The 112,647-nt window shown below is 64.6% G+C and carries 106 protein-coding genes, 1 tRNA gene and 1 other RNA gene (2 of these 108 running past the window's edge); 83 read left to right on the top strand and 25 right to left on the bottom strand.

The features are described from left to right. Positions 1 to 561: the 5' portion of a ribosome biogenesis GTP-binding protein YihA/YsxC gene (yihA, locus tag ABWL39_RS12720; protein ID WP_367791509.1), read on the bottom strand. It extends 24 nt beyond the left edge of the window; only the first 561 of its 585 coding nucleotides appear in the window; it begins with the start codon at positions 559 to 561; its stop codon lies off the left edge, out of view. 103 nt (positions 562 to 664) lie between these two features. On the opposite strand from yihA, the gene ABWL39_RS12715 reads away from it, so the two are divergent. The 10 genes from ABWL39_RS12715 (at position 665) to ABWL39_RS12670 (ending at position 11,006) form a co-directional block, all read left to right on the top strand. Further along, positions 665 to 1,276 carry a cytochrome c gene (locus ABWL39_RS12715; protein ID WP_367791506.1) on the top strand — a complete coding sequence of 204 codons (612 nt, stop codon included), beginning with the start codon at positions 665 to 667 and terminating at the stop codon, positions 1,274 to 1,276. 165 nt (positions 1,277 to 1,441) lie between these two features. Beyond that, entirely contained in the window at positions 1,442 to 3,472 is a 2,031-nt protein-coding gene (locus tag ABWL39_RS12710) for a cytochrome c biogenesis protein ResB (RefSeq protein WP_367791503.1), read from the top strand. A 3-nt stretch (positions 3,473 to 3,475) separates the two neighbouring features. Further along, positions 3,476 to 4,777, top strand: coding sequence for a c-type cytochrome biogenesis protein CcsB (gene ccsB, locus ABWL39_RS12705; protein ID WP_367791500.1), 1,302 nt, complete (start codon positions 3,476 to 3,478; stop codon positions 4,775 to 4,777). Positions 4,778 to 5,089: 312 nt separating this feature from the next. Beyond that, positions 5,090 to 5,410 (top strand): c-type cytochrome, encoded by a 321-nt coding sequence (locus tag ABWL39_RS12700; RefSeq protein WP_367791497.1) that lies wholly within the window; start codon positions 5,090 to 5,092, stop codon positions 5,408 to 5,410. 206 nt (positions 5,411 to 5,616) lie between these two features. After that, on the top strand, positions 5,617 to 6,030 hold the full coding sequence (gene dksA, locus ABWL39_RS12695; RefSeq protein WP_367791494.1) for an RNA polymerase-binding protein DksA: 414 nt from the start codon (positions 5,617 to 5,619) through the stop codon (positions 6,028 to 6,030). Between the two features lie 47 nt (positions 6,031 to 6,077). After that, positions 6,078 to 6,521 carry a Fur family transcriptional regulator gene (locus tag ABWL39_RS12690; RefSeq protein ID WP_367791490.1) on the top strand — a complete coding sequence of 148 codons (444 nt, stop codon included), beginning with the start codon at positions 6,078 to 6,080 and terminating at the stop codon, positions 6,519 to 6,521. A 314-nt stretch (positions 6,522 to 6,835) separates the two neighbouring features. Beyond that, positions 6,836 to 8,020 carry an STAS domain-containing protein gene (locus ABWL39_RS12685; protein WP_367791487.1) on the top strand — a complete coding sequence of 395 codons (1,185 nt, stop codon included), beginning with the start codon at positions 6,836 to 6,838 and terminating at the stop codon, positions 8,018 to 8,020. A gap of 85 nt (positions 8,021 to 8,105) precedes the next feature. Beyond that, complete coding sequence (gene hslV / locus ABWL39_RS12680) at positions 8,106 to 8,642, top strand: ATP-dependent protease subunit HslV (RefSeq protein ID WP_367791484.1); 537 nt, start codon at positions 8,106 to 8,108, stop codon at positions 8,640 to 8,642. 187 nt (positions 8,643 to 8,829) lie between these two features. Continuing rightward, entirely contained in the window at positions 8,830 to 10,173 is a 1,344-nt protein-coding gene (gene hslU / locus ABWL39_RS12675; RefSeq protein WP_367791481.1) for an ATP-dependent protease ATPase subunit HslU, read from the top strand. An 89-nt stretch (positions 10,174 to 10,262) separates the two neighbouring features. After that, positions 10,263 to 11,006, top strand: coding sequence for a hypothetical protein (locus ABWL39_RS12670; protein ID WP_367791479.1), 744 nt, complete (start codon positions 10,263 to 10,265; stop codon positions 11,004 to 11,006). 99 nt (positions 11,007 to 11,105) lie between these two features. On the opposite strand, the gene ABWL39_RS12665 is transcribed toward ABWL39_RS12670, so the two are convergent. After that, positions 11,106 to 11,182: transfer RNA gene (locus ABWL39_RS12665), tRNA-Met, on the bottom strand. Positions 11,183 to 11,248: 66 nt separating this feature from the next. Next, positions 11,249 to 12,400: a class I SAM-dependent methyltransferase gene (locus ABWL39_RS12660; RefSeq protein ID WP_367791476.1), complete on the bottom strand. Its 1,152-nt coding sequence runs from the start codon at positions 12,398 to 12,400 to the stop codon at positions 11,249 to 11,251. A 151-nt stretch (positions 12,401 to 12,551) separates the two neighbouring features. Between ABWL39_RS12660 and ABWL39_RS12655 the strand changes: the two genes are divergently transcribed. The 18 genes from ABWL39_RS12655 to ABWL39_RS12570 all read left to right on the top strand — a co-directional run bounded on the left by ABWL39_RS12655 (position 12,552) and on the right by ABWL39_RS12570 (position 27,608). Beyond that, positions 12,552 to 13,292, top strand: coding sequence for a pteridine reductase (locus tag ABWL39_RS12655; RefSeq protein ID WP_367791545.1), 741 nt, complete (start codon positions 12,552 to 12,554; stop codon positions 13,290 to 13,292). 137 nt (positions 13,293 to 13,429) lie between these two features. Beyond that, positions 13,430 to 14,371, top strand: a complete 942-nt coding sequence (gene ttcA, locus ABWL39_RS12650; RefSeq protein WP_367791473.1) for a tRNA 2-thiocytidine(32) synthetase TtcA — start codon at positions 13,430 to 13,432, stop codon at positions 14,369 to 14,371. Further along, positions 14,371 to 15,159, top strand: a complete 789-nt coding sequence (locus tag ABWL39_RS12645) for a polyamine aminopropyltransferase (RefSeq protein WP_367791470.1) — start codon at positions 14,371 to 14,373, stop codon at positions 15,157 to 15,159. The genes ttcA and ABWL39_RS12645 overlap by 1 nt, the downstream gene beginning before the upstream one ends. Positions 15,160 to 15,240: 81 nt before the next feature. After that, positions 15,241 to 15,741: an RNA pyrophosphohydrolase gene (locus tag ABWL39_RS12640; protein ID WP_367791467.1), complete on the top strand. Its 501-nt coding sequence runs from the start codon at positions 15,241 to 15,243 to the stop codon at positions 15,739 to 15,741. Positions 15,742 to 15,771: 30 nt separating this feature from the next. Then, positions 15,772 to 16,803 carry an SDR family oxidoreductase gene (locus ABWL39_RS12635; RefSeq protein ID WP_367791464.1) on the top strand — a complete coding sequence of 344 codons (1,032 nt, stop codon included), beginning with the start codon at positions 15,772 to 15,774 and terminating at the stop codon, positions 16,801 to 16,803. Positions 16,804 to 16,832: 29 nt separating this feature from the next. Beyond that, entirely contained in the window at positions 16,833 to 17,888 is a 1,056-nt protein-coding gene (gene rfbB, locus ABWL39_RS12630; protein ID WP_367791461.1) for a dTDP-glucose 4,6-dehydratase, read from the top strand. 35 nt (positions 17,889 to 17,923) lie between these two features. After that, positions 17,924 to 18,799 carry a glucose-1-phosphate thymidylyltransferase RfbA gene (gene rfbA / locus ABWL39_RS12625; RefSeq protein WP_367791456.1) on the top strand — a complete coding sequence of 292 codons (876 nt, stop codon included), beginning with the start codon at positions 17,924 to 17,926 and terminating at the stop codon, positions 18,797 to 18,799. Further along, entirely contained in the window at positions 18,799 to 19,344 is a 546-nt protein-coding gene (rfbC, locus tag ABWL39_RS12620) for a dTDP-4-dehydrorhamnose 3,5-epimerase (protein ID WP_367791454.1), read from the top strand. Before rfbA ends, rfbC begins: the two co-directional genes overlap by 1 nt. Beyond that, positions 19,341 to 20,246, top strand: coding sequence for a dTDP-4-dehydrorhamnose reductase (gene rfbD / locus ABWL39_RS12615; RefSeq protein WP_367791451.1), 906 nt, complete (start codon positions 19,341 to 19,343; stop codon positions 20,244 to 20,246). Before rfbC ends, rfbD begins: the two co-directional genes overlap by 4 nt. 99 nt (positions 20,247 to 20,345) lie before the next feature. Continuing rightward, complete coding sequence (locus ABWL39_RS12610; RefSeq protein WP_367791448.1) at positions 20,346 to 20,573, top strand: hypothetical protein; 228 nt, start codon at positions 20,346 to 20,348, stop codon at positions 20,571 to 20,573. A gap of 124 nt (positions 20,574 to 20,697) precedes the next feature. Further along, the gene (gene miaB, locus ABWL39_RS12605; RefSeq protein WP_367791445.1) at positions 20,698 to 22,041 is read left to right on the top strand and encodes a tRNA (N6-isopentenyl adenosine(37)-C2)-methylthiotransferase MiaB; all 1,344 of its coding nucleotides are present in this window, start codon (positions 20,698 to 20,700) and stop codon (positions 22,039 to 22,041) included. Between the two features lie 131 nt (positions 22,042 to 22,172). Further along, entirely contained in the window at positions 22,173 to 22,520 is a 348-nt protein-coding gene (locus ABWL39_RS12600) for a phage holin family protein (protein ID WP_367791442.1), read from the top strand. Positions 22,521 to 22,615: 95 nt separating this feature from the next. Continuing rightward, positions 22,616 to 24,097, top strand: a complete 1,482-nt coding sequence (gene prpF / locus ABWL39_RS12595; protein ID WP_367791439.1) for a 2-methylaconitate cis-trans isomerase PrpF — start codon at positions 22,616 to 22,618, stop codon at positions 24,095 to 24,097. A gap of 17 nt (positions 24,098 to 24,114) precedes the next feature. After that, complete coding sequence (locus tag ABWL39_RS12590) at positions 24,115 to 24,501, top strand: VOC family protein (RefSeq protein WP_367791437.1); 387 nt, start codon at positions 24,115 to 24,117, stop codon at positions 24,499 to 24,501. 51 nt (positions 24,502 to 24,552) lie between these two features. Next, positions 24,553 to 25,452 (top strand): DUF1853 family protein, encoded by a 900-nt coding sequence (locus tag ABWL39_RS12585; RefSeq protein ID WP_367791435.1) that lies wholly within the window; start codon positions 24,553 to 24,555, stop codon positions 25,450 to 25,452. Continuing rightward, a complete protein-coding gene (locus tag ABWL39_RS12580; RefSeq protein ID WP_367791432.1) occupies positions 25,449 to 25,907 on the top strand; it encodes an NAD(P)H-dependent oxidoreductase in 459 nt (152 codons plus the stop codon). The genes ABWL39_RS12585 and ABWL39_RS12580 overlap by 4 nt, the downstream gene beginning before the upstream one ends. A gap of 217 nt (positions 25,908 to 26,124) precedes the next feature. Then, positions 26,125 to 27,327 carry a methyl-accepting chemotaxis protein gene (locus ABWL39_RS12575; RefSeq protein ID WP_367791424.1) on the top strand — a complete coding sequence of 401 codons (1,203 nt, stop codon included), beginning with the start codon at positions 26,125 to 26,127 and terminating at the stop codon, positions 27,325 to 27,327. Positions 27,328 to 27,329: 2 nt separating this feature from the next. Then, entirely contained in the window at positions 27,330 to 27,608 is a 279-nt protein-coding gene (locus ABWL39_RS12570; RefSeq protein ID WP_367791421.1) for a GIY-YIG nuclease family protein, read from the top strand. Between the two features lie 48 nt (positions 27,609 to 27,656). On the opposite strand, the gene ABWL39_RS12565 is transcribed toward ABWL39_RS12570, so the two are convergent. Both ABWL39_RS12565 and ABWL39_RS12560 read right to left on the bottom strand, forming a co-directional pair. Then, positions 27,657 to 28,271: an NF038129 family PEP-CTERM protein gene (locus ABWL39_RS12565; protein WP_367791418.1), complete on the bottom strand. Its 615-nt coding sequence runs from the start codon at positions 28,269 to 28,271 to the stop codon at positions 27,657 to 27,659. A gap of 49 nt (positions 28,272 to 28,320) precedes the next feature. After that, the gene (locus ABWL39_RS12560) at positions 28,321 to 30,993 is read right to left on the bottom strand and encodes a lamin tail domain-containing protein (RefSeq protein ID WP_367791415.1); all 2,673 of its coding nucleotides are present in this window, start codon (positions 30,991 to 30,993) and stop codon (positions 28,321 to 28,323) included. A 203-nt stretch (positions 30,994 to 31,196) separates the two neighbouring features. Here ABWL39_RS12560 and ABWL39_RS12555 point away from each other — a divergent pair, with 203 nt between their 5' ends. The 8 genes from ABWL39_RS12555 (at position 31,197) to ABWL39_RS12520 (ending at position 42,448) form a co-directional block, all read left to right on the top strand. Continuing rightward, positions 31,197 to 36,923 (top strand): alpha-2-macroglobulin, encoded by a 5,727-nt coding sequence (locus ABWL39_RS12555; RefSeq protein WP_367791412.1) that lies wholly within the window; start codon positions 31,197 to 31,199, stop codon positions 36,921 to 36,923. Next, positions 36,920 to 37,819 (top strand): substrate-binding periplasmic protein, encoded by a 900-nt coding sequence (locus ABWL39_RS12550; RefSeq protein ID WP_367791409.1) that lies wholly within the window; start codon positions 36,920 to 36,922, stop codon positions 37,817 to 37,819. Before ABWL39_RS12555 ends, ABWL39_RS12550 begins: the two co-directional genes overlap by 4 nt. An 18-nt stretch (positions 37,820 to 37,837) precedes the next feature. Continuing rightward, positions 37,838 to 38,197, top strand: a complete 360-nt coding sequence (locus ABWL39_RS12545) for a hypothetical protein (RefSeq protein WP_367791406.1) — start codon at positions 37,838 to 37,840, stop codon at positions 38,195 to 38,197. Next, positions 38,197 to 38,928: a glutathione S-transferase family protein gene (locus tag ABWL39_RS12540; protein WP_367791403.1), complete on the top strand. Its 732-nt coding sequence runs from the start codon at positions 38,197 to 38,199 to the stop codon at positions 38,926 to 38,928. The genes ABWL39_RS12545 and ABWL39_RS12540 overlap by 1 nt, the downstream gene beginning before the upstream one ends. Before the next feature lie 40 nt (positions 38,929 to 38,968). Then, positions 38,969 to 41,026: a penicillin-binding protein 1C gene (gene pbpC, locus ABWL39_RS12535; RefSeq protein ID WP_367791400.1), complete on the top strand. Its 2,058-nt coding sequence runs from the start codon at positions 38,969 to 38,971 to the stop codon at positions 41,024 to 41,026. A gap of 279 nt (positions 41,027 to 41,305) precedes the next feature. Further along, positions 41,306 to 41,521 (top strand): CsbD family protein, encoded by a 216-nt coding sequence (locus ABWL39_RS12530; RefSeq protein ID WP_367791397.1) that lies wholly within the window; start codon positions 41,306 to 41,308, stop codon positions 41,519 to 41,521. 63 nt (positions 41,522 to 41,584) lie between these two features. After that, positions 41,585 to 42,211 carry a hypothetical protein gene (locus ABWL39_RS12525; RefSeq protein ID WP_367791394.1) on the top strand — a complete coding sequence of 209 codons (627 nt, stop codon included), beginning with the start codon at positions 41,585 to 41,587 and terminating at the stop codon, positions 42,209 to 42,211. A gap of 117 nt (positions 42,212 to 42,328) precedes the next feature. Further along, on the top strand, positions 42,329 to 42,448 hold the full coding sequence (locus ABWL39_RS12520; RefSeq protein WP_367791542.1) for an entericidin A/B family lipoprotein: 120 nt from the start codon (positions 42,329 to 42,331) through the stop codon (positions 42,446 to 42,448). Between the two features lie 59 nt (positions 42,449 to 42,507). Here the strand turns inward: ABWL39_RS12520 and ABWL39_RS12515 are convergent, their stop codons facing one another. Beyond that, the gene (locus tag ABWL39_RS12515) at positions 42,508 to 43,917 is read right to left on the bottom strand and encodes a CHASE3 domain-containing protein (protein WP_367791391.1); all 1,410 of its coding nucleotides are present in this window, start codon (positions 43,915 to 43,917) and stop codon (positions 42,508 to 42,510) included. Between the two features lie 127 nt (positions 43,918 to 44,044). On the opposite strand from ABWL39_RS12515, the gene ABWL39_RS12510 reads away from it, so the two are divergent. The 4 genes from ABWL39_RS12510 to ABWL39_RS12495 all read left to right on the top strand — a co-directional run bounded on the left by ABWL39_RS12510 (position 44,045) and on the right by ABWL39_RS12495 (position 47,533). After that, positions 44,045 to 44,203: a DUF1328 domain-containing protein gene (locus ABWL39_RS12510; RefSeq protein WP_367791388.1), complete on the top strand. Its 159-nt coding sequence runs from the start codon at positions 44,045 to 44,047 to the stop codon at positions 44,201 to 44,203. 42 nt (positions 44,204 to 44,245) lie between these two features. Then, positions 44,246 to 44,881, top strand: a complete 636-nt coding sequence (locus ABWL39_RS12505) for a response regulator (protein WP_367791385.1) — start codon at positions 44,246 to 44,248, stop codon at positions 44,879 to 44,881. Between the two features lie 35 nt (positions 44,882 to 44,916). Then, the gene (locus tag ABWL39_RS12500; protein ID WP_367791382.1) at positions 44,917 to 45,351 is read left to right on the top strand and encodes a response regulator transcription factor; all 435 of its coding nucleotides are present in this window, start codon (positions 44,917 to 44,919) and stop codon (positions 45,349 to 45,351) included. A 94-nt stretch (positions 45,352 to 45,445) separates the two neighbouring features. Further along, positions 45,446 to 47,533: a S9 family peptidase gene (locus tag ABWL39_RS12495; RefSeq protein WP_367791379.1), complete on the top strand. Its 2,088-nt coding sequence runs from the start codon at positions 45,446 to 45,448 to the stop codon at positions 47,531 to 47,533. Between the two features lie 66 nt (positions 47,534 to 47,599). Here ABWL39_RS12495 and ABWL39_RS12490 read toward each other — a convergent pair whose 3' ends face one another. From ABWL39_RS12490 to prmC, 4 genes are all read right to left on the bottom strand, one after another. After that, positions 47,600 to 48,283: an enoyl-CoA hydratase/isomerase family protein gene (locus ABWL39_RS12490; protein ID WP_367791376.1), complete on the bottom strand. Its 684-nt coding sequence runs from the start codon at positions 48,281 to 48,283 to the stop codon at positions 47,600 to 47,602. 120 nt (positions 48,284 to 48,403) lie between these two features. Next, positions 48,404 to 50,485 (bottom strand): 7TM diverse intracellular signaling domain-containing protein, encoded by a 2,082-nt coding sequence (locus ABWL39_RS12485; RefSeq protein ID WP_367791373.1) that lies wholly within the window; start codon positions 50,483 to 50,485, stop codon positions 48,404 to 48,406. A gap of 131 nt (positions 50,486 to 50,616) precedes the next feature. Continuing rightward, on the bottom strand, positions 50,617 to 50,934 hold the full coding sequence (grxD, locus tag ABWL39_RS12480) for a Grx4 family monothiol glutaredoxin (protein ID WP_367791370.1): 318 nt from the start codon (positions 50,932 to 50,934) through the stop codon (positions 50,617 to 50,619). Between the two features lie 41 nt (positions 50,935 to 50,975). Beyond that, a complete protein-coding gene (gene prmC / locus ABWL39_RS12475) occupies positions 50,976 to 51,806 on the bottom strand; it encodes a peptide chain release factor N(5)-glutamine methyltransferase (protein ID WP_367791368.1) in 831 nt (276 codons plus the stop codon). Positions 51,807 to 52,141: 335 nt separating this feature from the next. On the opposite strand from prmC, the gene ABWL39_RS12470 reads away from it, so the two are divergent. Together ABWL39_RS12470 and ABWL39_RS12465 are read left to right on the top strand one after the other, a co-directional pair. Continuing rightward, positions 52,142 to 53,569, top strand: coding sequence for a PLP-dependent aminotransferase family protein (locus ABWL39_RS12470; protein WP_367791365.1), 1,428 nt, complete (start codon positions 52,142 to 52,144; stop codon positions 53,567 to 53,569). A gap of 72 nt (positions 53,570 to 53,641) precedes the next feature. After that, positions 53,642 to 54,271, top strand: a complete 630-nt coding sequence (locus ABWL39_RS12465; protein WP_367791363.1) for a histidine phosphatase family protein — start codon at positions 53,642 to 53,644, stop codon at positions 54,269 to 54,271. A gap of 58 nt (positions 54,272 to 54,329) precedes the next feature. Here the strand turns inward: ABWL39_RS12465 and mgtE are convergent, their stop codons facing one another. The 5 genes from mgtE to ABWL39_RS12440 form a co-directional block, all read right to left on the bottom strand. Next, positions 54,330 to 55,769, bottom strand: a complete 1,440-nt coding sequence (gene mgtE, locus ABWL39_RS12460) for a magnesium transporter (RefSeq protein WP_367791360.1) — start codon at positions 55,767 to 55,769, stop codon at positions 54,330 to 54,332. 196 nt (positions 55,770 to 55,965) lie between these two features. Beyond that, a complete protein-coding gene (gene mtgA, locus ABWL39_RS12455; RefSeq protein ID WP_367791357.1) occupies positions 55,966 to 56,649 on the bottom strand; it encodes a monofunctional biosynthetic peptidoglycan transglycosylase in 684 nt (227 codons plus the stop codon). Then, complete coding sequence (gene aroE / locus ABWL39_RS12450) at positions 56,646 to 57,467, bottom strand: shikimate dehydrogenase (protein ID WP_367791354.1); 822 nt, start codon at positions 57,465 to 57,467, stop codon at positions 56,646 to 56,648. The genes mtgA and aroE overlap by 4 nt, the downstream gene beginning before the upstream one ends. A gap of 221 nt (positions 57,468 to 57,688) precedes the next feature. Further along, positions 57,689 to 58,021, bottom strand: coding sequence for a hypothetical protein (locus tag ABWL39_RS12445; RefSeq protein ID WP_367791351.1), 333 nt, complete (start codon positions 58,019 to 58,021; stop codon positions 57,689 to 57,691). Positions 58,022 to 58,024: 3 nt separating this feature from the next. Further along, entirely contained in the window at positions 58,025 to 58,477 is a 453-nt protein-coding gene (locus ABWL39_RS12440; RefSeq protein WP_367791348.1) for a rhodanese-like domain-containing protein, read from the bottom strand. Positions 58,478 to 58,795: 318 nt separating this feature from the next. On the opposite strand from ABWL39_RS12440, the gene glnA reads away from it, so the two are divergent. The 5 genes from glnA to ABWL39_RS12415 all read left to right on the top strand — a co-directional run bounded on the left by glnA (position 58,796) and on the right by ABWL39_RS12415 (position 64,129). Then, positions 58,796 to 60,205 carry a glutamate--ammonia ligase gene (gene glnA, locus ABWL39_RS12435; RefSeq protein WP_367791345.1) on the top strand — a complete coding sequence of 470 codons (1,410 nt, stop codon included), beginning with the start codon at positions 58,796 to 58,798 and terminating at the stop codon, positions 60,203 to 60,205. 204 nt (positions 60,206 to 60,409) lie between these two features. Then, positions 60,410 to 60,901 (top strand): DUF4124 domain-containing protein, encoded by a 492-nt coding sequence (locus tag ABWL39_RS12430; RefSeq protein WP_367791343.1) that lies wholly within the window; start codon positions 60,410 to 60,412, stop codon positions 60,899 to 60,901. A 195-nt stretch (positions 60,902 to 61,096) separates the two neighbouring features. Next, positions 61,097 to 62,155: a nitrogen regulation protein NR(II) gene (gene glnL, locus ABWL39_RS12425; RefSeq protein ID WP_367791340.1), complete on the top strand. Its 1,059-nt coding sequence runs from the start codon at positions 61,097 to 61,099 to the stop codon at positions 62,153 to 62,155. Then, entirely contained in the window at positions 62,152 to 63,549 is a 1,398-nt protein-coding gene (gene ntrC, locus ABWL39_RS12420; RefSeq protein WP_367791337.1) for a nitrogen regulation protein NR(I), read from the top strand. The genes glnL and ntrC overlap by 4 nt, the downstream gene beginning before the upstream one ends. A gap of 82 nt (positions 63,550 to 63,631) precedes the next feature. Beyond that, the gene (locus ABWL39_RS12415; RefSeq protein ID WP_367791334.1) at positions 63,632 to 64,129 is read left to right on the top strand and encodes a hypothetical protein; all 498 of its coding nucleotides are present in this window, start codon (positions 63,632 to 63,634) and stop codon (positions 64,127 to 64,129) included. 43 nt (positions 64,130 to 64,172) lie between these two features. Here the strand turns inward: ABWL39_RS12415 and ABWL39_RS12410 are convergent, their stop codons facing one another. Genes ABWL39_RS12410 through ABWL39_RS12390 form a run of 5 tightly spaced genes read right to left on the bottom strand, consistent with a single transcriptional unit; the run spans position 64,173 to position 67,769 of the window. Beyond that, positions 64,173 to 65,063, bottom strand: a complete 891-nt coding sequence (locus ABWL39_RS12410) for a DMT family transporter (protein WP_367791331.1) — start codon at positions 65,061 to 65,063, stop codon at positions 64,173 to 64,175. A gap of 11 nt (positions 65,064 to 65,074) precedes the next feature. Next, positions 65,075 to 65,647, bottom strand: coding sequence for a BON domain-containing protein (locus ABWL39_RS12405; protein WP_367791328.1), 573 nt, complete (start codon positions 65,645 to 65,647; stop codon positions 65,075 to 65,077). Beyond that, positions 65,647 to 66,234: an SIS domain-containing protein gene (locus tag ABWL39_RS12400; RefSeq protein ID WP_367791325.1), complete on the bottom strand. Its 588-nt coding sequence runs from the start codon at positions 66,232 to 66,234 to the stop codon at positions 65,647 to 65,649. Before ABWL39_RS12400 ends, ABWL39_RS12405 begins: the two co-directional genes overlap by 1 nt. A gap of 9 nt (positions 66,235 to 66,243) precedes the next feature. Further along, the gene (locus ABWL39_RS12395; RefSeq protein WP_367791322.1) at positions 66,244 to 66,582 is read right to left on the bottom strand and encodes a YraN family protein; all 339 of its coding nucleotides are present in this window, start codon (positions 66,580 to 66,582) and stop codon (positions 66,244 to 66,246) included. Continuing rightward, positions 66,579 to 67,769, bottom strand: coding sequence for a penicillin-binding protein activator (locus ABWL39_RS12390; protein ID WP_367791318.1), 1,191 nt, complete (start codon positions 67,767 to 67,769; stop codon positions 66,579 to 66,581). The genes ABWL39_RS12395 and ABWL39_RS12390 overlap by 4 nt, the downstream gene beginning before the upstream one ends. 15 nt (positions 67,770 to 67,784) lie before the next feature. Between ABWL39_RS12390 and rsmI the strand changes: the two genes are divergently transcribed. From rsmI to ABWL39_RS12370, 4 genes are all read left to right on the top strand, one after another. After that, positions 67,785 to 68,633 carry a 16S rRNA (cytidine(1402)-2'-O)-methyltransferase gene (gene rsmI, locus ABWL39_RS12385; protein ID WP_367791315.1) on the top strand — a complete coding sequence of 283 codons (849 nt, stop codon included), beginning with the start codon at positions 67,785 to 67,787 and terminating at the stop codon, positions 68,631 to 68,633. Positions 68,634 to 68,684: 51 nt separating this feature from the next. Then, positions 68,685 to 69,725: a dihydroorotase gene (gene pyrC, locus ABWL39_RS12380; RefSeq protein ID WP_367791312.1), complete on the top strand. Its 1,041-nt coding sequence runs from the start codon at positions 68,685 to 68,687 to the stop codon at positions 69,723 to 69,725. A gap of 91 nt (positions 69,726 to 69,816) precedes the next feature. Continuing rightward, positions 69,817 to 70,109, top strand: an RNA gene (gene rnpB, locus ABWL39_RS12375) — RNase P RNA component class A. Between the two features lie 123 nt (positions 70,110 to 70,232). Continuing rightward, positions 70,233 to 71,720, top strand: coding sequence for a CHAD domain-containing protein (locus tag ABWL39_RS12370; RefSeq protein ID WP_367791309.1), 1,488 nt, complete (start codon positions 70,233 to 70,235; stop codon positions 71,718 to 71,720). A 57-nt stretch (positions 71,721 to 71,777) separates the two neighbouring features. On the opposite strand, the gene ABWL39_RS12365 is transcribed toward ABWL39_RS12370, so the two are convergent. The 3 genes from ABWL39_RS12365 to ABWL39_RS12355 are packed head-to-tail and all read right to left on the bottom strand — an operon-like array spanning position 71,778 to position 74,205. Further along, positions 71,778 to 72,092, bottom strand: a complete 315-nt coding sequence (locus tag ABWL39_RS12365; protein WP_367791306.1) for a hypothetical protein — start codon at positions 72,090 to 72,092, stop codon at positions 71,778 to 71,780. 29 nt (positions 72,093 to 72,121) lie between these two features. Next, positions 72,122 to 73,654: a flagellar assembly protein T N-terminal domain-containing protein gene (locus ABWL39_RS12360; RefSeq protein ID WP_367791303.1), complete on the bottom strand. Its 1,533-nt coding sequence runs from the start codon at positions 73,652 to 73,654 to the stop codon at positions 72,122 to 72,124. A gap of 8 nt (positions 73,655 to 73,662) precedes the next feature. Continuing rightward, positions 73,663 to 74,205 (bottom strand): LPP20 family lipoprotein, encoded by a 543-nt coding sequence (locus tag ABWL39_RS12355; RefSeq protein WP_367791300.1) that lies wholly within the window; start codon positions 74,203 to 74,205, stop codon positions 73,663 to 73,665. A gap of 308 nt (positions 74,206 to 74,513) precedes the next feature. On the opposite strand from ABWL39_RS12355, the gene mraZ reads away from it, so the two are divergent. From mraZ to ftsZ, 16 genes are all read left to right on the top strand, one after another. Next, positions 74,514 to 74,987 carry a division/cell wall cluster transcriptional repressor MraZ gene (mraZ, locus tag ABWL39_RS12350; protein ID WP_367791297.1) on the top strand — a complete coding sequence of 158 codons (474 nt, stop codon included), beginning with the start codon at positions 74,514 to 74,516 and terminating at the stop codon, positions 74,985 to 74,987. Further along, on the top strand, positions 74,984 to 75,928 hold the full coding sequence (gene rsmH / locus ABWL39_RS12345; protein WP_367791295.1) for a 16S rRNA (cytosine(1402)-N(4))-methyltransferase RsmH: 945 nt from the start codon (positions 74,984 to 74,986) through the stop codon (positions 75,926 to 75,928). Before mraZ ends, rsmH begins: the two co-directional genes overlap by 4 nt. Next, entirely contained in the window at positions 75,925 to 76,227 is a 303-nt protein-coding gene (gene ftsL, locus ABWL39_RS12340) for a cell division protein FtsL (protein WP_367791292.1), read from the top strand. The genes rsmH and ftsL overlap by 4 nt, the downstream gene beginning before the upstream one ends. A gap of 16 nt (positions 76,228 to 76,243) precedes the next feature. Continuing rightward, on the top strand, positions 76,244 to 77,983 hold the full coding sequence (locus tag ABWL39_RS12335; RefSeq protein WP_367791289.1) for a peptidoglycan D,D-transpeptidase FtsI family protein: 1,740 nt from the start codon (positions 76,244 to 76,246) through the stop codon (positions 77,981 to 77,983). Then, the gene (locus ABWL39_RS12330; protein WP_367791285.1) at positions 77,983 to 79,446 is read left to right on the top strand and encodes a UDP-N-acetylmuramoyl-L-alanyl-D-glutamate--2,6-diaminopimelate ligase; all 1,464 of its coding nucleotides are present in this window, start codon (positions 77,983 to 77,985) and stop codon (positions 79,444 to 79,446) included. The genes ABWL39_RS12335 and ABWL39_RS12330 overlap by 1 nt, the downstream gene beginning before the upstream one ends. 14 nt (positions 79,447 to 79,460) lie before the next feature. Then, complete coding sequence (gene murF, locus ABWL39_RS12325) at positions 79,461 to 80,816, top strand: UDP-N-acetylmuramoyl-tripeptide--D-alanyl-D-alanine ligase (RefSeq protein ID WP_367791539.1); 1,356 nt, start codon at positions 79,461 to 79,463, stop codon at positions 80,814 to 80,816. Positions 80,817 to 80,823: 7 nt separating this feature from the next. After that, positions 80,824 to 81,909 carry a phospho-N-acetylmuramoyl-pentapeptide-transferase gene (gene mraY / locus ABWL39_RS12320; RefSeq protein WP_367791282.1) on the top strand — a complete coding sequence of 362 codons (1,086 nt, stop codon included), beginning with the start codon at positions 80,824 to 80,826 and terminating at the stop codon, positions 81,907 to 81,909. 66 nt (positions 81,910 to 81,975) lie between these two features. Then, positions 81,976 to 83,343, top strand: coding sequence for a UDP-N-acetylmuramoyl-L-alanine--D-glutamate ligase (gene murD / locus ABWL39_RS12315; RefSeq protein ID WP_367791279.1), 1,368 nt, complete (start codon positions 81,976 to 81,978; stop codon positions 83,341 to 83,343). Then, positions 83,340 to 84,503: a putative lipid II flippase FtsW gene (gene ftsW, locus ABWL39_RS12310; RefSeq protein WP_367791276.1), complete on the top strand. Its 1,164-nt coding sequence runs from the start codon at positions 83,340 to 83,342 to the stop codon at positions 84,501 to 84,503. The genes murD and ftsW overlap by 4 nt, the downstream gene beginning before the upstream one ends. Further along, positions 84,500 to 85,582: an undecaprenyldiphospho-muramoylpentapeptide beta-N-acetylglucosaminyltransferase gene (gene murG, locus ABWL39_RS12305; protein WP_367791273.1), complete on the top strand. Its 1,083-nt coding sequence runs from the start codon at positions 84,500 to 84,502 to the stop codon at positions 85,580 to 85,582. The genes ftsW and murG overlap by 4 nt, the downstream gene beginning before the upstream one ends. After that, entirely contained in the window at positions 85,579 to 86,973 is a 1,395-nt protein-coding gene (gene murC / locus ABWL39_RS12300) for a UDP-N-acetylmuramate--L-alanine ligase (protein WP_367791270.1), read from the top strand. The genes murG and murC overlap by 4 nt, the downstream gene beginning before the upstream one ends. A 1-nt stretch (position 86,974) precedes the next feature. Continuing rightward, positions 86,975 to 87,877 (top strand): UDP-N-acetylmuramate dehydrogenase, encoded by a 903-nt coding sequence (gene murB / locus ABWL39_RS12295; RefSeq protein ID WP_367791267.1) that lies wholly within the window; start codon positions 86,975 to 86,977, stop codon positions 87,875 to 87,877. A gap of 11 nt (positions 87,878 to 87,888) precedes the next feature. Next, the gene (locus ABWL39_RS12290) at positions 87,889 to 88,806 is read left to right on the top strand and encodes a D-alanine--D-alanine ligase (protein ID WP_367791264.1); all 918 of its coding nucleotides are present in this window, start codon (positions 87,889 to 87,891) and stop codon (positions 88,804 to 88,806) included. 35 nt (positions 88,807 to 88,841) lie between these two features. After that, the gene (locus ABWL39_RS12285; protein ID WP_367791261.1) at positions 88,842 to 89,609 is read left to right on the top strand and encodes a cell division protein FtsQ/DivIB; all 768 of its coding nucleotides are present in this window, start codon (positions 88,842 to 88,844) and stop codon (positions 89,607 to 89,609) included. A 36-nt stretch (positions 89,610 to 89,645) separates the two neighbouring features. Further along, positions 89,646 to 90,884, top strand: a complete 1,239-nt coding sequence (gene ftsA, locus ABWL39_RS12280; RefSeq protein ID WP_367791258.1) for a cell division protein FtsA — start codon at positions 89,646 to 89,648, stop codon at positions 90,882 to 90,884. A gap of 85 nt (positions 90,885 to 90,969) precedes the next feature. Then, positions 90,970 to 92,163, top strand: a complete 1,194-nt coding sequence (ftsZ, locus tag ABWL39_RS12275) for a cell division protein FtsZ (RefSeq protein ID WP_367791255.1) — start codon at positions 90,970 to 90,972, stop codon at positions 92,161 to 92,163. A gap of 261 nt (positions 92,164 to 92,424) precedes the next feature. On the opposite strand, the gene ABWL39_RS12270 is transcribed toward ftsZ, so the two are convergent. Continuing rightward, a complete protein-coding gene (locus ABWL39_RS12270) occupies positions 92,425 to 93,210 on the bottom strand; it encodes an MOSC domain-containing protein (protein WP_367791252.1) in 786 nt (261 codons plus the stop codon). A 697-nt stretch (positions 93,211 to 93,907) separates the two neighbouring features. Further along, positions 93,908 to 96,622 carry a 3-hydroxybutyrate oligomer hydrolase family protein gene (locus ABWL39_RS12265; RefSeq protein WP_367791249.1) on the bottom strand — a complete coding sequence of 905 codons (2,715 nt, stop codon included), beginning with the start codon at positions 96,620 to 96,622 and terminating at the stop codon, positions 93,908 to 93,910. Positions 96,623 to 96,853: 231 nt separating this feature from the next. On the opposite strand from ABWL39_RS12265, the gene ABWL39_RS12260 reads away from it, so the two are divergent. From ABWL39_RS12260 to ABWL39_RS12185, 16 genes are all read left to right on the top strand, one after another. Further along, positions 96,854 to 97,759 (top strand): PAS domain-containing protein, encoded by a 906-nt coding sequence (locus ABWL39_RS12260; protein ID WP_367791246.1) that lies wholly within the window; start codon positions 96,854 to 96,856, stop codon positions 97,757 to 97,759. 30 nt (positions 97,760 to 97,789) lie between these two features. Next, positions 97,790 to 98,743, top strand: a complete 954-nt coding sequence (locus ABWL39_RS12255) for a complex I NDUFA9 subunit family protein (RefSeq protein WP_367791243.1) — start codon at positions 97,790 to 97,792, stop codon at positions 98,741 to 98,743. Between the two features lie 93 nt (positions 98,744 to 98,836). Next, positions 98,837 to 99,505: a glutathione S-transferase family protein gene (locus ABWL39_RS12250; protein ID WP_367791240.1), complete on the top strand. Its 669-nt coding sequence runs from the start codon at positions 98,837 to 98,839 to the stop codon at positions 99,503 to 99,505. Continuing rightward, a complete protein-coding gene (locus ABWL39_RS12245) occupies positions 99,506 to 99,952 on the top strand; it encodes a DUF2214 family protein (protein WP_367791237.1) in 447 nt (148 codons plus the stop codon). Beyond that, entirely contained in the window at positions 99,952 to 100,407 is a 456-nt protein-coding gene (locus ABWL39_RS12240; RefSeq protein ID WP_367791234.1) for a GNAT family N-acetyltransferase, read from the top strand. Before ABWL39_RS12245 ends, ABWL39_RS12240 begins: the two co-directional genes overlap by 1 nt. 63 nt (positions 100,408 to 100,470) lie before the next feature. Then, positions 100,471 to 101,688: a multifunctional CCA addition/repair protein gene (locus ABWL39_RS12235; protein WP_367791231.1), complete on the top strand. Its 1,218-nt coding sequence runs from the start codon at positions 100,471 to 100,473 to the stop codon at positions 101,686 to 101,688. A gap of 107 nt (positions 101,689 to 101,795) precedes the next feature. Continuing rightward, entirely contained in the window at positions 101,796 to 102,779 is a 984-nt protein-coding gene (locus ABWL39_RS12230; protein ID WP_367791228.1) for a PhoH family protein, read from the top strand. A gap of 1 nt (position 102,780) precedes the next feature. Then, positions 102,781 to 103,254, top strand: coding sequence for an rRNA maturation RNase YbeY (gene ybeY, locus ABWL39_RS12225; protein ID WP_367791225.1), 474 nt, complete (start codon positions 102,781 to 102,783; stop codon positions 103,252 to 103,254). Between the two features lie 15 nt (positions 103,255 to 103,269). Next, positions 103,270 to 104,100, top strand: a complete 831-nt coding sequence (locus ABWL39_RS12220) for an HlyC/CorC family transporter (protein WP_367791223.1) — start codon at positions 103,270 to 103,272, stop codon at positions 104,098 to 104,100. Beyond that, positions 104,100 to 105,614 (top strand): apolipoprotein N-acyltransferase, encoded by a 1,515-nt coding sequence (lnt, locus tag ABWL39_RS12215; RefSeq protein WP_367791220.1) that lies wholly within the window; start codon positions 104,100 to 104,102, stop codon positions 105,612 to 105,614. Before ABWL39_RS12220 ends, lnt begins: the two co-directional genes overlap by 1 nt. A gap of 530 nt (positions 105,615 to 106,144) precedes the next feature. Next, positions 106,145 to 106,762: an XrtA/PEP-CTERM system exopolysaccharide export protein gene (locus ABWL39_RS12210; RefSeq protein ID WP_367791217.1), complete on the top strand. Its 618-nt coding sequence runs from the start codon at positions 106,145 to 106,147 to the stop codon at positions 106,760 to 106,762. Between the two features lie 120 nt (positions 106,763 to 106,882). Continuing rightward, on the top strand, positions 106,883 to 108,427 hold the full coding sequence (locus tag ABWL39_RS12205; protein WP_367791214.1) for an XrtA system polysaccharide chain length determinant: 1,545 nt from the start codon (positions 106,883 to 106,885) through the stop codon (positions 108,425 to 108,427). Between the two features lie 42 nt (positions 108,428 to 108,469). Then, a complete protein-coding gene (locus tag ABWL39_RS12200; protein ID WP_367791210.1) occupies positions 108,470 to 109,435 on the top strand; it encodes an XrtA-associated tyrosine autokinase in 966 nt (321 codons plus the stop codon). Positions 109,436 to 109,446: 11 nt separating this feature from the next. Beyond that, on the top strand, positions 109,447 to 110,970 hold the full coding sequence (locus tag ABWL39_RS12195; RefSeq protein WP_367791207.1) for a TIGR03016 family PEP-CTERM system-associated outer membrane protein: 1,524 nt from the start codon (positions 109,447 to 109,449) through the stop codon (positions 110,968 to 110,970). Positions 110,971 to 110,985: 15 nt separating this feature from the next. Further along, the gene (locus ABWL39_RS12190) at positions 110,986 to 111,990 is read left to right on the top strand and encodes an XrtA/PEP-CTERM system-associated ATPase (RefSeq protein ID WP_367791204.1); all 1,005 of its coding nucleotides are present in this window, start codon (positions 110,986 to 110,988) and stop codon (positions 111,988 to 111,990) included. Positions 111,991 to 111,999: 9 nt separating this feature from the next. After that, positions 112,000 to 112,647, top strand: the 5' portion of a protein-coding gene (locus tag ABWL39_RS12185; protein WP_367791201.1) for an XrtA system polysaccharide deacetylase. Its footprint extends 198 nt past the window's final position; 648 of the gene's 846 nt are visible here — the first part of the coding sequence; its start codon is at positions 112,000 to 112,002; the stop codon falls past the right edge of the window.

Genomic DNA, 112,647 nt, shown 5'->3' with positions numbered 1-112,647 from the left:
GAGCTCAAGTTCGTCTGTTCCTGTTTTCTTCAGGCTGGAAAAGAGCTGCACCGTGCAGTTAGGGTGTTCAGCCAATGCTTTTCGCACCGAGGCAAGAGCTTGTGTGGCTTCCTGGCGGTTGAGTTTGTCTGCCTTGGTGAGCAGGACATGAACCGGTTTGCCGGTGGGCAGAAACCACTCAAGCATCTGCCAGTCCAGTTCCTTGAGCGGGTGCCGGGAGTCCATGATCAGCACCATCCCGCGCAGTGGCTCCCGGGTCGCCAGGTATTGGCCGAGCAGTTTTTCCCAGTGAGCCCTCACTGCGGCTGGGACTTCGGCGTAGCCGTAGCCGGGAAGATCCACCAGATAGGCGTCGTCCCCAAACGAGAAGTAGTTGATGTGCTGCGTGCGCCCGGGTGTTTTCGATACGAAGGCGAGTCGGGTCCGGTTGGCCAGTGTGTTGATCGCGCTGGATTTGCCGGCATTGGATCGCCCTGCAAAGGCGATTTCTGCCCGAGTGGCGGGCAGATCCCGAAGGTGGTTGACGGTGGTGAAGAACTGTAGGCGGGAGAATAAAGACATGGCAATCCGTGCGGCTGGTAACGCTTTGATGATCTGCGATAGAATAGCAGGTTTGAATCGAAGCCAACCGCGAAATCTACTTTTGCAGATTTAAGGAGCATCTATGAAATTCAGCATGGTGGTGGCCGTTGCCGGCTTGCTGGCAACCAGCGCCGCATTTGTGCAGGCCAAGGGCGATCCGGCAAAGGGGCAGCGGATCGTGCAACAGGTTTGCGTGGCCTGTCATGGCGCCGACGGCAATAGCGTCGCGCCTGCCAATCCCAGCCTGGCTGCGCAGCACCCGGAATATGTTGCCAAGCAATTGGCCGAGTTTAAGAAGGGTGTCCGCAAGAATCCGACCATGTTTGGCATGGCTGCCACGTTGAGCGACGACGACATGAACAATGTCGCGGCCTACTTCGCCGGGCAAAAGGCCAAGGTGCTTGAAGGCACTAATCCCGACCTGCAGGAACTGGGCAAGAAGATTTACAAATCGGGTAACCCCGCTACCGGCTTGCCGGCCTGTGCGGCCTGTCATGGCCCGAAGGGTAGTGGCATGCCGGCTCAATTCCCGCGCCTGGCTGGCCAGCACGCCGAATACACAATCACCCAGCTCAATGCATTCCGTAAGGGGGAGCGTGCCAACGACCCGGCCGCGACGATGCGCGCGATCGCCGGCAAGATGAGCGACAAGGAAATCGAAGCTGTCGCCAACTACGTAGTCGGTTTGCGTTAAGCCGCAGGCGAGCCTTGATGGCTGTCAATGCGAACAAGGGTGGCTTGGTCCACCCTTGTTTCGTATCAGGGCGGCGGTCAATGCAACCTTTTAGGATCTGTGCTGTCGTAGCGGCAGCCTGGCCTACCCCATCTCTCCACAAACCGCTCACTCTGGAAAACCGCCTTGCGCCGTACGACGTTCACCCGCGCACTATATGATCTGCTGAGTTCGATGCGATTTGCCGTCACATTGCTGACGGTGATTGCCATGGCTTCGGTCATTGGTACCGTGCTCAAGCAGAACGAACCTTATCCCTCGTATGCAATTGAGTTCGGGCAATACTGGTTCAAGATTTTCGAGTGGCTGGGGCTGTTCGACGTCTATCACTCAGTCTGGTTCCTGACGATCCTGCTGTTCCTGGTGGTTTCCACCTCCCTGTGTATCTACCGCAATTTGCCGGGCATGCTGAGGGATATGCGCAGTTTTCGTGAGCACGCCAGCGAGCGGTCGCTGCGGGCGTTTTCGCATCAGGGCGAGTTTGTTTCTGCCCTGCCGATGCCGATGCTGGTCGATCACCTGACCGCCTACCTTTCTGCCAAGGGGTATCGCGCCAAGGTTAACGCACACCAGAGTGGCGATGTGTTGATCGCGGCCAAGGCCGGCAGCCTGCAGAAGCTGGGCTACTTTTTCGCCCACTCTGCCGTCGTGATGATTTGCATCGGTGGGCTGCTCGATGGCAACGTGCCATTCAAGCTTCAGCAAATGCTGGGTTGGAAGCAGGCCGAGACGCGAGATGTCCCGCAGAGCCAGATTCCGGCAAAGAGCAGGCTGTCGGCGGGAAATCTGTCTTTCCGAGGCAACGTCACGGTGCCAACCGGCGGCGACGCCGATGTAATCTTTATCAACGTCGGCGACGGTTACATGGTCCAGGAGTTACCGTTTGTCCTGACGCTCAAGCAGTTCCATATCGAGCATTATTCGACCGGCCAGCCCAAGCTGTTTGCCAGCGATATCGAAGTGACCGACAAGGCGACGGGTGAAAAGGTCGCTGCAACGGTCAAGGTCAATCACCCGCTGGTTTTCAAGGGGGCGGCAATTTATCAGGCCAGCTTCGGTGATGGCGGCTCCAAGCTGGAATTGGCTCAATGGGATTTGCTGGGCAAGGGAGTGAACGCCAAGCCATTTACCGCTCGCTCGCAAATGAGCGTGCCGTTCCCGGTCGGCGGCAAGCCCTTTACCCTGGAGTTCGGTGATTTCCGCCTGTTCAATATCGAAAATTTTGGTTCTGCAGACAAAGCGGCTTCTGGTACGAAGGGGGTGATGCAGAACGCGATGCAGGTCACGTCGGAAAAGAACCTGCATAACATCGGGCCGAGCATTACCTTCAAGCTCCGTGATGCCCAGGGTCAGGCCATCGAATACCAGAACTACATGCAGCCGGTGCAGATCGATGGCGGACGCTATTTCCTCTCGGGTATGCGCGGGGCGCCCAACGAGCCCTTCCAGTACCTGCGCATTCCGGCGGACGAGGAGGGCTCCCTGGCGGGCTATATGCGGCTGAAATCGTTGCTGACCGACAAAGCGGGCTTCAAGCATCTGGTCGATGTGGCGACGAAAAGTGCGATGAAGGACCAACACGTTAGCGACGCCTATCGTGCACAATTCAGGCAGAGTGCCGAGTGGGTGCTGGAGCGCTTCAGTAGCGGCGGGTTTAACGCACTCGACAGCTTCCTGAAGGCGCGCGTGCCTGCTGACAAGCGCGAAATGGTCGCTCGAACCTATTTGCGCATTCTTCAGGGGGTGGCGGTAGAGGCATGGCAGCTATCCCGAAAGGACGCCGGGTTGGCGCCGGTGGAGGTGACGCCTGAGCGCTTCCGTTTCGTCGTCGATAGCCTGGTTGCGCTGAGTACTAGTTTTGACTACGGTGCGCCTATCTATCTGCAGATGACGGGCTTCGACGAGGTCAAGGCCAGCGGATTTCAGATCACCCGTGCGCCGGGCAAGAATATCGTCTACCTGGGCTCGATTCTGCTGGTGCTGGGCGTGTTCGCCATGTTCTACATCCGCGAACGACGGGTATTCTTCCTGGTGAAATCGGGTGGTGTATTGCTGGCGATGTCGGCCAATCGCAAGCAGGCTGAATTCGAGCGTGAGTTTGCGCAGGTCAAGACGGATATTCACGCAGTGGTCAGTAACAGGGCCGTAGAGGGGTAAGAAATGGAACTCGCGCAACAATATCGTGAGCCCGGGCTTGTCGCCCGCCTGAGTTGGCTCGATTGGCTGTTTGCCGCCATCCTGGTGTTCGCGGCGGGCGTGGCCTATGTGCGATACGGCTCGTACATGGATGGCTACGAGCAGGGCATCCTGGTGCTTGCAGTGGCGGGGCTTAGTGGCCTCGGCTGGTTCTGGAAGCCCATCCGGCTCTTGCTGCCCGTGTGCGGCGGGCTGGCGCTGTTGGCCATGCAGCAGTATGGCGGGGTATTGGCGCAGTCGAATACCGCCTTCCTGCTGAAGTTCCTTATTGCCAGCCAGCCGGCCATCATGTGGATGTGCGCGCTGTTCTTTCTTGCGACGGGTGCGTATTGGCTGGCGCTGCTGACGCGCTCTGATTTCGCTGGGCGCACGGCTACCGGCCTGACATGGGCCGCGGTGGTCATGGGGCTGACTGGCATGCTGGTACGCTGGTACGAGAGTTATCTGATCGGGTCCGACGTCGGCCATATTCCGGTATCGAATCTGTACGAAGTGTTTGTGCTGTTCTGCCTGATTACCGCGCTGATGTACCTGTACTATGAAGGCGGCTACCGCTCTCGCCAGTTGGGCGCGTTTGTGCTGCTGGTCATCTCGGCGGCTGTGGGTTTCTTGCTGTGGTATACCTTCGACCGCCAGGCGCACGAAATCCAGCCGCTCATCCCGGCCTTGCAATCGTGGTGGATGAAGTTGCATGTGCCGGCAAACTTTGTCGGTTATGGTTCGTTCTCGCTCTCGGCCATGCTTGGCATCGCGTACCTGCTGGCCGCCGGCGACAACCAGTATGCGAAACGATTCTGGCTGGCCGCTGCGTCATTCGGTGTAGCGGGGGTGTTGTTGCACACGCTGCTGGCGCCGCATGTGCCGAATTCCATTTATTGGGGTAATGCCGCGCTGACGGTTGCCGTGCTCCTGGCCGTCGCGGCCAATCGGGGCGGGATGGCGCGTTTCCTGCCTGCGCCATCGCTGATCGAAGAGGTGATGTACAAGGCTATCGCCATCGGTTTTGCCTTTTTCACGATTGCGACAATTCTTGGCGCCATGTGGGCGGCTGATGCGTGGGGCGGTTACTGGTCGTGGGATCCAAAGGAAACCTGGGCACTGATCGTATGGCTCAATTACGCAGCATGGCTGCACATGCGCTTGGTGAAGGGGTTGCGTGGTGCGGTGCTGGCCTGGTGGGGGGTGATCGGCTTGTTTGTCACGACATTCGCTTTCCTGGGGGTCAATATGTGGCTGTCTGGCCTGCACTCCTATGGCACGCTTTGAGCTTCTTTGGATTACCGGATGATGAAAAGGCCGCGGAAGCGGCCTTTTTGACTTGATGGGCTTGCCTGTGGCGCGGCGACAACTCCATCCATGATCGCTGGATATTGTCGAGATCACGTAATGTGGACTACGGCTTCAGATGGGCGAAATACCGGCACGGGATGGCTGCTTTAGGTGTCCTGTGCGAGCTGGCGCCCGACTGTATTTGCGGTCGATTGCGATGTAAAGTGCTTGGCCAAGAGATGCTGTCGTTTGCAACGGCCGCAATGTTGGCTAAGATTGCCTTGTTCAAAACCACCATATGGAGTTGAGATGAAAGCCCGTGTTGCCTTCCTGCTTGCAGCAACTGTCCTTGCCGCCTCCAGCCAAGCCTTTGCGGCCTCTGATCCGAAAGCGCTGGCGCAGAAGTACAACTGTCTTACCTGTCACTCCGTCGACAAGAAAGTTGTAGGCCCCGCCTACAAGGATGTCGCGGCCAAATACAAGGGCGACAAAGGCGCCGAGGCCAAATTGATGGCCAAGGTCAAGGCCGGTGGCGCTGGTGTCTGGGGGCAGGTACCCATGCCGCCAAATGCAGCCGTCCCGGATGCCGATCTGAAGGTTCTGGTGCAGTGGGTGTTGAGCCAGAAATAGGTCGTAATCCAGGCTGGGCCTAGCGTTCAGTCAACCGACGAGCGGAGGCGATGCGGCTGCGAAAGGTAAATTTTCCGCAGCCGCAACTGTCATATACTTATTGCACATTGCTAGATTCATCGGCTAATCTTTCCGACCGCCGACTACAGGCGGCGATACCGCAACCGCAGGCGTCGCCATTGAGTAATAACCGGATGCGTGAAACCATGGCTAAGATGCTGACAGAACAAGATATTCTCAATGATACGAGCGGCGAATACATGACGCCCGAGCATCTTGAGTTCTTCAAGCGCAAGCTCCTCCAAATGAAGGAGGAGTTGATCAACAACGCAACCGCAACCAGCCAGCACTTGCAGGAACAGGAAGCTACTCCCGACCCCGCTGACCGCGCTACGCTGGAAGAAGAATACGCGCTCGAACTACGTACGCGTGACCGCGAACGCAAGCTGCTGCAGAAAATCGGGCAGGCAATTACCCGTATCGAAAACAATGACTACGGGTACTGTGAAGATACGGGCGAGCCAATCGGCTTGGCACGGCTCGTTGCCCGTCCGACCGCAACACTGAGCATTGAGGCGCAAGAACGCCGCGAGCGCTTGAAGAAGCAATACGCAGACTGATCCCCTTTGTCGCCCGCGCTCACGATTGTCGGCGCGGGTGGCTCACCATGTTCCCTCCTGTGTCGATCAATCCCCTTGAGTTTTCTGCTCGGGCGGAATCCCTCATTCGTCAGACCGGCCAGCGCCTGACCGAGCCGCGTTTGCGTGTCTTGAGCCTGTTGCTTGGTGCGCCGTCTGCCCTGTCTCACAACGAAATAGAAGAAGGGCTCACAGCGGAACAACCGTTCGACCGTGTCACCTTGTATCGCGTGCTGGATTGGCTGGTCGAATACCGCTTGGCCCACAAGATTGCAGGTGACGACCGGGTTTGGCGCTTCAACGCAGAAATCGCGTCTGCACCGCATCATCATGCCCACTTCAAGTGTGCGCGCTGCCACAAGGTGTTCTGCCTAGAGGATGTGCATCCTGCGCTCAAGATTGATCTGCCCTCGGGGTATCTGCCCGAGGAGATCGAGGTGACCGTCAAGGGTGTCTGCGCCAACTGTCGGTAATGGGCGAAACCGGTGCCCGGTGGTGGCTGGCGTTGTGCTCTGATATTGCTCGCGGCGCTACTTTGGTGGATTTATTCCCAATGAGCTCAACGCATGCCCTGTCTCGGGGAATCTTTCATCCGAAAATAGTTCTATATTTTGTGTTCGCGTGATGTGGTGGAGTGCATAAGCGTGTCGGCAGCCCGTGTTTAGGGCTGTCGCCGCTGAGGTACTATCGCGTACAATGCAGCTAATACCGTTTGTCGGTCTTTCGGCTGTGCTGATCGGATCGTCGGGCGGGTCATCACCTAACAATTTCGGGGCGAGCAGTAGCAGTGGTATTTTCCTTCTTCAAGAAAAAAGACCAGACAGATGAACTGCCTGTAGAGCGAAGCTACAAGCAGCCTGCTGGTATGGAGCCTGTGCCGGCAACGGCAGCAGGGGACGAAGAAGACCATTTGCTCGACAGTAATACCCTGGGTACCGGCCTGATCGAGGTGAACGAGGCCGCCGAAGGGATGGACCCGGTGGTAGAGGAGGCGGCCATCCTGTTTGCCAGCGAACAGGCGCACATGGCCATCGAGCTTCTCGAGGCCTACCTGTCCGACCATGCCGCCAGTGGTGGCGATGAGTCCTGGCTGTCCTTGTTCGAGCTCTACCAGCAAACGGGCGCGCGAACGCTGTTCGATGAGCTGGCAATCAAGTATGTCGTGCGCTTCGAATGCACCGCACCCATATGGCAAGAAACGCAGGCTGCCGCAGTACAGAATCCGCAAAGTACCGCCCGCAGCAATTATTTTGCTTTTGCCGGCCCTGTGGCGGTGGACAGCCCGCGTATCGCCGAGCTGAACGGACTGGCGAAGTGTGGCGGCAAGATTCGCCTCGATTTCGGAAAGTTCGAGGCACTGGAGCCTGAGGCCGCGCAACTGTTGATGTTGGCGATGCAGGCTTGCCGCAAGGGCAAGTCGCCGTTACAGTTGGTCGGCGGCAATATCCTGACGGACTGGCTGGCCGCCCATATTGAGATGATGCGCAAAGTCGACGCAGAAATGCCTTACTGGCTGCTGTTGATGGAGCTCCATCAACAGCAAGGGCAACTCGAGGCGTTCGAAAACCTGGCGGTTGATTACGCGGTGACCTACGAGGTATCACCCCCCTCGTGGGAGTCGATCGATAGCCAGTCATCGATGACCTTGAGCGATGCGGAAGACGAGCCTGCCGCCGGCAGCGAGCTCCCCGCCCGGACGGATGTACTGTCGTTGCAGGGCGCGATTACCGACAAGAATGCAGGCCAGCTTCAGGCGATTACTGACTATTCCCAGTGTCATCACAGTGTGGTCATCGATGCGTCTCGGCTTGCCCGGGTCGACTTCATTTCGGCGGGCAATCTGCTCAACGTGCTGATGCCCATCGTCTCTGCAGGCAAGCCAGTGGTGTTCGATCAGGTCAACATCCTGATCCACACTTTGTTCCGCATCATGGGTATTACCGATCTCGCGACGGTCAAGCGCAAGAAATAAGCATTGCGGGCTTGCAAAAGCCCGGCCACCCCCCATTTCCTTACAATCTGTCCGCAGTATGCGGTGATTTGCGAGGAATTTTTCCATGCAGCAATTTGACGGCACAACGATCGTTTCGGTTCGTCGTGGCAATCTGGTCGCGCTGGGCGGCGACGGCCAAGTCACGCTAGGCAATATCGTCATCAAGTCCAGCGCACGCAAGGTGCGCCGCCTCTATCACGGCAAGGTGCTGGCGGGGTTTGCCGGCGGTACCGCCGATGCGTTTACCTTGTTTGAACGTTTCGAAGCAAAGCTCGAAAAGCATCAGGGCCATCTGGTGCGCAGTGCGGTCGAGCTCGCCAAGGATTGGCGGACGGATCGCATGCTGCGCCGGCTCGAGGCGATGCTGATTGTAGCGGATAGCGAGTCCACCTTGGTCATCACCGGCAACGGCGACGTCCTCGATCCCGAGCAGGGGATTGCGGCCATTGGTAGCGGGGGTGCATTTGCCCAGGCTGCCGCCCGGGCGCTGTTCGAAAATACTGACCTGCCTCCCGCCGAGATCGTCAAAAAAGCGCTGACCATCGCCGGTGATATCTGTATTTACACCAACCATAATCACGTGATCGAAACGCTCGAATAGGCGCTTTCAGTTTTCGCCCTGTTGGCGAGGTCACGTCCATGGCTTCTCACCGGATGGGTAGATGCGCCGGCCCGTCGCGGGACGCTGATCCCATGACTACGAGGGCTCCGTGCAGTCCGGTGGCACACGATCACCAAGGCGTTCAACCAGCCGGACGACATTCCCGGCTTGTTTTGGAAAGATGAATATGACCCAAATGACACCCCAGGAAATCGTCCACGAGCTGGACAAACACATTATCGGCCAGCAGGAGGCCAAGAAGGCTGTGGCGATTGCGCTGCGCAACCGCTGGCGCCGTCAGCAGGTTGCTGACCCGCTGCGTCAGGAGATTACCCCGAAGAACATCCTCATGATCGGCCCGACAGGGGTCGGCAAAACCGAGATAGCGCGTCGCCTGGCCAAGCTGGCCGATGCCCCGTTCATCAAGGTTGAGGCCACCAAGTTTACTGAGGTGGGTTATGTCGGGCGTGATGTCGATTCCATCGTCCGCGACCTGATCGAGATCGCCATCAAGCAGACCCGCGAAACCGAGGCTCGCAAGGTGCGACCGCGTGCCGAGGATGCGGCAGAGGAAAGGGTGCTCGATGCGTTGTTGCCGCCCGCGCGCAGCTTCGGTTTTGGTGATGGCCAGGCCGCCGATACGGGGGGCGACGATAGCGCGACGCGTCAGAAATTCCGCAAGATGCTGCGCGAGGGTAAGCTCGACGATAAAGAGATCGAGATCGAAATGGCGCTGCCGCAGGCGAGCATGGAGATCTTTGCACCGCCAGGCATGGAGGAGCTAACCAGCCAGATCCAGGGCATGTTCCAGAACATGGGCAACCCGCGGAAGAAACAGCGTAAGCTCAAAATCGCTGAGGCGATGAAGCTGTTGATGGATGAGGAGGCTCTCAAGCTCGTCAACGAGGAAGAGATCAAAACACGTGCGCTGCAGAATGTGGAGCAGAACGGCATCGTCTTTCTCGACGAGATCGACAAGATCACCAGCCGTTCCGAATCGCAGGGCTCGGATGTCTCGCGCCAGGGGGTGCAGCGGGACCTGCTGCCGCTGGTCGAGGGCACCACGATCTCGACCAAGTACGGCATGATCAAGACGGATCATGTTCTGTTCATTGCTAGCGGCGCCTTCCACCTCTCCAAACCGTCCGATCTGATCCCCGAGTTGCAGGGGCGATTCCCGATCCGGGTCGAGTTGAATTCGCTGTCGGTCGATGACTTCGAGCAGATACTGACAGGGACCGACGCGTGCCTGACTAGGCAGTACGAGGCATTGCTGGCAACCGAAGGGATTCAGCTGGATTTTACGCAGGACGCGATCCATCGCCTCGCCGAGATTTCATTCGCGGTCAATGAGAAGACGGAGAATATCGGGGCCAGACGCCTCTACACGGTGATCGAAAAGTTGCTGGAGCAGGTGTCGTTCGATGCCGGGAGCCATATCAATGGGCAAGTGACCATCGATGCCCGGTATGTCGACGAGCGTTTGGGGGTATTGTCGCAGAGCGAGGATTTGGCACGTTACGTGCTGTAAATGCCGACACGGCAGACGTAGGGCGGGGTCCGCCAAGCAATTCTGGTGGTGCGGGGCGGACGGAGTAGAATGTTGTCATGACAAGGTTTATGACGCATGCCATCTCGACCGGCGCTACGAGCAATTGGTGCGCCAGCGTGCGCGGCCCAATCATCGGGCGTGGGCTGGTCGTCTGCCTGGGGTTGTCGTTTGCCTGGCTTCAGGGATGCACCAGCGGGCCGCCTGCACACCCGGGGCCCACGGCACCAGCGGAGAACGAGATCAAGCCAAGCTATACGGCGCCTGTTCAACATCAGCAGGCACATGGGCCGCTTCAGTTGTTTGGCCAGTTCAACGAGCCGCCAGCGGTCGTGATGCCGCGTCTGATGGGGCGCCTGAAGGCAAATCCCGCATATCGCCGAGTGCGTCAAAGTGGGCCGGGGGAGATCAGTCTCCAGTTCTTGCCAGCCAATCCCACGCAATACGTCGACTGTGGCGTAATCGAAGTGCCCGCACCAAACGGCGGGGTAACCCGCTTCTCCGGTGCAAGCCCACGAGAAAGCTATCAGGCCATGCTCAAGGGCAGGGCTTATGGTGTTGAGCGCAAGTTAGCCTTGCAGGCTGATGCGACAATTACGGTCGCTGCACGGGGCGCCACAGCCAGTGGCGTTTCGGTGTCGGTTCGCTATGGTCTTACCAGAGAGCAGGTCGCCACCAGCGCGGGGGATGCCCCCATCCGTGTGCGTGACCAGTTGATCTTTACCTCTAAACAGGGGGCGGCATTTGCACGTGCTCCGACTAAGTGTGTCTCCAGTGGTGTGCTGGAGTCGGAGCTGCTGAACTTGGTCAAATGAGGTCGACTCGATTGAGTGCCTGTGGCCCTGTGGTGACGATGTCTCGAGTCTTAAAACGAAAACGGGGTTAGCTTGCGCTAACCCCGTTTCTTTTAATACTGGTGGCGAATCAGGGACTCGAACCCCGGACCTGCGGATTATGATTCCGTCGCTCTAACCAACTGAGCTAATTCGCCGTTGAGCCGCGCATTATACGGATATTCTTCCGGCTGTCAAACCCCCGCACGATTTTTTCGTGCCGTCTACAAGGCGCGGCTTCGATCACCTGTCGCGAAGCCTTGAAGTGCGGCGTCGAAGCCTTTGCTGAAGGCGATGACCTTGAACAGCTCTCCCATCTCTGCTGGGCTCAGCAGCTTCTGGGTCGCACTGGCGAGTGGCAGGTAGGTATGAATATCGTCGGGGTCGTAAGCCTGCAGCAACTCGGTGATGCCGGCATTCAGCAGAAAGCTGGCTTGCGTGGTGTAGCCCAGCAGATCCAGCCCGCCGGCAATGGCTGCGTCAGTGACGGCGCTGAAGTCGACATGGACGGTGATGTCCTGCAAGCCTGGCAGGAATAGGGCGTCGCCATGGGCATGATGGCGATAGTGGCACATCAACGTGCCCTGGTTGCGTTGCGGGTGGTAGTACTCGGTTTTGCCAAAACCGTAATCGATCAGCAGGATCAGGCCCTGCTGCAGCTGCGTGGCCAGTGTTGCCATGAAGCCGCGATTGGCGAGGCTGATCTCGGTGGTGTAAGGGGTGTGGATATTCAGCTCCATGCAGCGCTCCAGCAGCATGCCGGGCTCAATCGGGTGGTCTTCCAGTGCCAGCGTGCCATCGCGGTCGACCACGCCACGTTCGCTCCAACGCTGGCCGTCGAATTGCACCAGATGGGCCGGCATGGCATCGAGCACTTCGTTTCCCAGCACGATGCCGGTAAAGCCGTTGGGGGTGGCATCCAGCCATTCGACATGCGTGAGCAGGTGCCGTGCATCGCGTTGCAGGGTCTGCCACTGGCGTTCGCACAGCTCTGCCGACAGGTCGAGTATGTAGTAGCGTTCCGGCAGCTGGCCAAGTTGCTCCAGCTCCAGCAGGATGTCGCGTGCCAGTTTGCCGCTGCCGGCGCCGAATTCGAGGATGTTGGGTGAGGTGTGCCCGAACGCCTGGGCAAGTTGTCGGGCCAGTGTGCGGCCGAACAGAGGCGTCATCTCGGGGGCCGTGGTGAAGTCACCTGTGCCGCCAAATTTCGCGCTGCCGCCACTGTAGTAGCCGAGCCCCGGGGCATACAGGGCGGCCTCCATGTAGTCGGCGAACGAGAGCCATCCCTGTTGGTGCGTGATGCGCTGGCGGATGTGGTCGACGAGGCGTTGGCTATGTAACAGCGCGGCTTCCGATGGCGTGGGGAGTGCGGACATGATTTTCTGGGCGTGCGGAGTGGTCGGATGGCTTGCGTCAATCAGGCGATTGGCCGGGGTGCGGCGTGGGCCGGCTAGTGTGCTACAGTGGTTGCAATTGTTGGCCGGCATGGCCAAACGTGGCTTGGCGTCGAGTGTAGGGGAGAACAGCGTGCAAGGCAAAGTGGTCTTGGTCACCGGTGGGGCAAAGCGTGTAGGGGCTGCCATCTGTCGTCGGCTGCATGCTGCCGGGGCGAATCTGATGATTCACTATCGCAGCTCGGGCGGCGAGGCGCGAGCCTTGATGGCCGAGCTCAATCTGCAGCGGGCCAACTCGGTTGCGATCGTGCAGGGCGACCTGCTCAACGTGGCGGGCTTGCCGGCGCTGGTGGCGCAGGTGGTGGGGTCGTTCGGCCGGCTGGATGGGCTGGTGAACAATGCCTCCAGTTTTTTTCCGACCCCCGTCGGCGACATTACCGAACGGCAGTGGGATGACCTGATCGGCTCCAACGTCAAGGCACCGCTGTTTCTGTCGCAGGCGGCGGCGGGTGAGTTGCGCAAGACGCACGGTGCCATCGTCAATATCGTCGACATTCATGCCGAGCGGCCGATGAAAGGGCATGCTGTCTACAACATCGCCAAGGCCGGGCTTGCGGGCATGACGCGCTCGCTGGCGCGCGAGCTGGCGCCTGAGATTCGGGTCAATGGCGTGGCGCCAGGGGCCAACATCTGGCCTGAGGGCGATTCGGTATTCGACGAGGTGACTCGGCAGCGGATACTGCACACCATTCCGCTGCGCCGGGCGGGCGAGCCCGACGACATCGCGCGCACCGTCAAATTCCTGCTGGACGATTCCCCCTATATCACGGGCCAGATTATTGCCGTGGATGGCGGGCGTTCGATAAACCTGTAAAATATAAGGCAATTTGCATTCAGATGGCGGGGCGGCAACGCCCCGTTTGATATTGTTGCTCCCGGCGCGGCATATGGGCTTGCCGCGACGGTGGGGCGGGGCGGTTCCGCGAGGAATGGCCCGGATGGGATGGTTTGATGGAAACGATGGAACAAGCGGTTAAGACCGAAGCCGAGCGCAAGGCTGAATACAATGCCAACAAGCTGAGCAAGCGGCTGCGCCACGCGGTGGGCGAGGCGATCAACGACTTCAACATGATCGAGCAGGGCGATCGCATCATGGTGTGCCTGTCAGGCGGCAAGGACAGCTATACCATGCTCGACGTTCTGCTCAACCTGCAAAAACACGCGCCGATCGATTTCGAGATCATCGCGGTCAATCTCGACCAGAAGCAGCCCGGGTTCCCCGAGCATGTGCTGCCTGACTATCTGACCTCGATTGGCGTGCCTTTCCATATCATCGAAGAAGATACCTACAGTATCGTCAAACGGGTGATCCCCGAGGGCAAGACCACCTGCAGCCTGTGTTCGCGCCTGCGACGCGGTGTGCTGTACCGGGTGGCCGAGGAACTGGGCGCCACCAAGATTGCCTTGGGGCACCATCGCGACGATATCCTGGAAACGCTATTCCTCAACATGTTTCATGGCGGAAAGCTCAAGGCGATGCCGCCCAAGCTGATTTCCGACGATGGCAAGCATGTCGTGATCCGGCCGCTGGCCTACTGCCGCGAGAAAGACATCGTGCGCTACAGCGAGATGCGCCAGTTCCCGATCATCCCTTGCAATCTGTGTGGTTCACAGCCCAATCTGCAGCGCCAGGTGGTGGGGGAGATGCTGCAGGACTGGGACAAGCGCTTCCCTGGCCGGCTGGAAACCATGTTCTCGGCACTGCGCGACGTCGTACCGTCGCATCTGGCTGACCCGCGCCATTATGATTTTCGCGGGTTGCAGCCGACCGGTGTGGCGAACCCGGATGGCGACAAGGCGTTCGATCGCGAGCGTTTCGACGACATGCCGCCGGCGATGGCAGCGGTGGCCTTCCCCAATATCCTCGCCAGCAAAGCACGCCCCACCGAATAATGCGATTATTTGGCGCCAAGCGTATCCACAAGGCGAAGCTGGGGGATATTCAGGTCGACGTGAGCGAGGAGAAGGGGGTTCGTTCCCTGCACCTTGGCTCGGCGACTGTGCAGAGCTCGATGAAGGTATCCGCGCCGACCGAGCTGGTGCTTGAGTACACGCGCTGCATGATGGGGTTTCTGCTGTTCTGCCCCGATCCTGACGCTATGCTGATGATCGGGCTCGGTGGTGGCTCGACCGCCAAGTGGGCGCATCACCATTTGCCCGACACCCACGTGACGGTGGTCGAGATCAATCCGCAGGTGATCCAGATAGCACGGTCCCTATTCTTTGTGCCTGAAGACGATGCCCGTCTCGAAGTGCGGCTGGGTGACGGGGCGGAATACGTGGCTGGGCGTGAGGCGATGGCGGACGTCATCCAGGTGGATGGCTACGATGGCGTGGCCGTGGTGGAGCAGCTCAACAGCGAATCGTTTTACCAGCATTGTTTCGACGCGTTGACCGCCAATGGCGTGCTGGTGGTCAATCTGTGGGGGAACGACAAGCATTTCGATGCTTATTTGCAGCGTATCGAGCGTGTGTTCAATGGCGCCGTTGCGTGTCTGCCCGCGATGACCAAGGGCAATATCACCGTGTTCGGCTTCAAGCGCAGCCAGAATAGCCCCAAGTGGAGCGAGCTCAAGGAGCGGGCGAGGGAGCTAGAGGCCGAGTATGGGCTGGAATTCCCCGTGTTCGTCAGCCAGTTGATGAAGCGCAACCTGCATACCGATAAGCGCCTGCTTATTTAGCCCCCCGTGGCACGGGGCGTGCTTTCCATCCCCCCCGAAATGTGGAAAAATCGTGTCAACTCTACATTTTGGTGAATTACCATGCTCGACAAGGATGGCTATCGGCCAAATGTCGGCATCATTTTGTGTAACGCAAAAAATCAGGTTTTTTGGGGCAAACGGATACGCGAACATTCCTGGCAGTTCCCGCAAGGGGGGATCAAATCCGGTGAGACGCCTGAACAGGCGATGTACCGTGAACTGATGGAAGAGGTGGGGCTTGAGCCTCACCATGTTCGCATTCTCGGCCGCACCCGAGACTGGCTGCGTTACAACGTGCCGACCAACTGGATTCGCCGCGAATGGCGGGGTAGCTACAAGGGGCAAAAGCAGATCTGGTTTTTGCTGCGCCTGGTTGGGCGCGACTGCGATGTCAGTCTGCGCCGTACCCATCACCCCGAATTCGACGCCTGGCGCTGGAACGAGTATTGGTCCCCGCTGGAATCGGTCATCGAGTTCAAACGCGATGTCTATGCACAGGCATTGAGGGAACTCGAGCGCTTCCTGCGTGCCGATGCGCCGTCGCGCGCCCGTCCGCGCTAGCCCCTAATATTCTTCTGATCCTCTTTTCCGATGACTCCATACGACCACCTGTGCACCGATTTACAGGCCTCTCCGCGAACCTGGCTGGTGACGGGGGCGGCGGGGTTCATCGGCTCGAATCTTGTCGAAAGCCTGCTGAAGCTCGACCAGCGCGTTGTCGGCCTGGATAACTTTGCCACCGGCCACAAGCACAATCTGGCGCAGGTGCAGGGGCTGGTGAGCGATGCGCAATGGCAGCGATTCCGCTTCATCGAGAGGGATATCCGGGTGCTGGCCGATTGCCAGGCCGCCTGTGCCGGGGTCGATTTCGTTCTGCATCAAGCTGCACTCGGCTCGGTGCCTCGCTCGCTGGAGGATCCGATCACCAGCAACGCGGCCAACATCACCGGTTTTCTCAACATGCTGGTTGCTGCGCGCGATGCCGGCGTAAAGCGCTTTGTGTACGCCGGGTCGAGCTCGACCTATGGCGATCATCCGGCCTTGCCCAAGGTGGAGTCCGTGATCGGCAAGCCCTTGTCGCCGTATGCGGTCACCAAGTATGTGAACGAGCTGTACGCCGATGTGTTTGCCCGCAGTTACGGTATCGAGGTGGCCGGCCTGCGCTACTTCAATGTGTTCGGCCCGCGACAGGACCCCAACGGCGCTTATGCTGCGGTGATTCCCAAGTGGCTGTCGGCGATGATTCGCCGGGAACCGGTACAGGTGAATGGTGATGGTGAGACGACACGTGACTTCTGTTATATCGCCAATGTCGTTCAGGCCAACTTGCTGGCGGCAACCGCGTCGGGAGGGGCGGCCAACGAGGTCTATAATGTAGCCGTTGGCGGTAGGACCAGCCTCAACCAGCTGCTGGAACAGATGCGTAGCGTATTGCTGGTGCGTTTTCCGCATCTGCAGGACTTTCAACCGCAATACCGCGATTTCCGTGCGGGTGATGTGAGGCACTCCCAGGCCGATATCTCGAAGGCTGAGCGTTTGCTCGGCTATCGGCCCAGCCATACGATCGAGCAAGGGTTGGCCGAAGCCATTGACTGGTATGTCGCGTCGCTTGACCGCTCCTGAGCTTTTCAATCTCTTAGAGCAATCGACTCATGATTATTGTGACTGGCGGCGCCGGCTTCATCGGCTCCAACTTCGTTCTCGACTGGCTGGCTAAGCACGACGAGCCCGTGCTCACGCTCGACAAGCTGACTTACGCTGGCAACCTGGACAACCTGCGCTCGCTCGAGGGCGACGCGCGGCACACCTTCGTGCATGGCGATATCGGTGATCGCGAGCTCGTCGCGCGTTTGCTGGCCGAACATCGGCCGCGTGTGATCATCAACTTCGCGGCGGAAAGCCATGTGGACCGTTCTATTCTCGGCCCTGGCGAATTCATCCAGACCAATGTGGTCGGCACCTTCAACCTGCTCGAAGCGGTACGCGCTTACTGGAGCGGCTTGCCCGATGCCGAACGTGGTGCCTTCCGCTTCCTGCACGTGTCGACCGACGAGGTCTATGGCTCGCTCGAAGCCGGCGATGCACCGTTCGCCGAGACCCACCAGTACCAGCCCAACAGCCCCTATTCGGCATCCAAGGCGGCGTCCGATCACTTGGTCCGGGCGTATCTGCATACCTATGGCGTGCCGGTGCTGACCACCAATTGCTCGAACAACTACGGCCCTTACCATTTTCCTGAGAAATTGATCCCACTGATCATTCTTAATGCGCTCAATGGCAAGCCGCTGCCGATTTACGGCGATGGTCTCAATATCCGCGACTGGCTTTATGTCGGCGACCATTGCGCCGCCATCCGCCGTGTCGTGGAGGCCGGCGTGGTCGGCGAGACCTACAATGTCGGCGGCTGGAACGAAAAGACCAATATCGACGTCGTCCGGGCCATCTGCGGCATTCTCGATGAGCTCAAGCCACGTGCTGACGGCCGGCCCTATGCGGAGCAGATCACCTTCGTCAAGGATCGCCCCGGCCATGATCGTCGCTATGCGATCGACGCGCGCAAGCTCGAGCGCGAGCTGGGCTGGCGCCCGGCGGAGACGTTCGATACAGGTATCCGCAAGACCGTGCAGTGGTATCTGGATCATCCCGAATGGATTGCCAATGTGACGAGCGGTGCCTATCGCGAGTGGGTCACGCAGCAGTACGGTTGAGCGTTTCAATACAATAATCAGAGTCCAGAGGGCATATGAAGGGCATCATTCTTGCAGGAGGGTCCGGCACCCGCCTCTACCCGGTCACGCAGGCGGTATCGAAGCAGCTGCTGCCGATCTACGACAAGCCGATGATTTACTACCCGCTGTCGACGCTGATGCTCGCGGGTATCCGCGATATCCTGCTGATCTCGACGCCGCAGGACACGCCGCGTTTCACGCAGTTGCTGGGCGATGGCAGCCAGTGGGGGCTGAATCTGCAATACGCGGTGCAGCCGTCGCCCGATGGTCTGGCGCAGGCCTTCATCATTGGCGAGCCGTTCGTCGGCGATGACACGAGCGCGCTGGTGCTGGGCGACAATATTTTCTATGGGCACGACCTGGCCTCCGATCTTCAGCACGCCGCCGCGCAAGACAGCGGTGCGACGGTGTTTGCCTACCCGGTGAACGATCCCGAGCGCTATGGCGTGGTCGAGTTCGATGCCAGTGGCCGCGCGGTCAGCCTGGAAGAGAAGCCGAAGCAGCCGAAATCGCGCTATGCCGTGACAGGGCTTTATTTCTACGACCGGCAGGTGATCGAGATCGCCAAGTCGATCAAGCCCTCTGCCCGTGGCGAGCTCGAGATCACTGACGTGAACAACTGCTATCTGGCTCAGGGGCAACTCAATGTCGTCACCATGGGGCGCGGCCATGCATGGCTGGATACGGGCACCCATGAGTCCCTGCTTGAGGCCAGCCTGTTCATCGAGACCATTGAAAAGCGTCAGGGCTTGAAGATTGCCTGCCCTGAGGAAATCGCCTATCGCATGGGCTACGTCGATGCGGCCCAGGTGCAGAAACTGGCTGCGCCGCTGGCAAAAACAGGGTATGGCCAGTATCTGCTGAACATGCTGGAAGAACGGGTGTTCTGATGCAACTGATCGAGACGGCGATTGCCGACGTCAAGGTAATCGAGCCCAAGATATTTGGCGACGCGCGCGGTTTCTTCTACGAGAGCTTCAACGAGAAGCGCCTGGCCGCGGTGGCCGGCGTCACCGAGCGTTTCGTGCAGGACAATCATTCCAAGTCATCTCGCGGCGTGTTGCGCGGCTTGCATTACCAGTTGCAGCACGCGCAGGGGAAGCTGGTCCGGGTCGTGGCCGGCGAGGTGCTTGATGTCGCCGTCGACATCCGCAAGGGCTCGCCGACCTTCGGCCGCCATGTCTCGCAGCGGCTGTCGGCCGACAACAAGCTGATGATGTGGGTGCCGGCCGGTTTTGCCCATGGCTTTGTCGTGCTGTCCGAGACGGCCGAGTTCCTGTACAAGACGACCGACTACTGGTACCCGGAACACGAGCGATCGATCGCCTGGAATGATCCTGATCTCGCGATCGACTGGCAGTTCGAGGGTGTGCCGGCCTTGTCCGCGAAGGATCAGGCTGCCACGCCGTTTGCCCTGGCCGAGGTGTACCCGTGACGCGCCCGGTGATCCTGCTGACCGGCCGTGGCGGCCAGGTCGGCTGGGAGCTCGAGCGCAGCCTGGCGCCGCTCGGCGACGTGGTGGCGCTTGCCCGTGGAGCACTCGACCTGTCCGATGTGGCGCAGATACGCGAGGTGGTGCGGGCGGTTAAACCGGCTCTGATCGTCAATCCGGCGGCCTACACGGCGGTGGACAAGGCCGAGAGCGATGCCGATCTGGCTCATGCCATCAACGCCATCGCACCGGCCGTGCTGGCGGAAGAGGCGAAACGCCTGGGCGCGGCGCTGATCCACTATTCGACCGACTATGTCTTCGACGGCGGCAAGGCCGCACCCTATCTCGAAACCGATAAGCCGAATCCGCTGAATGTCTACGGGGCATCGAAGCTCGCCGGCGAGGCCGCGTTGGCGGCATCGGGCATCGATTACCTGTGTTTCCGCACGAGCTGGGTCTATGGCGCGCGCGGGGGCAATTTCATGCGCACCATCCTGAGACTGGCGCAGGAGCGCGACGAATTGAAGATCGTCGCGGATCAGGTCGGTGCGCCGACCTGGAGCCGCATGATCTCCGATGCCACCGCCGCGGTGCTGGCGCAGCGCTGGCTGCCAGCGGGTGGGCGGCTCGTCGAGGTGTCTGGCTTGTATCACCTGACCGCTGCCGGCGAGACCAGCTGGCACGGATTTGCACAGGCCGTCCTCGATGAGGTCGCCGGGCTACCCGAGTGGGCCGGGCGGAAGCTGGCCCGCGTGTTGCCGATTCCTACGTCCGGCTACCCGCTGCCGGCGCCGAGGTCTCCCTATTCCGTGCTGTCGAACGACAAATTGCAGGCGACGTTTGGTTTGAGCCTGCCCGACTGGCGGGTGTCGCTTAAGCAGGTCATCGCATCCTTGTCTGCCTGAATTCGTTGCCGGGAGTGGTGGAATCTTCCGAATATGGCTACAGTGCAGGAAAAGGGGCTGTTCGGCACCGCCTTCATGTTTGTCTGTTGATGTATTTGCATGCCTGTTACTGAAAAACAAATCGTCCGCGTCGTTCCTGCCAGGCTGCAGCTGTTTCCGCCTGACCGTTCGCGCTTTCTCGATCGCCGCAAGGGCATCGTCGAGGAGGTATTTGTGCCGCTCGGCGGCAAGGCCCCGAAGGCACGCGTCCGCTGGATGCGCAAGAGCAGCACCGACCGCGAGGTCGAAATGGTGCTCGATCTCGACGACCTCGAGGCGGTGGCCTGAAACTGCCGCTACCGCCTGCCGCCGGCGCACCTTCGCGCTATCTCGGAAAACCAATATCGTGTTGAAGTAGCAGGGTTTTCTGTGCTATCTTCCGCCGATTTTGCTTCCTGCCTCCCGCTCTGCCATGACAAAAAAGATTTACATCAAGACCTTCGGTTGCCAGATGAACGAGTACGACTCCGACAAGATGGTCGACGTGCTCAACGCTGCCGAGGGCATGGTGAAAACCGATAATCCGGAAGAGGCGGATGTCATTCTGTTCAACACCTGCTCGGTGCGTGAAAAGGCGCAGGAGAAGGTGTTTTCCGACCTTGGGCGCGTCCGCCACCTGAAGCAGCAGAACCCCGATCTGGTGATCGGTGTAGGGGGCTGCGTGGCCAGCCAGGAAGGCGACGCCATCGTCAAACGCGCACCCTATGTCGACGTAGTGTTCGGCCCGCAGACCCTGCACCGACTGCCGCAGCTGATCGACGAGAAGCGCCGCTCCGGTAGCTCGCAGGTCGATATTTCCTTCCCCGAGGTCGAGAAGTTCGACCATATCCCGCCCGCCAAGGTCGAGGGGACGGCGGCCTTCGTGTCGATCATGGAGGGGTGCTCCAAGTATTGCAGCTTCTGCGTGGTGCCCTATACGCGCGGCGAGGAAGTCTCCCGCCCGTTCGACGACGTGCTGACGGAGATCGCCGGCCTGGCGCAGCAGGGCGTGAAGGAATTGACCCTGCTCGGTCAGAACGTGAATGCCTATCTGGGCGTGATGGCCGATGGCGAGATCGCGGATTTTGCGCTGCTGCTCGAAGTCGTGCACGAGATTCCCGGCATCGAGCGCATCCGCTACACCACGAGCCATCCGAAGGAAATGACGCAGCGGCTGATCGACTGCTACGCGACCCTGCCCAAGCTGGTATCGCATCTGCACCTGCCGGTGCAGGCGGGTTCCGACCGCGTGCTGATGAACATGAAGCGCGGCTACACGGCGCTCGAATACAAGTCGGTGATCCGCAAGCTGCGCGCGGCGCGGCCCGAGCTGAGCCTGAGTTCCGACTTCATCGTGGGTTTCCCGGGCGAGACCGAGGCCGATTTCGAGGCCACCATGAAGCTGATCGAGGATGTCGGTTTCGACGCGTCCTTCTCCTTCGTCTATAGCCGCCGCCCCGGCACGCCCGCGGCCGAGCTCGTCGACGATACCCCCGAGGACGTCAAGCTCAAGCGCCTGCTGCGCCTGCAGACCCGCAACGACGAGATGGCGCAGGCGATCAGCCAGCGCATGGTGGGGACGGTGCAGCGCGTGCTGGTGGAAGGCCTGTCGCGCAAGGATGACAGCGAGCTGGCGGGCCGCACCGACAATAACCGCGTGGTTAATTTCAAGGGCAACCCGCGGCTGATCCACCATTTCGTTGAGGTGCGCATCACCGAGGCGATGCCGCATACGCTGCGTGGCGAGATCGTGACGATCGAGCCGGCCGAAGCCTGACTTCGGGGCGGCGCACGATTGCGTGTGCGCCGCGCAGCGGTTTCCGCGATAATGGCGGCTGGCGCGTGTGCGCCGGCCTTGCCGATCCGCTGTGATCGTGCAGGCTCACCCGACAAGGAGCGTGCTCGTCTATGAAGATGCTGGCGGTGTGGCTGATCAACGCGGTTTGCCTGTTGCTCGTGGCCAATCTGGTTCCCGGCATCTATATCGACGGTTTCGTGCGCGCCTTGGTCATCGCCCTGGCACTCGGCTTGGTGAATACCTTCATCCGGCCCATCCTGAGCCTGTTGACGCTTCCCATCACTGTGTTGACCCTGGGCCTGTTCAGCCTCGTGCTGAACGGCCTGTTGTTCTGGTCCGTCGCGCATTTCGTCGAGGGATTTCGGGTCAGCGGCTTCTGGGCGGCATTCTGGGGCGCGCTTGTGTATGGCCTGGTGTCGTGGCTCGCCAGCGTAATGTTGCTGAGCCGCGACGATTGACCGGCAACGGGTTTGTTCCGCGCTGTCGCGCGTCGAGCAGCCCGTGCCGACTAATTTCGGGTGCCGCCCCTGGCGGCGCCCATCGATTGGCGTAAATGAACCAACTCAAGATTCCCGCCGCCTGGATGCGCGGCGGCACCAGCAAGGGCCTGTTCTTCCGGGCCGATGTCCTGCCGGCCGACCCGGCCCTGGCCAACCGTATCCTGCTGCGTGCGGTCGGCAGCCCCGATCCGTATGGCAAGCAGAGCGACGGCGTGGGGGGCGGCACCTCGGCCACCAGCAAGATCGCGATCGTCGGCAAGTCCACGCAGGAAGGCTGTGATGTCGATTACCTGTTCGGCCATGTGGCGATTGACGATGCACTGATCGACTATGCCGGCAACTGCGGAAATCTGACCGCTGCCGTCGGGCCGTTCGCGATCGAGGAAAGGCTGGTGCCGGCGGTCGAGGGCATGACCACCGTGCGCATCTGGCAGGCCAATGTCGGCAAGGTGATCGTGGCCCATGTGCCGGTCAAGCATGGCTTGCCCGTGGTCGAGAGCGATTTCCGCTTCGACGGCCTGGCCTTCCCGGGGGCGGAAATCCGGCTGGATTTCCTCGACCCCGCCGGCGGCAGCACGGGCAAACTGTTCCCGACCGGCAACAAGATCGATACGCTCGACATCCCCGATCTCGGCAAGCTCAAGACAACCTTGATCGATGCGGGCAATCCGACGGTATTCGTCAAGGCCAAGGATCTTGGCCTGAGCGGCTTTGAAACGCCGGACCAAGTCAACGCGAATGCGGAGCTGCTGGCCCGTCTCGAAACCATCCGCGCCCACGCCGCCGTCGCCATGGGCCTGGCGGAGACGCCGGACGAGGCTACCAGGCTGCGGCCAGCCATCCCCAAGATCAGCTTCGTCGCCAAGCCGGCCGACTATGTGGCGGCAGGGGGCCGGCCCGTGGCCAAGGCGGACTGCGACATCACCGCCCGCATCGTCTCGATGGGCAAGCTGCATCACGCCTATACCGGCACCGGTGCCATCGCGCTGGCCGTGGCGGCGTGCATCCCGGCAACCATTGTCAGCCAGACCGTCGGCAAGGCACTCGAAGCAGGGCGCGAGCTGCGTTTCGGCCAGCCCGCCGGCGTGACGACGATGGCAGCCGAGGTTGAAGGCAAGGGCAGCGACTGGAATGTGCCCAAGGTCTCGATGGGACGCAGCGCTCGCCGCCTGATGGAAGGCTGCGTGCTGGTGCCGATGCCGGCGGAGCTGGCGGTCAAGCTGCCCGAGCCGGTCAGCACCGAGCCGGTGATCTGGGCCGAAAGCAAGCCGGAAAAGCGCAAGGCCAAACCCAAGCAGAAACCCAAGGAGGCCGCGCCACCGCGCGCCAAGCAGGCCGACAAGGCGGCGCGCAAGCCGAAGCCTGAGCCGCTTGAGTCGGCTGCCGAAACACAGCCTGCCGCCGCCGAGCCACTGGCGGTAGAGGGCGATGCGCTGGCCGTGCCGGACGCACAGGCGGTGGACAAGGACAAGCCTTCCAAGCCGCGTCGCCGGCGCCGTCGCAAGCCCAAGGCCGCTGCCGAGGCGGCGGAGTAAGTCGGGTGATTGCCGGCATGCACCACGTCGCGCTGATCTGCAGCGACTATGCGCGCGCCCGGCATTTCTATACCGAGGTGCTGGCGCTGCCGGTGATCGCCGAGACCTGGCGTGCCGAGCGCCAGTCATGGAAGCTCGACCTGGGCCTGCCCGACGGCAGCCAGATTGAGCTGTTCTCCTTCCCGGCACCCCCCGCCCGCGTGAGTCGGCCGGAGGCTTGCGGATTGCGCCATCTCGCCTTCACCGTCGACAACCTCGATGCCGTGATCGTCCACCTGGCCGCACACGGCATCGCCTGCGAGCCGGTTCGTGTCGATCCGTTGACCGGCTGCCGCTTCACCTTCTGCGTCGACCCGGACGACCTGCCTATCGAATGGGTGGAACGCATGCCCCGGTCTTCCTGACTGCGTGACGCCAGCCTTGGCGCCCCGGCTGTGAGCGGCTATGGTTGCTGCATGTGGCTCGACACTGTTCTTCCCCACCTGAGCGACCTGCACGTTCGCAACCTGGCCTGGCTGTTGGCCGGCCCCGGCCTGCTCGACCGCGACGATGGCTACTGGCGTCAGCGCAGCCTGCCGGCGACGTGTCTGCCGCCGACGCTGGGAGATGCCCTGCTGCGTCTCGATGCGGCCCCGGCGCCGCTCCACCGGTGGATCGAGAGCGAGCTCGACGGGCGCCTCGGGCGCTATGCCGAACGCCTGTGGGAATACGGCTTTGCCTTTCTCTGCGGCGCCAACCTGCTGGCGCGCGGCCTGGCAATCAAGGATGGCGCGAGCACCGTGGGTGAGCTCGATTTCCTGGTCGACTGGCCCGCCGAGGGCGTGGTGCATATCGAGACCGCGTTCAAGCTCTATCTGGCCGTCGAGGCCGTGGCCGACCCGAGCCAGTGCGTCGGCCCCAACCCGAGCGACTGCCTGGCCGACAAGCTCAAGCGCCTGCGCGATCACCAGCTGCCCCTGGCCAGCTCCGCCCTGGCACAGGCGCAGATGCCGCTGCCGGCCGCGCGCTCGGTAGCCTGCGTCGGCGGCTGGCTGTTCCATCGCCAAGCGCCAGCGAATGCGGTGCCCGAGGTCTCGCGCCAGCATGCGCACGGCTGGTGGCGCAGGCCGGGCGAGGCCTGGCCGGTCTCGCCGGGCAGCCGCATCGTCATGCTGCAGCGCCTGCAATGGATCGCGCCGGTGCACGCCAGTACCGCGGCCGGATGTCTGGATGAGGCCGAAGCGCAAGTCCGGCTGCATTTCACCCATTCGCACAAACCCGTGTTGCTGGCCGAGCTGGGCCTGGATGGGGAGATCGGCCGTGGCGTCATCGTACCTGCGGGCTGGCCCGAGCGCCGCCACGGCGAGCCACGATGAAGACGCTGCTGATCGTCCATGCGAGCCAGAGCGGCCGCACCTACATGATGGCCGAGGGCGCCCGGCGCGGCGCGGCCCAGTTTGCCGACGAGGTCGAGGTGCGCTTTCTGCCGGCCCTGGCGGCCACGATCGCCGACCTGCTGGCCTGCGACGGGCTGCTGCTCGCCACGCCGGAAAATTTCGGTTATATGGCCGGTGCCATGAAGGATTTTCTCGACCGGACCTATTACCCCGCGCAGGGCAAGGTCGAGGGCTTGCCCTATGGCGTGCTCATCAGCGCCGGTAACGATGGCACGGGCGCATTGACCGCCATCGAGCGCATCGCGCGCGGCTATCCCTTGAAGGCCGTGGTGGAGCCGCTGATCTGCCGTGGCGATTTGACTGCCGCCGCGCTGCTGGCGAGCGAGGAGATGGGGCTGACGCTGGCGGGTGGCTTGTCCTGCGGCATCTTCTGAGGTCGGGCTGGGGCGCCGGTAGCGGGCTGGCCGAATACACTACGACTTCGCCCGCCGGCATGTGGCCGGATCCAGCCCTGGCGAGGGGCAGGGGCAGACGCCATGCAGAGTTGTGTTAGCATTTGATAATATTTAAAAGTGATAATCTATTCGCCGCTTGATCGCCTCCCCGGGGCCTGCGGCTTGCCACCCCGCGTTCACCACGAAAGACTGATACATGGCTCTCAAACACAAACCCGTCGCCGTGCAAACGGCCGCCAACACGGCCGTGGTATTGGCTGTCGTATTTGCCGTCCTGATTGGCATCACGCTGTCCATCGATAATCTGGCCGACTTGAAGCGCACGCTGATCGGCGTGCTGCTGGTGCTGTGGCCGGTGCTGGTGACCATCAATGCCTTCATCAACGGCCGCCGTTTCCGACCGCTGACCCAGATCGCCGATGCCGTGTCGGCCATCGGCCAGGGCAACCTGACCACGCATATCGCGGTGGAGCCGGGGCTGACCGAGCACAACACGCACAATCAGTTTCATCTGCTGGCCATGCGCATCAATGTGATGACCGAGCAGTTTCGCGGCATCGTGTCCGATGCGGTGGCGTCGGCGCACGCGATCGATGCGGCCGCCTCAACCGTGCACGACACCGCAAGCCACGTCGCCGGGGCCTCGGCCCAGCAGAGCGATGCCGCCCGCGCTGCGGCCACGGCGATCGAACAGCTCTCCGGCAACGTGAGCCAGGTCGCCGACCATGCGCGCAGCGCGCGTGAGCTGTCGCACAGCGCCAAGCAGCTGGCGAGCCAGGGCGGCGAGGCGGTGACCGAGGCCGTCGGCGAGATGCGCGCGATCGCGACTTCGGTGAGCGTGCTGACCGAGGTGGTGGCCTCGCTGGGCCAGCGTTCGCACGAGATTTCCGGCATTCTCGGCACGATCAAGGACATCGCCGACCAGACCAATCTGCTCGCACTCAACGCCTCGATCGAGGCTGCCCGCGCGGGTGAAGCGGGACGCGGCTTTGCCGTGGTGGCCGATGAAGTGCGCAAGCTGGCGGAAAACACCACCCAGGCCACGCGCCGCATCGGCGAGACCATCGCGGCCATCGAGAGCGAGAGCGACAGCGCCATGCGCAGCATGCAGGGCGCGGCGGCCCAAGTCGAATCTGGTGTGGCGCTGGCCAGCGGGGTGGGCGAGCAGATGCGCGAGATCATTGCCAGCACCTCGCAGGCCGTCACGGTCGTCGGCGACATTGCCGCGTCGACCAGCGAACAGTCGCAAAGCAGCGCGGACATCGCCGGCGGCGTGGAGCGCATCGCCGACATGGCCACGCGCAATGCCGTAGCCGTGCAGCAGGCCGCTGGCGAGCTGGCGAAGCTGGCCGAATCGGCCGGCAAGCTGCGCGCCTCGGTCGATCGCTTCCAGATCTAGGCATGGCGCTGCCGCCGGGGCAATGGTGCGTGTATCTGGTCGAGTGCGCCGATGGCACGCTCTATGCTGGCATCAGCAACGATCTGGCACGCCGCCTGCAGCAGCACAACGACGGTAGCGGCGCGCGCTACACGCGCAGCCGGCGACCGGTGAGCTTGGTGTATGCCGAGCCGGCCGCCGATAGGAGCCACGCCTCGCGGCGCGAATACGAGCTCAAGCAGTTGCCGCGGGCACACAAGCTGCGCCTGCTGGCGGGCTGGCTGGCAGCGACGTCAGAATGAAAAAAAGCGGACCCGGCGGTCCGCTTTTTTCTTGCCGCCGGGCCGCGATCAGGCGCGGGTGCGGCGCAGACGCCAGCCCAGCACCGCGAGGCCGACGAGCATCAGCACGACCGATTGCGGCTCCGGCACCGCTGCCACGGTTGCGGCCGGCGAGCCGCCTGAAGCATCCGGGAAGCGGTTGACGCCTACCTGACCACCGGCGCTCAGCTCGAAACGCAGCAGGTCGCCGTTGCCGTCGCGGGCCAGCAGCGTCTGTCCCTGCGTATCCCACAGCTTGAAGGCGAGCGTCGAGCCCGAGCCGCTCGTCGCGCTCAGCCAGTCGCCGCCGAATGCCAGATCAAAATCGAGCCGGTTGCCGAATTGCCAGCCCTGGTAGACGCCGTTGAACGCGCCGAGATTGCCGAGCTGCCAGCCGCCTGCGAGCGTGCCGGCGTCGCCATCGAGCACGGTGCTGCCGTTTGCGTTGCCACCGCTGAGGCCGGTGATGCTGACGTGGGCGGCTGGCGAATCGAGCAGGCCCCCCAGCGTGAAATCGAGAAAGCCCGCGCTGCCGGCGAGCGCGGCGGTATCGACCGAGACATGGTAGGCCGGGGTGGCCAGCGCCGGCGCGGACAAGGCCAGGCCGGAGAACAGGCCCAGCAGGTGGTGTTGCCATCGTTGCATGGAGTGCATCCCTGGTTGATGCGGGGCCGTTGACGCGGCCCCGCCGTGTTTACAGATTGCTGCCGTAGACGTGGGCCGAGTAGCCGATCTTCACATTCGACGGGTTCTTGAACTGCAGCGGCACGGTCAGGCTCTGGCCCGTGCTCAACGGCGTGAACAGCTTGATCGCCGGTAGCCCCGCGACCGTCGTGCTTGCGTTGGCCAGCGTGACGCCGGCGGGCAGGCCCGACAGTGCCAGCGCGAAGGGCGCGCCGATGTCGGCCCTGGCATTCAGCGTGACGCTGCCCGAATAGAGTCCGGTGGCGCGGTTGTAGCTGAGCCCCGAGGCGCTCCAGCTGACCTGGCCCGAGAGGTTGACGGGCGCTGCCGGCAGGTTCAGGCGCGCGACCTCGGGCTCGTGGTCGCTGGCCTGGTCGGCGAATTCGCTGTTGACGTGCACCACGTCGTACTCGGCCTTGCTCGCCAGCGCGTCGCTGATCAGGATGTGGTCGAGCACCTGCGCATTGCCCTCGAACACATAGGTGTAGCGCTCGGCGGCGGGCAGCGTCTCGACCAGGTCGTGCAGGCCGGCCTGCTTGAGCGTGCCGACAGCGGTCGAGAACTCGAAGTCGTTGAGGTCGCCGAGCACCACCACCTTGGCCTGCGCATCGGCCGCGAGGAGGCGCCGCACGAAGTTGCCGACGATGGTGGCCTGTTGCCCGCGCTGGCTTTCCGAGCTGCGCTGCGGCGGCTGGAAGCGGCCGTACAGCGGCTGGTCGCCACCCTTCGAGTTCCAGTGATTGGCGATCACGAACAGCCGGTGGCCGTTGAAGCTGAACTCGGCCGCGAGCGGCTTGCGGCTGCTCGCGAACGCACCGTCGGTGGGCGCGATGCGGCCCGGGCTCGCGCTCAGCTGCAGGCCGGTGCTGCCGGTCACCACGCTGACTGCAGTGGTCGAGTCGCCGCCCGCGCGGTCGACGAAGCCGACACGGGCCGGGTTGAACAGGAAACCCTGGCGGATGTTGCCGCCGGGCTGTCCGCCATCCTGGTCGTTCACCGGGTCGATCGAGCGGTGCTGGTAGGCTGGCCCGCCCGCCGCCGTGATGGCGGCGATCAGCCTGGCGAAGGTCTGCTCCGCTGCGACCGTGCCGTCGTCGGTGGCGCCGCTGTTGTCCTGAATCTCCATCAGACCGACGATGTCGGGCGCCTGCAGGTGGTTCACGATCTGGGCGGCGAGGCGGTCGAACTTGCTTTGCGCGTCGCTTGGCGCGAGGTTCTCGACATTGAACGAGGCGATCGCCAGCTCGTTCGACGTCTGCCTGCGCGTGGTCTCGGCTTGCAGGCCGTTATTCTGGAAGCCCGCGTAGCCGGTGGCCAGCACCATGAAATTACCGAAACTGTAGTCCATCACGCCGACGATCTGACTGAAGCCGTCGCCGACATTGGCGCGCGGCAGGCTCACGGTGCCCGGCTTGACGATGATGCGCTCGGGATTGAAGTCGTCCGGCGCGATGACGATGCCGCCGCGCTGGGTGCGCGTTGCCGCCCAGTTGCCGCGGTCGGGCAGCAGCGGCAGCTCGTTGTAGCTGTTACTCGGGCCGCTGGCCACCGGGTTGTCGATCTCGACGCGCATGCCTTCGAGGCTCTCGTAGAAATCGAGGCCGTTCTGCGCCGGGTTGAGGTTGCCCAGTGTCTCGACATCGCCACTGGCGCCGGCGTAGATCGTCTTGCCGGGCGGCATGCGGCCACCGGAGCCGATCACCACCGGCGCGGGCAGCGCATTGCCGCTGGAGACCACGCTGATGCTCGGCGCGGTGATCTCGGTCGTGGTCAGGTTGTTGCCGCCACCACTGCCGCCGGGGCGGAACTCGGCGACCCGGCCGGCTACCCGTACCGCATCGCCGACGTTGGCCGTGGGCGCGCTGCCGGTGTAGACGAATATGCCTTCCGAGGTGGCCGGGTCATCGTCGGGGTGGTCGTCCTGCATGAAGAAGCCGTTGTTCATCCGGGCGGTGACGATGCCCGGCACGCCGCTGACTGCCTGGCCGTTGTAGGGCGACAGGTGGGCACGCCCCTGGATGTCGTGGATGCGTACCGCCGCGCCGCCGCTGGTGCCGCCCGAGCCCGTGTCGGCACAGGTGCCGGGCGTGCTGGCGCTGTTGCGCGGGTTGGGGGCGCCGGTGGCGAAGTCGGCCGTGTTGTTGTCGCTGTCGTCGCAGCCGCCATGGTTGCGCAGCGCCGCCAGCGTGTTGCCGAGCGCCGGGGTGGGCGAGCCTTCGGCATTGTTGGCGCTGCCGAAGCCGACGAAATCGACCACGCCGGGGGCCGTGGCGCAGGCCGCGCCGCAGCTCAGCGCCGTGGTGCTGCTGACGAGCGCCACCTTGCCGTTGCTGGCCGATAGCGCGAGGTTGCCGCTGGCATCGGGTGCCGGCAGATTCTGGCTGCCACCCGCGCCCTGGGCTTGCTGCACCAGGTAGTAGTGGCCGGGCTGCAGGGTGCCGGCGAGCGGGGTGAGCGCCCAGCTGGTGCCGCTCGCCGAGGCATACTGTACGCTCCAGCCCGCGAGCGACACCGGGGCGCCGCTGCGGTTGTAGAGCTCGATGAAATCGTTGCGCCAGCTGGCGCCGCTGTTGCCGCCGCCGCCGTAGACCTGGCTGATGACCAGCTGGCCGGCAGCCTGCGCGGCACTCGCCGCGCCGGCCAGTGCCAGCGAGAGCGCCAGCACACTGTGCTTGTGTGACATGTTTTCCTCGATTGTTGTGGTAGCGGGCGTATCGTCGCCCGGCCGTCGTTGGATGCCGGCGTGGCCGGATGCGCAAAGCCTAAAGCCCCGAGGTTGCGTGCTCATGTCCGATTTGTTGCAGCGCTTGCCGGTACCGGGATCGAGCGCTGGTGCGGCCTTCGGCCTATAATCCAACTAATTTCGTATATAAGTGGGAGGCGTCGATGCGGCAGCTCGCATGGCTCATGGCGGGGTGGATGACGGTCACCATGGCGGCCGAGACGGTCAAGGTGGAGTCGTTTTCCCCCGAGGGGCTGGCGAAGGAAGTGCGCCAGGTGCAGGTGCGCTTCTCGGCCGCCGCCGTCGATTTCGGCGACCCACGCCGGGCCGACCCGTTCGACATCCAGTGCGCGGAGAAGGGCAAGGGGCGCTGGGTCGATGCCGAAAACTGGGTCTATGACTTCGAGCGCGCCCTGCCTGCCGGCACGAGCTGCCGCTTCAACCTCAAGGCGGGCCTGAAAGCGCCATCGGGCGCGGCTTTGACGGCATCCCGACACGAGTTCAGCACCGGCTCGCCGGCCATCATCAACAACTGGCCCAATGTCGAGCGCCGTGTCGACGAGGAGCAGGCCTTCCTGCTCGAATTCGACGGCCCGGTGCGTGCCGGCAGCCTGACCCAGCTCGCGCATTGCGACGTCGAGGGTATCAAGGAGCGCATCGGCGTCAAGACCATGGCCGATAACGAACGCGTGGCGCTGATCAAGACGCTGGTGAGGAAGCCCGAGGGCCGCTATTTCGAGGCGCTGCGCTGCCAGCGCAAGCTGCCGGCCGGCCGCAACCTGAAGCTGGTGATCGATGCCGGCCTGCCCGCCGCCAATGGCGTCAGCGGTGGCGACAAGCAGGAGCTCGGCTTCAGCATTCGCCCCGAGTTCGCCGCCACGCTGCGCTGCGAGCGCTCGAATGCCAAGGCCAACTGCCTGCCCATCCTGCCGCTGCGGCTGGCCTTCTCCGCCCCGGTGGCCTGGGCCAGCGCCGGCAGGATCGTGCTCAAGGATGCCGAGGGCAAGAGCTACGCCGCCCAGCCAGCCGACGAGGACACACGCAAGCGCATCCTGCTGCTGGGCAAGGCGGGTGATGCGACAGTGCTCGACCCGATCCGGCGCAACCAGGATGTGTGGGTCGATGCCGTGCAGTTCGTCGGCCCCTTCCCCGAGAAATCGACGGCGACGATCTCGCTGCCGCCCGGCCTCAAGGATGATGCCGGGCGCAGCCTGGCCAACGCCAGGCTGTTCCCGCTGGCGGTGAAGATCGACGCCTTCCCGCCGCTGGCCAAGTTCTCGGGCAACTTCGGCATCGTCGAGCGCAATGCGGGCGGCCTGCTGCCGGTCACCGTGCGCAACCTGAACAACTACACCGCGCCCACGGTCGCCGGCCAGCCCGCCGCGCAGACCGCGACGACCGGCACGCTCGCGCCCACCTTCAAGCAGCCGGCAGCGGCCCCGGCCAAGCCCGCCGAGGCGCCGCAGGGTGCCGTCTACCGCGTGCTCAACGTCACCGACGAGGCCGCCATCATCGGCTGGTACCGGCGCCTGCAGCGCTATGAAGAGGGCGCCGCCGAGACGAGCTGGATCGCCGGCGACAAGGGCACGCTGGCGAGCCGCCTGCCGACGCCCGCGAGCAACCGCGAGGCCGAGGTAATCGGCATCCCGATGAGCAAGCCCGGCTTCAACCTGGTCGAGGTCGAGAGCCCGCGCCTCGGCGCCAGCCTGCTCGACAGCGGCAAGACCATGTATGTGCGCACCGGCGCGCTCAGCACCAATCTTGCGGTGCATCTGAAGCGCGGCGAGGAGAATTCTCTGGTGTGGGTGACCACGCTCGACCAGGCCTACCTGATGAAGGATGCGACGGTCAGCGTGCGCGACTGCAACGGCAGGTCGCTGTGGGCCGGCAAGACCGACAAGAACGGCATTGCGCGGATAGCCCAGACGCTGCCGCGCGACTGGAACTGCCCGCTCTACGCCTTCGCGCGCAAGGGCGACGACCTCGGCATGGTGTCGAGCGAATGGGACAGCGGCATCGAGCCGTGGCGTTTCGGCTTCTCCGCCGGAGGCGCGCAGGGTGCCGTCGCCTTCCATACCGTGTTCGACCGCAACCTGCTGCGGGCCGGCGACACCGTGCACATGAAGCATGTCGCGCGCAAACGCGTGATGCTGGGCTTTGCCGAGCTCAACCCGAAAGACCTGCCCAACCGGGTGCGCATCGAGCACGTCGGCTCGGGCCAGCAGTACGACTTCCCGCTCGACTGGAAGGGCGGCGCGGCCGAGTCTGCCTGGGCGATCCCGGCCAAGGCCACGCTCGGCGAGTACAGCGTGATGCTCTACACCCGCCAGGGCAAGGAGGAGCGCGGCCTGCGCCAGTCCGGCAGCTTCCGCGTCGGCGAGTTCCGCCTGCCGCTGATGCAGGCCTTCGTCAAGGGCCCGGCCACGCCGCAGGTCAACCCCACGGCGCTGCCGCTCGACATCCAGGTGAACTACCTCAACGGCGGCGGCGCGGCCGGCGCCAAGGTCAAGCTGCGCCAGGTGCTGCGGCCGCGTTTCGTGCAGTTTGCCGGCTATGACGGCTTCCGCTTTGCCGAGGGCGACGTGCCCGAGGCGATGAAGAAGGGCGGCAGCGTGTCGCGCGGCGCCTATACCGAGGACGGCGACTACTTCGACGACGAGGGCACGCCGCAGGCCAGCAACAAGGACAAGCCGCTGCCCGAGCAGGCGCTGACGCTCGACCGGCAGGGCGCCGCGCGTGTGCAGACGGGCAGCCTGCCGGCGCTGACGCAGCCATCCGAGCTGCTGGCCGAGCTCGAATACCCGGACCCGAACGGCGAAATCCAGACCGCGCGCGCCGCTATCCCGCTGTGGCCGAGCCGCTACGTCGCGGGCGTCAAGATCGAGCGCTTCTCGGATACCCGCGAGGTGCCGGTGACCGCGCTGGTGCTCGACACCAGCGGCAAGCCGGTGGCCAACGCGCCGGTGCAGCTCAATGCCTACCTGTCGCGCGTGTTCTCGCACCGCAAGCGGCTGGTCGGCGGCTTCTACGCCTACGAGAATCAGACCGAGTACAAGCCGCTCGGCGTGCTCTGCAATACCAGGACCGACGCCAAGGGGATGGCGCATTGCCAGTTCACCGGGCGCGAGTCGGGCGACGTGACGATACGCGTCGGCACCAAGGATGCGGACGGCAAGTATGCCTTCAGCCACGCCGAGACCTGGTTCAACGGCGAGGATAGCGCCTGGTTCGGCGGCACCGCGAGCGACCGTATCGACGTCATCCCCGACAAGCCGGAATACCAGCCCGGCGAGACGGCCGCGCTACAGGTGCGCATGCCGTTCCAGAACGCGACGGCACTGATCGCCGTCGAGCGCGAGGGCGTGATCGACAGCTATGTGCAGTCGCTGTCGAGCGCCAACCCGGTGGTCAAGGTGCCGATCAAGGCGCATTTCGCGCCCAATGCCTACATCTCGGTGCTGGTGCTGCGCGGCCGTGTCGGCGGCGTCCAGCCGACGGCGCTGGTCGACCTCGGCAAGCCCTCGTACCGCCTGGGTATCGCAGCGATCAAGGTCGGCCACAAGGGCGCGACGCTGAACGTGAAGGTCGAGGCCGACCGCGCCGTCTACCAGGCGCGCGACAAGGCGCGGGTGACGGTCAAGGTGGCCGCGCCAGACGGCAAGCCGCTGCCCAAGGGCGCGGAAGTGGCGCTGGCGGCGGTCGACGAGGGCCTGCTCGAATTGTCGCCGAACGACAGCTGGGACCTGCTCGACGCGATGATGGCGCCGCGCGGCTACGACATCCTCAATGCCACGGCGCAGATGCAGGTGATCGGCCGCCGCCACTTCGGCAAGAAGGCGCTGCCAGCGGGCGGCGGCGGCGGGCTGATGCCGACGCGCGAGCTGTTCGACACGCTGCTGCTGTGGAAGGGCCGAGTGGTGCTCGACGACAAGGGCGAGGCCAGCGTCGAGGTGCCGCTCAACGATTCGCTGACGAGCTTCCGCATCGTCGCCATTGCGACGGCTGGCAGCGATCGCTTCGGCACCGGCGCCACCAGCATCCGCAGCACGCGCGACCTGATGCTGCTGTCGGGCCTGCCGCCCGTGGTGCGCGAGGCCGACGAGTTCCGCGCCGGCTTCACGCTGCGCAACACCACCGATCGCGCGATGAAGGTCAGGGTGACGCCGCAGGCCACCGCCGCCGGCCAGTCGCTGGCGCTGAGCCCGCAGACGGAAACGCTGCCGCCGCACGAGGCGAAGGAGATCGCCTGGAACGTCAGCGTGCCGGTCAACACCGAGCAGCTCGACTGGCTGGTGACAGCCGAAGAGGAGGGCGGCAAGGCACTCGACCGCGTCAAGCTGGCACAGAAGGTCTACCAGGCCGTACCGGTGCGCGTGTTCCAGGCCACGCTGAAACAGCTCGACGGCAGCCTGAGCCTGCCCGTGGCGCTGCCCGACGACGCCATCGCGGGGCGCGGCAGCGTCAATGTCGGCGTCAAGGCCAAGCTCGCGGACAGCCTCGACGGCGTCGAGCGCTACATGCGCCACTACTGGTACAGCTGCCTCGAACAGCGCGCCTCGCGCGCCATCGCGCTGCACGACAAGGCGCTGTGGGACGCGGTGACGGCCGACCTGCCGGTGTTCCTCGACGAGCAGGGCTTCGCCAAGTACTTCGCCATCCTGCCGCGTGGCTCGGTCGAGCTGACGGCCTACCTCCTGGCACTGTCGCACGAATCGGGCTGGGCGCTGCCACAGGCGCAGCAGGAGAAGATGGAGAGCGCGCTGATCGGCTATGTCGAAGGCCGCGTCAAGCCCGAAGACTGGCCATGGGGCAACGCCACCGTCAGCAAGCTGATGGCGCTCGACGCGCTGTCGCGTACCAGCAAGGTGCGCGCCAACCTGCTCGATTCGCTCGACCTGCGCCCGGCCACCTGGGCCAGCTCCTCGCTGCTCGACTGGATCGGCATCCTCAAGCGCACGCCTGAGCTGCCCAGCCGCGACGCGCGGCTCAAGGAGGCGCTGCAGCTGATGCGCAACCGCCTCAACCTGCAGGGCACGGTGATGGCGCTGACCACCGACAAGACCGACAAGCTGTGGTGGGCCATGCAATCGGGTGACGTCAACGCCGTGCGGCTGTTGCTCGCCACGCTCGACGAGCCCGGCTGGCAGGCTGATCTGCCGCGCATCGCCAACGGTGCGCTGGGCCGGCAGATACAGGGCCATTGGGACCTGACCACCGCCAACGCCTGGGGCCGGCTCGCCTACGACAAGTTCTCGGCGCGCTTCGAGAGCACACCCGTCGCCGGCCAGACCGTGGCCAGGCTTGCAGGTAAGCAGGAGACGCTGGACTGGGGCAAGACGCCGCGCGGCCAGATCATGTCGCTGCCGTGGCCCAAGGGCCGCGGCGAGCTGGCGGTGAGCCAGCAGGGCACGGGCAAGCCGTGGCTGACGCTGCAGAGCCTCGCCGCCGTGCCGCTGAAACAACCGCTGTTCACCGGCTACCGTATCGCCAAGACGCTGACCCCGGTAGTCCAGCAACAGCCGGGCCAGTGGAGCCGTGGCGACGTGGTGCGCGTGCATCTCGACATCGAGGCGCTGGGTGAGATGGGCTGGGTGGCGGTGAACGACCCGATCCCGGCCGGCAGCACGCTGCTCAACCGCGGGCTCAGGACCGATTCCGCGATCCTCTCCGCCGACGAACAGCAGCGCGGCGCCTGGCCGGCCTATACCGAGGCCGCGTTCGACGCCTACCGCGCCTATTACGACTGGCTGCCGAGCGGAAAATGGAGCCTCGACTACACCTTCCGCCTGAACAACAGCGGCAGCTTCAACCTGCCGCCGACGCGCGTCGAGGCGATGTATGCACCCGAGATGTTCGGTGAGCTGCCGAATGCCGGGGTGACGGTGAAATGAGCGCGGGTGGCGTTTCCATCCGCCGGCGCGCGCTGCTGCGCGGCCTGCTGGCGTGTGGCATGGCGCCGCTGCTGGCGCATGCCGGCGGCGATGTCGGCGTGATCTACCCGCGCCCCGAGTCGCCGCGCGACCACCGCTTCGACTACTACTGGCAGCTGCTGCAGCGCGCGCTCGAACTCACCGCCAAGACGCCGGACGAAGCCCGGCTCACGCCGAGTACATTGCCGATGAACCAGGCGCGGGCGGCGCAGATGCTGGCCGAAGGCGAGATCGACGTGCTGGTGCGCTCCACCTCGATCGAGCTCGAGCGGCGCTTTCTGCCGATCCGTATCCCGCTCGACAAGGGCCTGCTCGGCTACCGCGTGTTTCTGCTGCGGCGCAGCCTGCTGCCGCAGCTGGCCACTGTCCGCAGCTTCGAGGAGCTGCGCCGTTTCAGCATCGGTCAGGGCACGGGCTGGAACGACGTACCGGCGCTGCGTGCGGCGGGCCTGCAGGTGGTCGAGGGGGCGGACTACGAAGGCCTGTTCAAGATGCTGCTGGCAGGCCGTTTCGACCTGTTCTCGCGCAGCGTGGTGGAGGTGCAGGACGAATACACCATGCGCCACGAGGCCATGCCCGAGCTGGCGATCGACAGCAGCTTGTTGTTGTATTATCCGCTCGCACGGTACTGCTTCGTGGCACGCAGCGACGCGGGTGCCGCACTCGCGCGGCGCATCGAGACGGGGCTCAGGCGCATGCAGGCGGACGGCAGCTTCGATCGCCTGTTCAATGCCTATGCCAGGCCTATCGTCGGCGAGCTCGGGCTCCGTTCGCGCCGGCTGTTCCGCATCGCCAACCCGGTGCTGCCGCCCGAGACACCGCTCAGCGACAAGTCGCTGTGGTACGACCCATTCTGAGAATTAAGGCTATCCGACATGAATCTGCTTCGACCGCTCCTGCTCATCGCCGCGCTGCTCTCGCTCGCCGGCTGCGACCAGTTCAACAACCTGCTCAACAAGCAGCAGCGTGAAGCCAAGGCCGTGGGGGCGGGCTGCCGCCTGTCCGGGCGCTCGCTCGAGGACTGCTACAAGCGCAATTTGCGCGCCTCGCGGGCCGATATCTACGCCGGCTGGCGCGAGATGCACGACTACATGATGCAGAAGAAGATCGACAACATCACCCCGTCGGCCGACGGTGCCCAGCCTGCCGAGGAGGCAGCGCCCGCCAAGGAGTCGGACAAGGAAGCGCACAAGAAGCCCGAGGCGGCGCCAGCCGGTGAGAAGGCCGCGCAGTAATGGCCATCGAGCTTTACCAGTTCCGCCCGCTGTGGGGGCTGCCCAACTTCAGCCCGTTCTGCATGAAGCTCGAAACCTATCTGCGCCTCGCCGGCCTGCCCTACGAGGTGGTCAAGGGCGAACACGTGTTCAACTCGCCCAGCGGCAAGCTGCCTTATATCCGCGATCGGGGGCGCGTCGTCACCGATTCGAGCCAGATCATCGACTACCTGAAGGCGCAGTATGGCGACCCGCTCGACGAGCGCCTGACGCCGGCCCAGCGCGCCACCGCGCTGGCCTTTCAGCGCCTGGTCGAAGAGAGCCTGTACTGGGCCGCGCTGTATTCGCGCTGGCTCGATGCGCGCAACTGGCCCAGCGTGCGCCAGGCGGTGTTCGGTCACCTGCCGCCGCTGCTGCGCAGGCTGGTGCCCGCCATGGTGCGGGCCAAGCTCAGGCGCGATGCCCGCGGCCAGGGCATCGGCCGTCACGGCGAGGACGAGCTGTACGCGATCGGCTGCCACGATGTCGATGCCGTCGCCACGGCGCTCGGCGAGCAGCCGTATTTTCTCGGCGATGCGCCCACCAGCATCGATGCCACGATGTTCGGTTTTCTCGCCAACCTGATCTGGGCGCCGCTCGACAGCCCGATCAAGCGCCAGGCCGCCAAGTACCCCCAGCTTGATGCCTATTGCCGCCGCATGTGGGCGCGCTGCTTTGCCGAGCGGCCGCTGCCGCCGGCCGCTCAACGCTGATCCGCGCGTGGGCCGCCTGCGCCGTTCATTCTGCACATTGATGCTCGGCGCGCTGCTGCCGGCGCTGAGCTGGGCCGTGCCGAGCTTTGCCGAGGTGAAATCCGCCTGGCAGCCGTCCGAATCCTGGCTGCTCGACCGGCATGGCGAGCTGCTCTCGGTGAAGCGCGTTGACAGCCGCGTGCGCAGGCTCGCCTGGACGCCGCTCGCAGCCGTCTCCCCGGCCTTGCAGGCCGCCGTGCTGGCCTCGGAGGACCGGCGCTTTCTCGAACATGCCGGCATCGACTGGCAGGCGCTGGCCGGCGCGGCGCTCGACCGTGCCTCGGGCAGCCCGCGCGGCGCCAGCACCATCACCATGCAGCTCGCTGGCCTGCTCGACGATGCGCTCAAGCCCGGCCGCGATGGCCGCAGCGTGGTGCAGAAACTTGGCCAGCTGGCCGCCGCGCGCGAGATCGAGGCGGGCTGGGGCAAGCAGGAGATTCTCGAAGCCTACCTGAACCATGCGCCGTTCCGTGGAGAGCTGGTGGGTGTGGCCGCGGCCTCGGCGCGGCTGTTCGGCAAGCTGCCTGCCGGCCTCAACCAGGGCGAGGGTATCGTGCTCGCGGCGCTGCTGCGCGGCCCCAACGCCAATGCCGATACGCTGGGCCGGCGCGCCTGCGAGCTGGCCGGCGTGATGCAGGCCCGCGTCGGCTGCGCCTATCTGCAAGGGCTGGCGCTGCAGGCCCTGTCGTTCGGCAATCGCGGCGCGCTGGTCGTCGACGATGCCCCCGAGGCGGCCGCACGGCTGCTCGTCAAGCCGGGGCAAAGCCTGCGCACGACGCTCGATGCCGGCCTGCAACGCGAGGCGAGACAGATCCTCACGCGCCAGCTCGCCGCGCTGGCCTCGCGCAACGTGCGCGACGGCACCTTGCTGGTGCTCGACAACGCCAGCGGCGAGGTGCTTGCCTACGTCGGCCATGTCGGGCAGAGCCAGGTCGATGGCGTGCAGGCGCGGCGCCAGGCCGGCTCCACGCTCAAGCCCCTGCTCTACGGCCTGGCATTCGAGCAGCGGCTGCTGACGCCGGCTTCGCTGCTCGACGACAGCCCGGTCAACCTCGACACGGCGGCCGGCATGTATGTGCCGCAGAACTACGACAAGGATTTTCGCGGCATCGTCAGCGTGCGCAGCAGCCTGGCCGGCTCGCTCAATGTGCCGGCCGTGCGCACGCTGCTGCTGACGGGCGTCGAGCCGTTCTTCGAGCGGCTGCAGGCGGCGGGCTTCAACCTGCCCGAGCGCGGCGACTACTACGGCTATTCGCTGGCGCTGGGCTCGCCCGACATCACGCTGTGGCAGCTCGTCAATGCCTATCGCAGCCTGGCCAACGGCGGGCGCATCAGCGCACCGGGATGGCTGCCCGGCCAGCAGGCCAGGTCGGCGCCGCTGATGCAGGCCGAGGCCGCCTGGCTGGTCGCCGACATCCTTTCCGACCGCAGCGCGCGTGCCATCACCTTCGGCCTCGAAAACCCGCTCGCCACGCGTGTCTGGGCCGCCGTCAAGACCGGCACCAGCAAGGACATGCGCGACAACTGGTGCATCGGCTTCACCAGCCGCTACACGGTGGGTGTGTGGGTCGGCAATTTCGACGGCGAGCCGATGTGGGATGTCTCGGGCATCTCGGGCGCGGCGCCCGTCTGGCGCGAAATCGTGCAGCGCCTGCATGCCGCGCGCCCCAGCCGCCAGCCGGCCGTGCCGCGCGGCATCGTCACGACGGCGGTGCGGTTCGAGCCGCCGATCGAGCCGGCCCGGCGCGAGGTCTTCATCGCCGGCACCGAGCAGACCGTGGTGCGGCTGGCCGGGCAGACGGCACGTGCGATCCGCTACCCGGGCGATGGCGAGATCATCGCGCTCGACCCGGACATCCCGCCCGCGCGCCAGAAGATCCGTTTCGAGGCCGATGCCGGCGGGCGTTGGTGGCTCGACGGCAAGCCGCTGGCGAACGGCGGCGACAGCGCCTGGTGGTCGCCGCGGCCGGGCCGCCATGTGCTGGCCTGGGCCGCGGGCAGCCGGCGCGACGAGGTGCGCTTCGAGGTACGCGGCACGTTGCCCGCCAGGGCGCGCTGAGCCTGCATCTTTATCGACTCTGTAGGACGGGGCCGACGCCCGCCACCATGCCTGTCCGACACCACATCGCGCACCTGGCCGACTGCCGCGCCGCATGCCCGCACTTACCATGTCCCTACAGCTTGAGCGGGCCATATCGCGCTCAACTGCGCATCGGGTAGCCCGAAAAACTGGCAGCACTGCCGCACCGCATCCCCGTAAGGTATTGGCCTGCGGGCCCCGCCGCAGCGGCGTTTCGAGCCACCTCATCGTCGAGTCCACGTTGAAAGGAGCAAGACCATGAACTGGGACCAAGTGGAAGGCAACTGGAAGCAATTCAAGGGCAAGGTACGCGAGCGCTGGGGCAGGCTGACCGACGACAGGCTCGAACAGATCAAGGGCCGGCGCGACCAGCTGGCAGGCCGGATACAGGAGGCCTACGGGTTTTCGAAGGACGAGGTCGAGGCGCAGATCCGCGACTTCGAGCAGCGCTACCCCGACGGCCATCGGCACTGAGCCCGTTCGACCCCGACCCCCGCCCGGCGGGCGGGCCCGACGATATGTGACAGGAGCACCGACATGAACACCGCAACCCTCATGATGAGCTGTGGCGTGTTGCTGGCCGGCGTCTCGCTGACAGCGAGCGCGGCCATGACCCGGGAAGAATACAGGCAGCAGCGCGAGCTGATCAGCCAGCGCTACGACGCCAATCTGGCGCTGTGCGATGGCAAACCGCGTGCCAGCAGACCGCTGTGTGCGACCGAAGCCGCGGCCGACCGCGACATGCTGTATGCCGACCTCGAGAGCGGCTACCGCAACACCACCGACGCCAATATGGCGGCCGCCAGGGCCAAGGCAGAGGCGCTGTACAGCGTCGAGCAGGCGAAGTGCAACGGGTTGGCCAACAAGCAGGGCTGCCTGCACGACGCGCTCGCCTCGCGCAATCACGACCTGGCCGACATCGACGCCAACCGCTCGCGCTACGAGGTGCTGCAGGCATCTCAGGTGGTGATGATCACCGAGCCGCCCGAGGATGCCCCGCCACCGGCACCTGCCGCGATGCCCGCGCCCATGGCCGCGCCGCAACAGGCGCCCGCAATGGCGCCGGAGCCAGTGCCGGAGCCCGTTCCGGCCCCGCAACGCTGCGACACCCTGTCCGGCACGGCAAAGGATATCTGCCTGTTCGACGCCAAGCCGCGCCCGTGATCGAGCCGGCTGGTGCCGGCGAGCTCACCTCATCGAAATCGGGCGGGGCTGTCCGCCGCAGTGTAGGCGCCCCGTCCACCGAGCCTGGAGGATTCCATCATGAAACATGCCGTACTGATGTTATGTCTGCTGTCGCTGTTCTCGCTGGCTGCCTGCAACACCATGAAGGGGCTGGGGCAGGATATCGAGCACGGTGGCGACAAGCTCGAACACGCTGCCGATAAGGCGCAGAAGTGATCTGACAGCACCCCGCGCCGCAGGCCTTCTGGCCTGTGGCGCCCGGCATCACGCGGCCCTCAGCCCGTGAGCCCGGCCGCACCGGAGGCTGATTTGAGCGGGATCAGCGCCTGGGTGAACAGCCCCTGGCCCGGCTCGCTGCGCAGGTCGATCTTGCCACCGATGGCCGTCACGCGATGGCGCATGCCCAGGAGCCCGTGCGTGCCGGCGGGCAGCTGGGCCAAATCCATGCCGACGCCGTTGTCCTGGATTTCAAGCTTCGCATGCTCGCCGTCCACCACCAGATGCACGGAAACCTGCGTCGCCCCGGCGTATTTGGCGGCGTTGTTGAGTGTCTCCTGCAGGATGCGGTAGATCGCCAGGCTGGCGAGATCGCTCAACGGCGCCTGCTCGGGCAGCGTCAGGTCGAGCACCCAGTGGTTGCGCTCGGCGCATTCCTCGGCCAGCGCGCGCAGCGCTTCGCACAGGCCGAAGGTGCGCAGCAGCGGTGGGTGCAGGTCCTGCACGATGCGGCGCTTGAACTGGATGCCCTGGTCCAGGTTAGCCTGCGTGCGGCCCAGCTTGTCGACGATCTCGGGATGGCTCTGCGCGAGCTGGCGGCGGGCCCAGGCGATGTCCATCTTGGTGGCGGTGAGGATGGCGCCCAGTTCGTCATGCAGTTCGCGCGCCAGGCGTTCACGCTCGCGCTCGACATCCATCTGGTAGCCCTCGGCGAGCTGTTCCATCTGCCGCGTGCGCGCCTGCACCTGCTCGTCGAGCATGCGCTGGCGCGATTCCAGCCACTGCGCCTGGCGGTTCTTCTGCTGGATGTCGCCGAGCAGCCGCTGCAGCATGAGGAACACCATCGCCATGATCAGCAGCGTGCCTGTCGCCATCGACAGCCGCAGCCAGCGGATCGCCCGCCCCAGCGCCTGCTGCTGCTCGCCGAGGCGCCGGCTTTCGTGCGTGGTGATGCGGGTCACCATGGTGTCGATGTCGCGGCTCAGCGCGAGGCCGCGATCGGTCGCCAGCACGCCGTAAGCCTGCTCCAGCTGGCCCTTGGTGGCGAAGTCCAGCGTCAGCTCCATCTCGGCCAGCCGCGCGCCCACCGCGAGCGAGAGCTTCTGCGCATCCCGGCTCAGGCCGACAGTGTCGGGCGTGGCCGGCTGGTCGAGCTGCGCCAGGTGGTAGCGCGCCTGCTGCACTGCTTGCCGGTAGGGCGCCAGGTAGCGGTCATCGAGCTTGACCAGATAGCCGCGCTGGGCCGATTCGGCCTGCAGCAGGTTGAGCCACAACAGGCGCAGCGACGAGATGCGGTCATGCGTCACCAGCACCTCGTGGCTCTGGCTGTCGGTCAGCGCGGCCAGCTTCTCGTTGGTGAACATGGCCAGCGCCGCCACGGCGACGCAGCAGGCCAGGCTCGCGATGGCCTGCCAGCCGAGCTGGCGCAGGTAGGTCATGGCGCCTTGCAGGAACGGGGGTATCGGCATGCGTCTCCCGGGTGTGTCGGAGATGTCCGACACGATCATCAGCGGGTAGCCGGCTACCGCTGGCCGTCGGGCGGTTCTACAGTGCAGGCGTGCAGCGGGCTCGGGCATCCATCAGGAGGACTGGATCATGTTGTACTACGCAGTGGTGTTTTTCATCATAGCCATCGTGGCGGCCATTTTTGGATTTGGCGGCATCGCCGCCGACGCGGCGGGCATCTCGCGCATATTGTTCGGGCTGTTCCTGGTGATCGCCGTCGTCTCGTTGATCTCCGGCCTGCTGCTATAGTTCTGCTCATGTTGTGGTGCAGGCGGTGACAGGAGCCAGACCATGAAGAAAGCCGTGCTGCTGGTGGACGACCACGGCATCGTCCGATCCGGCCTGCGGGCCCTGCTGGAAATGGAGCCCGACCTGTGCGTGGCGGGCGAGGCGGCCGACGGCATCGAGGCGATCGCGCAGGTCAGGCGCCAGGCCTTCGACATCACCGTGCTCGACCTCTCCATGCCGGGCAAGGATGGCATCGATACCCTGCGCGACCTGCAACGCATCCGCCCCGACATGCCGGTGCTGATCCTGAGCGGCTATGCCGAGACGCAGTACGCGCTGAGCCTGATCCGCGCCGGCTGCCGCGGCTACCTGTCGAAAGACGCCGACCCGAACGAGATCGTCAAGGCGATCCGCACGATCTGTGCCGGGCATCGCTACGTGTCGGCGGCGCTGGCCAGCCTGCTGGCCGACCAGCTCGCCCAGCCCGTCGACAGGGCACTGCATGAGCTATTGTCGGCACGCGAATTCCAGGTATTCCACAAGCTCGCCAGCGGCCGCTCCGCCACCGAGATCGCCGATGAGCTGTGCCTCAGCGTCAAGACCGTCAGCACCTACCGCAGCCGCGTGCTGGAGAAAATGAAGCTCAAGACCAATGCCGACCTGACCTATTACGCGATCAAGCATGCGCTGATCAACTGAAGGGCTCGCAAGCCCATCCCGCCGGATGACGAACCATGGCCAGTCAACTCGCCGCTGCCGATTCCACCGCCCCGATGCGGGTGGCGGTGCTGCTCGTCGAGGATTCGCCGCTGCTGCGCGAGGCGCTGACAGCCTGCTTCGCGCACCGGCCGGATATCGTGTTCTCGGCCCATGCCAGCGGCGCCGAGGCTGCCGTCGAGCAGCTGCGCAGCCATCGTTTCGACCTCGCGGTGGTCGACCTCGAATTGCAGCAGGGCACCGGCTTCGACGTGCTCGCCTACCTTGCCTCACTCGATCCCGCGCAGCGCGCGCTGCCGCTGGTGCTCACCAACCATGCCTTCCCGCTGTACCGACGGCACGCGCTGGCGCTCGGGGCCGCGTATTTCTTCGACAAATCGATGCAGTTCGACGAGGCCATCGCGGCGATCGAGGCCGAGGCGCAGCGCGTGCTGGAGCAGGGCAGCGGCTGAGCGCCACGCCGGCCGGGGCCGCCGTGACGGCCGAAGTCGGCTATAGTCGCGGTATTGCAACGCCCGAGCCGGCCCTGCCGGATGCGAACCCCCGATGACCGATACCCGTCAGCTGCCATCCCCTCCTATCGCCGCCAGGCGGCCCACCGTGCTCAGCAAGTTCGGCGACCGGCGCGTCGACGACTACTTCTGGCTGCGCCAGCGCGACGACCCCGCCACGATCACCTACCTCGACGCCGAAAATACCTATGCCGACGCCGTGATGGCGCCGCTTGCGCCGTTCCGCGAGGCGCTCTACCGCGAGATGCTGGGGCGCATCCAGGAAACCGACATGAGCGTGCCATACAGGCTGCGCGGCTGGCGCTACTACGTGCGCACCGAGACCGGGCTGCAGTACCCGATCCTGTGCCGCCAGCGCGCCAATGAGGAAGTGGGGGCCGGCGAACCTGCAGCCAGCCTGCCTGGCACCGAACACGTGCTGCTCGATGTCAACGAGCTGGCGCGCGGCAAATCGTATATGTCGGTCGGCGATGTCGATCTGAGCGACGACGACCGCTTCTATGCCTATACCACCGACGCCACCGGCTTCCGCCAGTACACGCTGCAGATCAAGAGCCTGCAGAGTGGCAAGCTGCTGCCGATGCGGCGTGCACGCGTGACCTCGCTCGCCTGGGCGGCCGACAACGAAACCCTGTTCTACACCACCGAGGACAAGCAGACCAAGCGCTCGAACCAGCTGTGGAAGTACCGCCTGGGCGAACGTGGGGACGAACTGGTGTTCGAGGAGCGCGACGAGCGCTTCAACCTCCATGTGTCGCGCTCGCGCAGCGAGGCCTGGCTGTTTCTCGACAGCCACAGCCATACCTCGAGCGAGGTGCGCTACCTGCCGGCCGATCGCCCCGATGGCCGCTGGCGGCTGGTGCTGGCGCGCCGCGCCGATATCGAGTACGACGTCGACCACCACGGCGAGCGCTTCTACCTGCGCATCAACGATGCCGGCCGTAATTTCCGCCTGGTGTCGGCGCCCATCGGCCGCTTCGGCCGCGAGCACTGGCGCGAGGAAATCGCACATCGCGCCGAGGTGATGCTCGAAAGCATGGATTTCTTCCGCGACTACCGCGTGGTGCAGGAGCGCGAGCGCGGCATCGAGCACCTCGTCGTCACGCAGCTGGCGAGCGGCGACAGCCACCGCATCGCCTTCGACGAGCCGGCGTACACGCTGTCGAGCGATGCCAACCCGGAGTGGGAGAGCGAGACTTTCCGTTTCGTCTACCAGTCGATGACGACGCCGGACAGCGTGTACGACTACCACATGGCCACGCGCCAGCGCACGCTGCTCAAGCGCCGGCCGGTGCTCGGGCGCTTCGACCCGGCCGATTACGTGACCGAGCGGCGCGAGGCCACCGCGCCGGACGGCACGGCCGTGCCGGTGTCGCTGGTCTACCGCAGGGGCACGCCGCGCGACGGCAGCGCGCCGCTGTGGCTCGAAGGCTACGGCGCCTATGGCTATCCGAACGATGTGTATTTCTCGTCGGCACGGCTGTCGCTGCTCGACCGCGGCGTGATCTACGCCACCGCGCACATCCGTGGCGGCGGCGACCTGGGCAAGCCGTGGCACGACGCCGGCCGCATGCTCAACAAGCAGAACACCTTCAGCGACTTCATCGCGGTTGCCGAGCACCTGATCGAGCAGGGCTACACACGGCCCGGGCGGCTCGCGATCGAGGGCGGCAGCGCCGGCGGCCTGCTGCTCGGCGCGGTCGTCAACCTGCGGCCGGCGCTGTTCCGCGTCGTGCTGTCCGAAGTGCCCTTCGTCGATGTCATGAGCACCATGCTCGACGCCAGCCTGCCGCTCACGGTCGGCGAATACGAGGAATGGGGCAACCCCAACCAGCGCCGCTATTACGACTATATGCGGCGCTATTCGCCTTACGACAACCTGGTGCGCCAGGCCTATCCGGCAATGTTGGTGAAGACCTCGCTCAACGACAGCCAGGTGATGTACTGGGAGCCGGCCAAATACGTGGCCAGGCTGCGCACGCTCAAGACCGACGCCAACCCGTTGCTGCTCGTCACCAATATGGGCGCGGGCCATGGCGGCGCGTCGGGGCGCTATGACTTCCTGCGCGAGGTGGCGCTCGATTTTGCCTTCGTGCTGAGCCAGCTGGGCATCACGGCCTGAGCGCTGCGCCGAGCGCAAAAAAAGGGCGGCCATGGCCGCCCTTCTTGCTGCACCTGTGCGTGTTGCTTAGCGCAGTTCCTTGTTCACCAGCGCGCCCAGGTGGCTGCGGAAGCCATGCTTGATCGCGGCATAGGTGCGGCGGTCCTTCTGAGCCAGCAGCTTGGCCATCTCGATGGCGGCAGGCAGCAGCTCGTCGGCCTGCAGCGCACGGTCGACGATATTGCGCTTGGCCGCTTCCTCGCCACCGATCGGGCGGCCGGTCAGGGCCAGCTCTTGGCGTGCGTGCTCGTTCGGCAGCAGGTTGACGGCAGCCTGCATGGCCGGCGTGAACGGCAGCTTGATGTCGATTTCGGGGAAGCAGAAATAGCCGCGGTCCGCGCGCATGACGCGGAAGTCGAAGCACGATGCGATCAGCGCACCGCCACCGTAGCTGTGGCCGGAAATACAGGCGATGGTCGGTAGGTTGAGCAGGGCCAGGCGCATCAGCAGCTGGTCGAGACGTGGCCCGAAGGTGCTGAACAGGTATTCCATGCCCTTGCTCTTGATGTATTCGAGGTCGATGCCGTTGCTGAAGAATTTCGGATCGCTGCTGGCCAGCACCAGGGCGGCGTTCGCGCTGTCCGCCTCGATCGTGTCGAGGTGGGCGTTGAATTCGTCGAGAACGGCGTCGGTCAGCGTGTTGGCGCGCTCACCGTTGACCATCGTCATCACATAGACGGCATCCTGCTTTTCCAGCGTTACATACGACATGGGTTTCTCCTGAATTGATCGGCGCATGCATCATGCCGCAGATGCAAACGATCAGGCAAGCTTAAACAAGCGTTTGCTTGAATTGCCTTTGTGGGTGGACCGCCGGGCCGCCGCGTGGGTTCAGGCTGCGGCCGGCAGGGTGAACCAGAATGTCGCGCCCTGGCCTGGCTGCGATTCGGCCCAGATCTCGCCGCCGTGGCGGTGGATGACACGCTGCACCGAGGCCAGGCCGATACCGGTGCCGTCGAACTGGTCGCGCCGGTGAAAGCGCTGGAAGGCACCGAACAGCTTGGCTGCTGCGGCGGCGTCGAAGCCTTCGCCGTTGTCGCGCACGAAGAAGGCCTCTTGCTGGCGGTCGCGCCCGCGCCCGACCTCGATCTGCGCCAGTGGCTGGCTGCCGGTGAACTTGAGTGCGTTGCCGAGCAGGTTTTGCAGCACATTGCGGATCAGCCGGCGATCGCCCGTCGCACTCAGGCCGGGCGTCACCTGCCAGCCGATGCTGCGGCCCGGGTAGAGCGGACGCATTTCCTCGAGCAGCTCGATTGCCATGGTGCTGAGGTCGACCGGCTCGCGCTGCAGGTCTTCACGCGCCAGCCGGTGAAAGCTCAACAGCGCGTCGATCAATTCGCCCATGCGGCGAGATGCCGCCACGATGCGATCGACTAGCCCGCGGGCTTCCGGCACCAGCTGTTCGGCGTGGTCCTCCACCAGCACGCTGGCGAAGCCGTTGATGGCGCGCAACGGCGCGCGCAGGTCATGCGATACGGTGTAGCTGAATGCTTCGAGCTCCTTGTTGGTCGCGGCGAGCTCGCGCGTGCGGTCGTCGATCAGTTGCTCGAGGTGGCTCTGGTAGTCCTTCAGCTCCGCTTCGGCGATGCTGCGCGCGTTGACGGCGATATCGCGCGCGCAGGCCAGCTCATCCAGCGTCGAATTGAGCTCGGCCGTGCGCTGCCTGACGCGCTCTTCAAGCTGTTCGTTGGCCTCGCGCTGGATGCGTTCACGTTCCTCGCGCAGCAGCTTGAGCCGGTGGGCCAGCGCAAAGGCCAGAAACAGCACATCGAGGCCGGTCGCCAACTCCAGCGCATGATTGGTATAGGGGTTGAACGGCAGCACCCCGAGCGCCTTCAGCACGTAGACGGCGCCGCCAAGCAGCAGCACCGGCCACGCCAGCATGTAGAACTGCGCATAGCGCTGGTGCGCGATCCAGAACACGTAAATGCCGGAGAAGCAGAGCAGGGGCAGCGTCATCAGTGCCAGTATGAGCTCGATGTGCATGACCAGCATGTAGCTGGCAAACAGCGAGACGCAGGCATCGGCCACGGCCAGCCACATCAGCATCCGCAGTACACGGTCGACGCGCGGCAGCCAGCGGGCCAGGGAGAGGAAGTGGCAGCTGAACTGGATGATGGCCGCGAGCCCGAGCGACGAGCTGATCGGCACGACCTGATTGGCCCACCACGGCGAATCGGGCCAGAAATACTGGAAGGCATAACCCTGGATCGAGAAATTCTGGATGAAGTAGCAGCCCACGCACAGCACGTAGTAGAAGAAGCCGCGATCCCATACCGAGAAGTAGATCACCAGGTAATAGAACAGCATCGTCAGCAGCGTGCCGAAGAACATCCACTGGCCGGCATCGATGTTCGCCGAGTCGAGCCAGAACGCCTCGGGCTGCCACAGCGTCAGCGGGACCTGGATCGGCCCCTGGCTGCTGACCCGCAGCAACACGTCGACCCGCTCATCCGGGGCGAGCGCTAGGCGGAACAACTGGTGCGGGTGGGGAATCTCGCGCGTGGAAAACGGCACGCGATCGCCGCCCGCCATGTGGTCGATCCGGCCGTTGGCGTGCAGCAGGTAGACATCGACATAGTCGAGCGTCGGATAGCCGCTCTCCAGCAGCCATTCGCTCGCGCTGGCGCCGGTGTTGTGGAGGGCGACATGAAACCAGTAAGAGGACGACGAAAAGCCGAAATTGGGCACCCGGCCTTGCGGCGGGTGAAACCGCCCCTGCGCGAGGTCCCTGGCGATGGCCTGTACCGACAGGTCGGGCGAGGTGGTTTCATACCAGGCCAGGTGAGGCGACAGCTCGACCGCTTGCTGCCGGGCGTCGAGCGCAAGCGGGGCCGCCTGGATCGCCCCGCCCAGCAGGAGCAGGCACATCCAGCATATGCGCCATAGGGCTGGCAGCGTGGCAAATGGCATGCCCCTTCTCCTTGTCGGGCGAGCTGTGGCTGCTTTCAGCATATGCGCGCCGGCGGCATTTGCCAATTGGCGGCGCCAAAACAAAAACGGGAAGCCGCAGCCTCCCGTTTTGCCATGCCTGATGTCGGCGTTCAGCCGGCGATGCCGTCCAGCATCTGCTTCAGTTCGCCCGAGTCGTACAGCTCGCGCATGATGTCGGAGCCACCGACAAATTCACCCTTGACGTACAGCTGCGGGATGGTCGGCCAGTTCGAGAATTCCTTGATGCCCTGGCGGATTTCCGGGCTCTCCAGCACGTTCACGGCCAGGTACTGGCCCAGGCCACAGGCCTTGAGAATGCCGACCGCGCTGGCGGAGAAGCCGCATTGCGGAAAGGTCGGCGTGCCCTTCATGTACAGCACGACCGGGTTGTTGCTGACCTGCTCTTGAATAACGGCTTGAATGTCCATGCTTTGTCCTGTCTAAAATACCCAAACAAATTACTCGGAAATTATAGCGGCGGCCTTGATTCAAGGCAACCCAGCGTGACGCGTTCGATGCCGGCAAGATCGCATTCGGTGCGTACCCCGGCAAAACCCTGCGCGGTCAGTAGCGCCCGCGATGCCGCGCCCTGGTCGTAACCGTGCTCGAACATCAGCCAGCCGCCGGGCGCCAGATGGCGCACGGCTCCAGCCACGATCTGGCGGATGCAGCTGAGGCCGTCGGCATGGTCGGTGAGCGCCGACACCGGCTCGAAACGCAGATCGCCCTCACGCAGGTGCGGGTCGTCCGAAACGATGTAAGGTGGGTTCGACACGATCAGCTCGAAGCGCCGCACGGGCTCGATGGTGCTGTACCAGTTGCCCAGTCGGGTCTCCATGCTGGCGCCTAGGCGCCGGGCGTTGTCGGCTGCGACGGCCAGCGCCGTGGGCGAGGCATCGACGGCAAGCACGCTGGCGCGTGGACGTTCGAGCGCGATGGTGATGGCGATGATGCCGCTGCCGGTGCCGAGGTCGAGCACGCTCGCGGCCCTGTCCAGCGGCAGGCGGGCCAGTGCGAGCTCGACCAGGTGTTCGGTCTCCGGCCGTGGGATCAATACCTCCGGCGTGACATGGAAAGGCCGGCTGTAGAACTCGCGCTCGCCCACGATGTAGGCGACCGGTTCGCCCTGGCGGCGGCGCTCGGCCAGGCTGTCGAAGCAGGCGAGCTGGCCGGCTGGCACGCTGTCGAGGCCATGGGCGATCAGCCAGGCATGATCGACGCCGAGCGCATGGCAGAGCAGGGCGCGTGCGTCGATGGCATCGAGGCCGCTGTGTCTGAGTAGATCGCGATAGCTGGGCACGGGTTTGGGCGACTTATACGAAGGATGGCTGGGCGCGATGTTCCGCGCCGCGGTAGTCCATTTTAGCGGCTTGCAATGCGGTGCGGCGGCAAATCGGGCGACTGGCGCACCCAGCAAAAGGTGTTCTGGCGACCGACGGGGCACATGCGGGAGCTGTACTGTGTCGGTTGCCGCAGCGGACAACTGTATCTTATCAGTACCGAGGCCGCGCGCGATGATAGCGAGACCCGAAGCCGACCCCCGGTCGACACGCGGCGTGCCAGCTCACTGCCAGGTGACGTGTTGCTCGACGGGCGCGGCGCCTCTCGCCCCCGCTTCAGCCAGGACCTCGCCACATGGACACCACGCTCAGTAAACCCGACCGACTCTACCAGAGACTGGCCACCGAGTTCTCGACCGGCATCCATCACGGCACGCTGAAGCCCGGCGAGCGGCTGCCGTCGATCCGCCAGATCGCCCAGCAGCGCGACCTGTCGATCTCGACGGTGACCCAGGCGCTGCGCGTGCTTGAAAACCAGGGCCTGGTCGAGGCGCGGCCGCAGTCCGGCTATTTCGTGCGCCGGACGACGGCCCGCCTGCCCGAGCCGACCCAGGTGGCGCCGGCGGAAGAAGCCACTTTCGTCGGCGTCAACGCGGTGCTGGCCAAGGTGCGCGGCGCCTGCCAGAACCCGGCACTGGAGCCGCTGACCACGGCCTGTCCGAGCCCCGACCTGCTGCCCACCGAGAGGCTGATGAAGCTGGTGGCCAAGCGCGCCCGTTCGATGGAGCTCGAATGCCACACCTACGGCCGGCTGCGTGGCAGCCGCACCTTGCGGCGGCAGATCGCTCGGCGTTATCTCGACCTCGGCTTCAACGTCACCGAGGACGACATCCTGATGACGCATGGCTGTATGGAGGCGCTCAGCATCGCGTTACGCGCCGTGGCCAAGCCCGGCGACACGATCGCGGTGGAGTCGCCGACCTATTTCATCATGCTGCAGCTGATTGAAATGCTCGGCATGAAGGCGCTCGAAATTCCTACGCATCCGCGTGATGGCATCTCGCTCGAGGCGCTCGACCTGGCGACACGCGACGGCGCGGTCAAGGCGCTGTTCGTGATTCCCAACAGCAGCAACCCGCTCGGCGCGACCATGCCGGTCGAGCGTAAGCGCCAGCTGGTCGAATTGATGGCGGCGCGCGACGTACCGATCATCGAGGACGACGTGTTCGGCGACCTGCAGTTCGAAGGCCCGCGCCCGCTGCCGCTCAAGGCCTTCGACAAGGCCGGCGGGGTGATCCTGGTGTCGAGCTTCAGCAAGACGCTGTCGCCAGGCTTCTCCGACGGCTGGATACTGCCGGGGCGCTTCCTGCCCCAGGTCGAGCTGATGAAGTCGCTCAACAGCGGGCCGATGCCGACCGTGATGCAGATGGCGCTGGCCGAGTTTCTCGAATCGGGCGGTTACGAGCATCATCTGCGCCAGTTGCGGCGGGCCCTCGGCCAGCAGGTGCGCAGCGTGAGCGAGGCCGTGGCCGAGTATTTCCCCGATGGCACACGCATCTCGCGGCCATCCGGCGGCTTTGTGCTGTGGGTCGAGCTGCCGCAAGGAGCCGATACCCTGGCGCTGCATGCGCGCGCGGCGAGCGAGAACATCGGCTTTGCACCGGGGCCGATCTTCTCCGCAGCCGGGCGCTTCCAGAACTGCCTGCGCCTGTCCTGCGGTTATCCCTACACGGGCCAGCTGGAGAAGATGATCCGGCGGCTGGGCGCACTGGCGCAGGGTTGATGCGCTGCAACAATGTCAACGACATGGCGTGAATACGGTACAATTACTTATCTCCATGCATCAGAACCCGCAATGAAAACAAGACTTTGCCTGGTCCGCCACGGCGAGACCGACTGGAACGTGGCGCGCCGCCTGCAGGGCCACATTGATGTGCCGCTCAACGACAATGGCGTGAAGCAGGCCGAGGCCACGGCCGTCGGCTTGGCAGGTGAAAGCTTCGACGCCATCTACAGCAGCGACCTGACGCGCGCGCGGCAGACCGCCGAGGCGGCCGCGCAACGGCTCAAGCTGCCGATCCGCTTTCGCCCGAGCCTGCGCGAACGCCACTATGGAGTCTTCCAGGGGTTGACCCATGTCGAGGGCTCGAAGCAGCACCCCGAGGCCTATCGCCGGTTTTCCGCGCGCGAGCTCGATTACGACATCCCTGGCGACGGCGAGTCACTGCGCCGCTTCGGCTGCCGCGTCCACGAGACCTTGGAGGAGATCGCCCAGGCCCATCCTGGCGAGACCGTGCTGGTGGTCACGCACGGCGGGGCGCTACATATCGCCAACCGTGTCGCGAGCGGGCAGCCGATCGACGCCGCACGCGACTACCCGATTCCCAATGCGGCGCTGAACTGGCTCAGCTATCAGGAAGGACATTGGGAGATCGAGCGCTGGGCCGACCTGCGCCACCTCGACGGTGCGCTCGACGAGATCTGAGCGTGCTGAACGCAAAAAAGGCACCGGAACCGGTGCTTTTTTGCGTCTGGGGCTGGTGTCAGAGCAGGAAGATCGTCGCCAGGCCCAGGAAAATGAAGAAGCCCATGCTGTCCGTCGTCGCCGTCAGTAACACGCTGGAGCCGTAGGCCGGGTCGCGCCCCATCTTGTGCATTGTCAGCGGGACGAAGATGCCGACCAGCGCCGCGACCTGGAAATTGAGCACCATCGCCGCCATCATCACGAGCCCGAGCGAGACCTGGTGATACAGCAGGTAGGCGATCAGGCCCATCACGCCGCCCCACACCGCGCCGTTGAGCAGTGCGATGCCGAGCTCCTTGAGGATCAGCCGCCGGGCATTGCTGGAATTGACCTGGCCCAGCGCGAGCGCGCGGATGATCAGCGTCGAGGTCTGGTTACCGGTGTTGCCGCCGATACCGGCGACGATAGTCATCAGCGTCGACAGCGCGACCAGCTGGCTGATCGTGCCCTCGAAGGCGCCGATCACGCGCGATGCGACAAAGGCGGTGCAGATATTGGTGGCGAGCCAGGGCCAGCGGTTCTTGGCCGATGCCCACACCGACGAGAACAGGTCTTCCTCTTCGCGCAGGCCGGCGAGGCTCAGCATCTCGCTCTCGGATTCTTCACGGATCACGTCGACCATCATGTCCACGGTCAGGCGGCCGACCAGCTTGCTGGCCTCGTTGACCACCGGCGCCGACACCAGGTCATAGCGCTCGAAGGACTGGGCCGCGTCGCCGGCATCGTCCTCGGGACGGAAGGTGACCACGTCGCGCGACATCACCTCGGCCACGGATTTCTCCGGGTCGTTGATCAGCAGGCGCTTCAGCGTCAGTACACCCTGCAGCGTTTCGGCCTTGTCGACGACGAACAGCTTGTCGGTGTGGTCGGGCAACTCGTCGAAGCGGCGCAGGTAGCGCAGTACCACTTCGAGCGTGACGTCATCGCGTATCGTCACCATCTCGAAGTCCATCAGGCCACCGACCTGGTCTTCGTCGTAGGACAGCGCCGAACGGACCTGCTCGCGTTCCTCGGTATCGAGCGAGCCCATCAGCTCGTGCACGACATCGGTTGGCAGGTCGGGCGCCAGGTCGGCGATCTCGTCGGCGTCGAGGTTCTCGGTCGCAGCGAGGATTTCGTCGCTGTCCATCGACTTGAGCAGCGACTCGCGCACCGAGTCCGATACCTCGAGCAGGATGTCGCCGTCGCGCTCGGCCTTGACCAGATCCCACACCGTCAGGCGGTCGTCGAGCGGCAGCGTCTCCAGGATGTAGGCGACGTCGGCCGGGTGGAGCTGTTCCAGCTTGTGCTGCAGCTCGACCAGATTCTGCTTGTGGACCAGGGTTTCGACGATGTCGTGGCGAGGCATGTCCTGCTTGTGGACCAGGTCCTCGACCAGCTTGTGGCGGGCGAGCAGGCGCTGCACCTGCTGCAGGCTCTCTTGTAGGCTTTCTTGCGGCTTTTGTTCTGCGACGTTCATGGCGCTCTCTCACCCGGCTGCGCGGGCGGCAAAAAGAGCACCGGCAGGCTAGGCTGTGATGGGTTGGCGAAGCGTGTAGGTCAAGCTACTACTGCTGGGTTCCATTTCTAGACTCTCGAAAAACCGCCATAGGGGCGGCATCCTGGGCGGATTATACCTTGCTTCCGTGACAGTGCGATTGGGGAAATTGCTCACGTCACGGAAAATCTGCCGACGGCATGCGGCGCTGGATGATCGCCGTCTTGCGCAGCAGCTTGCGGTCGTTGCGATGCTCGTCGAAATAGCGTGGATTGGTCACCATCGATGCGAGTTTGGCGGCCTGCGCTGCCGACAGGTTGGCCGCGCTGGTCTTGTAGTAATAGCGCGCCGCCGCGTCGGCGCCGAACACGCCGTTGCCCCACTCGATCACGTTGAGGTAGATCTCGAAGATGCGGCGCTTGCTCATCATCTTTTCCAGCATCAGCGTGATGACGGCTTCCTCACCCTTGCGCCACGGCGTTTTCTTCGACGACAGGAACAGGTTCTTGGCCAGCTGCTGGCTGATGGTCGAGCCACCGGCAACGATGCGGCCTTTCTTCTGGTTCTTTTCCCAGGCTTTCTGGATGCCTTCCCAGTCGAAGCCGTCGTGTTCGAGGAACTTGGCATCCTCGCTCGCCACCAGTGCCCGCTTGAGGTTGGGCGAAATGTGCTCGTAGTTGACCCACTTGTGGCGCAGCTCGGCCTCGGGGTCCTCTTCCTGCAGCTTGGCGAGCCGCTCCTCCATGAAGGCCGAGGCCGATGGATTGTGATCGACCCACCACCAGACATGTGCGAACAGCCAGAGCTGGTAACCGAACAGGATGATGATGAAAAATAGCAGCAGACGGCCAAGCAACTTCACGCGAGCTGCTCCCTGAGCAGGCTCAGCAGCGCTGCGGTGCGCGGCTCGACGCCGCGCCAGATGCGGAACGACTCGGCCGCCTGCTCGACCAGCATGCCCAAGCCATCGGCCAGGCGTGCCGCACCGTGCGCCTGGGCAAATTGCAGGAAGGGCGTCAGACCCTTGCCGTACATCATGTCGTAAGCCAGGCTGCCCGCAGCAAAGGCGCTGGCGGGCACGGGCGGCAACGCATCGCTGAGGCTTGCCGAGGTGGCGTTGATCACCACGTCGAAAGCCTGCTCGCCCAGCTCCGCATAGCCGCTGGCCGCGACCTCGCCATAGGCCGCGAACTGGCGCGCGAGCTGCATGGCCTTGTCGGCGGTGCGATTGGCGACCACCAGCATGGCCGGATGATAGGACAGCAGCGGCAGCAACACGCCGCGTGCCGCACCGCCGGCGCCGAGCAGCAGGATGCGCCGGCCGGCGAGCGGGACGCCCAGGTTGGCCGTGATGTCGCGCGTCAGGCCGACGCCATCGGTGTTGTCGCCGACGATCTCGCCGCCCGCGAAGCTCAGCGTGTTGACGGCCTCGGCGAGTTTCGCCCGTTCGGACAGGCGGCTGGCGAGGCGCCATGCATCCTGCTTGAACGGCACCGTGACGTTGGCGCCCTTGGCGCCGCTCTGGATCAGCTCGAACACCGCGCTGTCGAAGCCGTCGACAGGCGCCAGCAGGCGGTCGTACTGCACGTCCTCGCCGGTCTGCTTGGCAAAGGCCGCATGGATCAGGGGGGACTTGCTATGGGCAACGGGGTTGCCGATGACGACATATCGATCGGACATCTGCTGTTTTCCTGCTGACAAAATGAGGCCGGTCGACAGCGTGTCGACCGGCCGATATGCGATGGTGCGATTATAGCGGGAGCGATCGTTCGAAGCACGCCGGTCACAGCGCCCCCCCGCTATCGGCGAGCCCTGGGCCTGCGTGCGTCGTTCGAGGCGAGCCGGCCGCGCGGTATGCCGCCACCGATGGGCGAGGCCCGATGTGGGTGCGCGCGCCGGCCCTAGCGGTTGATCGCCTTGTCGATGCGCTCCAGTGCGAGATTGCGCGGCTGCTGTGACTGCGTAGGTGCCGTCGCGGTGGAGGCGGTGTGCGGTTCGGCTGGCATGGTATTGAGTGGAGCGAACTTCACCGGCTCCACGTGGGTGCCGCTCGGTGCCTGGGCTGCATCGCCGTAGACCCAGTGGCCGTTGGCGTCGCGCCAGCGCACGACGGATACGGAGGGCGCCGGAGATTGGGTCGCCGCCACCAGTGGCGACAGCTTGCCACGCAGTCCGCCGACATCGGCGTAATAGGCGCCCGCCGCCACGACGATCGCCAGGATCAGCCAGCGCATCGCTCAGCCTTGCGACCAGGGCAGCTGCTTGGCCTTCCAGCCCGTCACGCTGCCGCGATGGCCCTGGCCGTCCTTGTCCCCTTCGAAGCCCTCGAGCACGTTGAAGCAGTCCACGTAGCCGTGTTCGGCCGCGAGCCTTGCCGTCTGGTCCGAGCGCGCGCCGGTTCGGCACATGAACATGACGATGCCTTCTGGGTCGACCTGATGCTTCAGCTGATTCAGGAAATTGGGGTTCTCGATCATGCCCGGGAAGGTCTTCCACTCGATGTTCACCGCGCCGGGCACGATGCCGACGAAGTTCCACTCCGCACTGGAGCGCACATCGACCAGCTTGGCCGATGCTATGTGCTGCATGATTTCGTAGGCCTCTTCCGGCAGCAATGCGCCGGAATAGGGTAGCCCCATCTGCTCTGCGCGTTGTTTGGCGCCGAGCAGGATGTTATTGATCTTGCTCATGGTCACTCCTTGTTCCGTTTTTTAAATTATTGCAAAACAGGAAAGGGGGCGCTACGCGAAAGATTTGCACCAAAACGGTGCGGTGCAAAATGTAATGCACCATATGTGTGCCTAAGAATGCACTGGCTGCAATAAAGCTCGTTATGGCACAATAGCTTGGCTCATTTTGGGGCATGGCACGCTTCATGCTTCAATCACTGCACGTCGCGCAGGCTGCGCTGAAGTCAAACTGTCTGAATATGCAGTAGCCGCTTCGCCGTGCTGAAACGGCTTTAATAACAGACGCTTACATCACGTAATCCGAAACAGGAGAAGAACATGGCGGTCGCCAACGTTTTGAAGATGATTCAGGACAACGAAATCAAATTCGTTGACCTGCGCTTTACCGATACCCGTGGCAAGGAGCAGCACGTTTCCGTTCCTGCTCACGTCGTGGATGAAGAGTGGTTCGAGCATGGCCACGCTTTCGACGGTTCGTCGATCGCCGGCTGGAAGGGTATTCAAGCATCCGACATGCTGCTGATGCCCGATCCGTCGACCGCCAACATCGACCCGTTCTTCGACGAGCCGACCCTGTTCCTGACTTGCGACGTGATCGATCCGGTCGACGGCAAGGGCTACGACCGCGACCCGCGCTCCATCGCCAAGCGCGCTGAAGCTTACCTGAAGGCATCCGGCCTGGGCGACACTGCCTACTTCGGCCCGGAACCCGAATTCTTCATCTTCGACAGCATCACCTGGGGCACCGATATGTCCGGTACCCACGTCAAGATCGAATCCGAAGAAGCGGCATGGGCGTCGGCTCAGAAGTTCGACGGCGGCAACATGGGCCACCGCCCGGGCGTCAAGGGCGGCTACTTCCCGGTTCCGCCGGTCGATTCGTTCCAGGACGTTCGCGCCGCAATGTGTGTCGCGCTCGAAGAGCTGGGCGTGCCGGTTGAAGTTCACCACCACGAAGTGGCGACTGCCGGCCAGTGCGAAATCGGCACCAAGTTCTCGACGCTGGTTCAGCGCGCTGACTGGACGCAGATCCTGAAGTACGTGGTGCACAACGTATCTCACGCCTACGGCAAGACCGCTACCTTCATGCCGAAGCCTATCGTTGGCGACAACGGTTCGGGCATGCACGTTCACCAATCGATCTGGAAGGACGGCAAGAACCTGTTCGCGGGCAATGGCTACGCTGGCCTGTCCGAGTTCGCGCTGCACTACATCGGTGGCATCATCAAGCACGCCAAGGCGCTGAACGCGATCACCAACCCGGGCACCAACTCGTACAAGCGTCTGGTTCCTGGCTACGAAGCACCGGTAATGCTGGCTTACTCGGCCAAGAACCGCTCGGCTTCGATCCGCATCCCGTTCGTGGCTTCCGAAAAGGCTCGCCGCATCGAGGCTCGCTTCCCGGATCCTCTGGCCAACCCGTACCTGGCTTTCTCCGCACTGATGATGGCTGGTCTGGACGGCGTTCAGAACAAGATTCACCCGGGCGACGCGATGGACAAGAACCTGTACGATCTGCCGCCTGAAGAAGACAAGCTGATCCCGAAGGTTTGCCACAGCCTGGAAATGGCGCTGGAAGCCCTCGACAAGGACCGCGAGTTCCTGACCCGTGGCGGTGTGTTCTCGAACGAATGGATCGATTCCTACATCGAGCTGAAGATGGAAGAAGTCCAGAAGTTCCGCATGACCACTCACCCGGTCGAATTCGCGATGTACTACAGCCTGTAAGCTGTCGCGAAGGCATTACCTGCCATCAGCAAAAGGAGCGGCTTGCCGCTCCTTTTGTTTTTTGTGCCACTCCGGGAATTCTGGTGTCATTAACCTGTCTGTTGCTCTATCGCGAGAAACTTTCTACACTCGCGCCAACCCCTTAGCTCGTTACCCAAACGCCGTTTCATGCCTTTTGCATTGCCCGCCCCTGCCTGCCGATTCGTGCCCCGCCTACTGACGCTGGGGGTGACCTTGTGCCTTGCCGCCTCGGCCGGTGTGGCCCGCGCCGACATCTATAAATACGTCGACGAAAACGGCCGCATCACCTATTCCAATGTGCCGATCAAAGGGGCGAACAAGCTCGATCTCGGGGTCTACAACAGTATTCCCGCTCCGCGCTACAAGGGGAGCGGCGCCTCATCCGCTGCCGCGCCACGGGTCAATGTGAATCCGGGGCCGGCGGACTTCCCCAGTGTCGACATCGGCACGCAGCGCAAGCGCGACTCCACACGTCGCGGCATTCTCGACAATGAGCTGGCCGGCGAGGAAAAGTTGCTGGCCGACGCGCGCCGCGCCTATGACGATGGCCAGGCTGCCCGTACCGGGGAAGATGCCGCGCAGCGCCAGGTACGCCTCGGCAAGCTGCGTGAAGCCGTGTCGAACCACGAAGCCAATATCCAGGCGATCAAGAAAGAACTTCGCAACACCCGTTGACGCACTAAAATGGTGCGTGTGAACAGGCCGGGTGCCCGCCTGCACCTGTTCTGAGCGCCTGCCAGCCCCTGGTGCGGCCCCCGTTCAATCTGGTGCGATCGTTAAGTCCCCGGCTTATTGGGCTTTTTTTCGGTGCATCGGGTCATGGCCCGCTTATTGCTTAATTTCAAGCACCTTTCATAGTCTATGCGCCAAATGCATGCACCCGTCTTTTCCGGCCTAGAACTGCTCGATTCGGCGGTCATCGCGCTCGATGCGCAACGGCGGATCTGCTACGTCAATCCCGCCGCCGAGAACCTGTTCGAGTTTGCCCAGCGCAATGTGACCGGGGCATCGCTGGTTGCTGTCTTCGCGCGTGACGGCGCGGCCCTGCAAGCCGTGCTGGACAAGGCCGAGGCCAAGAACGTGAGCATGGCGGAGCACGACCTGAAGCTCGTCACCAGCACCGGCAACGAGCTGCACCTGGCCTGCAACGCGGCGCCGGTCGAGGCCTCGCAAGCTGCCTTCCTGCTTGAGTTCCGCCCGATCGACCAGCAGCTCAAGATCGCCAACGAAGAGCGCATCCTGATGCAGCAGCAGGCGAACCGCGAGCTCATCCGCAACCTGGCGCACGAGATCAAGAATCCGCTCGGTGGCATTCGCGGCGCGGCGCAACTGCTCGAACACGAGCTCGATCGCCGTGAGCTGCGCGAGTACACGCAGGTCATCATCCAGGAGTCGGAACGGCTGCAGTCGCTGATCGACCGTCTGCTGACACCGCACCGCATCCCGCAGGTGGCCGAGGTGAATATCCACGAGGTGCTCGAGCGCGTGCGCAGCCTGCTGCTGGCCGAGGTGCCGCAAGGGCTCGCGATCCGGCGCGACTACGACACCAGCCTGCCCGCGCTGAGCGGCGACAAGGAGCAACTGATCCAGGTCGTGCTCAATATCGCGCGCAACGCCGTCCAGGCGATGCAGGGCAAGGGGCAGCTCGTGCTCAGGACGCGCGTGGCGCGCCAGGTGACGATCGCCCGCAAGCGCCACCGCATTGCGCTGAGCCTGCAGATCGTCGACGACGGCCCGGGTATTCCCGAGGTGATCCGCGACAACATCTTCTACCCGCTCGTATCGGGGCGCCCCGATGGCACCGGGCTTGGGCTGACGCTGGCACAAACCTACGTTCACCAGCACCAGGGCACCATCGACTTCGAGAGTCGAGCGGGCCATACCTGCTTCACCATCCTGCTGCCGTTCATTGAGGAGCTCAAGGCATGAAACCCGTCTGGATCATTGACGACGACCGCTCCATCCGCTGGGTGTTCGAGAAAGCGCTGGCGCGCGAGAACATCGAGTTCAAGACCTTTTCCACCGCCCACGACGCGCTCGCCGCGATGGAGCGTGAGCTGCCGCAAGTGGTGGTCAGCGACATCCGCATGCCGGGCGAATCCGGTCTGACCTTCCTGCAGAAGGTGAAGGACAAGCATCCCGACTTGCCGGTCATCATCATGACTGCGCATTCCGACCTGGAGAGCGCCGTGGCGGCCTTCCAGGGCGGGGCCTTCGAGTACCTGCCCAAGCCGTTCGACATCGATCACGCGATCGAGCTGGTGCGCCGCGCCATCGATGAGAGCATGCGCAAGGGCGGTGAGACGGAGGAAATCGATGCCGCGCCGGAAATCCTCGGCCAGGCGCCGGCCATGCAGGAGGTGTTTCGCGCCATCGGGCGACTGAGCCAGTCGTCGGCAACCGTGCTGATCACCGGCGAATCGGGCTCGGGCAAGGAGCTCGTGGCCCGTGCGCTGCACCGCCACAGCCCGCGTGCGGCGAGCCCCTTCATCGCGATCAACACGGCGGCGATTCCCAAGGACCTGCTCGAATCCGAGCTGTTCGGCCACGAGCGCGGCGCCTTCACCGGTGCGCAGACGCAGCGGCGCGGCCGTTTCGAGCAGGCCGAGGGTGGCACGCTGTTCCTCGACGAAATCGGGGATATGCCGGCCGACCTGCAGACTCGGCTGCTGCGCGTGCTGTCCGACGGCTTTTATTATCGCGTCGGCGGCCACACTCCGATCAAGGCCAATGTGCGCGTGATTGCCGCCACCCACCAGAATCTCGAAACGCGGGTGAAGGACGGCGCGTTCCGCGAGGATTTGTTCCACCGCCTCAACGTCATCCGCCTGCGCTTGCCACCACTGCGCGAGCGGCAGCAGGACATCCCGCTACTGGCGCGCCATTTCCTGCAGAAGAGCGCCAAGGAGCTCGGCGTTGAGCACAAGCGGTTGTCCGATGCTGCGATGAAGTATCTGGCGTCGCGCGAATTTGCCGGCAATGTGCGCCAGCTCGAAAACGTATGCCATTGGCTGACCGTGATGGCGCCGGGGCAGAATGTCGAGGTGACCGACCTGCCGCCCGAAATCCGCGAGGAAGGCGGTGCCGAGTCGGCCACGGCCGGAGACTGGGTCGATGCCTTGACGCAGGAGGCCAATCGCCAGCTCAATCGCGGCGACACGGCTATCATCGACGAGCTGACACGGCAGTTCGAGCGTGCGCTGATCCTGACGGCGCTGTCGCACACGGGCGGACGGCGCATCGAAGCCGCCAACCTGCTGGGGCTTGGGCGCAATACGCTGACGCGTAAGATCCAGGAGCTCGGGCTCGATCACGTCGAATGAGCCGTCGGTCGGGTCGGTCGGTTTGGTGTGGCGATGACGACACGGTAGAATGCCGTCATCCAATCGATAGGCGAGAAACGTAATGGACAACAAGGCTATCAAGATCGGGCTGGTGATCGCCGTATTGCTGCTGGCCCTTGTCTGGTTCCAGAAGGAGCGCGCGGCGGCCCGGCATGAAGCCATGGCAGCGCAGACCGCGGAGATCGAGGACGAGACCCAGGCTGCACGGCGCAAGGCCGCGGCTTCATTGAGCGAGATCGAGCAGGACAACGCCGACCTCAACAAGGTGTTGTCCAAGAGCGCACGCGAGCAGATGGATACCTTCCGCAAGGATGCGGAGGCCGCCTACCAGAAGGGCAAGGAAGAGAGCGAACGTAACGATGCGATATACGAGCGCAAGGTTCGCGAGGCAAAGAGCGAAGAAGAGGCGGCCGAGTGGCGCCGTCGCTGGGCCGAGGCGCGCCAGCGCTGGAATGAGTCGGTCGAGACCGCACGCCGTCGCTATGAGCTGGAACAGCAGCAAGCCCTGGAGCGCTCGCAGCAGCATTCGGACAAGTCATCCGTCAGTGTGATCAAGTAAGTCGCACGACAGCCGACAGCAAAGGGCGCCCGCGTGGCGCCCTTCAACTTTTCGGCGCGGGGCTGGCAGGCTTGCCGGTGGCGGCGAGCAGCAGGGCTGCCGCCAGAATCAGCCCGCCGCCCAGCCACTGGCTTGCCGACATCGACTCGTCGAGCAGCCATGCGGCGGAGACGACGCTGACCACAGGCTCGAAGGTGGACAGCATCGAAGCCTCGCTGGCGCCGAGCCGGTTGAGCCCGGCAAAGAAGGCGAGGATGGCGAGCACGGTGGAAATCAGCGCGATGGCTGCGACGGCCGCCCAGCCGGCCAGGGTGGCGGGCCAGTGCGGGTTGCCCAGCGCGGCGCCGGCGGCAAAGGTGAGGGCGGCGGCCAGCATGACGACCGTGGAGGCACCGAGGGCGCCGGCGTACGGCGTGATGCGGGAGCCCGCCACGATATACACGGAGTAGATCAGCGCGGCCGACAGGCCCAGCACGACGCCGATCGGCCTGCCGTTGACGGCCGGGCCGATGGTCAACACCAGCCCGACCGTGGCCACCAGCAAGGCCATTATCTTGCCCCGGGTCAGCCGTTCCTTCAGGAACAGCATCGCCCACAGCGCGACCAGCAGCGGGTAGGCATAGAGCAGTAGGGCCACCAGGCCGGCGCTGGCATACCTGAGCGCGCTGAAATAGGCAAACGACTGGCCTGCGTAGCCGATGCCGCCCATCAGCACCAGGCCCAGCAGTATCCGCCCGCGTGGCCAGCTTGCGCCGCGCCCGGCCATCACCGCCGCCATCAGCAGGCCGGCGATGCCAAAGCGCAGCAGCAGCATCGCCGAGGTGTCCGCCCCGGCGGCGTAGGCGTAGCGGGCAAAAATCGGCATCACGCCGAATGCCGTGGCGGACGCCAAGATGAACAGGGCGCCACTGAGGCGCCCCTGGGCAGCACTCATCGCGCGGCGGCTCAGTCGAGGTATTCGAACAGCGTGACGACCTTCTTCACGCCCGAGACACCCGCCGTGGTGTCGGCTGCGGCTTTCGCCTCGAAGTGGGTGACGATGCCCATCAGGTAGACGATGCCGCCCTCGGTGGTGACCTTGATCTGGTTGGCGTTGATCTGGTTGTTGCCGATCAGGTTGGCCTTGACCTTGGTCGAAATGCCGGCGTCGGTGGCGCGTTCGCCGAGCGTGGTGACCGGGCCGACGACCAGCTCGTTGTAGATCTTGCTGACGCTCGGCACGGTGCGCGCGATGCGCTCGGCATCCTGCTTGATCTGCTCGTTGGCGACCTCGCCGACCAGCAGCAGGGCGCGGTTGAACGATACCGGGTCGATGTGTGCCCTGTCGCCGAACTGCTCTTTCAGGCGCGCGCTGATCTTGAGCTCGATGTTCTGGTCGTCGATCTGGGTGCCCGTGGTGCGGCGGTCATTGGCCATCAGCGCGGTGCCGGCTGCAGCGCCCACCACCAGCGGCGCGCAGGCCTGCATTGCGGGCGCTGCGGCCAGCGCGGTCATCAGTAGGATAAGTTTCTTGTTCATCAATCGGCTCCCAACAGTAAACAGTCGATGGTATCGCACAGGGTGTGCAATATCAGTAGGTGAAGTTCGCGCACACGGGCGGCGCTGTCCGCCGGCACGCCGAGATGGATATCGCTGGCGGTGAGGATGTCGCCGAATTGCGGGTCGTTGCCGACCAGCGCGATGACGTTCATCTGCCGCTCGTGGGCGGCGTGGATGGCGTCGATCACGCTGGCGGAATGGCCGTTCGCCGCGATCGCCAGCAACAGGTCGCCGGGCTGGCCGATGGCGCGAACCTGCTTGGAATACATCAGGTCGTAGCCGTAGTCCTCACCAATGGCGGTGATCGTCGAGGTATCCGAGGTCAGCGCGAACGCGGCGAGCCCAGGGCGCTCGCGCTCGAAGCGGTTGATCAGCAGCGAGGCGAAGCGCTGCGCATCGGCAGCCGAGGCGCTGTTGCCGCAGGTGAGCAGCTTGCCGTCGGCCATCAGGCAATCGACGAGGCGTTCTGCCGTCTGGGCGATGCCCGGCGAGAGATCGGCCATGACCTCGCGGGTCAGCTCGATATTGTCTTGGAATTGGGCGCCGATGCGTTCAACGAGATCCATAAGTCGGTTTCAGTTTTCCATAATATTTTTCAGCCAGGATGGCGCATCGCTGGCTTCGAACAGCACCGCGTCGAAACGGCACGGCGGCTCGCTGCCCAGCGTTGCCAGATAATGCTGGGCGGTGGTCCACAGCTTGCGCTGCTTGGCGCCGGTAATGCTGTAGCGCGCGCCGCCGAAGTCGCCGCTGGCTCGGGCTTTGACCTCGACAAACACCAGGGTGTTCCCGTCGCGGGCGATCAGGTCGATTTCGCCGAAGCGGCAACGATAGTTGCGTTCGACGATGCGTAGGCCCTGCTGCTGCAGGAAGAGGGCGGCGGCGGCCTCGGCCGCCGGGCCGGATTGCTTCATTGCGCGGTGTCGGCCGGGCCGATCGACGCCGGGCTCGCGCGCCGGGTGAATTGCTGGTCACGGCCGAGCTCGATGAAGCCGGTGACGCCCTCCAGCCCTGCCGGTGCCTGGCCGCGCGCGAGCCTGGCGGCGAGGCGGTAGGCATCGATGCCGAGTGCGTAGAGCCGGTCGAAGTCGGCCGACAGCGCCTTGTCGCTGACCGGGTAGGCGGCGACCAGCTCGTTCTGCCTGTCGACGAGCCACGGCATGTCGACGAACTGCACGCCGACGAGGTCCTGGTTGATCGGCGCGTTGAGCTTGCCGTTGTGTACCTGCGATGTCGCGTAGGTGGGGATCAGGCTACCCAGGTAGGGGCGCGCGAGCCTGGCCTTGCGCGAGTCGAGCGCGAGGAAGATGGCCTCGGGCTGGCCCGCATCGACCCGTTCGCGCAGCTTGCTGTAGGCTGTTTTGGCGCCGAGCTGGAAGTCGTCCTCCACCGTGTTGCCGAGCTTTTTCCAGGTGTCGGAGAAGGCCGCGGCGATGCGCCGGTTCAGCGGGGTGTCGTTGCTGACCACGAGCACGCGCGAGCGACCCGAATCGTAGATCAGTTTCGCCACCTGGCGCGCCTCGGCCTCCGCCGAGATGGCGAAGCTGAACAGCTTGGCCGGCAGCTGCACATTGGCCTCGGGCGAGTTCAGCGCCAGCGTGGGTACGCTGACCGCGTTGCTGTTCGCCAGCATGGTCAGGCCGGGCTTAGTGAGCGGGCCGACGACGACGCGTGCGCCCTCCATCACGGCCTGCTTGTAGGTGAGCAGCAGGTCGTCGGTCTGCTCGTTGACCGGGTAGATGCGGATCGGCAGCTCGGTTTCCGGTTTGGCGCTGGCCGCCGCGGTGAAGCCATCCTTCACGCTCTCGGCGGCAGTGCCCAGCGTCTTGGAGGAAAGCGGCAACAGCAGCGCAATCAGCGGCGTTTCGGCCGATGCCGCCGGCGCCTCGCCGGCCGGCATCGGGGTTGTCGTCGGCGCAACAGGTGGCGCAGGCTCCTGCTGCGGCCTGGCCGGTTGCACGGACGGCCGCACCGGCGCGGCCTGGGCCGGCGCTTGCGTGCGCGACTCGATGGGTGCAGGGGGCTGGCTGGCGAACGAGGAACAGCCTGCGTATAGTAGGCCGCTGGCAATCAGCACAAACGAGGCAAGACGTTGTCGCATCTGGAAAATCGCGCCGTGGAAGAAGGCGTATTATATGTGGTGGCCACGCCCATTGGAAATTTGCGGGATTTGAGCCCGCGCGCGCTCGACGTCCTGCGCCAGGTCGACCTCATCGCCGCCGAGGATACGCGCGTCACCCAGAAGCTGCTGTCCTCGTTCCAGATACTGACCAAGACCATCAGCCTGCGCGAGCACAACGAACGCCGCGAGGCCGAGCGTATCGTCGAATTGTTACGTGCCGGCAAGTCCGTGGCGCAGGTATCGGATGCCGGTACCCCTGCCGTGAGCGACCCCGGCGCGCTGCTCGTCGACATCGTGCGCGAGGCCGGCCTGCGCGTGGTGCCCATCCCCGGTTGCAGCGCCGTCGTCACGGCGCTCTCGGCCAGTGGCTTTACCCAGCCACAGTTCCTGTTCGCCGGCTTCCTGCCGGCCAAGACCGGACACCGCAGGAAGGCGCTCGAAGCCTTGCTGGACGCACCCTACAGCCTGGTATTCTACGAGGCGCCGCACCGCATCGAGGAATGCCTCGTCGATCTGCTGACGGTATTCGGCCCGGCCCGGCGCGTCGTGCTCGCGCGCGAGCTGACCAAGGCCTTCGAGACCATCCACCGCTGCACGCTGGGCGAGGTGGCCGCATGGTTCGCCGGTGACGCCAACCAGACGCGCGGCGAATTCGTGGTGGTGGTGGAGGGCGCACCGGCAGCCGAAGCCAGCCATGAGATCGACCCCGAGGCGCTGCGCGTGCTGCAGATCCTGCTCAAGGACCTGCCGGTCAAGCAGGCCGCCACGCTGACGGCCGAGATCAGCGGCGCGAACAAGAAGCAGCTGTACGACGCGGCGTTGAAGCTGCGCGAGGGCGACTGAGCTTGCCGGTATAATGAAGGTTTGCCGATCCGATTTTCAGCGAGCCGAATCATGACCCAGCAGCTTATCCTCACCCGCCCCGACGACTGGCACCTGCACCTGCGCGACGGCGCCGCGATGCGCGACGTGTTGCAGCACACCGCGCGCCAGTTCGGCCGCGCCATCGTCATGCCCAACCTGAAGCCGCCGGTTACCACGGTCGAGCTGGCAGCGGCCTATCGCGAGCGCATTCTCGCCGCGCTGCCGGCCGGCTCGCGCTTCGAGCCGCTGATGACGCTGTACCTGACAGACAACACCACGCCGGACGAAATCGTGCGCGCCAAGCAGAGCGGCTTCGTCAAGGCGGTCAAGCTCTACCCGGCCGGCGCCACCACCAACTCCGACTCCGGCGCCACCGACCTGCTCGGCAAATGCGCGCCGGCGCTGGCCGAGATGGAGAAGCAGGGCCTGCCCTTCCTGGTGCACGGCGAGGTGACCGACCCGGCCGTCGATGTGTTCGACCGCGAGGCGGCCTTCATCGACACGGTGATGGTGCCGCTGCTCAAGCAGTTCCCCGGCCTCCGCGTGGTGTTCGAGCACATCACCACCCGGCAGGCGGCGCAGTTCGTGATGGAGGCGCCCGACCACATCGGCGCAACGATCACGCCGCAGCACCTGCTGATGAACCGCAACGCAATCTTTGTCGGCGGCGTCCGCCCGCACCACTACTGCCTGCCGGTGCTCAAGCGCGAGGAGCACCGCGTGGCACTGGTCAAGGCGGCGACCAGCGGCAGCCGCAAATTCTTCCTCGGTACCGACTCGGCGCCGCACGCCAAGCATACCAAGGAGGCCGCCTGCGGCTGTGCCGGCATCTACTCGGCGCACGCGGCAATCGAGTTCTACGCCGAAGCCTTCGACAAGGCGAACGCGCTCGACAAGCTCGAAGCCTTCGCCAGCTTCAACGGCCCCGATTTCTACAGCCTGCCGCGCAACACCGAGCAGATCACGCTGATCAAGGAAGACTGGACTGTGCCGGCCGAGTACGTGTTTGCCGAACACACCGTCGTGCCGCTGCGCGCAGGCGAATCGCTGGGCTGGAAAATCGTCGGCTGATTGGGCTGCGAGCCAATACCGGCGCGCCCTGCGGGCTGGCTGGAGTGCGCGCCGCTACTGGGCCGCAGGCCGATGGTGTAGAATAGGCGGCGAAGTCAGCCAGACAGTCGCCGCCGGCCGCAAGGCCGGGGGAGGAAAGTCCGGGCTCCATAGAGCAGGGTGACGGCTAACGGCCGTACGCCGTGAGGCGAGGAATAGGGCCACAGAGACGAGCGTATTCAGTTACGGTGAAACGCGGTAACCTCCACCCGGAGCAATGCCAAATAGGCGGACGTCGAGGTTGCTCGCCGAGTCCGCGGGTAGGCAGCTTGAGTGCCGGAGCAATCCGGCGCCTAGAGGAATGACTGTCCACGACAGAACCCGGCTTATCGGCTGACTTCAACCCATGCAAGGGCCAGCGCACCACGCGCTGGCCTTTTTTCATGGCCGCGCGGCGGGCCATGATTGCCATCTGCGTGCAGTCAATCTCTGCTAGCATGGCTTCCAGACTGCTTTCAGGCCATCAGCATGGAAATCGAACTCAAACTTGCCATTGACCCCGGTGACGCCGCCCGCCTGCTCAAAGACCCGTTGCTCAAGCCGGCGACGCGTGGCGCTTCGCGCCAGACCGAGCTGGCCAATATCTACTTCGATACACCCGAGCGCGAGCTGCAACAGGCCCGCATCGGCCTGCGCCTGCGCCGCGACGGCGAACAGTGGCTGCAGACCATCAAGGGTGGCGGCCAGGTGTCGGGCGGGTTGCATGCGCGGCAGGAGCTCGAGTTCGCCGTTGCCGGGCGCGCACTCGAATTCGCCGCGCTGGACGGCAGCGAGTGGTCCGAGATCCTCACGCCCGAGCGTACCGCCCGCCTGCAGCCGGTGTTCAGCACCGATTTTCAGCGGACGATACGGCTGATCCGGCCTGCGCCGGGCGTCGAAATCGAGGTCGCGATCGATCGCGGCGACATCTCGGCTGCCGGGCAGAATGATCCGATCTGCGAGATCGAGCTCGAGCTGAAGGATGGCCCGGTGTCCGCGCTGTTCGATCTCGCCTTGCAGCTGGCCGAGCGCTTCGAGCTCAGGCTGGAGAATGCAAGCAAGGCCGAGCGCGGCTACCGCCTCGCCTACGGCACCGCGCCGCGGGTGCCAGGCAAGTGGGCGCCGCCGGCCATCGCGGCACAGACGGCGCTGCCCGAGGCGGTGGCGACCCTGGCTTACGGCCTGCTGGCGCATTATCAGGACAATGAAAAAGGCTTTCTCGGCGCGGCCGAGAACCCCGAATTCCTGCATCAGATGCGCGTCGCGATCCGGCGTCTGCGCGTGCTGCTCGGATTGTTTGCCGCCGATCTGCCCGAGCCCGACACGGTCACGAGCTTGCGCGGCGAGCTACGCTGGCTGGGCAACGAGCTGGGCCGCGCCCGTGACTGGGATGTGTTGCTGAACGACACGCTGCCCACGGTGCTGAAGGCCGTGGGTGACCATCCGGCACAGGCCCGCCTGCACGCGCGGCTTGCGGCGGCCGGCTTCGCTGCGCAACAAGCGGCGCGCGAGGCCGTCGGCTCGATGCGCTATCAGCGTCTGCTGCTCGGCCTGGGTCGTTGGTGTGCGCTGCTGGCGGCTGCCGACGGCCCGGCGAGCTTCGGTGATGCCGCCGCGCCGCTGCTGGGCAAGTATTCCCGGCGCCTGGGCGATGCGCTCAAGCGCGCCGACGAAACCTCGGCCGCCACCCTGCACCGCACGCGCATCCTGGCCAAGAAGCTGCGCTACTTGGGCGAGTTCGGTGCGCTGTCGTATGCCGGCAAGCGCTACCAGCGCTTCAATCATTGGCTGCAGGCGGTGCAGGATGGCCTAGGCCGACATCACGATCAGAGCGTTGCCGATGGCCTGTTGGCTACCCAGTCGGCGCTCGTGCGCAGGCCGGACGAGGCGGAGCTGCTCGGCATGCTGCGCGGCTGGCTGCGGGCGCAGACGGTCAGCGTGGCACATGCCGAGCTGCCCAAGCCATTCTGGAAATAGAGGTCTGGCGAAGCCGGGCTTACCGGCCTGGGGTGCGCCCGCTGTGGCGTGCAGGGCTCAGGGATAGGTGTAGGGGGCCCAGGAGTTGACGACCTGCTCCATCGGCACTCTCGGCGCTTCGGGCACCGGTGGCGGGCTCGCTACGATCGGTACGGCTGTGGGCGCTGCTGCCGGCTTGGCCGGCTCGACGGCCTCCGCGACGGGCACGGCCTGTTTCCTGGCGGCCTTCGGCGGGGCCGGGCGCACGGCAGCCGGCTTGCGCGGTTTGTGATAACCCAGCGGGCGGATCGCCGCGTCGGCCGGCGTGCTCAGCGCGAGGCCGAGCACGGTGGCGACGATGAGGCGCGGTGCGGATTGCAGTCGTGTTGCCATGATCGGGTTCCGGGGTTGCGCAGGGCGCGTCACGACAGCTTGGCGGGCGCGGCGGGTTTGGTCGGCACGGTCGGTGTGGCTGGCGGGCAGTCGCACTTTGCCGGCGATTTCCTGGTGGCGGACTTGGCGGTTTTCTTCTTGGCCGGCTTGGCTTGCTTGTCCTGCCCCTTGGCTGCCGCCTTGGTGCCGCTAGTGCCGTCCTGCTGGCGCTGGCCGGGCGCCTTGTCTGATGCGGTGGAGGGCTCGGCCGCCGCTTCCGTCAATCGGCCCGAGCTGCCGCGATTGTCGTCGCGGATCAGGTCGCCGCTGCGTATGCCGGCCGTACGGCTCAGCTCGGCGATGGCGAAGCGCGGCTGCACCTGGACGATGCTGGCGCTGGCCGCCGGTGTCTCGGGGATGCCCAGCGCCTCGTTGGTCTCGGGCAGCGACACCGGTTTGTTGGTCTGCTTCTTGTAGACCGTCAGCGTGTCGCCGGGACGGAGCTGCTGCAGGCCGCCGGCATTCAGGTAGATGCGGGAGCCGTCGATCTTGACGATCTTGGCCGTCAGCGGCAGACAGGCCAGCGTGTTGTCGATGGCGCTGGTGGCATCGTTGAGCACGCGGTCGACAGCCCGGCCATAGTCGCTGGCCAGAAAGCCACTGCTGCCGAATGCCTGACGGCTGCTCGTCGCCACCTTGCCGCTGGCTTCCTGCTGCAGCGTATGCCGGGCGAGCAGCACGGCGGTGGCGCCATCGTATATCTGCAACTCGATCTCGAAGCGCCGCTGCGTCGCCTGCTGCGCCACGCCGGCCCCCAGCGTCGAGCCGGGCAGCGCCACGCCGAAATGCGGGCTACCGTTGTCGGCACTTTGCCAGCCCCAGTAGGGGCGGGTCTGGCGGGCGCTGACGCTGGTGTCGAGTACGCGGCCGGTCAGCACGAACTGGCTGTTGGTGTTGAGCGCAACCTGCTTGATCGCCTCCGGGTCGGCCTGCAGCGGGGCGGCGGATGCCGTGCCGCCGAACACATTGGCGTTGGCGTTGACCGTCGGCAGCAGGCGCTTGCTGGCTTCCAGCCGGCGCAGCAGCTCGTTGGGCACGCCCTGGCCGGGATTGTCGAGGTCGTCGGCCTGGCCTGCCTGCATGAGCAGGAACGGCGCCACCGCGATGGTCTTGCGATAGCGCGGCTGGCTGTTGCCTGCGCAGCTGGTGGTCTGCTGCACGGGCTGCGAAGTGGGGCGGGGCGAGGCGGCGCTGTCGTCGGGAAAGTCAGCCTCGACCTCGACCATCAGCAGGCCCTTGTCCGTCCATTCGCGTTTGAGGCGGAACTGGCTGGGGCGCCGTTGCGCGTTGACCGAGAGGCTGCCCTGGTCGGGCCGGGCGATCGGTGAGCTGCCTGCCACCTGGGCGCCGGCTTCGAGCGATGCCTGCTCCAGTGCGTCGCGTATGGCCTCTGCCCGTGCCGTTTCGCGCGAGCCGGCTGCGTCGAGCGCGGCCATGCCCTGTGCCGTCAATGTCTCGGCCGCCAGCGGGGTTGCTGCAAGCGTCAGCAGGATGAGCGCCAGGCGCGGCGGGAGAACGGTCAAGGCGGCGGTCAGTCGGCGTAATAGAAGCTGCGATTATACCCGCTGCTGGCCAGGACGGGACTGGCGCTTGCCGTCGCGCCGGCCGGTGCGCTGGATGACGCCGTGGCACTGGCTGTTGGTGGCGCCGTCAGCTGCATGCGCCAGAAGTCTGGCGGCAGCTCGATCTCGATCTCCGTCTCGTAATTGCCCTCGGCCATCGGCGTGACGCTGACCACGTGCGCGCCGCGCAGATAGGCGTCGAGGTAGACGCGGAAGCTGTCGTTCTGCGCCACCATCGCGGCAACGGTGGTGTTGCCCTTGATGCGCACGCCATATACCTGCTCGGCCAGCGAGCGGTAGGCGTCGAGCTTCGCGGCGCGCATGGCGAGCAGGCGGCGCTGGCCTGCGGTGTAGCCCTCGAAGGTGCTGGCCGAGCCATAGCCGGTGGCGGTGAAGCGCAGTTTTGCCGCGGGGGCGCTGCTGCCGGCTGGCGTGAACAGGCTTGGCGGGTTCGCGCAGCCGTACAGCACCGTGGCCAGCGCGAGCAGGGTGGCCGATAGGGTGTGCTTCATTGTTGTTCTCCGTGTTGGCGCACAGGGGCGAGGGCAGGACTAACGCTAATCATCGGCGCCCCGCGGCAAATCTATAGCCGGCATGGGGGATGCGCTGGTGGTTCGCCCCACTTTCTCCCCGCATGCCAATGTTGTTAAGGAGCTACTTCTGGATTCTCTTCTATCTCCTTCATTCATAAGACTTTTCGTGTTTTGTGATGTTCTGCTAAGTGTTTGTTACGAAACGAGAAAATGGCTGTAATCGAGTTGACCGGCATAGGTTTCATGCTCTATAGTGGGAGGAAGTGGGGGAAGGTGGTGGAAAGTGGGTGAAGCTACCTCCCTCGGTCACCCAGGAAAGCAAAATGTTCAGTGGCGTCTCAACGCTCAGTCTCGACGATAAGGGTCGTCTCACGGTGCCAGCCCGGCACCGCGATGCCCTCATGTCGCTGTGCGCTGGCCGCCTGGTGCTGACGCTGGCGCCCGATGGCTGCCTGCTGCTGTACCCCGAGCCGAACTGGCTGCCGGTGCGTGACCAGATGATGCAGTTGACTGGCTCGCGCGTCGCAATCGCGCGCGTGGTGCTCGGTTACGCGGAAGAGGTTGAGATGGACAAGGCGGGCCGCGTCTCGGTGAGCCGCACGCTGCGCGACAAGGCTGCCTTCGACAAGGATGTGTCGCTGGTCGGCATGGGCAAGAAATTCGAGCTGTGGGATGCCGCCAAGTGGGATGCGCAGACCGCAGCCACGATGGCGATCCCGGCTGACGATCTGGCGAGCCAGATGGAAGGTATCTCGCTGTGAGCGATGTGGTTGGGCTGGTGCATCGCACGGTATTGCTGGACGAGGCGGTGGATGGGTTGGCGATCAGGCCCGATGGCATCTATGTCGACGGGACGTTTGGCCGCGGCGGGCATAGCCGGCTGATCCTGTCGAAGCTCGGCGCGGCTGGCCGGCTGATTGCGTTCGACAAGGACCCGCAGGCGATCACCGAGGCGGCAACGATTGCCGATGCCCGCTTCCACATCGTCCACAGCGGTTTTGCCGAGATGAAGGCCGGGCTGGCGGCGCTCGGTATCGACAAGGTCGACGGCGTGCTGCTCGATCTCGGTATTTCCTCGCCGCAGATCGATGACGGCCGCCGCGGTTTCAGTTTTCGTTTCGATGCGCCGCTCGACATGCGCATGGATACCACGCGTGGCGTGACGGCGGCCGAATGGCTGGCCGATGCGCCTGAACAAGATATTTACAGAGTAATCAAAGACTATGGCGAAGAGCGGTTTGCTAAGCAGATTGCAAGAAAGATTGTCGCGCTTCGATCGGAGCGGCCAATTACCACCACCCGACAGCTTGCCGAGATCGTGGCGGGCTGTGTCCGCACCCGCGAACAGGGTCAGGACCCGGCGACGCGAAGCTTTCAGGCTATACGGATTCACGTCAATCAAGAGCTTGAGGAGCTGTCGCTAGTCCTGCCTCAGGCGCTGGCCTTGCTCAAGCCCAATGGGCGCTTGTCGGTGATCAGCTTCCATTCGCTGGAAGACCGCATCGTCAAGCGCTTCATGAAGGATGCGGCGAACGATGACGACATGCCGAGCCGCCTGCCGATCCGTGCGTCCGAGCTGAAGGCGCCGCCGCTGAAGGTGGTGGGCAAGCCGATCAAGCCCTCGGCGCAGGAAACGCAAGCCAATCCGCGTGCGCGCAGCGCGATCCTGAGAGTGGCGGAGCGGACGGAAGCGCCGTTGTGACGAAGCTGAATCTATTGCTGTTGGCGGTGTTGATCGCCTGCGCGCTGAGTGTCGTGACTTCACAACACAAGGCGCGCAAGTTGTTTATCGAGCTGCAAAAGGAACAGAAGTTGTCCAAGCAGTTCGATGTGGAATGGGGTCAGCTGCAGCTTGAGCAGAGCACCTGGGCGATGCACTCGCGTATCGAGACCATCGCGCAGAAACAGCTCGGCATGCAGGTGGCAGATGGCTCTCGTACGCAAGTGGTCACCGTGCCCGTGCCGGCCAAGTCGGCCGGCGAGAAAACCGTAGCGCAGTAATGGCGCAATTAAAGACATGTACACGGCCAACTCCAACCTCAACGCAAGACTACCCGCATGGCGCAGCTACACGCTGATGGGCGCGCTCGGGGCCGGTTTCGCCTTGCTGGTGGGGCGTGCGGTGTACCTACAGGCGTATAACCGCGAGTTCCTGCAGGAAAAGGGCGAGGCGCGCTACAGCCGCGTGCTCAAGCTCGAAGCGATTCGCGGCATGATCACCGACCGCAATGGCGAGCCGCTCGCCATCTCTACCCCGGTGCAGTCGATCTGGGCCAGCCCGGCCGACATGGACGAGATGCCGAGCCAGCAGCAGATCGGCCAGCTGGCCAAGCTGCTGGGCATGACGGCGGCCGATGTCACGGCCAAGATCGCCGACCGCAAGCGCGATTTCGTCTTCATCAAGCGCCAGATCCAGCCCGAGCTCGCCGACCGCGTGCTGGCGCTGAACATCCCCGGCATCTACAAGCAGCAGGAATACCGCCGCTACTACCCGGCCGGCGAATTCCTGGCGCACATCATCGGCCAGACCGGCATCGACGACAAAGGCCAGGAGGGCATGGAGCTCACGCGCAACGCCACGCTCGCCGGCAAGCCCGGTAGCCGGCACGTGATCCGTGATCGCCGCGGCTACATCGTCGAGGACGTGTCGAGCGTGGTGAAGCCGCAGGATGGCCAGACGCTGACGCTGTCGATCGACCGCAACCTGCAGTACCTCGCCTACCGCGAGCTGAAGCAGGCGGTGGACGTCAACAAGGCCAAGGCCGGCGGCCTGGTGATGCTCGACGCCAAGACCGGCGAGGTGCTGGCGCTGGCCAACATCCCGTCGTACAACCCGAATAACCGCGGCGCGATCGACCCGGCGCGCAAGCGCAACCGCGCGCTGACCGACCTCTACGAGCCGGGCTCGACGATGAAGCCGATCACGGCTGCCGCCGCGCTCGAGGCGGGCACCTTCAAGCCGACCACGATCATCGACACCCAGGGCGGGCGCATGAGCATCGGCCCGGCGACAATCCACGATGCCCACCCGCACGGTGCGCTGACGGTGGAGCAGGTGATCCAGGTGTCGTCCAACGTCGGTGCCGCCAAGATGGCGCTGTCGCTGGGGCATGAATACCACTCCGACTTCCTGCATTCGCTGGGCTTCGGCCAGGTGCCGCACACCGGTTTTCCCGGCGAGGCGGCGGGCCGCGTGCGGCCGTGGAAGACCTGGCGCCCGATCGAACAGGCGACCATGTCCTACGGCCACGGCATCTCGGTCAGCCTGATCCAGATGGCGCATGCCTATATGGTTTTCGCCAACCACGGCGAGATCAAGCCGATCAGCTTCATCAAGCAGGTGGCGCCGCCGCCGGGCAAGCAGGTGATCAAGCCCGAGACCGCCGATGCGGTGAAGAAGATGCTCGAGATGGTGACGCAGCCGGGCGGCACCGCGACGCGCGCACAGGTGGTCGGCTACCGCGTGGGTGGCAAGACCGGCACCGCCAACAAGCTCGAAGGCGGCGGCTACTCGAAGAACAAGTATGTATCGAGTTTCGTCGGCCTCGCGCCGGCATCCGACCCGCGCCTGATCGTGGCGGTGATGATCGACGAGGCCACGGCTGGCCAGTATTACGGCGGTACGGTGGCCGCGCCGGTGTTCGCCAACGTGATGGGCGGTGCGCTGCGCATTCTCGGCGTGCCCAACGATGCGCCGGTCAACAGCATCATTCTGCCGGGCATGGACCAGCAGGAAGCGGCAGAGGGGACGATGTGATGAGCACAGCGATCACCTGGCCCCTGCTCGAACAACTCGGCGTGCCGCTCGGCCGCGTGGTGGCGGACAGCCGCCAGATCAAGCCCGGCGACGTGTTCCTGGCCTGTATGGGTGAGTATACCGACGGCCGTAACTATATTCCGCAGGCGCTCGAGGCCGGTGCGGCCGGCGTGCTGTGGGACGCTGCCGACGGCTTCGACTGGAAGGCCGAATGGGCCGTGCCCAATCTGCCGGTGCCCGAGCTGCGCCTGCGTGCCGGCGAGGTCGCGAGCCTCGTCAACGGCGAACCGTCAAAGCATATGACCGTGATCGGCGTGACCGGCACCAACGGCAAGACCTCGATCACCACCTGGCTGAGCCACGCCTTGAGCGCGCTTGGCCGCAAGACGGCGGTGATTGGCACAGTCGGCAACGGTTTTCCGGGTCAGCTGGAAGTGGCGACCCATACCACGCCCGACGCGGTGAGCCTGCAGGCAAGGCTGGCTACCTATCGCGAGCTGGGCGCGCAGGCCATCGCGATGGAGGTATCGTCGCACGGGCTCGATCAGGGCCGGGTGGCCGGCGTGGCATTCGATGTCGCCGTGTTCACCAACCTCACGCGCGATCATCTCGACTACCACGGCGACATGGAAGCCTACGGCGCGGCCAAGGCCAAGCTGTTCGCCTGGCCCGGGCTCAAGGCCGCCGTGATCAATCTCGACGACGCCTTTGGCGCCAGGCTCGCGGCGGACTGCCGTGCGCGCGGCGTCGCCGTGCTCGGCTACGGCCTGAAGGCGGGCGAGCTGCACTGCCGCGAGCTGCGCGTCGACGAACAAGGCATTCATATGAGCGTGGCCACGCCGCAGGGCGAGGCACGCATCGGCAGCGGCCTGCTGGGGCTGTTCAACGCGGCCAACCTGCTCGCGGCGCTTGGCGCGCTGCTGGCCGCCGGCGTGGCGCTTGACGACGCCGCCCGTGCGCTGGGCTCGATCGAGGCCGCGCCGGGGCGCATGCAACGGCTCGGTGGCGCGGCGCAGCCGCTGGTCGTGGTCGATTACGCGCATACGCCCGACGCGCTGGAAAAGGCGCTGTCCACGCTGCGCGACATCGTACCGGCCGGGTGCAAGCTGTATTGCGTGTTCGGCTGCGGCGGCGACCGCGATCCGGGCAAGCGCCCGTTGATGGGCGGCATCGCCGGCCGGCTGGCCGACGTGGCCGTGGTGACGAGCGACAACCCGCGCACCGAAGACCCGGACAAGATCATCGAACAAGTGGTGGCCGGCATGGGGCCAGGTCAGCGCACTCTGGCAGACCGCGCCGCAGCCATCGCCTGGGCGGTGGATGAGGCGCAGGCTGGCGACATCGTGCTGATCGCCGGCAAGGGACATGAGGATTACCAGGATGTGCAAGGAGTAAAACGGCCGTTCAGCGATGTGGATCAGTCACTGGCGGCGCTGGCCAAACGCGTGGGAGGCAAACTCTGATGAGCCTGCCGACCATGATGAACCTGAATCAAGCCGCGAAAGCCATTGGGGGCGCCACGACCGCCCCGGAAGTCGGATTTGCGCGCGTCACCACGGACAGCCGGGCCATCGAGCCGGGCGATCTGTTCATTGCGCTCAAAGGGGAGCGCTTCGACGCCCACGACTTCGTGACACAGGCTTTGGCGGACGGCGCGGCCGCAGCCATGGTGAATACCGCTTGGGAGGGCGGTGCCGGGCTGCCGTTGCTTCGCGTCGATGATACCCACCGCGCGCTTGGCCAGCTCGCTGCCTACTGGCGTAGCCAGTTCAACCTGCCTGTGGCCGCCATTACCGGCTCCAGCGGCAAGACCTCGGTCAAGGAAATGCTCGCCAGCATCTGCTGCGCGGCGAGCTCCGACGCCGGCGTGCTGGCGACGCGCGGCAACCTCAACAACGACATCGGCGCCCCGCTGACGCTGCTGCGTCTGGCACCCGAACACCGCTATGCCGTGATCGAGATGGGCATGAACCATCCGGGCGAGATTTCCTACCTGACGAATCTCGGCAAGCCCACCGTGGCGCTCGTCAACAACGCCGCCGCCGTGCATCTCGAGGGCCTGGGCTCGGTCGAGGCCGTGGCGCGCGCCAAGGGCGAGATATTCGAAGGGTTGACGTCCGACGGTGTCGCCGTGATCAATGCCGACGACGCCCATGCGCCGCTGTGGCGCTCGCTTGCCGGCTCGCACCGGCGCATCGAGTTCGGCCTCAGCCAGGGCGACGTGCGCGCCACCTTCAAGCTCGCCGTGTTCGACAGCGAGGTGAGCGTGCACACCCCTGCGGGCGATGTCTCGTTCAAGCTCGGCGTGCCGGGCCTGCACAATGTGCGCAACGCGCTCGCGGCCACCGCGGCCGCGCTGGCGATGGGTATCGGCCTCGATGCGATCGGCCGCGGCCTGGCGCTGTTCGACGGCGTCAAGGGTCGGCTGCAGCGCAAGGCTGGCCTCAGCGGCGCCATCGTCGTGGACGACACCTACAACGCCAACCCGGACTCGATGGCCGCCGCCATCGCCGTGCTGGCCGGGCAGAAGGGCCGCCGCGTGTTCGTCATGGGCGATATGGGCGAGCTTGGCCCCGACGCGCCGGCGCTGCATGCCGACATCGGCAAGCTGGCCGCCGACAAGGGCATCGAGCATTTCTACTGCCTTGGCGAGCTGACGCGCGAGGCGGCCCGTGCCTACGGCCCGGCGGCACATCACTACAGCGAGCTCGACGCGCTGCTGGCGGCGCTCAAGGCCGAGATGACGGCCGACACCACGGTGTTGGTGAAAGGATCCCGCTTCATGAAGATGGAACGGGTAGTGGATTTTCTGACGGCGCAGCTCAAGGGATAGGCAGGCCATGCTGTTATTACTCGCACAATGGCTCGGGTCCGAAGTTCGTGCCTTCAACGTATTTGGTTACATCACGCTGCGCGCGGTGATGGCGATGGCGACCGCGCTCGCCTTCTCGCTGCTGCTCGGGCCGCTGGTGATCCGCAAGCTGACGGCGATGAAGGTCGGCCAGGCGGTGCGCAGCGACGGCCCGCAGACCCACCTCGTCAAGGCCGGCACGCCGACCATGGGCGGCACGCTGATCCTGCTGTCGATCGCGCTGACCACGCTGCTGTGGGGCGATCTCACGAACAAGTACGTGTGGCTGACGCTGGCCGTGACGCTGGCAACGGGCGTGATCGGCTTCGTCGACGATTACAAGAAGGTCGTCTACAAGGACCCGAAAGGCCTGTCGGCCAAGGCCAAGATGTTCTGGCAGTCGGTGATCGCGATTACGGCCGGCCTGTTCCTGGCCGGCACCGCCAACCTGCCGTCGAACACCGATTTCATCGTGCCCTTCTTCAAGCACATCGTTTACCCGTTCGGCCCGGTGGGCTTCGTGGTGCTGACCTACTGCGTGATCGTCGGCAGCTCCAATGCGGTGAACCTGACCGACGGTCTCGACGGCCTGGCGATCATGCCGACCGTGATGGTTTCCGCCGCGCTGTCGATCTTCGCCTACGTGGCGGGCCACGCGGTGTTCTCGAAATATCTCGGCCTGCCGCATATTCCGGGCGCCGGCGAGCTGGCGGTGTTCTGCGCGGCGATCGGCGGCGCGGGCCTGGGCTTTCTGTGGTTCAACGCCTATCCGGCAGAAGTGTTCATGGGCGACGTCGGCGCGCTGGCGCTGGGCTCGGCGCTCGGTGTGATTGCGGTGATCGTGCGCCAGGAAATCGTGCTGTTCATCATGGGCGGCGTGTTCGTGATGGAGGCGGTATCGGTGATGTTGCAGGTCGGCAGCTTCAAGCTCACCGGCAAGCGCATCTTCCGCATGGCCCCGCTGCACCACCATTACGAGTTGAAGGGCTGGAAGGAAACGCAGGTCGTCGTGCGTTTCTGGATCATCACCATCGTGCTGGTGCTGGTCGGGTTGTCGACGCTGAAACTGCGCTGACAGGCGGGACGCCCCGGGCCGCAGAGCCGCGGGGCGATAAAACATTAAACAGTGTGTGTGATGGGTATGAATTATCAAGGTCAACAGGTTGTCGTGCTGGGCGCCGGTGAAACCGGGCTGTCGTGCGCCAAATGGCTCGCGAGCCATGGTGCGCGCGTGCGCGTGGCCGACAGCCGCGACAATCCGCCCAATCTCGACGCACTGCGCGCTGCCCTGCCCGGCGTCGAGATCCTGGCCGGTGCCTTCGGCACGCATACCTTCGCCGGCTGCGATTTCGCCGTCGCCAGTCCCGGCGTGCCGCTCGCGACGCCGGCCATCGCCGCCGCGATCGAGTCTGGCCTGCGCGTGGTTGGCGACGTCGAGCTGTTCGCCGAGGCGATCGCCGGCACGAAATCGAAAGTCATCGCCATCACCGGCGCCAATGGCAAGACCACCGTCACCACGCTGGTCGGCGAGATGTGCCGGACGGCCGGCCTCGATACCGTGGTCGCCGGCAATATCGGCCTGGCCGTGCTCGATGCGCTGACCGGGCTGAACGGCCGCGTGCCCGACGTGTTCGTGCTCGAGCTGTCGAGCTTCCAGCTCGAAACGACGCACACGCTGGCTGCCGATGCCGCCGCCGTGCTCAACGTCACCGAAGACCACATGGACCGCTACGCCGGCATGGCCGACTATGCCGCCGCCAAGGCGCGCATCTTCCACGGCGCGGGCGTGCAGGTGCTGAACCGCGAAGACGAATGGTGCCGCGGCATGGTGCAAGAGGGCCGCGCGGCCGTCTGGTTCGGGCTCGACCGCGCGCCAGCCGGCCAGGCTTACGGCCTGATCGAGCAGCATGGCGAAACCTGGCTCGCGCTCGACAGCCAGCCGCTGCTCGCCGTCGACGACATGCAGCTGGCCGGCCTGCACAACGCCGCCAACGCGCTGGCCGCGCTGGCCCTGTGCCGCGCCATCGGCCTCGACTGGGCACCGCTGCTCGATACCCTGCGCAGCTTCAAGGGCCTGCCGCACCGCGTCGAGTTCGTCGAGGCGGTCAATGGCGTCGCCTACTACGACGACTCGAAGGGCACCAATGTCGGCGCGACCGTGGCCGCGCTCAACGGCCTCAAGCAGAAAGCCGTGCTGATCGCCGGCGGCGACGGCAAGGGCCAGGACTTCTCGCCGCTCAAGGCCGCTGTCACCCACGCCTGCCGCGCCGTGGTGCTGATCGGCCGCGACGCCCCGCTGATCCGCGCGACGCTTGCCGATAGTGGCGTGCCGCTGCTCGACGCCGCCGACATGGATGTCGCCGTCGCCGAGAGCGCCAAGCTGGCACAGCCCGCCGATGTGGTGCTGCTGTCGCCGGCCTGCGCCAGCCTCGACATGTTCCGCAACTACGCGCACCGCGCCGAGGTGTTCATCGCCGCGGTCAAACGCCTGCCGGGAGCGCGCGCGTGAAGCTCTACACCGAATTCCGCCGGCAGAAGACCCCCGCCGCCTACGATCAGGTGGTGTTCTGGATCACGCTGGTCCTGCTCGCCATCGGCTTCGTCATGGTCTACTCGGCCTCGATCGCGATGGCCGAGGGCGACAAGGACACCGGCTTCCGCTCGACCTATTTCCTCGTACGCCACGGCATCTTCCTGGTGGTGGCGCTGGTCGCGGCGGGGGTCACCTTCCAGGTGCCGATGCGCACCTGGCAGCAGTATTCGCCCTATCTGTTTCTGATCGGCTCGGCGCTCCTGGTGCTGGTGCTGATCCCGCACATCGGCCGCGAGGTGAACGGCTCGAAGCGCTGGCTCGGGCTGGTGGTGATCAACCTGCAGCCGTCCGAGCTGATGAAGTTCTTCGTGGTGCTGTACGCGGCCGACTACACGGTGCGCAAGGCGGCCTACATGCATAGCCTGGTCAAGGGCTTCTTCCCGATGTTCGTGGTGATGCTGGTCACCGGCGGCCTGCTGCTGGCCGAGCCCGATTTCGGCGCCTTTGCCGTGATCACCGCCATCGCCATGGCCGCGCTGTTCCTGGGCGGCTTCAACTGGCGGCTGTTCGCCGGCCTGATCGTGCTGCTGGTGGTCGGCTTCGTCGGCATCGTGCTGGTGTCGCCCTACCGCAAGGCGCGCCTGATCGGCTTCATGGACCCGTGGAAGGACCCGCTGGGCAAGGGCTACCAGCTCTCGCACTCGCTCATCGCGTTTGGCCGTGGTGAATGGACCGGCGTGGGCCTGGGCGGCAGTGTCGAGAAACTGTTCTACCTGCCCGAGGCGCATACCGACTTCCTGCTCGCTGTGATCGCCGAGGAGCTCGGCTTCGTTGGCGTCACCATCGTCGTGCTGCTGTTCTGCGGCCTCGTGCTGCGCTGCTTCCAGATCGGGCTGCAGGCCAGCCGCCTCGACCGTGATTTCTCGGCACTCGTGGCGCAGCTGATCGGCGTGTGGTTCGGCACCCAGGCCTTCATCAATATGGGCGTGAACATGGGGCTGTTGCCGACCAAGGGGCTGACGCTGCCGCTGCTGTCCTTCGGCGGCTCGGGCATCGTCGCCAACCTGATCGCGCTCGCGGTGCTGCTGCGCATCGACTGGGAAAACCGGCAGCTGATGCGGGGGTACTCGGTATGAGCGACCGCACCATCATGATCATGGCCGGTGGCACCGGCGGCCACGTGTTCCCGGCGCTGGCGCTGGCCGACTCGATGAAGGCGCGCGGCTGGGGCGTGGTATGGCTCGGCGGCGCCGACGGCATGGAAAACCGCCTGGTGCCGCAGCATGGCTACCCGATCGAGACACTGCAGATCGCCGGCCTGCGCGGCAAGGGCATCGTCCGCATGGCGGTGATGCCGCTGATGCTGTTGCGTGCGTTCGCACAGAGCATCGCCGCGATTCGTCGCCATCGCCCTGACGTAGTGGCGGGCTTCGGCGGCTACCCGGCCTTCCCCGGTGGCATGATGGCGGCGCTCTTGGGCAAGCCGCTGGTGGTGCATGAACAGAATTCCGTCGCCGGGCTGACCAACAAGGTGCTGGCACGCGTCGCCGATGCGGTGCTGACGGCTTTCCCGGCCGCATTCAAGCTGGGTGGCAAGGTCAGGCTCGTCGGCAACCCGGTGCGCGAGGCGATCTCGCAGTTGCCGGCGCCGGCCGAGCGCTATGCACCGCGCGACGGCGCAATCCGCATCGTCGTCGTCGGCGGCAGCCTCGGCGCGCAGCCCTTGAACGAGCGTGTGCCGGCTGCGCTGGCACTGCTGCCGGCCGAAGATCGCCCGCTGGTGACCCATCAATCTGGCGCCAAACATCTCGACGCGCTCAAGGCCAACTATGCCAAGGCTGGCGTCGAAGCCAATGCCGTCGCCTTCATCGACGACATGGCCGCCGCCTACCGCGACGCCGACCTGGTGATCTGCCGCGCCGGCGCGCTGACCGTGGCGGAGCTCGCCGCAGCCGGCGTCGCCAGCATCCTGGTGCCGCTGCCGCATGCGGTGGATGACCACCAGACCGGCAACGCCCGTTACCTGTCCGACAATGGCGCAGCAGTGTTGCTGCCGCAGGCCGACCTGACGCCGGAGCGTCTGGCCGGCGTGCTCGGGCGCCTGAGCCGGACCCAACTGAGCAAGATGGCGCAAGCCGCTCGCAAGCTCGCCAAGCCGCAGGCTACCGCAGACGTGGCCGCCGTGTGTCTTGAGCTGGCGGGAGAGAAAGCATGAAACACAAGGTCAAACACATTCATTTCGTCGGCATCGGTGGTGTCGGCATGAGCGGCATCGCCGAGGTGCTGCTCAACCAGGGCTTCAAGATCAGCGGCACCGACCTCGGCGACAACGCGACCACGCAGCGCCTCAAGGCCGCCGGTGCGACCATTCACCAGGGCCACGCCGCCGGGCACATGCAGGGCGCCGATGTGGTGGTGACCTCGACGGCTGTCAAAGCCGACAACCCCGAGGTGCTCGCCGCGCGCGAGGCCAAGATCCCGGTCGTGCCGCGTGCGATGATGCTGGCCGAGCTGATGCGTCTGCGCCAGGGCATTGCCATCGCCGGCACCCACGGCAAGACCACGACCACCAGCCTGGTCGCCAGCGTGCTGGCCGAGGCGGGCATGGACCCGACCTACGTGATCGGCGGCAAGCTCGAAGCGGCCGGCACCAATGCCAAGCTCGGCAAGGGCGAGTTCATCGTGGCCGAGGCCGACGAGTCGGATGCGTCCTTCCTCTACCTGAGCCCGGTGATGTCGGTCGTGACCAATATCGACGCCGACCACATGGACACCTACGACCATGATTTCGGCAAGCTCAAGCAGGCCTTCGTCGATTTTATCCAGCACCTGCCGTTCTACGGCATGGCCGTGCTGTGCGTCGACGACGAGCATGTGCGCGCGATCATCCCGGCCATCAGCAAGCCGATCACCACCTACGGCCTCAGCGACGAGGCCCAGGTGCGCGCCACCAATGTACGCGCGGTCGGCAGCCAGATGCATTTCACCGTGAGCTGGCAGAACGGCAAGCCGCATTCGATGGAGGTCGAGCTCAATCTGCCCGGCCTGCACAATGTGCGCAACGCGCTCGCCGCCATCGCCATCGGCCTCGAATCCGGCGCCAAACCCGAGGCGATCCAGCGCGCGCTGCGCCAGTTCAGCGGCGTGGGCCGCCGCTTCGAGCGTTACGGCGAGATCGCCTTGCCCGATGGCGGCAGCTTCACGCTGATCGACGACTACGGCCACCACCCGGTCGAGATGGATGCGACGCTGAGCGCCGTCCGTGGCGCCTTCCCGGGCCGCCGCCTGGTGCTGGCCTTCCAGCCGCACCGGTTCACGCGTACCCGCGACTGTTTCGAGGATTTCGTCCGTGTGCTGTCGACTACCGACGCGGTGCTGCTGACCGAGGTCTATGCCGCTGGCGAGGCACCGATCGTGGCCGCAGACGGCCGTGCGCTGGCGCGTGCGGTGCGGGTCACCGGCAAGGTCGAGCCGCTGTTCGTCGAGCAGATTGGCGAGCTGCCCAAGGCCATCCTGGATTTCGCGCGTGACGGCGATGTCGTGGTGACCATGGGCGCAGGCAGTATCGGCGCGGTGCCGGGCAAGATCCGGCGCGGCGAGGTGTGACATGAAGTGGCGTGGCCGCATCGCGCAGCAGGTGCCGATGGCGGGCCACGTGTCGTGGAAGGCGGGCGGCGACGCCAGCCAGGCGATCTGGCCGGCCGACCTCGACGAGTTGTGCGCATGGTTGAAGTCGGCGGCGGGTGGGCAGCCTCTGCTGTTCGTCGGGGCTGGCTCCAACCTGCTGGTGCGCGATGGCGGGTTTGCCGGCACGGTCGTGTTTTCGCGGCCGGGGCTGATGGCGTTGCGGGTCGAGACCCAGGCGCCGGCCAAGGGCTATCGCAGGCTGTATGCCGGGGCCGGTGTGAGCGGCGCCGAGCTGGCGGCCTACGCCGCCGTGCAAGGGTTGACCGGGCTGGAGTTCCTTGCCGGCATCCCGGGCACGGTGGGCGGGGCGCTGGTGGGCAACGCGGGCTGTTTCAGTTCCGAAGCCTGGGATTCGGTGGCAAGCGTGCAGGTGGTGCAGCGCGGTGGCGGCCTGGCGGTGCGTAGCGCGGCGGAGTACGAGATCGGCTACCGCGAGGCGAAGCTGGTCGAGCCCTCGGAGGAGTGGTTTGTCGGCGTGTGGTTCGACCTGCGCGAGCGCGATGGCAGCCTTGCGCGGCAGACGATAGACGAGTTTCTGGCGCGCCGTGCGGCGAGCCAGCCGCTCGAAGAGGCGAATGCGGGACGGGTGTTCCGCAACCCGGCCGGCCAGGTGGCGGCGGCGCTGATCGAGCAGGCCGGCATGGCGGGGCAGGGTAGCGGTAACGCGCAGGTGTCGCGGCGGCACGCGAATTTCATCGTGAACCGCGGTGGCGCCACCGCGGCAGAGATTGAAGGCCTGATCGCCGAGGTGCGGCAGGCGGTGAAGCAACAGTGTGGCATCGAGCTGATGGTGGAAGCGACCATCGTCGGCTCGGCGAAATAAGGATGGTTGAGATGGACGTGAAGCAATTCGGCAAGGTGGCGGTGGTATTCGGCGGTAATTCCGCCGAGCGCGAGGTGTCGCTGATGAGCGGCGGCGGCGTGCTGTCTGCATTGCTGGCCAAGGGCGTGGATGCGCACAGGTTCGATCCGGCCGAGAAGCCGCTGTCGGCGCTCAAGGCCGAGGGCTTCGAGCGCGCTTTCCTGATCCTGCACGGCCCGTTCGGCGAGGACGGCACGATCCAGGGCGCGCTCGAAACCATGGGCATCCCCTATACCGGCTGCGGCGTGATGGCCTCCGCCATCGGCATGGACAAGCTGCGCACCAAGCTGATCTGGCAAGCGCTGGGCCTGCCGATCCCGAAATTCGTGCTGCTCGACGACAGCAGCGACTTCGCCGCCGTCGAGCGCGAGCTCGGGCTGCCGCTGTTCGTCAAGCCGGCGACCGAGGGGTCGAGCATCGGCATCAGCAAGGTCAAACAGCCGGGCGAGCTGCAGGCCGCCTACGCCGAGGCGCGCAAGTACGACAGTCTGGTGCTGGCCGAGGCCTTCTGCGGCGGCGGCGAATACACGGCCGCGGTGCTCGACGGTGAGGTGCTGCCCTTCGTCAAGATCGAGCCGGTGACCGAGTTCTACGACTATCAGGCCAAGTATTTCCGCGACGACACGGTGTACCGTTGCCCCGCCGGCCTGCCGGCCGACAAGGAAGAGATGATCGCCGGCCTCGTGAAGAAGGCGTTCTGGGCCATTGGCGGCTCGAGCTGGGGGCGTGTCGATTTCCTGCTGGACGAAGCCGGCAACCCCTATCTGCTCGAAGTGAACACCGCGCCCGGCATGACCAGCCACAGCCTGTTCCCGATGGCGGCAAGAGCGCGCGGGATCAGTTACGAAGACCTGGTGGTGCGCGTGCTGGCCACGGCGCATGTGGGCTGAGAGGGACGACGGGCAGATGGTGAACGAGGTCGCGCATGTGGGATAGGCCGCAACTGCTGATGTGGCTTGCCAACCTGCTCTACGCGTTGGCGGCGTTGCTGTTCCTGTATGCGCTGCTGTTCGTGGTGGTGCATCTGCCGGTGTTCCCGGTGCGGCAGATCCAGGTCAGCGGCGACTTGAAGCACATCACGCGCGAGCAGGTGCAGTACATCGTGAAGAACGAGCTCAAGGGCACCTTCTTCACGCTGAACCTGGACCGCACGCGCAAGGCGTTCGAGAAGCTGCCCTGGGTGCGCACGGTGAGCATCCGCCGGCACTGGCCGGACCGGCTCGAGATCAACCTCGAAGAGCATCTGGCGCTCGCGCGCTGGGGCTCTGCGGCGCTGGTGAACACCTACGGCGAGCTGTTCGATGCCGCGAGCAACGACCCGCTGCCGGTGCTGCTGGGCGAGGCGGGCTCGGAAGTCGAGCTGTCGAAGGGGTATCTCGAGATGCGCGACATGCTCGCGCCGATCAAGAAAAAGCCGGCGCAGATTTCGCTGTCTGCGCGGCGTGCATGGAACGTGAAGCTCGACGATGGGCTCACGGTGGAAATTGGACGCGACAACGTCAAGGAGCGGCTCGAAAAGTTCGTGCTGGCCTATCCGAAGTCGCTGGCGCTGCTGCAGAACAAGAACGAATACGTCGACCTGCGCTACCCGAACGGATTCGCGGTGCGCATGCCGGACTTCAAGCCGAAGCCGGTCAAGGCCAAGCCCGAGGTGCCGATCGTCGAGCCCAAGGTCACGAAAAAAGCAGCGTGAGAAACAGAGTGGAATATTGCTTGAGTGGAGTTCTCGGTGAACAAAGTTAAGGAAAACAAGAATTTGCTGGTGGGCCTCGATATCGGCACATCGAAGATCGTTGCGATCGTCGCCGATGTGCAGGCCGACGGCCGCATCGAGATCGTGGGCATGGGCCAGGCGCCGTCGCGCGGGCTGAAGAAGGGGGTGGTGGTCAACATCGAGTCGACCGTCACCGCGATCCAGCGCGCGCTCGAAGAAGCCGAGCTGATGGCCGACTGCAAGATCAAGGAAGTGTTCACCGGCATCGCCGGCAGCCACATCAAGAGCTTCAACTCGCACGGCATGGTGGCGATCAAGGACAAGGAAGTGAGCCAGGCCGACGTGGTGCGCGTGATCGAGACCGCGCGCGCGGTCAACATCCCGACCGACCAGCAGATCCTGCACATCCTGCCGCAGGAATTCATCATCGACGGCCAGGAAGACGTGAAGGAGCCGCTCGGCATGGCCGGCGTGCGGCTCGAGACCAAGGTGCACATCGTCACCGGCGCCGTCTCGGCCGCGCAGAACATCATGAAATGCGTGCGCCGCTGCGGCCTCGAAGTCGCCGACCTGATCCTGCAGCCGCTGGCCTCGGCCACCGCCGTGCTGTCCGACGACGAGAAGGATCTGGGCGTCTGCCTGATCGACATCGGCGGCGGCACCACCGATATCGCCGTGTTCGTGCAAGGCGCGATCCGCCATACCGCGGTGATCCCGATCGCCGGCGACCAGATCACCAACGACATCGCCATGGCCCTGCGCACCCCGACCAAGGAGGCCGAGGACCTCAAGCGCGAACATGGCTGCGCGCTGCGCCAGCTGGCCGACCCGAACCAGATGATCGAAGTGCCCGGCGTGGGCGAACGTGGCCCGCGCCAGCTGTCGCGCCAGACGCTGGCCGAGGTGATCGAGCCGCGCGTCGAGGAACTGTATTCGCTGATCCAGGCCGAGCTGCGCCGGTCCGGGTTCGAGGATTTGCTGTCTTCCGGCATCGTCATCACCGGCGGCTCGGCCCAGATGCAGGGCATGGTCGAACTCGGTGAGGAAGTCTTTCATATGCCGGTCCGGCTCGGTGTGCCGCAGTACGTGGGCGGCCTCTCGGAGGTGGTGCGCAATCCGCGCTTCTCCACCGGCGTCGGTCTGCTGTTGATGGGTAAAGAACAATATCAGCGCCACACCACCTCGCGCCTGCAGGGCAGCGGGTTTGGAAGCGTGCTCGAGCGCATGAAAGCATGGATTCAAGGCAATTTTTAAGGTCGATTTTTCAGGTTTAACGGATCCGGGGTGCCGACGCGGAGCGACCGCGCGGTGCACCGTTTAACAAAGGAGAGGCAAACAAATGTTCGAACTCGTACAAGAGATCGCTCCTGTAGCGGTCATCAAGGTCGTCGGCGTCGGTGGTTGCGGCGGTAACGCCGTCGACCACATGATCAGCGCCGGCGTGCAGGGCGTGGAATTCATCGCCTGCAACACCGACCTGCAAGCGCTCAAGCGCAACCAGGCGCCAAGCCAGCTGCAACTGGGTGCGGGCCTGACCCGTGGCCTGGGCGCCGGCGCCAACCCCGATGTCGGCCGCGATGCCGCCATGGAAGACCGTGAGCGCATCGCCGAAAGCATCCGCGGCGCGGACATGCTGTTCATCACCGCCGGCATGGGCGGCGGCACCGGCACCGGCGCGGCGCCAGTCGTGGCACAGATCGCCAAGGAAATGGGCATCCTGACCGTGGCCGTGGTGACCAAGCCTTTCGGCTTCGAAGGCAAGCGCCAGAAGTCGGCCCAGTCGGGCATCGAAGAGCTGTCGCGCCACGTCGACTCGCTGATCGTGATCCCCAACGACAAGCTGATGGAAGTGCTCGGCGACGACGTGTCGATGAAGGAGGCCTTCCGCGCTGCCGATGACGTGCTGCGTGGCGCCGTGGGCGGTATCGCCGAGATCATCAATGTGCCCGGCATCGTCAACGCCGACTTCGCCGACGTGCGCACCGTGATGCGTGAAATGGGCATGGCCATGATGGGCTCGGCCACGTCGTCCGGCGTCGACCGTGCACGCATCGCCGCCGAGCAGGCCGTGGCCAGCCCGCTGCTGGAAAACTACAACCTGAACGGCGCACGCGCCGTGATCGTCAACGTCACCGCCGACCACTCGCTCAAGATGCGCGAGGTCAACGAAGTGATGGCGACCATCCGCGCCTACTGCACCGACGAAACCGAAATCATCTTCGGCGCCGTCTACGACGAAAACGCCGGTGAAGACCTGCGCGTGACGCTCGTTGCCACCGGCATCGGCGGCCAGGCTGCCACCAGCAGCCGCACCCAGCCCAAGCTGCAGGTGCTGAAGTCGACCGGCACCGACAACGCCTCGGCCAGCGAGTGGGACCACTACGACACCCCGGCTGCGTTCCGTCGCAACCGTGGCGATCGTAGCAGCTCGATGGGCCTCGGTGCTGCCGTGGCGGTGGCCGAAGCGCCACGCACAGCGCCTAGCCCGGAAATGCTGGATATCCCGGCATTCCTGCGCCGCCAGGCCGATTAAGCAACACCGCCTCTCCTGTTGCGCGCGGCACAGCCTCGTCGCGCGCATTGACCCCTGCCGGTTGCGATCCGGCCGGCAGGGCGTTTTCCCCTCCGTGTTTTCCGTGGCCCGCTGGCCGCCGAAAGCCCGCGCCCATCCCCGATGTTCCACTGCCTGCCCCAGCGCGTGCCCATGGCGTCGTTTGTCGCCCGCCCATCCTGCCGGCCACTAAAAAAGCCTGCGACTCCGCAGGCTTGATGAATCTGACCACACGGCGATGCGTCAGGCGATGACCTCGACCGGGTCGCCCACGTACAGCGTACCCGTGGCGCGGGCAATCACGTTCCGGCCGAACAGGATGCCGGCTTCGCTGCGCCGGTAGCCGCCGAGTGCCACCAGCGGCTGGCGCTCCGGGTGGAGATTGCCGCTGTCCGGGTCGACCGTGGTGAACACGCAGCGCTCGCACGGCTTGGCCATCTCGAACTCGATCGCGCCGATGCGGATGCGCTGCCAGCCGTCTTCGGCAAAGGCCGGAGCATTCGCCACGACGAGGTTGGGGCGGAAGTTGCGCATCGACACCGGCTGCGCCAGCCGGCCGTTGAGATCAGCCAGCGAGCTTTCGCCGATCAACAGGTAGGGGTAGCCATCGGCAAAGCTCATCGGCAACGTCTCGTCCACTTTCAGCCGCCTGGTGGGCTGCGTGCCAATATGGAGCAGCTGGCAGTCGAGCCCGAGGTAGAAGCTGAACCAGTCGTCGGCCTCGTCCGAGCCGCGCCAGGCTTCGAATTCCTGCCGCCATACGCCGGTGGTTACGGCCTCGGTGAAGTCGCGCCGCACCACCGTCAGCGGCTCGGCATCGGGCGCCGTCGCGACAAAGCCCGCGTCGTTCAGCGCAATGCTGACCTGCACCAGCCGTGGGTGCTCGCGCCCGGTGAGAAAGCGCCCCGCCTTGTCCGCCAGCATCCAGCACCGGTCGCTGGCCAGCCCCATGTCGGTGACGGCCGCCTCGGCGAGCGGGGTGCCGGCGCAGGACTTGATGGGATAGATGTACAGCGACGAGAGGTGCACGGCGGCTCCTGTGACGGATTGGGCGGAGGGGTGACGTTAACAGCGGGGGGCAGGGCAGGCAAGCTGAGTGCGATAGCCAAAGACCTAATCTGCGACTCCGCGAGGCCAGACCCCGGGACACCGCACAGAGCCATCGGAGGCCCACCCCACAAATCAACCGGGTCACTCTCTCTCCCTTGACGGGGAGGGCTGGGGAGAGGGTGACACCGGTTTCCCGGGCAAGCCAGCCCAAGGCACAATCCGCAAATCCAGCAAGACCAAGCCAGGCGCCGATCCGCGCAGTCCATTCAACCCGCTCTGCAAGGCTTTGAACGGCACCCCGGCGTAGCTTGGGCTGAACTTGCGAAGCCCAACGATTGCCTGGAACATTGGGCCCATTTCGAACAACAAGCCCATGTCGCTGTTAGTGTGCGAATCAGTAGACCATTCATACAACAGCCGGCCCGAGATGGCCGGGGTACTCGTGTACAAATGATGATTCATGGCGAATCTATCGTATTTGCACTATCGAATATCTGCACGAAAAATTATATTTTCCAAGGGTGCCATGGCTTAAGCGAACGTCCGGTGAATTGAAGCCGGCAATCCTGGTGTAGCGGGCAGGGCATGAGCGGGCTCCTGAGCCCACCAACCCGTGCGTCGAGCATGGAAAAAGCCCCGGCCTGTCGGGGCCGGGGCTTGACCGGGTGCGCTGCGCTCAGTCCGGGATCACCAGTGTCTTGCCGCTCAGCGTGATGCGGTCCGCCGAGCCTGGCGTGGCCTGGATGCCCGGGACGTTGGCGCTGCTGATCGCCGGTGCTGCGCCGGGTGAGCCGCCGCGCGGCGTGGTGCGTACCACCTGGCTGTCCGGCAGCGCCGCGCCGGTCTTGAGATTGGCGTAGATCAGGTCGAGCGCCTGATTGTAGTAGACCTGCAGCGGCACGTAGCGCGTGTCGTAGCCGGCGATCGTGCCGTTGCTGGCGTCGAAATGCTGGGCATTGAGCACTTCGTAGTAGCGCAGCTTGCTCGTGCCGCCTTCGACCAGTGCGTTCTTCCCGACATAGGGGCGCGAGCTGTGGTTGACCGGCACCAGCGCATCGGCGCGGCCGTGGACGATGACGGCGGGCTTGCCCTGCAGGTTGGCGGTGTACTGGATCTCCTTGATGCCGTTCTGCACACGCGTGGCCTGGTCGGCCAGCGTGCCGGCGGCGAGGTCCTGGCCTGCTGCATCCTTGCCTGTCGCCAGTTCACGCAGGCACAGCGCGCCATCGAAGGCGAAATCGGACTTGCCGGTGCTGGGGGAGAGCGCCATGGTCACCAAGAGGCCGCGATAGACATCGGGGATGTGCAAGGTCGAGCCATTGGGCGCGGCTTCGTCGTGTGCTTCATCGCCGGGCAGCAGCGTGTTGTAGATGAAGTGGGTGCCGTAACCCGGTGTCAGGCCATTGCTGTTGACGAACATGTCGAGCAGGAACAGGTTGCTGCGCACCACCGCCTTGCCGTCACTGCCGGCCAGGGCGTAGCTGAAGTTGCACAGATTGTTCTCGACGCCGAAACGGCCGTAGCTGTTGGCATAGGTCGTCGCCATGGCGGGTGTGATCGAGACATAGTGCGAGGCGTGCAATACGTCGCTGTCTGCGAGCCAGCCGTACCCGTGCAGCTTGCCCAGGGCTTCGCTGGCCTGATCGGCAACACTGCTGGATGCGAGCAGGCCGGCCTGCTTCAGGGCCGCGCAGCGGTTGGTCGCATTGGTCGCGTCGAGCTGGGACAGCCCCGGTGCGCCGGCAACGCTGGCGGCCAGGCTGGCGCAAGGCTGGTAGAGGTTGGCGTAGCTGATGTAGTCGAGCACGCCCTTGCCCGCTGCGGCCTGCAGTGCGGCGCCCTGCTGCACGGCGAGCCCTTGCAGGTCGCCGGCCTGGACTTGCGGTTCGGCCACGGCAACGCCGTCGACCAGGGTGATCTTGTCCTGTTCGGCCGCCGCGAGTGCCGCGGCACCGCCGGCCGAGGTCGAGGAGGCGATCACCAGCGTGTTTTCCGGCTTGACGGCGCGCAGATGGCGATCGGCAAAGGTCGAGGTCGGCGCGTATTGCTGGTTCAGCACATAGAAGGCGAAACGCACGGCGCTGAGCGTGTTGCGGCCCCAGTCGCGCTCGGGGTTCTGCTTGGAGTGCGCATGCTTGAACGCCAGCCGCCCCGGATACTGGATCTTGTAATTGGCCAGGGCCGGGTCTCTCAGGTCGCTCTTGAACTGGGTGAAGTTACCGCTCGCCAGCGAGGAGAATACGCTGCCGTCAATCGCCAGGGCCGAGTCGCTCGACACATCGTGCGTGCCCACGCCCGCGCCCTTGTCGGTATAGGCCACCGCGCAGCCATGCTTGAGCCCCCATTCGCCGGCCGTGCCCACTGCGCCATACACGCCGCGCGAGCCTGGCGCCGCGGCTGCCACGATGCAGGATTTGCTGACGTCGAAGCTGGCCGGCACCTGCACCATCAGCAACACGTTCTTGTTGCCGCTGCCATCGTCGATGTAGGCCGTGTATTCGGTACCCGCATATTTCTGCGCGGGGCCGTACAGGCTGCCGTAGCCGCCGCCACTGGCGACGTCTACCTGTGAGCGGTAGTTGCTGTACAGCGCCTTGCGGCGCAGGCTGCGGCTGAGCGAGTCGGTAGCCGGCGTGGTCTGGTTGTCCGGGCCGGTGATGTTGAGGCCGCCGCTGAGCAGGTCATCGCTGACACCATCGACGACGGTCTTGTTGATCAGGCCAACGCCTTCGGGCAGGCGGTTGAGCACCTGGATGCGGCCATCCTGCGGGTTGATCTCGACATTGGCGAAGCTGATCAGCTGGCCGTAGGCGTCGCCGTCCACGTCGGTCGTGCCGGGTGAGAAGTCCTTGATGCGCGGCGACAGGTCAACCACGCTGGCCGACAGCGCAATCTCGTTGTGTAGGGTCTGCAGGTACAGGTTCTCGGCCTTCTGCAACTGGTCGCGCCGGATCTGGTCGAAGCCGTGGTCGTTGTAGAGGCTCTTGAGCGCATCGGTGTTGTTGACGTTGGCGGCCGCCTCGGTGATCACCGTCGTCGCCTCGTTCAGGTTGGCCCTTTCCTCCTCGGCGTAGACCAGCGTGTACAAGAGGCCGTTGCGGCCAGTTGCCTGCAGCATGATCGGGTACATCAGGCCGGTGGTCGGAAAGCGGAACTGCCCGAGCACATTGGCGGTAACCGTGGCTTCGGTGCCGTAGGCATCCTTCAGCGCAATCGACGCGCCCGGCATGACGGTGCCGTCGGAAACCACGCCGATGACCACGTCCGGAATCTTCGGCCCCGTGCTGTTGCTGCCACCGCCGCCGCTGCCGCCACCGCAACTTGCCACCAGGCCCGCCGTGAGCGCAGCCAAACCCGCCTGCTGGGCGTGGCCCAGAAGTGCTCGTTTCATGAATTATCCTCTATAACTCGCTGTAGCCGATCGCGCAGCCTGTTGGTCGGCCGTGGCGTCGAGCAAAAGCTCCAAATATTTGGGCCAACTATACCTTTCCATTCGCCGCCGTGTAAACGCATTGGCATATTTTTTCTATCGTGCGCGAGTCTGGCAGCGAAGCGCGCGGTGTTTGCTATCTTTCAAGAATGGGCTGACAAGCCGTGAATTTGCTGTTTTCTGGAGGCCGCGATGAGTTACGGTGCGCATGAGGATTGGTATGAAGAAGCCAGTGCTGAAGCGATGGGGGATATGGTGCGTTTGATGGAGGCCATGCTCAATGGCGCCAGCCTCGATTTCGCCCTCGACGCGCTGGCCAGCATGGTCGAGCGCCAGGCATCGGGCTCGCGCTGCTTGCTGGCGCTGGCGGACCCGGTGGAGCGCCGCCTGCGGCTGAGCCGCTCGCCGCATCTGCCGCTCGAGTTGCTGCTGGAGCTCGAGGAGCTGCCCTTCGGGACGCAGGGCGGCGGCTTCGGGCTGGCCGCAGAGCAGCGCCAGACCATCACCTCGGGCGACATCGCGCAGGATGCCGCCTGGGCAGACATCGCCGCCAGCCTGACCAGCAACGGCCTGCAGGCCGGCATGGCGTTGCCGGTGCTGACCGAGGGCAACGATGTGCTCGGCGTGGTCAGCCTGCTGTTTCGCGACAAGCACTTGCCCTCGCCGCGCGAACAGTTCGTGGCCCGGCGCGCGGCGCGGCTGGCGCGCCTGGTGATCCAGTATGAGCAGCGGCAGCAGATCTTGCAGCGCAACGCTCGGCTCTATCAGGACATGGTGGAGTCGCTGCCGGTGCCGACCTTTATCCTGCGCGGCGAGCGGCCGAGTTTCGTCAACGGCGCGTTGAGCGAGCTGACCGGGTATACCGCCGATGCCTTGTTTTCCACGCCGCTGTGGGATCTGGCCGACACGAGCGACACCTCCGCCATGCGCGATGCGCTGATCGCCAACCTGCGCGGCAGCCAGCATGCCGAGCACTATCGCTTCCGCCTGAAGACTAAGTCGGGAGCGGTGCGGTCGATCGAGCTGCGGACGCGTCCGGTGCGTTTCAACGGCAGCGAGGCCCTGCTCGGCGTGATGCTCGATCGTGACGATGGCTGATTGCCTCATCCACTTTTTTGGGAGTAGCGAATGACGAGCGAGGTCCGCAATGTCTGTGTGATCGGTGGCACCGGTTTCATCGGCCACCATATTGCTGCGCAGCTCGCCGCCGCAGGCGTCAACGTGACGCTGCCGACCCGGCGCCGCGAGCGCAGCAAGACCGATCTGATCCTGCTGCCGACGGTAGAGGTGGTCGAAGCCGATGTGCACGACCCCGCCGCGCTCAGGCAGCTGCTTGCCGGCCAGGATGCGGTGATCAATCTGGTCGGCATCCTGCAGGGGGCGCAAGCCGCCTTCGAGCGTGCCCATGTCGAGCTGCCGCGCAAGATCGTGGCAGCCTGCCAGGCGGCCGGCGTCTCGCGGCTGCTGCACATGAGCGCGCTCGGCGCGAGCGAGCAGGGCCCCAGCCATTATTTGCGCAGCAAGGGGGCTGGCGAACGCGCTGTGCGCGAGTCGGGGCTCGACGTCACGGTATTCCGCCCCTCGGTGGTGTTCGGGCTCGGTGACAGCTTTCTGACGATGTTCGCGCAGCTGCAGCGGCGCTTTCCGCTATTACCGCTCGCCTGCCCCGATGCGCGTTTCCAGCCGATCTGGGTCGAGGATGTCGCGCGTTGTTTCGTCGCGAGCCTGGCGTTGCCCGCCACCGTGGGCGCGGCTTACGATCTCGGCGGGCCGAGGCAGTACAGCCTGCGCGAGCTGGTAGCCTATGTCGGTGAGATCACCGGCTGGCGGCGCCCCATCATCGGGCTCTCGCCAGCGCTGTCGATGTGGCAGGCGACGGTGCTCGAATACTTGCCCGGAGGCCTGATGTCACGCGACAACATCCGTTCGATGAGCGTCCCCAGCACCGTGCCCGGCCCGTTTCCCGCCATCTTCGGCTGGCAGCCAAGCGGGCTCGAGGCCGTCGCGCCGGGCTACCTGGCCGGCCAGACGCCGCGCGGCCGCTTCGACGCCATGCGCGCACGCCTCGACCCCTCGCGCTGACCGTGCCGGGGCGCCGTATATACGGGTTGTCCCGCTTCAGTTGGCCGCGGCGGCGCGGCATAATGTGCAGGCATTTTCTTTCTTCGAGCAGCTATGTTCAAACTGATCATCGGCAACAAGAACTACTCGTCCTGGTCGCTACGCCCGTGGTTCCTGCTGCGGCAGGCCGACATCCCGTTCGAAGAGGTGTTGATCCCGCTCTACGAGCAGGAATGGAAGGCGCACATCCACAAGTATTCGCCGACTGGCAAGCTGCCCTGCCTGATCGATGGCAAGGTGGTGGTGTGGGATTCGCTGGCGATCTGCGAGTACATCGCCGAGGTGTTCTCCGGCTGCTATCTGCTGCCGCGCGACGCGGCCGTGCGCGCCGAGGTGCGGGCGGTCAGCGCCGAAATGCATGCGGGTTTCGCGAGCCTGCGCAAGACCATGCCGATGAATGTGCGCAAGCGTTACCCAGGGCATGGGCGCACGGCCGAAACGATGGCCGATATCGAGCGCATCGTCGAGATCTGGCAGAGCTGCCGCCAGCGCTTCGCCGACAAGGGGCCATTCCTGTTCGGCGAGCTGACGCTGGCCGATGCGATGTTCGCACCGGTCTGCACGCGTTTTCTGACCTACGGCGTGGAGTTGCCCGAGCCCGCGCGCAGCTACATGCACTTCATCCTGAACACCCCGGCCATGCAGATCTGGTATCGCGAGGCCCTGACCGAGCCTTACATCATTCCGTCAAGCGAGCTGGATGACGAGGTCGAGGCCGTCTGAATGATCGGCAACGCGCTGCTGGCCTGGCTGCATTACCTCGGTTTTGCGCTGATGCTGGCCTGCCTTGCGCTGGAGCACCGCCTGTTCCGCCCCGCGGCTGACGCCGCCACCTTGCGCACCGTGGCCCGCATCGACGGGCTCTACGGCATCCTGGCCGGGCTGCAGATCGGAACGGGGATTGCACGCATGTTCGCGGAAAAGGGTGCCGGCTATTACCTGCATAATCCCGTGTTCCATGCCAAGCTCGGCCTGTTTGTGCTGGTCGGCCTGTTGTCCATCTATCCCACCGTGTCGTTCATCCGCTTGCGGCGCCAGGCCGAGTCCGGCAGCCGCCAACTCGCGGAGCGCACGCTGCGGCGCGTCGTCATGCTGATCCGTGTCGAGCTACTCGGCATGCTGGTGCTGCCCTTGCTGGCGGCCCTGATGGCGCGCGGGGTAGGGGCCTGATGGCGGCGCATCGGCGCTGGCAGCTCGATGCCTATGAAATCGATACCGATCCCGCCAGGCTCGACCTCGCCGTGGCGCATGACTTCATTGCCAGGCGCAGCTACTGGGGGAAGGGCATTCCCTTCGACGTGTTCGTGCGCTCGGTCGAGGGCGCGCTCTGCTTCGGCGTCTACCACGATCAAACCCTGGTAGGCTTCGCCCGCGTCATCAGCGACCGTGCCACGATCGCCTACTTGGGCGATGTCTATATCGACGAGGCCCACCGCGGCCAGGGTTTGTCGAAATGGCTGATGCAATGCGTGCTGGCGCACCCCGAGCTGCAGGGGCTGCGCCGCTGGATGCTGGTGACTGGCGACGCGCATGGCCTCTATCGCCAGTTCGGCTTCACCGGGCTGGCTGCCCCCGAGCGCTACATGGAGCGCCTTCATCCCGACCCCTATGGCACGCCGGACTAGGGCCTGGCTCGACAGGACGGGCCGGTCAGGCTACTTTAGCCCCCCCGAAGCAGAGAACGTTGCATGAAAATCTATCAAGTGGGCGGCGCCGTGCGCGACAGGCTGCTCGGCCTGCCGGTCAAGGACCACGACTACGTGGTGGTTGGCGCCACGCCGGAACAGATGGTTGCCCTCGGCTATCGCCCCGTCGGCAAGGATTTCCCCGTCTTCCTGCATCCCTCGACCAACGAGGAATACGCGCTCGCGCGCACCGAACGCAAGACTGCGCCGGGTTATACCGGCTTCGTGTTCCACACCGCTGCGGATGTCACGCTTGAGCAGGACCTGGCGCGCCGCGATCTGACCATCAACGCGATTGCCGAGGATGACCATGGCGTGCTGATCGACCCCTTTCATGGCGTAGCCGATCTGCGTGCCGGTGTGTTGCGCCATGTCTCGTCAGCCTTTGTCGAAGACCCGGTGCGCATCCTGCGCCTGGCGCGGTTTGCCGCCCGCTTTGGTTTCACCGTCGCGGACGAGACCCAGCGCCTGATGCGGGACATGGTGCGGAGCGGCGAGGTCGACGCCCTGGTGCCAGAGCGGGTGTGGCAGGAGCTGGCCAAGGGGCTGATGGAGGCGCAGCCGTCGCGCATGCTGCTGGTGCTGCGCGAGTGCGGCGCGCTGGCGCGCATCCTGCCCGAGGTCGAGCGCCTGTTCGGCGTGCCCCAACCGGTCGAGCATCATCCCGAGATCGACACGGGGGATCACGTGATGCGGGTGCTCGACTATGCGGCGAGCGAGTCGGCGCCGCTCGAGGTGCGCTTCGCGGCGCTGGCCCACGATCTTGGCAAGGGCAACACGTCTGCGGCCGAGTGGCCGCACCACTACGGGCACGAGGCGCGTGGCGTGGCCTTGGTCGAGGCGTTGTGCAACCGCGTGCGCGTGCCCAACGACTGCCGCGACCTGGCCCGGCTAGTGGCGCGCTTTCACGGCGACATCCACCGCGCCGAGCAGCTGCGGCCACAGACCATCCTCAAGCTGCTGCAAAGTTGCGATGCTTTCCGCAAGCCAGACCGCTTCGGCCTGGTGCTGCAGGCCTGCCGTGCCGACAGCCGTGGCCGACTGGGCTGGGAGGCCCGCCCCTACCCGCAGGCAGCCCGGCTGCAACTGGCGCTGGCAGCGGCGTGTGGCGTGGATGCCGGGGCCGTGGCGATGGCCTGCGACGACAAGCGAAAGATTCCCGAACGTGTGGCCGCCGCCAGGCTCGATGCCATCCGCCAGGCGCTCGGTGACCCCCGCTGAGCCCGCAGGGCCGCAGCCGCCGTGCCCTGGTCGCGTGGCCCGGGCGGGGAAAAACGCGTAAAATGACCGGTTTCCGCCGCCTGCCTTGAGGCGTCCTGGCTCCTGATATGAATACAACTCTCGATGTGGCGTTCACCCCGATCGACAACAGCCGCCTGACCCATCTCTGCGGCACGCTCGATGAAAACCTGAAGCAGATCGAAACCGCGCTGAACGTCGGCATCGCCCGCCGTGGCGAGCAGTTTCGCGTTACCGGTAGCGAAAAGCAGGCGAGACAGGCGATTTTGCTGCTGCAAAAATTCTATGCCAAGGCTGAGCGCCATCTCGATCTGGAAGACATCCAGCTGGGCCTGGTGGAACACCTGCGCGACGCCGCGCCGGATGGCGTCGAAGATGGCGCACCGGTATTGATGACGCGCCGCCCCGACCTGCGCGGCCGCACGCCGCGCCAGGTGGAGTACCTGCGCCAGATCCAGTCGCACGATATCACGTTCGGCATCGGCCCCGCCGGCACCGGCAAGACCTATCTCGCCGTGGCCTCCGCCGTCGACGCGCTGGAGCGCGACCTGGTCAAGCGCATCGTGCTGGTGCGGCCGGCGGTCGAGGCGGGCGAGAAGCTCGGCTTCCTGCCCGGCGATCTGGCGCAGAAGGTCGACCCCTACCTGCGGCCGCTCTACGACGCACTGTATGACCTGATGGGCTTCGACAAGGTGACGCGGCTGTTCGAGAAGGCGACGATCGAGATCGCACCGCTGGCTTATATGCGCGGACGCACGCTCAACCACAGCTTCATCATCCTCGATGAGGCGCAGAACACCACGCCCGAGCAGATGAAGATGTTCCTCACGCGCATCGGTTTCGGCACCAAGGCGGTGATCACCGGCGACGTCACGCAGATCGACCTGGCCAAGCATCAGAAATCCGGCCTGATCGAAGCCGCGCATGTGCTCGGCGAGGTGCGCGGCATCGCCTTCCAGCATTTCCAGTCCGAAGATGTGGTGCGCCACCCGCTGGTGCAGAAGATCATCGACGCCTACGACCGCCACAGCAAGGCGCAGGCGACGTCCGGCAAGCCTGAGCAGGGGGGCTGAGATGGCCGCATCCAAGCCCGCCCGGCCAAAGCTCAGCCTGTCGGTGCAGTATGTGCTCAAGTCCGAGGACGCGCCGACGCGCCCGCAGTTGCGTCAGTGGGTGCGCGCCGCGCTCGAGGGCGATGCCGAGATCGCGCTGCGCATCGTCGATGCCGAAGAAGGCCAGCAGCTCAATCGCGACTACCGCGGCAAGGACTACGCGACCAATGTGCTGACTTTCGTCTACGACGACATGCCCGAGGATGCCGGCCTGCCGCTGATGGGCGACATCGTGCTGTGCGACCCGGTGGTGCGGCGCGAGGCGCAGGAGCAGGGCAAGACCCTGCACGAACACTATGCCCACCTGGTGGTGCATGGTGTGCTGCACCTGCAGGGCTACGATCATGAAGACGACGCCGAAGCGGAGCTGATGGAGGCTCGCGAAATCGAAATCGTCACCAAGTTGGGTTACGATAACCCGTATCAAGTCAAATAGGATAACCAGCCACTTATGGACGAGCCCTCGAAACCGAGTTGGCTTGAACGGCTCACTTCGCTGCTGATGCGCGAGCCGGAAGACCGCGAGCAACTGCTCGACCTCTTGCATGGCGCCTTCGAGCGCAATCTGATGGATGCCGAAGCCCTGTCGATGATCGAAGGGGTGCTGCAGGTATCCGACATCCAGGTGCGGGACATCATGATCCCGCGTTCACAGATGGATGTGATCGACATCAACGACACGCCCGACGAGTTTGTCCCCTTCATGATCGAGACCGCGCATTCGCGCTTTCCGGTCATCGATCGCGACAAGGACAACGTGATCGGCATCCTGCTTGCCAAGGACATGCTGCGCTATTTCGCGCAGAAGGAATTCAATGTTCGTGACGAGTTGCGCCCGGCCATCTTCATCCCGGAATCGAAGCGGCTCAACGTGCTGCTGCGCGACTTCCGCACCAGCCGCAACCACATTGCCATCGTCGTAGATGAGTACGGCGGCGTGTCCGGCCTCGTCACCATCGAGGACGTGATGGAGCAGATCGTCGGCGACATCGAGGACGAGTACGACTACGACGAGCCCGAAGACAACATCATCCAGGACCGTAACGGCCAGTATCGCGTCAAGGCGACGACCCAGATCGAGGATTTCAACGAGATGCTCGAGTCGCGCCTGGAAGACGAGGACTGCGACACCGTCGGCGGCCTGGTGGTCAAGCATTTTGGCCACCTGCCCAAGCGTGGCGAGGCGGTCAGCTTCAGCGGCTTTCATTTTGAGGTGCTGCGTGCCGACAGCCGGCGCCTGCACAGCATCCTGGTGACGCCCGTCGAGAAAGCCGGCAGCTGATGCCGCGTCGCCTGCCGCCCAGGTTGCGCTATCTGTTGGCGTTTGTCGCCGGCTTGTTCTGCGTGTTCGGCTTCGCACCGTTCTACCTGTTCCCTATTCCGGTGCTCGGCTACGCCGTGCTCGCCGGCTTGTTGATGACCAGTGCTTCGGCGCGCTCGGCCGCCTGGGTCGGCTTCTCGTTCGGGCTGGGGTATTTTGTCGGCGGCGTCAGCTGGGTGTTCGTCAGCCTTCATGTGTTTGGCGGCATGCCGGCGTGGATGGCCGGCGGCGCCACCTTGATCTTCTGCGCCTTCCTGGCGTTCTACCCTGCCTTGGCATGCTGGCTGTCCTATCGGCTCGCGCGCCAGCGCATAGGCGCTTGGCTGCTGCTCGCGCCCGCCCTGCTGGGGCTGAGCGAATGGCTGCGCGGCTGGTTGTTCTCCGGTTTTCCGTGGCAGGCGCCAGGCTATTCCCAGGTGCCGCTCAGTCCGCTCGCCGGCTACGCGCCCCTGCTCGGGGTCTACGGCATTACCTGGCTGGTGCTGTCGAGCGCCTTCCTGTTGGTGGCTTGCTGGTCAAAGGCGCTGAGCCGACGGTTGCGGGTTGGCCTGGCCATCTTGCTGCTGGCTTGCTGGGGGGGCGGTGCAGCCCTGCGCCAGGTCGAGTGGTCCGAGCCCGTCGGCAGGCCCATCTCGGTTGCCCTGCTGCAAGGCAATGTCGCTCAGGACAAGAAATGGCTGGAGTCCGAGCTGGTCGACACCTTTCATCGCTATCGCGATCAGACCCTGGCTTCCCGCGCCGACCTGATCGTGCTGCCCGAGACGGCGCTACCCATCTTCCTGCACCAGATTCCCGAGGAATACCTGCAACAGCTGTCCGACCATGCCCGTTCGTTGGGCGGGGACATCCTGGTCGGTGTGCCGGAGATGAGTCGCGACGGCAGCCAGTACTACAACGCCGTGATGAGCTTGGGCCGCGCGCCGCGCCAGTTCTACCGCAAGTCCCATCTCGCGCCTTTCGGCGAGTACATTCCGCTCAAATCGGTGTTTGGCGTGTTCTATCAGTGGCTGAGCATCCCCCTGACCGATTTCGGCCGTGGCGGCCTGCAGCAACGCCCGATGCAGGTGGCCGGGCAGTCCGTCGCCGTCGACATCTGCTACGAGGATGTGTTCGGCGAAGAAATCATCGAGCAGTTGCCCGAGGCAACCTTGCTGCTGAATGTGACCAACGATGCGTGGTGGGGGCGGTCTGCCGCCGCCATGCAACACCTGCAGATCGCCCAAATGCGCTCGCTGGAAACATCGCGCCCCATGCTGCGTGCGACGAATACCGGCATGACGGCGATCATCAACCATCGTGGTGAGGTCGATGCGACGGCGCCATGGTTTACGCGCACCACTCTGACGGGGACCGCACAAGGCCGGCGCGGCGAGACGCCTTACACCCGCTGGGGCAATCGCCCTGCCGTGCTGCTGCAGTCGGCGATGGTCCTGTTCGGTGTTGTGTTGGGCCGGATGCGACTACGCGGGTATTGATCGGGGGCGGCTCACTGCCCCAGCTTGCTTCCTGCTTCAGGGGTCGGCAACTGATCGTCTTGCTTTCTCGAGCAGCGTCTCGGGTGTACGCTGGAGAGATGGGGCCGTCCATCCCGTCTCACGCATGACACCCCCTCTCGGCCGGCAACCGGCCGCCTCATGCCATCTTCCTCTCGGCGGGCTTGCCCTGCCGGCCCGGCCCGCCGGGTAACTGCTGCTGACGATTTCCTGGCATGTCGTCGAAATGCTCTATCATCAAGCTGTAGTTGGCGGCCACTTAATCTGTTAAGGGTAATGTGTTGTCGCCGATCCATGCTTCGGCCAGCTTAATATTCTTCATTTGTAAAACAAATGTGGGCCTTGCGTGCATGGATATTTTTGAGTTTCAGATTATGCTAATTTAATATTTGTTGGTGAGATTGTAATGATCATGTGTTAATCTCTGCGCATCAAATTGACGGTATTGCTCCCGTTTTTCCGGCGAGAAAATGCCGCAAGAAAATGAGAGCTTGGAAAATGGTGGAGGCAATATGAAGCTGGGCGCTTTGATGCTGAAAAATCTGTTGGTTCTGATATTGGCGATGGTCATGTTGGGGGGGTGCGCATCCTCCCTGGTGGCGAGCAAGGCCACCGACACCTCGCCGGAAATCGAATATTTGATCGGCCCTGGCGACAGTCTGAATATTCAGGTGTGGCGCAACCCAGAGGTCTCGTCCAGCGTTACAGTCCGCCCGGATGGCAAGATCACCACGCCGCTGGTCGAGGATGTCGTGGCCATCAACAAGACGCCCACCCAGCTCGCGCGTGAAATCGAAAAGCGCTTGGCCAAGTATATCCAGGAGCCGATCGTGACCGTCATGGTCGGCGGCTTCAGTGGCCCCTATTCGCAGCAGATTCGCGTGGTAGGCCAGGCGACGCGCCCGCAGGCGCTGCCGTTCCGCCAGAACATGACCATTCTTGATGTGATGATCGCAGTCGGCGGCACGACGGACTTTGCAGCCGGCAACCGTGCCAGCATCGTTCGCGTGCATGGCGGCAAGCAACAGTTTGGCGTGCGCCTGGATGACCTGCTGAAGTCTGGCGATATTTCGGCCAACGTGGAAATGCGTCCAGGGGACATTCTGATCATCCCCGAGAGCTTCTTCTGATTGGTTTGTGTCTTGGCGTCGTGACGTCGCGGCAGGTAAATTTGATGCGTTCGCCGGGCGGCAGCCATGGCACGCTTGTGCCCATGTTCAGGGTTTGCCTGGCGGGTTGAGGAGTAGGTGATGAGCGAACTCTTGGCGCAACTGTCGTCAATTTTGCGCGCGGCATGGAATTACCGCTGGTATGCACTCGTTTCGTCCTGGGTGCTGGCACTGGGCGGATGGATGTTCGTGTATACCATGCCGGATCGTTTCGAGTCCTCGGCACGGGTCTACGTCGACACCCAGAGCATGCTGAAGCCTCTGATGAACGGGATTGCAATTCAACCCAACATCGACCAGCAGATTGCGGTGATGAGCAAGACGCTGATCAGTCGCCCCAATATCGAGAAAGTGATCCGCATGGCGGATCTCGATCTCAAGATCAAGACACCGGAAGAGAAAGAACGACTGATCGACCGCCTGATCTCGCGCATCAGCATCAACCCGGTTGGTCGTGAGAACCTGTTCGTGATCGCCTACGAGGATACGAAGCCGGAGAGTGCACGCAACGTGGTGCAGTCGCTGATGACGATCTTTGTCGAGGGCAGCCTTGGCGACAAGCGCAAGGATGCGGATACCGCACGGCGCTTCCTTGACGAGCAGATCAAGACCTACGAGCAGAAGCTGGTGCAGGCCGAGAATTCGCTGAAGGAATTTAAGCGCCAGCATATCGGCCAGATGCCCGAGGACGGGAAGGATTACTACAGCCAGCTGGCTGCCGTCGGTGCCGCGCTGAATCAGGCCAAGCTTGAATTGGCCGAGGCGCAAAAGGCGCGGGATGCACTGAAGAGCCAGCTGAGCGGGGATGATCTGGTGGTGCTGCCGCCGCAGTCCGATGACGCGCAAGGGCTGAACCCCGAGCTCGATTCGCGCATTCAATCACTGAAAAAGAATCTGGACAGCCTGCGCCTGAACTACACCGAGCAGCACCCGGATATCATCGCCACCAAACGCATCATCGAGCAGCTCGAGGAACAGCGGAAGCAGGAAGCCAAGGGGCGCAAGCCGACCAATTATGGTGGCGGCCAGAATGGCGCGATCCAGCAGCTCAAGGTGGCGCTGGCCGATGCCGAAGCCAAGGTGGCCGGCTTGTCCGCCCGTGTGAACGAATACAGTAACCGTTACAACCAGTTCAAGGCGGCGGCGAATGCCATTCCGCAGGTCGAGGCCGACTTTACCCAGCTCAACCGTGACTACCAGGTGAACAAGCAGAACTATGAAAGCCTGCTGGCCCGGCGTGAGTCTGCCCACCTGTCGGGTGAAATGGATGCCAGCACCAATGTGGTCGATTTCCGTGTGATCGACCCGCCGCGATTGCCCAACCAGCCGTCTGCCCCCAACCGGCCGTTGCTGATGACTGCCGTGCTCGGTGTGGCGGCCCTCGGCGGCGCAGCCGTTGCGCTGTTGCTCAGCCAGCTCCGTCCGACATTCAACAGTCGTCGCGAACTGCGCGACCTGACCGGTTTGCCGATACTCGGCAGTATCTCGATGATCTGGACAAAGGAACAAAAACGTCGTGCCCGTCGTGGCGTGTGGGTGTACGCCGGCTGTTATGGCGCGCTGGTGCTAGCTTTTGGTGCGGTGATGGTCTTTCAGTCGCTGGTTCCGCGAAGCGCGTTCATGTAACGCGGCCTGGCCAACACCACCACTGTATTCTGGAGACGTCAATTGAACTTGATCGAAAAAGCAGCATCGCGCATCAATCAGGGCGACGCGCTGTCGGCTGATACCGCTGCGCTGCGGTCCCAGGCTTCCCCTGCGGATGAGCCCCCGCATGCGCCGCTGGTGCAGCGTGCACAGGCGCGTGCGGCAGAGGTTCCGGTACACGCGGAGGCCCCGTCGGCTGAGAGCGAGCAGGAGATCGCAGAGCGGCATGTCTCGCGGCAGATCACCATCGATCTGGAGCGCCTGCGCGCCGCCGGCATGATCACGCCCGATGACGACAAGCATCAGCTGGCCGAAGAATTCCGCCTGGTCAAGCGCCCGCTGATTACCAATGCGGTCGAGGCAACGAGTTCGGATCGCAACCGCAACCTGATCATGGTGACGAGCTCGTTGCCGGGTGAGGGGAAGAGCTTCTGCTCGCTCAACCTGGCGATCAGCATTGCGATGGAACGCGACCGCCGTGTCATGCTGGTCGATGCCGATGTGGCACGACCATCGTTGCTGGGCTACCTCGGGCTGCAGGCGGAACGTGGCCTGATGGACCTGCTGCTGGACCCCAATCTGCAGATGTCCGACGTACTGTTGCGCACCAATATCGACAAGCTGTCGATATTGCCGGCCGGGCGCGGGCACAAGCACGCGACTGAATTCCTGGCCAGCGAATCGATGAGCAACCTGCTCGATGAGATGGCGAACCGCTATCCGGACCGCATCATCATTTTCGACTCCCCGCCTTTGCTGGTGACGTCGGAGGCGCGTGAGCTGGCCGCGCACGTCGGCCAGGTGGTGATGGTCGTCGAGTCCGGCAGGACCAGCCAGGATGCCGTCAAGGAGGCGCTGCGCCAGCTCGAGGGCTGCGACATCGTCAATCTGTTGATGAACAAGGGTTCTTCCACGCCGCTGGATGGTTACGGCTACGGTTATGGCTACGGCTATGGCTACGGTTATGGCCGTTCGGGGCGCTCCTGAGAGGCTAGCCGATGGCCAAGCGAAATCGCCTCGTCCTGGCGTCGCGACTCTGTCTGATCATGGCGTTGTCTTACCCCTCCCTTTCCTATGCGCTGGAGTGGAATACCGGGGCTCGGCTTCCCGTGTCGCTCGGTTATACCGACAATGCGCGACTGGTTGGCAACGGGCAGGACAAGACCAGCGACTGGTATACGCTGATCCGCCCCGGGTTCTCGGTTTATGGGGCCAGCCCCAGGCTGCAGCTGAATGCCGATTACTCCTATTCGTATGAGCAGCATCATGACGAGCGCGACAGCAGTGGTGGCAACCACTCGCTGACGGCAAACGGCAATTCCGTCCTCTTCGAGAACTGGTTGTCGCTGGCCGCTACGGCGGGCATTTCGCAGATCAGGCAGGACTCGCAGGATTTTGTCGGCTTCACCCGGCGCAACCTGAGCGACAGCCGGTTCTGGACCGTGACGCCGACGCTGCATCATCGCTTCTCTGGCGACATCGATCTGCAAGCCAGTGTGGCCACGACTAACACCAACAGCAGTGGCAGTGCCGCCAGCAATGACGGGCGCAGCACCGCGACCAATGTCTCGCTGACCTCCGGGCGCTTGTTGAGCAAGGTGTTGTTGACCGGCAGCCTGAGTGAGAACAGCACCGATTACAAGGGCAGCGGCACCGATACGCGCGACCAGAAGGGCTCGCTGCAGGTGAGCTGGCTGATGTCGCCCGAGCTGACCCCCTATGGGGTGTGGGGGTACGACAAGCTGCATGATGATGGTGTGCAGGATGCTCCGAAACAGTCTTACTGGTCGGCGGGCCTGAACTGGACGCCCTCCAGCAGAACGGCGCTGGGCGCCAGTTTTGGCCACCGTTTCTTTGGTAACACCGGCAGCTTCTTCATGCAGCAACGTAATCGCTCGACCAGCATGCGCCTGTCCTATAACCGGGACATGACGACGTCGCGGGCGGACATGTTGGTGCCGTTCTTGGCCAGCACCCGCTCGACGCTCGATTCACTGTACAAGAACAGCATCCCGGACGATGCCGCGCGTGCTGCCTTTGTCGACAACTACCTGCGCACCAACAACCTGCCCGAGAACTTCGTTGCGCTGTTGCCGGTGCAGTCCACGCGGCGTTTTCTCGACACCAGCTACCGTGCCGATCTGGCCTATTCCGGCGCGCGTACCAGCGCGAATCTCGGCGTGTTCTGGCGTGATACGGACAGCGGCAAGATCAGCCTGGCCGATGTGAATGCCAGCGTGGGCGTGGCGGAGCATACCCGGCAGCATGGCTACACGCTGGATTGGTCGTTGCGCCTTGGGCCGAAGGGGAGTGTTGGCGCCGGCGTGGGTACGACGACCAGCCGCTTTGTCCATACGGGTAATGACACCCGCTCCAACTATTACCGGACCGGCATCAGCTATACCATGGGTCGCCACGTGATCGGCAGTGCGGAATTGCGTCGTGCCGAACAGAAAAACAGCCAGGATGAGCAAGAGCGTGTCGAGAATTCCGCCTTGCTGACCGTCACCGCCACGTTCTGAGCGTGGGAGCGGAATATGTACGAAGCCTATTACCACCTCACTGCCAAGCCATTTCAGCTTAGTCCCGATCCATCCTTCTTCTACGGCAGCAAGGGGCACAATCGTGCCATGTCCTACCTCGAGTATGGGCTGCACCAGGGCGAGGGGTTCATCATCGTCACGGGTGAGATCGGCGCCGGCAAGACCACCCTGGTCCGCAATCTCTTCCGCAAGCTGCCGGGCGACAAGATCATTGCCGCCCATCTGGTCAGCACCCAGCTCGATTCCGACGACATCCTGCGCATGGTGGCGGCCGCACTCGGGCTGAAGGATATCGAGGGCAATAAGGTGACGGTGCTGCGCCGCATCGAGGACTACCTGCGCGAATGCTCGGCTCGCCAGAAGCGGGTGCTGCTGGTGGTGGACGAGGCGCAGAACCTGACGGCCAAGGCGGTCGAGGAGCTGCGCATGCTGTCGAACTTCCAGGTCGGTGAGAAGCCTCTGATGCAGAGCTTCCTGCTTGGGCAGCCCGAGTTCCGCGACACGCTGCGTGGGGAAGACCTGCTGCAGTTGCGCCAGCGGGTGATCGCCTCGTATCACTTGGGCGCAATGGACGAGGCCGAGACGCGCGCCTATATCGAGTACCGGCTGCGCACGGCCGGCTGGCAAGGCGCCAGCCTGTTCACCGACGATGCCTATGCGGCCATCCATCAGTTCAGCAAGGGCATTCCGCGCATGATCAACACGCTGTGCGATCGCCTGCTGTTGATGGGCTATCTCGACGAATTGAAACAGATTGGTGGCATACAGGTGAACCAGGTCATCGACGAAATGCGCCAGGAAATGGCCTTCGTTGACCCGGAGGAAGCCATCAAGCCGGTTGGCGGTGCCAGCCGTACCGTGGCCAACACCCAGTTAGCGCTTGAGCTGTTCGAGCAACGCTTGAACAAGATCGAGGACTCTGTCGGTAACGTGCTCAAGCTGTCGCGTCAGATTCTGGATCTCGCGTCAGTCAAACGCATTGTCGAAGAAAAGCATTGATTGCCGATCATGTCTCAGTTGCGAAACGCGATGACGATCGACGTGGAGGATTACTTTCAGGTTTCCGCGTTCGAACACCATATTGCCCGAGAGAGCTGGGACCGCCTGCCCTGCCGCGTCGAGCGCAATGTTGATGTGCTGCTCGGCATGCTGGCCGAGCACGAGACCCACGCCACCTTCTTCACACTGGGCTGGGTGGCGGAGCGTTACCCGCAACTGGTGCGCCGTATCGTTGAACAGGGGCATGAGCTGGCCAGCCACGGCTATGCGCATCGCCGGGCGTCGGACCAATCGCTGAGCGAATTTACCGAAGATATCGGGTCGGCCAAGAAGCTGCTCGAGGACATCGGTGGCTGCGAGGTCAAAGGGTACCGTGCGCCAAGTTTCTCGATCGGGGCCGACAATCTGTGGGCGCTCGAATGCCTGCAGAGCCAGGGCTACCAGTACAGCTCCAGCATCTATCCCGTGGCACGCGACCACTACGGCATGCCGGACGCCCCGCGCTTTGCCTACCATCCGGAGACCGGGCGAGGCTTGCTGGAGGTGCCGCCGACCACCGTGCGTCTGCTCAGCCGCAACCTGCCGGCGTCGGGCGGCGGCTTCTTCCGCCTGCTTCCCTATTCCATCTCGCGCAGCATGATCGAGCGCGTGAATCGT

The sequence above is a fragment of the Chitinivorax sp. PXF-14 genome (assembly GCF_040812015.1).
In the GTDB taxonomy this organism is placed as follows: Bacteria; Pseudomonadota; Gammaproteobacteria; order Burkholderiales; family SCOH01; genus JBFNXJ01.
Note: the sequence above shows the minus strand (reverse complement) of the source record. Positions and strands in the feature narration are given on the sequence as shown.

Bases quoted from the DNA above. Each gene is read 5' to 3' on its own strand.
- ABWL39_RS12715 (WP_367791506.1), top strand. From the start codon at position 665: ATGAAATTCAGCATGGTGGTGGCCGTTGCCGGCTTGCTGGCAACCAGC.
- ccsB (WP_367791500.1), top strand. From the start codon at position 3,476: ATGGAACTCGCGCAACAATATCGTGAGCCCGGGCTTGTCGCCCGCCTG.
- ABWL39_RS12700 (WP_367791497.1), top strand. From the start codon at position 5,090: ATGAAAGCCCGTGTTGCCTTCCTGCTTGCAGCAACTGTCCTTGCCGCC.
- dksA (WP_367791494.1), top strand. From the start codon at position 5,617: ATGGCTAAGATGCTGACAGAACAAGATATTCTCAATGATACGAGCGGC.
- ABWL39_RS12690 (WP_367791490.1), top strand. From the start codon at position 6,078: ATGTTCCCTCCTGTGTCGATCAATCCCCTTGAGTTTTCTGCTCGGGCG.
- hslV (WP_367791484.1), top strand. From the start codon at position 8,106: ATGCAGCAATTTGACGGCACAACGATCGTTTCGGTTCGTCGTGGCAAT.
- hslU (WP_367791481.1), top strand. From the start codon at position 8,830: ATGACCCAAATGACACCCCAGGAAATCGTCCACGAGCTGGACAAACAC.
- ABWL39_RS12670 (WP_367791479.1), top strand. From the start codon at position 10,263: ATGACGCATGCCATCTCGACCGGCGCTACGAGCAATTGGTGCGCCAGC.
- ABWL39_RS12660 (WP_367791476.1), bottom strand. From the start codon at position 12,400: ATGTCCGCACTCCCCACGCCATCGGAAGCCGCGCTGTTACATAGCCAA.
- ttcA (WP_367791473.1), top strand. From the start codon at position 13,430: ATGGAAACGATGGAACAAGCGGTTAAGACCGAAGCCGAGCGCAAGGCT.
- ABWL39_RS12645 (WP_367791470.1), top strand. From the start codon at position 14,371: ATGCGATTATTTGGCGCCAAGCGTATCCACAAGGCGAAGCTGGGGGAT.
- ABWL39_RS12640 (WP_367791467.1), top strand. From the start codon at position 15,241: ATGCTCGACAAGGATGGCTATCGGCCAAATGTCGGCATCATTTTGTGT.
- ABWL39_RS12635 (WP_367791464.1), top strand. From the start codon at position 15,772: ATGACTCCATACGACCACCTGTGCACCGATTTACAGGCCTCTCCGCGA.
- rfbB (WP_367791461.1), top strand. From the start codon at position 16,833: ATGATTATTGTGACTGGCGGCGCCGGCTTCATCGGCTCCAACTTCGTT.
- rfbA (WP_367791456.1), top strand. From the start codon at position 17,924: ATGAAGGGCATCATTCTTGCAGGAGGGTCCGGCACCCGCCTCTACCCG.
- rfbC (WP_367791454.1), top strand. From the start codon at position 18,799: ATGCAACTGATCGAGACGGCGATTGCCGACGTCAAGGTAATCGAGCCC.
- ABWL39_RS12610 (WP_367791448.1), top strand. From the start codon at position 20,346: ATGCCTGTTACTGAAAAACAAATCGTCCGCGTCGTTCCTGCCAGGCTG.
- miaB (WP_367791445.1), top strand. From the start codon at position 20,698: ATGACAAAAAAGATTTACATCAAGACCTTCGGTTGCCAGATGAACGAG.
- ABWL39_RS12600 (WP_367791442.1), top strand. From the start codon at position 22,173: ATGAAGATGCTGGCGGTGTGGCTGATCAACGCGGTTTGCCTGTTGCTC.
- prpF (WP_367791439.1), top strand. From the start codon at position 22,616: ATGAACCAACTCAAGATTCCCGCCGCCTGGATGCGCGGCGGCACCAGC.
- ABWL39_RS12590 (WP_367791437.1), top strand. From the start codon at position 24,115: ATGCACCACGTCGCGCTGATCTGCAGCGACTATGCGCGCGCCCGGCAT.
- ABWL39_RS12585 (WP_367791435.1), top strand. From the start codon at position 24,553: ATGTGGCTCGACACTGTTCTTCCCCACCTGAGCGACCTGCACGTTCGC.
- ABWL39_RS12580 (WP_367791432.1), top strand. From the start codon at position 25,449: ATGAAGACGCTGCTGATCGTCCATGCGAGCCAGAGCGGCCGCACCTAC.
- ABWL39_RS12575 (WP_367791424.1), top strand. From the start codon at position 26,125: ATGGCTCTCAAACACAAACCCGTCGCCGTGCAAACGGCCGCCAACACG.
- ABWL39_RS12570 (WP_367791421.1), top strand. From the start codon at position 27,330: ATGGCGCTGCCGCCGGGGCAATGGTGCGTGTATCTGGTCGAGTGCGCC.
- ABWL39_RS12565 (WP_367791418.1), bottom strand. From the start codon at position 28,271: ATGCAACGATGGCAACACCACCTGCTGGGCCTGTTCTCCGGCCTGGCC.
- ABWL39_RS12560 (WP_367791415.1), bottom strand. From the start codon at position 30,993: ATGTCACACAAGCACAGTGTGCTGGCGCTCTCGCTGGCACTGGCCGGC.
- ABWL39_RS12555 (WP_367791412.1), top strand. From the start codon at position 31,197: ATGCGGCAGCTCGCATGGCTCATGGCGGGGTGGATGACGGTCACCATG.
- ABWL39_RS12550 (WP_367791409.1), top strand. From the start codon at position 36,920: ATGAGCGCGGGTGGCGTTTCCATCCGCCGGCGCGCGCTGCTGCGCGGC.
- ABWL39_RS12545 (WP_367791406.1), top strand. From the start codon at position 37,838: ATGAATCTGCTTCGACCGCTCCTGCTCATCGCCGCGCTGCTCTCGCTC.
- ABWL39_RS12540 (WP_367791403.1), top strand. From the start codon at position 38,197: ATGGCCATCGAGCTTTACCAGTTCCGCCCGCTGTGGGGGCTGCCCAAC.
- pbpC (WP_367791400.1), top strand. From the start codon at position 38,969: ATGCTCGGCGCGCTGCTGCCGGCGCTGAGCTGGGCCGTGCCGAGCTTT.
- ABWL39_RS12530 (WP_367791397.1), top strand. From the start codon at position 41,306: ATGAACTGGGACCAAGTGGAAGGCAACTGGAAGCAATTCAAGGGCAAG.
- ABWL39_RS12525 (WP_367791394.1), top strand. From the start codon at position 41,585: ATGAACACCGCAACCCTCATGATGAGCTGTGGCGTGTTGCTGGCCGGC.
- ABWL39_RS12520 (WP_367791542.1), top strand. From the start codon at position 42,329: ATGTTATGTCTGCTGTCGCTGTTCTCGCTGGCTGCCTGCAACACCATG.
- ABWL39_RS12515 (WP_367791391.1), bottom strand. From the start codon at position 43,917: ATGCCGATACCCCCGTTCCTGCAAGGCGCCATGACCTACCTGCGCCAG.
- ABWL39_RS12510 (WP_367791388.1), top strand. From the start codon at position 44,045: ATGTTGTACTACGCAGTGGTGTTTTTCATCATAGCCATCGTGGCGGCC.
- ABWL39_RS12505 (WP_367791385.1), top strand. From the start codon at position 44,246: ATGAAGAAAGCCGTGCTGCTGGTGGACGACCACGGCATCGTCCGATCC.
- ABWL39_RS12500 (WP_367791382.1), top strand. From the start codon at position 44,917: ATGGCCAGTCAACTCGCCGCTGCCGATTCCACCGCCCCGATGCGGGTG.
- ABWL39_RS12495 (WP_367791379.1), top strand. From the start codon at position 45,446: ATGACCGATACCCGTCAGCTGCCATCCCCTCCTATCGCCGCCAGGCGG.
- ABWL39_RS12490 (WP_367791376.1), bottom strand. From the start codon at position 48,283: ATGTCGTATGTAACGCTGGAAAAGCAGGATGCCGTCTATGTGATGACG.
- ABWL39_RS12485 (WP_367791373.1), bottom strand. From the start codon at position 50,485: ATGCCATTTGCCACGCTGCCAGCCCTATGGCGCATATGCTGGATGTGC.
- grxD (WP_367791370.1), bottom strand. From the start codon at position 50,934: ATGGACATTCAAGCCGTTATTCAAGAGCAGGTCAGCAACAACCCGGTC.
- ABWL39_RS12470 (WP_367791365.1), top strand. From the start codon at position 52,142: ATGGACACCACGCTCAGTAAACCCGACCGACTCTACCAGAGACTGGCC.
- ABWL39_RS12465 (WP_367791363.1), top strand. From the start codon at position 53,642: ATGAAAACAAGACTTTGCCTGGTCCGCCACGGCGAGACCGACTGGAAC.
- mgtE (WP_367791360.1), bottom strand. From the start codon at position 55,769: ATGAACGTCGCAGAACAAAAGCCGCAAGAAAGCCTACAAGAGAGCCTG.
- aroE (WP_367791354.1), bottom strand. From the start codon at position 57,467: ATGTCCGATCGATATGTCGTCATCGGCAACCCCGTTGCCCATAGCAAG.
- ABWL39_RS12445 (WP_367791351.1), bottom strand. From the start codon at position 58,021: ATGCGCTGGCTGATCCTGGCGATCGTCGTGGCGGCGGGCGCCTATTAC.
- ABWL39_RS12440 (WP_367791348.1), bottom strand. From the start codon at position 58,477: ATGAGCAAGATCAATAACATCCTGCTCGGCGCCAAACAACGCGCAGAG.
- glnA (WP_367791345.1), top strand. From the start codon at position 58,796: ATGGCGGTCGCCAACGTTTTGAAGATGATTCAGGACAACGAAATCAAA.
- glnL (WP_367791340.1), top strand. From the start codon at position 61,097: ATGCATGCACCCGTCTTTTCCGGCCTAGAACTGCTCGATTCGGCGGTC.
- ntrC (WP_367791337.1), top strand. From the start codon at position 62,152: ATGAAACCCGTCTGGATCATTGACGACGACCGCTCCATCCGCTGGGTG.
- ABWL39_RS12415 (WP_367791334.1), top strand. From the start codon at position 63,632: ATGGACAACAAGGCTATCAAGATCGGGCTGGTGATCGCCGTATTGCTG.
- ABWL39_RS12410 (WP_367791331.1), bottom strand. From the start codon at position 65,063: ATGAGTGCTGCCCAGGGGCGCCTCAGTGGCGCCCTGTTCATCTTGGCG.
- ABWL39_RS12405 (WP_367791328.1), bottom strand. From the start codon at position 65,647: ATGAACAAGAAACTTATCCTACTGATGACCGCGCTGGCCGCAGCGCCC.
- ABWL39_RS12400 (WP_367791325.1), bottom strand. From the start codon at position 66,234: ATGGATCTCGTTGAACGCATCGGCGCCCAATTCCAAGACAATATCGAG.
- ABWL39_RS12395 (WP_367791322.1), bottom strand. From the start codon at position 66,582: ATGAAGCAATCCGGCCCGGCGGCCGAGGCCGCCGCCGCCCTCTTCCTG.
- ABWL39_RS12390 (WP_367791318.1), bottom strand. From the start codon at position 67,769: ATGCGACAACGTCTTGCCTCGTTTGTGCTGATTGCCAGCGGCCTACTA.
- pyrC (WP_367791312.1), top strand. From the start codon at position 68,685: ATGACCCAGCAGCTTATCCTCACCCGCCCCGACGACTGGCACCTGCAC.
- ABWL39_RS12370 (WP_367791309.1), top strand. From the start codon at position 70,233: ATGGAAATCGAACTCAAACTTGCCATTGACCCCGGTGACGCCGCCCGC.
- ABWL39_RS12365 (WP_367791306.1), bottom strand. From the start codon at position 72,092: ATGGCAACACGACTGCAATCCGCACCGCGCCTCATCGTCGCCACCGTG.
- ABWL39_RS12355 (WP_367791300.1), bottom strand. From the start codon at position 74,205: ATGAAGCACACCCTATCGGCCACCCTGCTCGCGCTGGCCACGGTGCTG.
- ABWL39_RS12335 (WP_367791289.1), top strand. From the start codon at position 76,244: ATGTACACGGCCAACTCCAACCTCAACGCAAGACTACCCGCATGGCGC.
- ABWL39_RS12330 (WP_367791285.1), top strand. From the start codon at position 77,983: ATGAGCACAGCGATCACCTGGCCCCTGCTCGAACAACTCGGCGTGCCG.
- murF (WP_367791539.1), top strand. From the start codon at position 79,461: ATGATGAACCTGAATCAAGCCGCGAAAGCCATTGGGGGCGCCACGACC.
- mraY (WP_367791282.1), top strand. From the start codon at position 80,824: ATGCTGTTATTACTCGCACAATGGCTCGGGTCCGAAGTTCGTGCCTTC.
- murD (WP_367791279.1), top strand. From the start codon at position 81,976: ATGAATTATCAAGGTCAACAGGTTGTCGTGCTGGGCGCCGGTGAAACC.
- murG (WP_367791273.1), top strand. From the start codon at position 84,500: ATGAGCGACCGCACCATCATGATCATGGCCGGTGGCACCGGCGGCCAC.
- murC (WP_367791270.1), top strand. From the start codon at position 85,579: ATGAAACACAAGGTCAAACACATTCATTTCGTCGGCATCGGTGGTGTC.
- murB (WP_367791267.1), top strand. From the start codon at position 86,975: ATGAAGTGGCGTGGCCGCATCGCGCAGCAGGTGCCGATGGCGGGCCAC.
- ABWL39_RS12290 (WP_367791264.1), top strand. From the start codon at position 87,889: ATGGACGTGAAGCAATTCGGCAAGGTGGCGGTGGTATTCGGCGGTAAT.
- ABWL39_RS12285 (WP_367791261.1), top strand. From the start codon at position 88,842: ATGTGGGATAGGCCGCAACTGCTGATGTGGCTTGCCAACCTGCTCTAC.
- ftsZ (WP_367791255.1), top strand. From the start codon at position 90,970: ATGTTCGAACTCGTACAAGAGATCGCTCCTGTAGCGGTCATCAAGGTC.
- ABWL39_RS12265 (WP_367791249.1), bottom strand. From the start codon at position 96,622: ATGAAACGAGCACTTCTGGGCCACGCCCAGCAGGCGGGTTTGGCTGCG.
- ABWL39_RS12260 (WP_367791246.1), top strand. From the start codon at position 96,854: ATGAGTTACGGTGCGCATGAGGATTGGTATGAAGAAGCCAGTGCTGAA.
- ABWL39_RS12255 (WP_367791243.1), top strand. From the start codon at position 97,790: ATGACGAGCGAGGTCCGCAATGTCTGTGTGATCGGTGGCACCGGTTTC.
- ABWL39_RS12250 (WP_367791240.1), top strand. From the start codon at position 98,837: ATGTTCAAACTGATCATCGGCAACAAGAACTACTCGTCCTGGTCGCTA.
- ABWL39_RS12245 (WP_367791237.1), top strand. From the start codon at position 99,506: ATGATCGGCAACGCGCTGCTGGCCTGGCTGCATTACCTCGGTTTTGCG.
- ABWL39_RS12240 (WP_367791234.1), top strand. From the start codon at position 99,952: ATGGCGGCGCATCGGCGCTGGCAGCTCGATGCCTATGAAATCGATACC.
- ABWL39_RS12235 (WP_367791231.1), top strand. From the start codon at position 100,471: ATGAAAATCTATCAAGTGGGCGGCGCCGTGCGCGACAGGCTGCTCGGC.
- ABWL39_RS12230 (WP_367791228.1), top strand. From the start codon at position 101,796: ATGAATACAACTCTCGATGTGGCGTTCACCCCGATCGACAACAGCCGC.
- ybeY (WP_367791225.1), top strand. From the start codon at position 102,781: ATGGCCGCATCCAAGCCCGCCCGGCCAAAGCTCAGCCTGTCGGTGCAG.
- ABWL39_RS12220 (WP_367791223.1), top strand. From the start codon at position 103,270: ATGGACGAGCCCTCGAAACCGAGTTGGCTTGAACGGCTCACTTCGCTG.
- lnt (WP_367791220.1), top strand. From the start codon at position 104,100: ATGCCGCGTCGCCTGCCGCCCAGGTTGCGCTATCTGTTGGCGTTTGTC.
- ABWL39_RS12210 (WP_367791217.1), top strand. From the start codon at position 106,145: ATGAAGCTGGGCGCTTTGATGCTGAAAAATCTGTTGGTTCTGATATTG.
- ABWL39_RS12205 (WP_367791214.1), top strand. From the start codon at position 106,883: ATGAGCGAACTCTTGGCGCAACTGTCGTCAATTTTGCGCGCGGCATGG.
- ABWL39_RS12195 (WP_367791207.1), top strand. From the start codon at position 109,447: ATGGCCAAGCGAAATCGCCTCGTCCTGGCGTCGCGACTCTGTCTGATC.
- ABWL39_RS12190 (WP_367791204.1), top strand. From the start codon at position 110,986: ATGTACGAAGCCTATTACCACCTCACTGCCAAGCCATTTCAGCTTAGT.